Source organism: Francisella sp. LA112445, from assembly GCF_012224145.1.
Taxonomy (GTDB): domain Bacteria; phylum Pseudomonadota; class Gammaproteobacteria; order Francisellales; family Francisellaceae; genus Francisella.
Genome location: NZ_CP041030.1, coordinates 634,387 through 749,729, shown reverse-complemented (window position 1 = coordinate 749,729; position 115,343 = coordinate 634,387). Strand labels below are relative to the sequence as shown.

The window sequence follows — 115,343 nt, the reverse complement described above, 5'->3', positions numbered from 1 at the left end:
TCAAAACTATCAAAGGAGAAGGAGCTTAATATGGCTATGCTTAGAGCCTATATAGTTAAGGCAACATACAATTGGTTAGTTGATCATGGTTTTACTCCATACGTACTTATTGATACAGAGTATGAAGATGTAGTAGTTCCAACAAACTATATAGATGAAGATAAAAAAATACTTTTAGACTTATCTCCACAAGCAGTTCAAAATCTAAATATAGATGATAACCATATAACATTCGAAGCTACTTTTGATGGCGAACCAATGTCTGTAAATATTCCTATGGAAGCTGTTTTAGAAGTATTTTCTAAAGAAACAGAGCAAGGAATATATGCTCGTGAATTTGGTTATGGAATCAATGTAAATGAAGGTGAAGATGATGAGACAGCTAACCCTAAAAAGGTTGGTGAATCAGATACTGACAACATTCTTACTTTAGATTAACTCTAAAATATTTCTTAATTTAAATTTCTTTCATACTCTTCTCTAAGAATAGACATTATATGAAATGATTCATATTTATTTATTAAAGTATTAAATTCACAATCTCTTAGAGTACCTTCTATAACAAATCCAGCAGATTTATAAATATGGATAGCCTTAGAGTTAAAATCTTTAACATCTAACCACACTCTATGAGCCTGAGTATTTTTAAAGATCCAATCTAATATAAGCTTTAAAGCTTCTTTTCCATAGCCTTTACCTTTACTAGATGCATCAATAATAATACGTTTGATATGGATAGAATTATGCTTATTATATAAATCTGTAAGTATCACATATCCAACATCTTTAGCTAAATGATCTTGTATTATAAAATATACGATGTCGTTATTTTCTAATGCTAATTTATGAGTATCATAATCCCACTTACCAATATATAAACTATTGTCGAGATCATTTTCTAGACTTACAATAAAGCTCACATCATGTTGATTAGCCTTTCTTAACTTGATATTTTCAATATCTGATGAGATCTTCATAACTTCTTTAATCGGATTTCAATAAGTTAGCAACTGGCTTATAGCTTTTTCTATGGATATCTAAAACACCATACTGTTTTATCTTTTCTAAGTGATCTTTAGTTGGATAGCCTTTATGCTTAGCAAAACCATACTCAGGATAAACTTTATCATGCTCTAGACATATTCTATCTCTATACACCTTTGCCAATATAGAAGCTGCTGATATTTCTAGAACTTTAGAATCACCTTTTACTATTGCTTCAGATTGATAACCCCACTGTGGTAGTCTATTACCATCAACTAAAGCTTTATCAAATTGCCCTACTAAACTATCAGCAACTTGTTTCATCGCTTTTAAAGTTGCCTGTAAGATATTTAAATCATCTATCTCTTGAGGTGAAATCTCAACTATTGAGTAAGCTTTTGCTTTTGAAATAATTTCCTCATATAGTAGTTCACGTTTTTTATCGCTGAGCTTTTTAGAGTCATTCAATCCTTCAATACTGTTATTACTATCTAATATAACTCCTGCAGCAACAACTGGACCTGAAAGAGGACCTCTTCCAGCCTCATCTATACCTAAAATAATCATCTAACGATTACTACCCCTTATTATCAATAGAACTTAAGAAACCTCTTAAAATATTTACTTCTTGACTTTCCAACTCACTTCTTTGAAAAAGTCTTCTTAACTTATCCATAACATGACCTGGTTTATTTTTATCTAAAAAACCTGACTCTATCATGCTATTCTCAAGATGCTGATAAAGACCTTGTAACTCTTTTATCGAAGCCTTTTTATGTAAGTGATTATATTCCGGAACATCTTTAGCATCTGTAATTTCAATCATCTGTTTATGTATTTCATAAGCAACTAATTGAACAGCTTGAGCTAAATTTAACGAAGTATAACCTTCATTAGATGGAATATAGGCATGTACATTACTCATCAAAAGCTCCTCATTCAAAAGTCCTGTTCTTTCACGACCAAAAAGTATTGCAACTTTTTCATCAGATTTTTGAATTTTATTTAGAATATTTGTAGCTACTTTTGATATAGGTTCTATTGGTAGTGAAACTCTTCTTACCCTAGCACTTGTTCCAACTACATAATCAATACCTTCTAATGCATCATCTAATGAATCAACTATCTTTGCACTTTTTACTACTTCTGTAGCATGGCATGATAATGCAATAGCTTCATCATCTATACCTTTCTTTGGATTCACCAACCAGAGATTTGTTAATCCCATATTTAGCATTGCTCTTGCTGTAGAACCAACATTTCCACTATGAGATGGTTCAACAAGCACTATTCTTATATTTTTTAGTAATCTATCCATTATATGTACTAGTAATTAACTTATATAAATCATCGACCGTTTTTACTTGATCAAAATATTTTTGTGTTGTATCAGCCTTAATAAATAAAGCCAGCTGTTTTAATAATTCTATATGAATTTCAGAAATATTATCGGGGAAAAATACCCCTATTGCCATTTTTATATCCTCATCAACAGAGTCATCATGGTATGTGTTTTTAAGTGTTACTATAATTATCTTAGTTGTGTCCAAATTTTTAACCCTACAGTGAGGAATATAAATATTTTTACCAATGTAGGTATTACCTATCCTTTCTCTGCTATAAATACTTCTAAGCACAGAATCTTCATCAATCTCAGGATATGATACGGCTAGTCTATTAGCAATAAATTCGATCAGACGTTTTTTAGATTCGATATTAAGGTTTAAGATAATATTCTTTTTATCTATAAGAGCTTTTAAATTCATAAATTGATTAAATATTTTTTGAGTAAGAAGAATTATTCACTATGAGCTGGTGTAGTACTATGATTACATCTCATTTTATTTTTATGCTTCTTAAGTTGACGTGCTAACTTATCTTCTAGCATATCGATAGCTGCATAAAGATCCTTATCTTCAGCTTTTGCCACAAACTCACTACCAGGTACAATTACTATAGCTTCAGCAACTTGCTGCTCTTTCTCAACAGCTAAGATAACTTTCGTAGACGTTATATGATCAAAGTAATGCTCTACTTTTCCTATTTTTTCATCCACATAACCTTTGATTGCATCAGTAACTTCTACGTGCCTACCAGTAATTTGAATATTCATAAATAAACCTCCAGTTTTTGAACACCGAACCCTTTAAATTTATTATATAAACTTTTAGAGCCCTATTTATAATAACCACTAAAGTGATATACTTACATTATACAAGCTAAATATTATAAAGAAAAGAAATGAACAACAATGTGAAACAAATTTTAACATCACTAGGGCTAATCTTGGTAGCTGTAGTGTCGTTTATAATTTTTGCTCCGATATTTGTATTTTTGATAATTTTCCTAATGATATCTTCATTTATTCTACGTAGAAGAATAATGAAACAAAATGCTGACTTCTTTAATAGAAATGGCCGCAAGAAAGGCAGAGTCATCGATCAAGAAGAAGATTCCTCCGAAGATTTTAACTCCAATCAAAAATTAAAATAAAAAATGTATACAAAAGATACTATTGTTGCGATAGCAACTCCTCAAGGCAATGGTGGTATTGGAATCATCAGAATATCAGGTCCAAATGCTTTAGAAATATCACAAAAGCTCACTCTAAAAGAATTAAAGCCTCGATATGCCACATTTTGCACCATCTATAATGATCAAGAAGTTATAGATAATGGTATTGCAATATATTTCAATGCACCTTTTTCATATACGGGTGAAGATGTTGTTGAGATTCAAGCACATGGCAACCCTTTTATACTTAATCTAATTATAAAAGCTGCCTTAAAGTGCGGTGCACGCATGGCTAAGGCTGGTGAATTTACTGAAAGAGCTTTCTTAAATAATAAACTTGACCTAGCTCAAGCTGAAGCAGTTGCTGATATTATAAATGCATCATCAGAAATTGCTGCTAAATCTGCGGCCAAATCATTACAGGGAGATTTCTCTAAAGAGATAAATAATCTTCTAGAAAAGTTAATTTATTTAAGAATGTATGTGGAAGCTTCTATAGATTTCCCTGAAGAAGAAATAAACTTTTTAGAAGACACAAAGATACATAACTCTCTAGAACAAATATATCAAACCATATTAGATGTCAGAAACAGCTGTAAGCAAGGTGTTATATTATCAGAAGGAATTACTTTAATATTAGTTGGTAAACCTAATGCTGGTAAATCTAGCCTTTTAAATGCCCTTGCTGGTAAAGAGTCAGCAATTGTAACATCAATTGCTGGTACAACTAGAGATATTGTCAAAGAACATATCCAAATCAATGGTGTGCCAATGCATATAATTGATACTGCTGGCTTACGCAGTAGTGATGATATTATTGAAAGCGAAGGTATCAAAAGAGCTATTGCTAAGATCCAAGAAGCTGATCAAGTTCTTTTTGTGACAGATGACTATACTAATAGTAATGTTAAATTTAGCGATATTAAAGAGATCATTCCTGAGTTTTATGATCAAATACCTAAAGATATTGATATTACATATGTTCATAACAAAATAGACCTACTAAAAGATACACCTCAAAATCAAGATAACCATATATATATATCTGCAGGAAATAATATTGGTATTGATAAACTAAAAGAGCATATATTAAAAAAAGTAGGCTATACAAATCAAAATGAAAGTATCTATACTGCTCGTGAAAGACACGTTACCGCAATAAATAGTGCCTTTGAGCATATAACTCTAGCAAAAGAACAATTAAATCTTGGTAATGGCGAGCTACTTGCTGAAGAGCTTTTGATAGTCCAAGAATATCTAAACACAATTACTGGAGAGTTTAGTTCAGATGATTTATTAGGTGAAATTTTCTCAAGCTTCTGTATTGGGAAATAATTTTATAACTAAATTTATACTAATGTACTGAACTAATTCTATCCTCGATACTTCTCATTTCATCATATTGAGATTGATGAGAATTATCTGCAGATATAAATGTTATATTTTCATTTTGGAAAGCTGTAGCACATGAGAATAGAACGACTAATGGAGTAGAAATTAAAAATATTTTTTTCATATTGAATTATCCTTTTTATTTAAATCTTTTATTTTGCATTAGTTTCTCATTAAATAAAGATCATATAAAATACTTTATTCTTATATAAAATATAAACAATACTTATATGAGATAAGTTTCTACAAGAATATACTTTTAAAATAAAATAAATATTTATCAAACATTTGCTAAAATATATTAAGTTTTAACAAATCATCCTAGAAAATATGCTATCTTTAATTGGTCATACTCCTATCATAAAACTTAAAAATCTAGATACAAATCATAATGTATTTGCAAAGTGTGAATGGTTAAACCCTACAGGAAGCATAAAAGATAGAGTTGCAAAATATATATTAGAAAATCTCATAAAAAATAAACAAATAAAAGCCAAACAAACTATTGTTGAAGCAAGCTCTGGTAATATGGGCACATCATTAGCAGCTATAGGAAAGCTTTATAATTATCCAGTACATATAACTTGTCCTGAAAAAACTGGTTCAATGAAAAGGTCTATGATAGAAAGCTTTGGTGCAAATCTTACAATATGCAAAAACACAGCTGATCACCAGAATTCTGACTTTTATGTTAACAAGGCAAAATCAATAGCTGACCAAACAAATGGTATGTTGATAAATCAATATGATAATAAACTAAATACACAATGCCATTATGAAACTACTGGTCAAGAGATAGTAGATTATTTTATAAAGCAAAATATTGGTATTGATTATTTTATAACAGTAGGCGGTTCTGGAGGAACCATAACAGGTTGCTCAAAGAAGATAAAAGAAATATTTCCAGATGCCCAAACAATTATGCCCGATCCAAAAGGATCCGTGTATTATGATATTTTCTACAATGGTAAGCCTAACCCTAAAAATATATATAGCTATAAAGTTGAAGGGCCAGGCAATCCTGTATTCTGTAAATCAATGGATTTAAGATATATTGATGAAGTTATACAGTTTACTGATGAACAAGCAATAATCGGTTGTCATGAATTAGCAAGTGAACAAGGAATCTATGCTGGTCATAGCAGCGGAGCAAATTATTTTATTCTCAAAAAGCTATTAAATTTGCTCCCAAATGACAATTCGTATAATATTCTTATAATGATTTTAGATACTGGTATGAAATATACTTTTTATTAAAAAAAAAACCTCTAGAATATATATAAAACAATTTAGTTAACTTATGTTATTATTAAACATAAAAAATTACCATAGGAGAAAAGCTATGCCAGGTATTTTAATAAGCCTTATCTTGTTACTAATTTCAGTAGTAACTGCTTGGTTTAACCGCCGTGGAGGACAAGTATTTTTTGTCATATTTTTAATTGTTGCTAGTGGAGTATTTATTCACCATGCAAGTCAACATGTAGCAATGTACGTATAATAGGGAGTTTATCATGACAAGATCCGGTGCTGAAGATAACATGAAAATTTTAAGTGCTATAGAGGTTATAGTTATAACTGCAATTATTATTATAGACTTCTATTTCCAATTTAGTATGTACAATATGCCAAAACCTATCTCTCTTATCTTATTACAGAGAATGGGACTACTTGCTATGGGATTTGGCTTTTTACTAAATACGCATTTCCATATTCGTCCAAGCCACTATGCATACTCACTATTAGCAACAGTATTTACACTACTTGTTTCTTTAAAGATAATAAGTATTCATATGCTTGACCCGATAGGTATTGGTCCAAAACTTTTTGGCGTACATATGTATAGCTGGGTATTTGTAATATCTATTATATATCTAGTATATATTGCTATAGTTATGTCATTCTCTGGTCAATACGATCTACATCAAAGAACAGCTAAAGAAGTATCAGAGTCTAGCAATAAGGTAATACGTACTATAACTCATATAGTATTTGCAATATTTGTAATATTAACAATTATTAGTATAGGTTCAGCTTTTTATGCTTGTGCCGATGGCGCTTGTGCAGTGCAACAAGTAGCTCAACAAGCAGCACCAATACTTCAATAATTTCTGCAAAATATTATTTTCTAATAAATTCTATTCAAACTTTCTCTCCTATAAGTTTCACTCAAAAATATAATATTCAATATATTAAATAAAATTATTACCTGCTATGATTAAGGTGTGTAAAATACTTTATGAGGAAAAGGTTATGCCAGGTATACTTATAAGTTTTATTCTACTATTAATCTCAGCTATAACAGCTTGGTTTAACAGACGCTATGCTGTAATAATTTTTAGTATATTCCTTATTATTGCAGGTCTAGTATTTTTGCATCATGCAACTAGCCAGCTATCAATATATTTATAAGAGGATATTATTATGGAAAAAACACTAATCTCAAAGGACCTAATAAAAGCAATAAGCGCTATTGAAACAGTAGGAATAGCTATAGTCATAATACTAGCATTCTTCTTTCAGTTTTTTATGGACGAGTTACCTTGCCCATTATGCCTTTTACAGCGCTTAGGATTACTAGCAATAGGCTTTGGATTCCTGCTTAATATGCGCTTTCATGTACGACCAAGTCATTATGCCCTATCACTATTATCTGCAGTATTTACATCATTCGTATCACTTAGACAAATTGCTTTACATGTTACAGATCCCGTCGGTTTTGGATCTAAAGTCTTAGGTATGCATATGTATAGTTGGGTATTTGTAATATCTATGATAGCTATCATATATATAGCTATAGTCATGTCTTATCCAAAACAATATGAGATTCGAGAAGAACCTCAAGAGATTTCTGAAGCAAAAAATAAGAAAATTCGCTTATTTACAAATATAATTTTCATGATTTTTATACTAGTTGTCTTTGCAAATGTTGTATCAATATTTTTTGAATGTGGCTTATATCAATGCCCAGATAACCCTGTTAAATATCTTTTAGCATAATAAATATTGTAAATATATTAACTTCTATCTAATATACTTTTTTGAATATTTTCATTAATTAAATCCATTGCTTTCTCACATTCATCAAGTGTTAACCCCTCCATTCTACAAGTATTATTTGATACTCTTGTATTTACTCTCATTGCAGTACTAATATCATTAATATACACAGACCCTAATCCAAATGCCTTCTCAATAATATTTGACCTAAGGTTTACATCATTTATATTACGGTATGGAATATCTCTACGATTAAGATATAAAAAACCATATTTAAGAATACAGCGTTGATTTGTTATGATGTAACTATAACCATTGATAATTCTTCGAATAAAAAACCAAGCAACTATAAAGTAAATAATTAGCAATACAAAAATAACTAATACAGTATTTGTCAACATATCATGGTTTATAGTTGTCTTATTTAACTTTGAAAAAAACATTACAGCAATAGCTATAATTAAAAAAGAACTATGCCAAAGCTTTATGATAAAGAAATAAATGATACTTGATTTATTTGGCTTCAATTCTAATAGAATATTTTCATTTTCTTGTAGGTTCATAACTTATAAAGAAATAGTTTATTCTACTTTAATAGTACTTCTAAAAAACAGATATATCAATTATTAGGATTAATTAGAGTCCAGAAACAAAAAAGCCCCATATTTCTATGAGGCTTTTAAATTGCTTATCACGATAAGTCTTTGATATGGAATAAGATGGCGACTACCTACTTTCACCTGGGCAATGCCAGACTATCATCGGCGTATTGTAGTTTCACTTCTGAGTTCGGAATGGGATCAGGTGGTTCCTACAAGCTATCATCGCCAAAACTGTGTTTTGGGTTATATATCTTATAAAGATATTTAACAATTCAGCATAGAAATAGACTTAAGTCTCTCGGATCATTAGTACTGGTAAGCTTCATACATTGCTGTACTTCCACACCCAGCCTATCAACGTCGTAGTCTCCAACGTTCCTTACTAGTTTAAAACTAGAGAGATCTAATCTTGAAGGAGGCTTCCCGCTTAGATGCTTTCAGCGGTTATCCCTTCCGAACGTAGCTACCCGGCAATGCTTCTGGCGAAACAACCGGAACACCAGTGGTTCGTTCACTCCGGTCCTCTCGTACTAGGAGCAACTCTTCTCAAATCTCTAACGCCCACGGCAGATAGGGACCGAACTGTCTCACGACGTTCTGAACCCAGCTCGCGTACCACTTTAAATGGCGAACAGCCATACCCTTGGGACCTGCTTCAGCCCCAGGATGTGATGAGCCGACATCGAGGTGCCAAACTCCTCCGTCGATATGAACTCTTGGGAGGAATCAGCCTGTTATCCCCGGAGTACCTTTTATCCGTTGAGCGATGGCCCTTCCATACGGGACCACCGGATCACTAAGACCTACTTTCGTACCTGCTCGAGCCGTCACTCTCGCAGTCAAGCGCACTTTTGCCTTTATACTCTTGGCATGATTTCCGACCATGCCGAGTGCACCTTCGTACTCCTCCGTTACTCTTTGGGAGGAGACCGCCCCAGTCAAACTACCCACCATACACTGTCCTCGAATCTCTCCTGAGTTAGAACTCTAAATATTCAAGGGTGGTATTTCAAGGACGACTCCACAATCACTAGCGTGACTGCTTCAAAGTCTCCCACCTATCCTACACATAAATATTCAAAGTCCAGTGCAAAGCTGTAGTAAAGGTTCACGGGGTCTTTCCGTCTAACCGCGGGTACACTGCATCTTCACAGCGATTTCAATTTCACTGAGTCTCTGGTGGAGACAGTGTGGCCGTCGTTACGCCATTCGTGCAGGTCGGAACTTACCCGACAAGGAATTTCGCTACCTTAGGACCGTTATAGTTACGGCCGCCGTTTACTGGGGCTTCGATCCAGAGCTTCGCTTGCGCTAACCCCTTCAATTAACCTTCCAGCACCGGGCAGGCGTCACACCCTATACTTCATCTTACGATTTAGCAGAGTGCTGTGTTTTTGATAAACAGTCGCAGCCACCTGGTATCTGCAACCCCCAACAGCTCAAAGAGCAAGTCTTATCACCATCAAGGGCACACCTTCTTCCAAAGTTACGGTGTCATTTTGCCTAGTTCCTTCACCAGAGTTATCTCATAGCCTTAGTATTCTCTACCTACCCACCAGTGTCGGTTTAGAGTACGGTCGCTTATACAATATACTTAGAAGCTTTTCCTGGAAGCTTGGTATCAATAGCTTCGTCAAACAAGTTTGACTTCGTCTCGTACCTCAGATCAACAAGATGCCGGATTTGCCTAACATCTCTACCTACATACTTTCACCTGGACAACCATTCGCCAGGCCTACCTAACCTTCTCCGTCCCTCCTTCGTTCATATAAGCGGCACAGGAATATTAACCTGTTTCCCATCGACTTCACTCTTCAGCTACGCCTTAGGGGCCGGCTTACCCTACGTTGATTAACATTGCGTAGGAATCCTTGGGTTTTCGGCCAATAAGAATCTCACTTATTTTACGTTACTCATGTCAGCATTCGCACTTCTGATACCTCCAGCAAACTTCTCAATTCACCTTCATCGGCTTACAGAACGCTCCCCTACCAATATATACTATATATTCCGCAACTTCGGTGCATAGCTTAGCCCCGTTAAATCTTACGTGCAGGCCGACTCGACCAGTGAGCTATTACGCTTTCTTTAAAGGGTGGCTGCTTCTAAGCCAACCTCCTGGCTGTCTGGGCCTTCCCACTTCGTTTCCCACTTAGCTATGACTTGGGGACCTTAGTTGGCGGTCTGGGCTGTTTCCCTTTCCACTACGGACCTTAGCACCCGCAGTGTGTCTCCCGTGATTGAACTTCATCGTATTCTGAGTTTGCATCGAGTCAGTAAGGTCGTAAAACCCCCATCGTCGAAACAGTGCTTTACCCCAATGAGTTATACACGAGGCACTACCTAAATAGTTTTCGGGGAGAACCAGCTATCTCCGTGCTTGATTAGCCTTTCACTCCGATCCACAGCTCATCCCATAATTTTGCAACATTATTGGGTTCGGTCCTCCAGTTGGTATTACCCAACCTTCAACCTGGCCATGGATAGATCGCGCCGGTTTCGGGTCTACTCCTAGCGACTATTCGCCCTATTAAGACTCGCTTTCGCTACGGATCCCTTATTCAGTTATCCTCGCCACTAAAAGTAACTCGCTGACCCATTATACAAAAGGTACGCAGTCACATTACTAAATAATGCTCCTACTGCTTGTATGCAAGCGGTTTCAGATTCTATTTCACTCCCTTTATAAGGGTTCTTTTCACCTTTCCCTCACGGTACTAGTTCACTATCGGTCATTCAGGAGTATTTAGCCTTGGAGGATGGTCCCCCCATATTCAGACAAGGTTCCACGTGCCCCGTCCTACTTGTTCGTATGCTTAGTTCCACTGTGATTATTTCGTATACGGGACTATCACCCTCTATCGTCAAGCTTCCCAACTTGTTCTACTATAATTACAGCTAAATCATACCAGGCTCTTCCCACTTCGCTCGCCGCTACTATGGGAATCTCAATTGATTTCTCTTCCTAAGGGTACTTAGATGTTTCAGTTCCCCTCGTTCGCTCTACACTCTATGTCGAGTGAGTACCTAGCTTGTGCTAGGTGGGTTCCCCCATTCGGAAATCTCCGGATCAAAGATTATTTACCATCTCCCCGAAGCTTATCGCAGATTATCACGTCCTTCATCGCCTCTGAATGCCAAGGCATCCACCGCTTGCACTTATTCTCTTAAGTCTATTTCTATACTAAATTGTTAAATATCTCTATCTTCATGCAAATAAAATAATGGTGGAGCCAAGCGGGATCGAACCGCTGACCCCCTGCGTGCAAAGCAGGTGCTCTCCCAGCTGAGCTATGGCCCCAAAAAAACTGGTGGGTCTGAGTAGACTCGAACTACCGACCTCACCCTTATCAGGGGTGCGCTCTAACCAACTGAGCTACAGACCCGTATTCTATTTACACTAAAATATATTATCTACAAACACTAAGCTAAATCATTCAAATCAGAGTTAAAGCTTATTTCTATTTTTTCGTATTTCCGTTAAGGAGGTGATCCAGCCGCAGGTTCCCCTACGGCTACCTTGTTACGACTTCACCCCAGTCATGAATCACTCCGTGGTAAACGCCCATTCGTTAAGCTATCTACTTCTGGAGCAACCCACTCCCATGGTGTGACGGGCGGTGTGTACAAGACCCGGGAACGTATTCACCGCAGTATTCTGACCTGCGATTACTAGCGATTCCGACTTCATGCAGTCGAGTTGCAGACTGCAATCCGGACTAAGAGTACCTTTCTGAGTTTCGCTCCAGCTCGCACCTTCGCAGCCCTCTGTAATACCCATTGTAGCACGTGTGTAGCCCTGGTCGTAAGGGCCATGATGACTTGACGTCGTCCCCACCTTCCTCCGCCTTGTCAGCGGCAGTCTCAATAGAGTACCCAACTTAATGATGGTAACTATCAATAGGGGTTGCGCTCGTTGCGGGACTTAACCCAACATTTCACAACACGAGCTGACGACAGCCGTGCAGCACCTGTCACTGCGTTCCCGAAGGCACCAATCTATCTCTAGAAAGTTCGCAGGATGTCAAGACCAGGTAAGGTTCTTCGCGTTGCATCGAATTAAACCACATGCTCCACCGCTTGTGCGGGTCCCCGTCAATTCCTTTGAGTTTTAGCCTTGCGGCCGTAGTCCCCAGGCGGAGTACTTAACGCGTTAGCTGCGCCACTAGATCCTTTACACCGAATCCAACAGCTAGTACTCATCGTTTACAGCGTGGACTACCAGGGTATCTAATCCTGTTTGATCCCCACGCTTTCGTCCCTCAGTGTCAGTATTGGTCCAGAATGTTGCCTTCGCCATTGGTGTTCCTTCTGATCTCTACGCATTTCACCGCTACACCAGAAATTCCCCATTCCTCTACCATACTCTAGTTTGCCAGTATCAAATGCAGTTCCAAGGTTGAGCCCTGGGCTTTCACATCTGACTTAACAAACCACCTACAGACCCTTTACGCCCAGTAATTCCGATTAACGCTCGGACCCCCCGTATTACCGCGGCTGCTGGCACGGAGTTAGCCGGTCCTTATTCTTTGGGTAACGTCCTTCTCATAAGCTATTAACCTATAAGCTTTCCTCCCCAACTAAAGTGCTTTACAACCCTAGAGCCTTCTTCACACACATGGCATTGCTGGATCAGGGTTTCCCCCATTGTCCAATATTCCCCACTGCTGCCTCCCGTAGGAGTTTGGGCCGTGTCTCAGTCCCAATGTGGCTGATCATCCTCTCAAATCAGCTATAGATCGTAGCCTTGGTAGGCCCTTACCCCACCAACAAGCTAATCTAACGCAGGCTCATCCATCTGCGGCAGCACAAAGGCCACCTTTAATCCGCAGATATTATGCGGTATTAACAGTCGTTTCCAACTGGTATCCCCCACAGATGGGCAGATTCCTACGCGTTACTCACCCGTCCGCCACTCGTCAGCAAGAAGCAAGCTTCTCCTGTTACCGTTCGACTTGCATGTGTTAAGCATGCCACCAGCGTTCAATCTGAGCCAGGATCAAACTCTTCAGTTTAATTCTCAAATTCTGACTCTAACTACTGATACTCAAATTCTTTAACAAAGTGTTTGTATATAATATATCTATTAAATATCTCAAAAGCCTTAGCTTCCTACCGTTGACATCACTCGTCAGCCGGTGAAGACATATAATACGCATCCTCTAACAAAAACGCAAGTACTTTTTTGAAAAATTTTGAAGTTTTTTAAATTTTCTTATTTTTAGCTATATTTCAGCATACTAAAGCCTATAAATAGCCATATAAACTGGCTTTTGCATCATAAATGTTTAATTGGAATATTTTATAAAAGATTCAAAGCTATAAGATTTTTACTAAAAATCATCAGATTATATATAAGATTTATTTAAATGATGAAAGATTCTTATGAAAATGAAAAGTACTTAGAAAAAATAAGAATAGATAATAATCATTGATTTGAGATATTTTTGAGGAATATACTTATACTTTTTCCCAAGGCGAGCCATTTGATGGGATATCACCTTGTGTCCACCACTTAGCTTTATACTGCTGACCTTGATAAGTTACTGTTTGACCACCTGTATAGGCAATACCACTTTCCCAAGCTCCGCCAGGAACAACTGGTTTTTCCCAAGGTCCTCCATTAGATGGAGTATCACCTTGTGTCCACCATTTAGCCGTATATGTTTGACCGTTATATGTTATTTGATCTCCTGTAGTATATATAGCTTTAGAGTCCCAAGTTCCTGAAGCTGTAGTATCATCGCCACCCTGATCATTTGTTTGATCATTTGTTTGATCATTTGTTTGATCATTTGTTTGATCATTTGTTTGATCATTTGTTTGATCATTTGTTTGATCTGAACTTTGATCTCCAACTACTCTCCATACTCCCCACTCGCCTGATTGAGTAGGATTCTCACCCTTAGTCCACCATTGAGCTTCGTATGTCACCCCATTAACTTCTACTTTTTCACCTTTAGTATAAGCTTTATCAGGATCCCAAGTTCCAGTTACAGTATCTCCACCTTGATTTTGATCATCTGTCTGATTTTGATCATCTGTCTGATTTTGATCATCTGTCTGATTTTGATCATCTGTCTGATTTTGATCATCTGTCTGATTTTGATCATCTGTCTGATTTTGATCATCTGTCTGATTTTGATCAGTTGCACCAGCTGTTGTAAATGATAAACCATCTTCTCTAGATTCACTTGAAGTACTAGCAATCACTTCAACATTATAATTAGTAGCCTTATCTAAATTAGTCAGCACATAATTCTGAGCACTAATATTCTGAGCAACTACATTTCCATTTAACTTAATTGTATATGTAATATTGCCATCTAACTCTGGTTTGTTCCATGATATGGTTGCTGATGTCTCTGTTACGCTATCAACAGATATATAAATATTATCTGATTCATAAACCTTAGCTACAGCATTTATTAATGATTTACTATTATCTACAGAATCACCATCAGCTTGCCAGAACATTGTTCCTCCAAGCCCTCTACCCATAGCATATTCTGTTTTCTTAGTCACTGACCACGTATCATCATAAGTTATAAATGATTTAGTCGATGGACTATATGCCCATGGCTGCATAGCTACTTTACCATACTTATCAAATATAGCTACATTAGAGTTTTCATTGTAGAACTGTAGATCTGATAATCCACTCACTGGTTTAGATGTTCCACATCCTGTTACAGGATCATTAACTGGATTAACTAAACATTTATAGTCAAATACACCATTCTCATAATCACCAAGACCTGGACCTGTAATTGTTTGGAATAAACCTCCATTGACATCACTATCTACAGCCATAGATCTTGCATATAAAGGTAAACCAACTATTAATTTCTTAGCAGGTACTCCAGCTTTAATATACGCATCAATAGAGTCTTGGATTGACCATCCACCATCTACACCTATAGATTTACTTAGTGTAACATTACTGCCAGAACTATCTGTAACATTATCTTGTACATCACTTGATACATCTCCAGCACTATAACTAGTATTACTAATCCCTGATACATCTGGGAATGCAAATGATGCCTGGAAGTATGCAGGGAAGCCAGTACCCCATGCACCTTGATAGTCATAGTTCATTACATTGATTTCATCCATCAACTCGCCAGTCTGCTTCCAGAAATCTGATACGCTATTTGGATTACTTGGATTTTCCATAGCTTCAATACGGCTTCTTGCTCCATTAACTGCTATTGCAAGATAGTACTTTTTACCATCTTCTTTACTAGCCTTATCTAACTCAGCACGAAGAACTTTAAATAAAGCCAACATCTTCTTAGCTGGTGCTACATCATTACCATAATCAGACCACCACTCCCAGTCTATATCTATACCATTAAAGCCAAGTTTACGCATAAGCTCTACAGACTGCTTAGCAAAAGTTTCCATACTTTGTTGATTTGATGCTAATTGTTCAAACATCGGTGCTGTTGTAACACCATTATTTGTCCAACCACCAAATGATAGGAATGATTTTAGATATGGATACTTCTTAGCTGCTCTTGCTGCTGCTGAAAGTCCCCATGAATCGGCTGAAGCATCAAGTGTTTTTATATTACCTGTATTTTTGTCAAAACCTATGAATGCATAGATTATTGTATTTAACTTATTATATTTGAAGTCATACGGATTATATTTACGCCCCCATACTGCCCATTGTGCATAATATGCTGCATTTGTATAACCAGGAGCAGGATCTTTACATACATTTCCTGGACATGGTCTTTCAATCTCAAGATCTTTACCATCTACTTTAAGATCACTAACTATCGGAACTACAACACCAGGTAATACAATTGCATTACCAGAGTCTGTTCCCATGATGTCACATGATTGTGTTAGATCAAAAGATCCACCATCTTTCAATGTCATCTTAGTTACATAATCACCCTTACTATTCTGTGTAGATGCAAAATCAACAAGATCAGCTCTAGTTCCAAAACAGTTACCCCAGCCAGCTTTTGGTTTGAAGTTACTTGTAAACTCTATTGTCTTTGCTGATGAAACATTATTAATATTTAAAACTATCTTATTATTATAATCCTTAAATGGTGCTTTAAAGTCGTATGTCTCAACATTATTACCTGTAGCAGCCTCCGCCATACTAAATGAGCCTATACCTAATAACGCATAAGATATCGCTTTTATTAGTTTTTTTCTTTTCATAATTTCCTCCGTTTTAAACCTATAGTCTATGTTTTAAAATTGAAACCTTAAAATATGAACTAATCATATTACAAATATTTAAAATATATAACTGAGGGAAAATCATAGGACTTATCAAAAATTACCACCCAGTTACTATAAATCTTTTTATATGAATAAATGCTCAGTAACGCATAAGATATCGTAGTAGCTAATTTCTTCCTGTCGCTCATACTATTTTTCCCTATGGTATTCAAAAAACTTTGCACTAATCCTCATAATCAATTCTATAAATACAAAAAAAATAAATACAACAAAAAATTCAATAATTTACAATTATTAGCGTTGCTTTTAGGAAAGCTTAATTTTTCATTATATTTTGCAAAAAAATAATATAATTCTGCTATTTTTAGATAAAAATTGTCTCTTAATTTTAAAAGAAATTTTTCTAATTCTTTAAGCTTAAGCATGAGTAATAATTATTAAAGTAAGAAAACGTTTTCGCTCTTGTATAAATTTTATACAATCTAGTATTTAAGAATTCCAAATCTGACTATACTTATATATATTAGAGTGAGAGTATTTAAGAAACGATTAAGGACTTAACTATGAACAAAGATTTCTACAATAATGTTAATGATAAAATCCAAGAAATAAAAGATGCTGGGACTTATAAGAGTGAAAGGATAATATCAACCCCTCAAGAGCCAGTTATAAATTTAGAAAATGGTGAAACTCTTATAAACTTTTGTGCAAATAATTATCTTGGTTTTGCAAATAACCCAGAAATTGTTGCTTATGCTAAAGAGCATATCGAAGAATGTGGATACGGAATGGCTTCGGTAAGATTTATATGTGGTACAAATAGTGTTCATAAACAACTTGAAAAAGAACTTAGCAATTTCTTTGAGTTTGAAGATACTATTTTATATCCATCATGTTTTGATGCAAATGCAGGTCTTTTTGAAACTTTACTAACTAAAGAGGATGCCATTATTAGTGACTCACTTAATCATGCTAGTATTATCGATGGTGTTAGATTGTGTAAAGCTATGAGATTTAGATACAACAACAATGATATGCAAGACTTAGAAGAAAAACTAATCGAAGCTGATAAAGCTGGAGCAAGATTTAAAATGATTGCTACTGATGGAGTTTTCTCTATGGATGGTATTATAGCTAACCTTGAAGCTGTTTGTGATTTAGCTGATAAATATAATGCTATTGTAATGGTTGATGATTCGCATGCATCTGGTTTTGTTGGTAAAAATGGTAAAGGCTCTATAGAACACTGCAATGTAATGGGTCGCGTAGATATCCTGACTGGAACACTAGGAAAAGGTTTAGGTGGAGCATCTGGTGGCTATATATGTGCTAAAAAAGAAATTGTTGATCTGTTAAAGAACTTATCTAGACCATATTTGTTTTCAAATTCACTAGCTCCAATAATTGCTAAAACATCTTTAAAAGCATTAGAAATAACTAAAGGCTCTAATGAGCTAAGAGATCAACTACAAGCTAACCAACAAAGATTCAGATCTAAAATGACTGCTGCTGGATTTGACCTAATACCTGGTGAACACCCTATTATACCAGTAATGATCTATGATGAGAAAAAAGCTGCTGAATTTGCTGAAAAACTTTTAGACTATGGAATCTATGTAATAGCCTTTTCATACCCTGTTGTTCCGAAAGGTAAAGCTCGTATTAGAACACAAATGTCTGCAGCACATACATTTGAACAGATTGATAAAGCTGTCGATGCTTTCACTAAAGCTGGCAAAGATCTAGGTATAATCTAATAGAATAATAGAATAATAGAATAATAGAATTATTATTTCTCTAATTAATTTCATTTTCAAGGGATTAAATTATGAAAGCATTAGCTAAACTAAAAAGAGAGCCTGGTATATGGATGATAAAAGATGCTCCAATACCAGAATACGGCTACAACGATGTTTTAATTAAGATTAAAAAAACCGCAATTTGTGGTACAGACTTACACATATATAACTGGGATAAGTGGTCACAAGATACTATTCCTGTACCAATGATTACAGGACATGAATTCGTTGGTGAGATTGTCGCTAAAGGTGATGGAGTAACAGGCTTAGAAATTGGTGATAGAGTATCCGGTGAAGGACACCTTGTTTGTGGGCATTGTCGTAACTGTAAAGCTGGTAAACGACATCTATGTCGAGAGACTATGGGAATCGGTGTTAATGTACAAGGAGCATTTGCAGAGTTTTTAGCTATGCCTTCATCAAATGTGTTTAAACTTCCAGATGCTATTCCAGATGAAATTGCTAGTATATTTGATCCTCTAGGCAATGCAGTTCACACAGCTCTTTCATTTAATCTAACAGGTGAAGATATTCTTATAACAGGAGCTGGACCAATTGGTTTAATGGCTATAAAGATAGCTAGATTCTGTGGTGCTCGTCGAATAGTTATTACTGATGTAAATGAATATCGCCTAAAAAAAGCTGAGGAATTCGGAGCTACTGTTGCGTTAAATGTAGCCCCATATAAGACTCAAGAAGAACTTACCACACAAATGAAAAAAGTAATGTCTGATATTGGCATGAGTGAAGGATTTGATGTTGGTTTAGAGATGTCTGGAGTTAACTCTGCGATCTCAATGATGTTAGATGTCATGAATCATGGTGCTAAACTTTCATTATTAGGAATAGCCTCTGGAAATATATCTATAGATTGGGGAACTATCCTATTTAAAGGTTTAATTCTAAAAGGTATTTACGGTAGAGAAATGTTTGAAACTTGGTACTTAATGTCTAGTATGATCCAAGCTGGCATGGATATAAGCCCAATAATAACACATAGACTACATATAGATGATTATAAAGAAGGCTTTGAAATAATGAAAAGTGGTAAGTGTGGCAAAGTAATACTCGATTGGGATAATTAGTGAAAGAAGTAAATTATTCAAATTCTAAAAAAATAGATATTCAATGGGTTTTTACTCTATTTGGTACAGCTATTGGAGCAGGACTACTATACTTACCAGTTCAAGCTGGAGATAGCGGTTTTTGGGCATTGTTAACTGTGATGATATTTGCACTACCACTAACATACTACTCACATAAAAATATGGCAAATATTGTCATAAGCTCAGAAGATGGTGGAATTACAAACGTTTTTACTCATAGTTTAGGCAAGTTTTTTGGCTTGATCTGTGTAATTTTATATTTTTTCGCTATATTTCTAAATATGCCAATGTACTCAATTGGTTTAAATAATGAGCTAAGTAATTTTTTAGTAAACTATAATATTTCAGATACTGATTTATCGACTAATATTTGGTTTAGCTTTAGTATATTAGTAGTTTTACTAGCTATAGTTTCTTTAGGTATAAACCTTATCCTAAAATTCATGCAGCTAATTGTGATCTTTCTAATAGCATTAGTAATAATATTATCGCTTTATATTATACCCTACTGGAATTATAGCTTTATTACAGATAGTCATTTTGAGCTTACTCAATATATTATTGGTATTTTAATGGTTCTACCAATACTAATCCTATCAATGAATCATTCACCTGTTATCTCTAGTTTAGTAGTTTTTTACAAGAATTATGTAAAGCTTGATAATAATCAGGAGAAAGCTAAAATCTATAAAGTACTCAAAATTAATGCTTTGATTCTTTTTATCTTTGTATTACTTTTTGTAACATCTTGCTTACTTAGTACAACAGTTAGTGACTTAGCTAGAGCTAATGATAATAATCTGTCTATTGTCACACTAATCCAAGAGCAACATCATAGCACTATACTTGATATTTTAGCTCCTATGATAGTTTTTACTGCTATTATAAGCTCTTTTATAGGCTGTTATATAGGTTCAAAAGAAGCTCTAAAATATTTATTCAAATACTTCTTTAGAGATATTTGTAATAAAGAGTTATCTGAATCTAAGATAAATAGAATATGTGTTAGCCTAATATTTATAGTTCTATGGGTATGCACAATATGCAACTTTAAGATACTTAATATAATAGGTATATTAGTAGCGCCAACAGTAGCGTTTCTACTCTATATTTTACCTGTAATAATTATCTATAAAAACATTAAATGTAAAGCATATAGAAAAGTTATTCTTGATTCAGCTTTATTTATAATGGGATTAATAATTATATTTGGATATGTAATAGGACTATTAATAAAATAGTATTATTCATTTAACTGCCAATTAGCAAAGTCTAAATCATCTTGAGTAGTTATCTTAATATTTTTTCTACTACCTTCAACAACTATTGGATTAATACCATATAACTCTAAAGCTGAAGCTTCATCAGTTATCTTATTTATGAGATTATTTGAATAACAAAAATCAAAAGACCTCTCTAGCTGACCTAGTCTAGATAACTGTGGAGTCTGCGCTAACCAAATATTATTGCGATCAAGAGTATTAACAATAATATTCTTAACACCTACTTTCTTAACTGTCTCAAATGCTTTAACAGCTAATATGCCTGCTTGAGAATGAGAGGCTTTTGTAGATTCATACAGCTCTATAATATTTTGAGTATCAACACAAGGTCTAGCAGCATCATGGACAAATATCCAATCATCACTATTACCTTTAATAGATTTCAAACCATTATAAACGCTTTCAAAGCGAGTTTCACCACCCTCACAAATTTTAATTTTAGAATGATTATAGTAAATAGATTGACTCCAAAATTCATCCTTAGAGTTCAAGGCTAAAAATATATGATCAAAAAATGGATTATCAATAAACTTTTTTAAAGTATTATCTAAAATCGTTTTGCCATTAGTAAGCTTATAGTATTGTTTTGGAATATCTAATTGCATCCTAGAACCAATACCAGCAGCTGGAATAATCACATATTTATTTGACACTATAAAAAACCTCACCCTTCTTAATTAAGCCCATATTTTCACGAGCTAAACTTTGTAAAACTTCATTATTTTTACGCAGTGACACAACTTCTGAATATAGCTGGGCATTAGTTTGAGATTTTTGCTTGACCTCTTTTGATTGAGTAGCAACAGCTTTCTTTAGCTCATTATATTTAAGAATACCAGTATTACTAAACCAAAGATCGTATTGCAATATGATAATTAACAATACGACAGCTGAAATAAAAACATAAAAAAAGAAATTTGATTTTGTATTCATGAAATAGCTATTATTCTTCTACCTGAACTACAACTTTTTCAGTTTCACTTTCTTCAACAATGATTTCTCGTGTATCATTACTATTAGAGTCATCTTCTTCAGTACTAAAAACAAAAGACTTAAGTCCTGGGTAGATTGCATTTTCACCTAACTCTTCTTCTACTCTTAGTAACTGATTGTATTTAGCTATACGATCAGATCTTGAAAGCGAACCTGTTTTAATTTGACCTGAACAAGTTGCTACTGCTAAATCAGCAATAATAGTATCAGATGTCTCACCTGAACGATGTGAAACTACACATGTATATCCAGCTTGACCAGCCATAGCCATAGCTTCAAATGTTTCAGTTAATGAACCAATTTGGTTAAGCTTGATCAATATTGAGTTAGCAACACCCATCTCAATACCTTTAGCTAAGATGCTAGGATTTGTTACAAATAGATCATCACCAACTAACTGAACTTTTTTACCTAATTTCTCAGTCATTAGTTTCCAACCATCCCAATCTTCTTCAGCCATACCATCTTCAATAGATACAATCGGATATTTTTCAACCCATTTAGCAAAGTACTCAACCATTTCAGCTGAAGTTAAAGATTTACCTTCTGAAGCAAGCTCATACTTACCATCTTTATAGTACTCACTACTTGCAGGATCTAGTGCAATAAACACATGCTTGCCAGGCTCATAACCTGCTTCTTTAACAGCTTTTAAAATCGCTTCAATTGCAGCTTCGTTTGATGGAAGATCAGGAGCATAGCCACCCTCATCACCAACACCAGCTACACTATAACCATCAGCAATTAGAACTTTTTTCAGTGTATGGAATACTTCTGTACCACATCTAAGAGCTTCTGAGAAAGTATCAAAACCTGCCGGTACAATCATAAACTCTTGCATATCAACGTTATTATCAGCATGAGAACCACCATTGATAACATTCATCATCGGTACTGGCATTAGATATTCTTTAACATCCATTAAATAACGATAAAAAGGCTTTCTTAGATGAGATGCTGCTGCTCTAGCTGTCGCTAATGAAACACCTAAAATAGCATTTGCACCTAAATTCTTTTTGTTCTCTGAACCATCTAACTCAATCATAGTTTTATCAACTAATCTTTGATCTAAAGCATCTAGGCCTTTAACTGCTTGAGCAATTTTTGTATTTACATTTTCTACTGCTTTATAAACACTTTTCCCAAGAAAAAGTTTCTTGTTACCATCTCTTAACTCTAGTGCTTCTCTAATACCTGTAGAAGCTCCTGATGGCACAGCTGCTCTACCGAAAGCTCCGCTTTCTAAAACCACATCTACTTCAACAGTAGGATTTCCACGTGAATCTAATATTTGTCTTGCAAAAACTTTACTTATTTGTGATGACATAACTATAAACTCCTTAAGATATGTTAAGTCTTTTTGTATTTAAACAAACTCTTGTAATTATAAGCTAGCTGAGTATGCTTTGCAATTTAATATAAGGCTTTATTCTTCTTCTAGGATAATCTCTTGAGCTTCACTAAAGTTAAGACTCTCTGGAGTTGCGGCTGTAAACTGAACAGTATCTGTAGCTGATTTTCTTGTAATAATTCTATAAATTGAGTAAACACATAAAATAGCACTAAGAATAGCAGTAATAATAAAGAACCCAAAAGGACCAACAAATGCCATAAAGCTAGATATAACAATTGGACTTACTACCGACCCTAAACCATATGCAATAGTTAAAACCCCTATTGCTCCTAATATCTCTCCTTCATCTAGAAAATCACTTGCATGAGATATTGATAAAGGATAAATCACAAATGCACAACCACCAAATATAAATATAATAACTGAGAACATAAGATATGAGCCATGTAGCATACAGATTAAAACTGATGCCAAACAAATCCCGGCACCAGCTAATAAAATGACTCTACGTCTATCCATCATATCTGATAGTTTACCCATAGGGATCTGTAATAGCATACCTCCTAAGATAGTTGTCATCATTAGCACTGATATCATATTATGAGTACTATCTACTCTAACTAAAAATACAGGTAAAATTGTATAAATAGCACCTAATAAAGATCCACCTATAATACTTGCAACCATTGCTAAAGGAACTTTTTTCATAATTGCTATAGGCGAACAAATATCTTCTGACTGAGGAACTGGAGCTACTGTTTTGGTAAATGCCATCAAGACAATAGCTATACTACATAATGAAGAAATAAAACAATAAGCCAATATTTGTTGGCTAAAATGTACATTTATCATTAGCTGAGATAAGGCTTGTGAACCATAGTATATAAGTAGGTATATTGAAAAAACTAAGCCTCTATTTTTTTTCTCTGAGGATAAAATACACCAGCTCTCAATAATAATAAACAACGCAGCTAATGAAAAACCACACACAAATCTTAAAAATATCCAAACAGGAACTTGTTTAAAGACACCTATTATCAAGGTACTTATAGCCATTAGCGAAGCAAATAATACAAATGCTCTAATATAGCCAACCCTAACTATAGTAGACTGTGAAAAATAAGATCCTGTCATCATACCGAAAAAATAAGCTGCAGAAATCAAACCAATCATTAAATTAGAACGTCCAAGACTATTAAGCTCGATAGACGAATACGTTGTAAAAAAACCATTACCAAACGATAAAACACACATTGCCACGATTGGCGTAAGAATCAAAAACAAAGTTTGTCTAACAGTCATGACCCGCTCCTAGAAATCTAATCGATTAATAAGGCTGATTATATAGGAAGCTAAGGTTTAAGTTAAGGGAATTTAAGAGTGTTTTTCTAACTTTTTCCAATTTATATAGCCATATATAGCATTGAATAAGTAAATCAACCACATAGCAAGAAAAGCTATACCATCACCAGAACCTGACAGATATTGTTGTAACCATATTACAGTAGATAGAGTATTAATAATTATCCATAGAGTCCACTGCTCTAAATATGCTTTTACCATAAGTATAATTGCAACAACAGAAACAACACCTGTTAATGAGTCTGCAAATAGTCCAACTTGCTGATTAAACACTCCTTTTAGAATGAATCCCCCATACAAAATAGCTGAAACAATAATGCCTATAGTTAAGTAAGCCCTCTGCTTAGTTGTAAGACTCTTTGTAACTATATCATTATTTTCATCTGTACTTTGAGGTTTCGTCCAATTATACAAACCATAAAACTGCATAGGAAAAAAGAAAAATGTAAATAATAAAAACTGGCCAAAAATACCTTGCTGATAACATACATATGCATATGTTAAATTGTTAATAAAAGCAAAAAAATAATTTAGTGTTTTACCTTTAGCAATTAAAAAAAGATTCAACATCCCTGTAACAGTAGCAATAGTCGTTAAAACTAAATACTGATCAGTAGTTAATATACTTATAAGACCAAGCACCCCAACAGAACATATCAGCCAGAGAATCTCAAAGTAATTATAATCATCAAAGATATTTTTAACGTTAATATCTTTAAAACCTTTAAGATAATTTGATATTTGCGAGAAAAAATTATAAAGAACCTGATTAATCATTTATATTTCCAAGTATATTGACTTAATTTGCAACTAATTCCATAGCGCCATAAATACCTGCCTGGTCACCAAGTTTTGCTAGTTTAAAATCACATTCAGCAAAAATATCCGCAAATGAGTTTTTCATTGCAGATCTCTTTATTTGATGAAGATACTTTTCACCAATAGCCTCCATAACACCACCACCTAAGATTACCATAGATGGATTAATCATATTTAAAGCACTTCCTAGACCTGCTCCAAGGTATTCCATAGCTTCTGATAGAATATCTAAAGCAATTTCATCATTCTCATCAAGTGCTTTTTTGATATGGCTACTTTTCAGCTTACCATTATTCTCAGTAACTAAGTCAATCAATGTACTTTTGATTTTCTTTTTAGCTAGATTCTCGATTTTCTTCTCAATACCTACTTTACCAGCATAAGCCTCTAGACAACCTTGAGAACCACAGCCAGGACAATATGAACCACCCTGTTTAATAATAGTGTGACCAAGCTCAGCAGCCAAACCGCTATTACCTGTATAGAGCTTTCCATTTAAGACAAAGCCTCCACCTATACCAGTACCTACAAAAGCTCCAACGATATCATCATAGCCAACTCCTGCACCATATTTAGCCTCGCCTAAGATACCTACATTGACATCATTATCTATCTCAGCAGACACACCATATTCTTCTTCTAAAATCTTCTTTAGATTAACACCATTAACATTAATGTTAACACTTCTGCGAATTACTGATGTTCTTTTATCTACTAATCCAGCAATTCCAATACCAATACCTTCAAGTTTTTTATCTTCTGGAATTTCAGCTGTTAATTTATTAATGACTTTAAATAGTTGTCCGATAACAACTTCTGTTGCTTCTTTTGCTTTTGATTTTACTTTTGCTGTTGTTACTAACTTTTTATCTTCATCAAATAACCCAGCAGCCATATTTGAGCCACCGATATCTACACCTATAAGCATTACCAATTTCCTTCTAGTCTATTAACCGCTATATCCATAGCTCCATACACACCTGAGTTGTCACCTAAAGTAGCAATCTTTAACTGACACGCATCTAGCATTGTTTTAAAAGCATATTTTGAACAAGATTGATAAATAGTATCTATATAATCCTGACCAATCGCTTCCATAACTCCACCACCAAAAAGAACTAAAGATGGGTTCATTAAGTTTATATAGTTTGCCACAGCTATACCTAGATGAGTCATTGCTGTATTTGCAATATCAATAGCAACTGGGTCTTTAGCATCTAAAGCTTTCTTAAGGTGTGATCCTTTTAGTTTATTCTCATTTGCTAAAACAGAATCAATCAACATACTTTTAATGCCTTTTTTATGTAAGTTCATAACTCTATTCTCAATGCCAACCTTACCAGCATACGTCTCAACACAGCCTTGTGAACCGCAACTTTGACAATATGCTCCTTGAGGATTAATAGTCACATGCCCAACAGCTCCAGCGCCACCAGTTTCACCATATAAGAATTGATCATTAACAACAAGACCACCACCTATACCAGTACCTACAAATATACCTACAATATTTCTATGACCTTTACCAACACCATATTTCCATTCACCAATAACGCCAACATTAACATCATTTTCAATAAAAACTGGTACCTTACCAAACATTTGGCTTACTTCTTCAGCAATATTTACATCATTTAGATTTATATTAGCGCTAAACTTAAGTACTCCTTGCTTTGAGTCAACAAATCCAGCTATACCAATACCAATAGCTCTTATCTTACCTTTATTTGAATCATCAATAAGCTTGTTAATTACCTTAAAAATTTGACCTAAAACAATATCACTATCACTTTTGCCTTTAGATTTAACTTTAGCTGTTGTCAGTAGATTCTTTTCTTGATCAAAAAGACCTGCTGATATATTAGTACCACCAATATCTAAACCTATATACATAAGCCTCTCCATTAAACCTTTTCAAAAACTGCAATAGACTCAACATGCATAGTATGAGGAAACATATCCATAACACCTGCACTAACTAGTTTATAGCCTTTTTGATTAACTAAGATACCAGCATCTCTTGCTAAAGTTGCAGTATTACAAGATACATAAACGATTCTCTCAACATTAAATTTTTCAATAGCTTGACATACTTCTTGAGCGCCTGCTCTTGGAGGATCTAAAAGCATCTTATTGTATTCAAAATTATTAAACCATTCTTTATCTTCAAAGCTTTCAAAAAGGTTTGCCGCATAAAACTTAACATTTGAAATATTATTATTTTGTGCTGTTTCTACAGCTCTTTGAACCATTGTTGCTTCACCTTCAACACCAATCACAGACTTTGCATATCTTGATATTGGTAGTGTGAAATTACCTAAGCCACAAAATAAATCAATTATAGAATCTTCTTTTGATATATCTAAAAGATCTATAGCTTTCTTGATCATTTTTCGATTAATATCATTATTTACTTGAGTAAAATCATTTGGTTCAAAACCGATTTCGATTCCATCTATTGGTTCGTAACTTAGCTTAGTTGGCGAAACATCTCTATCTGGATAAAGTCTATAAATAGTATCAGGACCTTTTGACTGTAAATATATCCAATAATTATTCTCTTGTCCAAAATCTCTTAACTTAGCTAAATCTTCATTTGTGAATGGCTCTAAATGCCTAACAATAATCGCTGGACGGTGATCATCTATAGCTATTTCTAATTGCGCAATCTGATTATATATCGACAAAGTTTCTATAAATTTAGCAATATCATTAATCTTTTGACCAACTAATGGATTAAGAACTATACAATTATCAATCTCTGCTAAGAATCTACCGTTACGCTCTCTAAAGCCGACAAGTATTTTGCCTTTCTTACTGACATATCGAACTCCTAAACGCGCCTTATTACGATATCCTTCTGTATTATCTGTTAATAAGGGTTCTAGAATATTTTCAGGCTCGACACCTTCACCAATATATTTAAGCTGATTTAATAATGTTTCTTGCTTATGCTCAATTTGAGCACTATTAGACATATGTTGCAAATTACATCCACCGCATGATTCAAAGAAATCACACTTTGGTGTTATTCTATCTGGAGATTTTTTAATATACTCTACAGCTTTAGCTTCATCAAATTTAGCTTTTGAAAAAGTATATTCAAACTTAACTACTTCACCAGGTAATGTAAAAGGTATAAAAGTTGTTTTACCATCTACTTTAGCTATACCTCTACCGTCATGACTTAATGATACAATTTCAGCTTCAAAGACACCTTCTTTGAGCTTTCTTCTTCTGGCTCTTCCCATAAATAATTTAACTAAAATATATTAGGGTAATTGTATTTAATTAAGTAATTAAATACAACTTAAAGGAAATATTTATTTTATAATCATTTTCTTACCACCATAAGCAGATACATGAGGTGGTACAAACTTATAAACTCCAGCTTTAGAGTGTGAAAAGATCATATTAATAGTACCATTATCTGCAAGGTTGGCTACTTTTTTAGGATATAAAGCAAATTGAACTTCTCCTAAAGACGAACCTAGAACATCAATTTGACCATACTTTGGTTTTGTATCAAGTGGTTTTGTTGGACCATACCCACCACCAACATTAGCCAAGACATTATATTTTACATCTTTAGTGTTAGATTTTTGTGGAACAAATATAAACATATTTGCACCTTTCATTGTCGGAGCCCCAAAACCAGCTGCAAACCAGCCACTACCTTGCTCTCTCCAAGCCTTATTTTTATCAAGATTAACACTTAGAGTAGCACAAATATGATCTTGATATTTAGCATACTTATAATTCATATCTTTCATATTTATGCTTTTATATTTTAAATCGCTAGGACAAATATTGTTTTTATTACTATCTGCATAAGCCAACGTTGAAACAGATATAGATAAAAATAATGATGTTAATACTAATTTCTTCATGAAGTTCTCTTTCTAATTAAACCTAAGAAAATTCTAGCACAATTAATAGAATTTGGTTAACAAATAGATATTAGCAAACAGATAATATAGAAACAAAAAAGGCGGTATTAAACCGCCTTTCGTATCGTGGTGGGTGCAGAGGGGTTCGAACCCCCGACCCTCGCCTTGTAAGGGCGATGCTCTCCCAGCTGAGCTATGCACCCGATAGATTGATATTATATAGAGCTTTCTATTCAAGTCAATATTTTTTTCAAATATCTTCGAAAAAACTAACCTTCTACTTCACTTCTAAGAATTTGTTCAGCCGTTATCTCTGATTCAGCAATCTCTCTTAAAGCAACAACTGTAGCTTTTTCTTTTTTCTCATTATCTATAGATTCTGAATAACCTTTTTTGAGAATACTATTGGCTCTCATAGAAGCTAAAACCACTAAGTCAAACCTTGTTTCTACTTTATCTAAACAATCTTCAATCGTTACTCTAGCCATTTTTTACTCCATTTCTTTTTAATAATTGTTTTACTTTATTATATATCACATCAATAACAGTTTTATTTTGAGCACCATCTGGAATTATAATATCAGCTTTTCTCTTTGAAGGCTCAATAAATTTAATATGCATCGGCCTAACAGTCTCTAAATACTGGTTTATAACACTCTCAACACTTCTGCCTCTTTCATTTTGATCACGCATTAATCTTCTAATAAAGCATAAATCTGAAGGAGTATCCATATAAACCTTAAAATCCATCATTTTCAGAAGTTTACGATCATTAAAAAGCATAATCCCTTCAAGAATAATAACACTTACACCCGCAGCAATTTTTTCAGCTTTAGATTCTATTCTAGAGTGCGTTGTATAATCATAATGAGGAATATGTATATCATTACCTTGTATTAAGTCAGCTAGATCTTTTCTTAGTAATTTATGATCAAAAGCATCGGGGTGATCATAGTTTATTTTGCAGGCCTCTTCAAAGCCTACAATTTCTCCCCAGTTTTTATAATAGCGGTCTTCTGAAATGACAGCTATTCTATTTAAGTGTTTTGATTTTAATTTTTTTATTATCTCATTTGAAAAAAGAGTTTTCCCAGAACCAGAACCAGAACCACCAACGATTCCTATTATAAAAACATCATCTTTACCAGCCATTCTAATAAATCCTATAATTCTATCTTAGGTTGACTTTTTATCAAATTATCTAGCTCTTGAAGAAGACTCAAAAACTCTTTTATTTTATACATCGGGAATGAGTTAGGTCCATCACTTTTTGCTTCATCTGGTTTAGGATGAGTTTCCATAAATAAACCATCAATACCAACAGCCATTGCAGCTTTTGATAATACTGGCACAAACTCTCTTTGACCGCCAGAAGAACTTCCCTGACCACCAGGTAACTGTACTGAATGAGTAGCATCAAAAACAACAGGACAACCTGTATCTTTCATAATCTCCAGAGAGCGCATATCTGAGATAAGGTTATTATAACCAAAACTTGCTCCTCTCTCACAAACCATAATCTGCTCATTGCCTGTAGTTTTAGCTTTAGCTACTACATGTTGCATATCCCAAGGAGCTAAAAATTGACCTTTTTTAATATTAACTGGCTTACCTTGCTTACAAACATCTAAGATAAAATTTGTTTGACGACATAAAAAAGCTGGAGTTTGTAAAACATCTACAACTTCAGCTACTTCAGCAAATGGTGTATCTTCATGAACATCTGTTACAACAGGGACATTATAAGCTTTTTTAACCTTTGATAAGATTTCTAAACCTTTATCAACACCTAAGCCTCTGAAACTATTAATAGAAGAACGATTTGCTTTATCAAAAGATGACTTATAAACAAAATTAATTCCAAGATCATTAGTTACTTCTTTAAGATAACCTGCTGTGTCCATTGCCATCTGTTCAGATTCGATCACACATGGTCCAGACATTAGGAAAAATGGCTTGCCATTACCTACTTCAAAATTAGCAATTTTCATATAAATCTCTTTTTATTTGGAAATACTTATTACTTAATTATACAGAAAAAGATGAGCCACAACCACAAGTAGTTTTCGCATTAGGATTTCTAATTACAAAATATGCTCCTTCAACATCATCTTTATAATCAACATCTGCTCCCACTAAATATTGGAAGCTCATTGAATCAACAAGAAGACGTACACCATTTTTTGTAATAACCATATCATCTTCTTTCACTTCGTTATCAAAAGCAAAAGCATACTGAAAACCAGAACATCCCCCACCTGTGATATAAACTCTAAGACTAAGAGATTGATCTCCCTCTTCTTCAATAAGCTCTTTTACTTTTAGAGAAGCTGCATCTGTAAAGTTTATTGGATCTACACTTTGAACTTCTTCACTCATAAAAATTACCTCGCTACTAGAGAAAGTTTTACTCTACCGCCTCTATCTATATTTTGAACTAAAACTTCAAGAGGTTGTCCCTCTGATAATGAGTTAGTTTTGATACCTGCTTGCTCAATATCTGCAAATGGTAAGTAACCATCTTGACTACCAAGTAAGTTTACAAATGCTCCAGAATCAAGAAGTTTAACTATCTTACCTTTATATACTTGCCCTTCTTCAACTTCAGCAACTATTTCTTCAACCATTGCTTTAGCTAGGTCTAGAGACTTTTTATCTTTAGCAAAAATCTTAACTTCACCAGAATCACTTGTATCAATCTGAGCACCAGTTTTTTCTACGATGCCTTTTACTGTTGATCCACCACGACCTACTACATCTTTGATTTTTGCTGGATTTACATTCATGATATGAATTTGAGGAGCAACGTCAGAAACTGCTTCTTTGTGCTCTTTTATAACTTCATTCATAATGCCTAAAATATGCAATCTACCAACTCTTGCTTGCTCTAAAGCTTGCTCAAGGATCTCTCTAGAGATACCTTTAATCTTGATATCCATCTGTAAAGCTGTAACACCGTATCTAGTACCTGCAACTTTAAAATCCATATCTCCTAGATGATCTTCATCACCTAAGATATCTGATAATACCGCATATTTTGAACCATCTTTGATAAGACCCATAGCAATACCTGCTACAGGTTCAGCTATCGGTACACCCGCATCCATCATAGATAAAGATGAACCACAAACAGTTGCCATAGAGCTAGAACCATTTGATTCTAAAATCTCAGAAACAACTCTTACAACATATGGATAAGCATCTTGGTTAGGGAACACCGCTTGTGTCGCACGCTTAGCCAAATTAGCATGACCAATTTCACGACGCTTAGGCGCCATACCTACCATACCACACTCACCTACAGAATATGGAGGGAAGTTATAATGCAGCATGTATCTTGATTTTTCCATACCATCTAGAGATTCTACTAACTGAGCATCTCTATCACTACCTAGTGTAGTAACAACTAATGCCTGAGTTTCACCTCTAGTAAATAAAGCTGAGCCATGTACCCCTGGTAAAACCCCGATTTTAACATTTATAGGTCTTATAGTCTCAGTACATCTGCCGTCTATTCTAGGTTTACCTTCTAGGATATTTGCTCTTACAAGATCTTTTTCTATATCATGGAAAGCTTCAAGAATTTCTTTTTCGCTATATTCACCACTATCAACATCACTAGAGAATATAAATTCTAAAACACTTTTTCTAATTTCATTAAGCTTGATATTTCTTTCTTGCTTAGATGCTATAGTGTAAGCATTCTTTATTTCACCAAAAAACTGTGACTTAATTTGTGATTTCAGAACTTTGTTTATTTGATAAACAGAATATTCCATACGTGGCTTAGCTGCCACTTTAGCAAGTTTATTGATAGATTCAATAATCGTTTTTAAATGCTTATGAGCATATAAGATACCACCCAACATAACTGATTCTGGTAAGCTATTAGCTTCTGATTCAACCATTAAAATAGCATCATCAGTACCAGAAACAACTAAGTCTAAAGCAGACTCTTTTAAGTCTTCTTTATTAGGGTTTAGAATATATTTGCCATTAATATAGCCTACTCTCACACCTGCTATAACATCATCATAAGGCGCACCAGTAATAGCTAAAGAAGCAGATGCTCCAATTAGTGCTAATATATCTGGTGAAAATGAACCATCATAAGATACAACAGTTGCAACTATTTGAATCTCATTAAAAAACCCACCAGGGAAAGATGGTCTAATAGATCTATCTATCAACCTAGAAATAAGTATTTGCTCTTCAGAAGGTCTACCTTCTCTTCTTAAAAAACCACCTGGGATTTTACCAGCGGCATAAGTTTTCTCTAAGTAATGTACCGATAATGGAAAAAAATCTTGACCATCAGCTACAGATTTCTTCACTACTGTAGTAACTAATACAACATTATTCCCACAACTTACCGTTACTGACCCATCTGCTTGACGAGCCATGCCACCTGTTTCAAGAACAATTTCTTTGTTTCCTAATTCAAAGACTTCTCTAAATATTTTCACAGTTTAACCTTATTTTTTGATTTTATACGATGTAAGAACAACTAAGATGAGATTTTAATTATCTACGTAGGTTTAATTTTTTGATTAGGCTACGGTATCTCTCTACATCTTTACCATGTAAATAGTCTAATAATTTACGACGTTGGCTTACTAGTCTTAAAAGACCTCTTCTTGAATGATTGTCTTTTTTATGAGTCGCGAAGTGACCTTGAAGGTCATTAATTCTTGCAGTTAAAAGAGCAACTTGAACCTCAGGTGAACCAGTATCGCCTTCTGACTGTTGATTTTCTTTAATAATATTTTGCTTATCTTGAGCTGTTAACATAACTTTTCTCCGTTTGTTTCTTGATTATAATTAACTTCGGATAAACCGCACAAAGGAACAGTTTACCAACGCGTAATTATATACTATAAAGATTTAAAAAACAAAAGTTTTAGTTACTAACTGATGTTACGCACCAAATATATTTTGAGTGATATAAGGTGCGTTGAAGAGCAAGGCAACAAGGTGTAGGAGCTACTAGTAGCTTCAAATCTTGTTAACGAAGCAATTTGATGTAAATTATATCATCCAAGGGACAAAAAACTAAAATATCATCTGACTGCGTTAGAACTTTACTACCATAGCTACTGCTATGCTAATAAAAACCTGCCTTGAATATGATACTTTATCTTTTTGCTCAAATTTATATGTGGTGCGTAACATCAGTTAGTAAGATTATCAGGCTCAATACCTAGAATATGTAAACTATTTAGCGCAACATTTGCAAAGACAGGTGCTGATACAGAACCACCACCATAATGATCACCTTTAGGATCCTTAATTGTCACAACAATTGCCAAATCAGGATGACTTGCAGGAACCATCCCAACGAAACTTGCTAGGTACTTAGCACCATAAGTTCCACCTTCTAACATTCTAGCAGTACCTGTCTTACCAGCGACATGATACATTGGAATTCTAGCTTTCGGACCTGTACCTCCGAGTCCTTCAACAACAGACTCCATCATACTTATCATTTCTTTAGAGTTTTTCTTCGAAAGAACAGGTCTAGAATTGATTTGCTCACCTGGTTGTCTTTTTAAAATTGTTGGCTTAATATACTGACCATCATTAGCAATTGCAGAAACACCAGCTACCAACTGTAAATCAGTAGCATTCATCCCATAACCAAATGATAAAGTCGCAAGCTGGAAATCCCCCCACTGGTCTGTAGGAGGAACATATCCATCTCTTTCTCCAGGAAGTTTTATACCTGTCTTATCACCAAAACCAAAATTTCTTAAGGATGATTCTAGTATAGTTGGATCTGTCAAACTTAAAATCATCTTAGAAATACCAACGTTACTTGATTTCATTAAAATATATCTAAGATCTGCATCACCATAATCTCTTTCATCACGCACTGTATTTCTACCGATACGATAATATCCAGGATGAGTATCAATAACAGGTTCACTAGAACTAACATTATCGCCATAGGTTAGTGCAGTAGCTGCAGCAAAAGTCTTCATCACTGAACCTAACTCATACACATCAGTAACGGCTCTATTTCTTCTTCTATCAGGATATGCATCAGCCATACTGTTAGGGTTATAAGATGGGTAGTTTGCCATTGCCAATATTTCACCAGTATGAACATTCTCAACAATTACTGACCCAGCCTCAGAGTTAGTTTTAATAACTCCCTCTTTTAAATATTTATATGCGATATATTGAATTCTAGAATCTATACTTATCTGTAAATTATGGCCATTTTTCGGTTCAACATATTTATCTTCATTTTTAGATGCAACTCCACCGTGAAGGTCTTTCTTATATTCAAAATAGCCATCTTGGCCTGTCAAGAATTTATTAAATTCAAGCTCAAGTCCCTCTTGACCCTTCCCATCAATATTGGTAAAGCCAACAATCTGTGATGCTACTTCTGCTAAAGGATAGTAACGTTTAAACTCACGTATTACATGAATACCTGTGATATCAAGATCTTTAATTTTTTGCGATAAATATGGCTGAACTTTACGCTTTATATATACAAAGCCACTACGCCCCTCTCTAGGCTTAACTTGTCTTTCAATTTTTTCTCTTTCTTTTTGAGACAAGTTTAAAATATCCATGACTTTTTTTAATTCTGGACTATCCGCTTTTACATAAAATGGATCTACCCATATAGTATCAACTGGTGTACTTATGGCTAACGGATTACCATTTCTATCAACTATAATCCCTCTATATGCCTTTATATTTATACTTCTATCACTACGGTTATCACCTTCTTGCTTTAACTTCGGATACTGTATTGTTTCCATATAAGTAAGCTTAAAAAACAAGACAAAAAAACTTATTATAAGAAGAATAATGACAACAAGATGTCTAAGCTTAGGTCGATAATTACTCATTATTTGAGTCCTCCCCTTGCTCATTCAAAAAACGCAAATCACTTTTATTTGGTAGTGACATTTTTTCTTTCTCTGCAAACTTCTCAACTGCTGTTGGGGCAGCTAAAGAACTATACTCTAAGACAATCTGACTCCACTCTTCATCTAGTTTAGAATCTTTAACAATTAGATCTTTCTGCTGATTTAACTGAAGTTTGTACTCAAAACGCACAACAATCAAACTAAATGCCGTTATTAATAAAATAAATAGCAATGTAAAAGATATTCCTACAGTTTTTCTAAAAAAACTATTTCTAAGCGATTCAAAAAGTCTTATTCTAATTTGACGGTTTGTTAACATCATAGCTTTTCTACCACCCTTAAAATAGCGCTTCTCGAGCGTACATTTTGATCAAGCTCATTCTGATTAGCTTTAGATTTTTTTGTAATCCATTTTAATTTTATAAGGCTTTCATCTTGAGGCAACATTCTAGTGATACGATTGACCTCTTGTTTAGGAGTAATTAGTGATGTAAATCTTTGTTTAACAATTCTATCTTCTAAAGAATGAAAGGATATTGCCGCAATTCTACCACCAGCTTTAATAACATCTAAAATGTTCTCCAGTAAGTCCTCTAAATCTCCTAGTTCATTATTAACATAAATTCGTAAAGCTTGAAAACATCTAGTCGCAGGATTTTTCTTTTCTCTTTTGCCTATTGTCTCTCTTATAAGATTAGATAATTCTAAAGTAGTTTTTATACTACCATTTTCTTGTATATATGACTTTATTCTCTGTGCAATTTTTTTTGCAAAACGCTCCTCGCCATAAACTTTGAATATATAAGCAAGTTCCTCTGCAGATAAATCATCTAAAGCTTGGCTTGCTGTAATCCCACGAGTAGTATCCATGCGCATATCTAAAGGACCATCATGCATAAAGCTAAAGCCCCTATCCGCATTATCTAATTGTGGCGAAGAAACACCAAGGTCCATAATAATCCCATCAATTTTACCTAAAAGGTTATTTTGTTGACAGTAATTATGAATATTAGCAAAGCTTGTATGAACTATTTCAAAATTATCAAACGCAAAGTTATCATTAGCATATTTAATAGCATCAAGATCTTTATCAAAAGCTATCAGGCGCCCACCATTTAATTTGCTGAGTATTGCTCGGGAATGCCCACCTCTTCCAAAGGTTGCATCAATGTAAATACCTTCTGGGTTTATATTTAGATCATTTATTGATTCTTGTAGTAATACTGAAAAATGCATTTCTTATGCCTTGACTAATTCATTAGTTAGTTTCTTAGCCTTTGAAAAATCTGTCTTACCAGATCCTAGTTTAGGTATATCAATAACTTTAAAGTAATTTGTCGGTTTATATAAGTTTTCTATGCCAGAATGTCTTACAATCTCTTTCAAGTCATTAGGCTCTAAATCCTCTAAAGTATATAGTAAACTAATTATCTCACCTCGTTTTGTATCTGAAGTAGCTACCGCTAAAACCTCAAAATCTATTTGATGAGAATCATACCCTTTTTCTCTCAAAGCATCATAGACTTTCTGCTCAAGAAGCCCCAAACTGACCATTTCTCCTGCTACTTTAGCAAATCTAGAGTATCTATCAACAACAGTTAAATATCCTTCACCATCGATCTTACCTTTATCTCCAGTTATGTACCATATATGACCATATTTTTCTATCATAACTTCACTAGTTTTCTTAGGATCATTTAGATAATAATCTGTCTTGTTAACTCCCCTGTAGATAATCATACCTTCGGTACCAGTAGGAAGCTCTTCATGAGACTCTGGATGTATAATTTTAAATTGTCCTCCAGGTACAGTAAGTCCTACAGTGCCAATTTTATTTGGTGATTTAGTTGGTCTATTTACTGCAGCAACGGGTGATAACTCTGTAGTACCATAACCCTCATTAATTACCTTATCAAACTTCTCTTCAAACATTGAACGAACTTCTTTTGATAATTTTTCAGCCCCTGTAATAATAAGCCTAATAGTTGCAAAATCTTCTTTTTTGACTGACTTATTTTTTGTATAGATTCTCAAAAATGTTGGTGTCGCACAAAGCACGGTAGTTTTATTTTTTCTAATTAAATTTGCTACACCTTTTGCATCTGTTGGATCTGGATGACAAGCAATATACCCACCTTGGAAAAGCGAAACTAAAGATATAGTCAAGCCAAAAGCATGGAAAATTGGCAGTATACCAGCTACAGAATCATTATCTTTACACTCAATAACATTTGTACTTTGATAAACGTTTGCTAAAAGATTTTTCTGCTTAATAGCAATACCTTTTGGCACACCCTCACTTCCACTACTAAAGATTATAAAAGCTAAATCCTCTAGTTTTGTTGGCTTAATATATTTCTTAACAAGCCAGTCTGCTGGCAATAGCTTCATGCTAAGTAGCGTTTTAATCGCTTCAACTTTTGTAATCTTAGCCTTAATATCTTCAAGATAAACTATTTTACAACTTGAGAATACTTCCTCAACAAAGAAACCTTTATGCGTAAGTTTTTCAACGAATGCTTTTGAAGTTATAATAGTCTTAATATCAGCATTTTTTATTGCATGTCTTAAAGCTTCTTCTGAAGCAGTATAATTAAGATTAACTATCGACTTAGCACTCATCATTAGTGCTAAAATTGCTAGATAACCTCCTCCACTTGTTGGCAAGCATATCCCAACATTATCTTCACCTTGAGTAATTTCCTGGAGCTTTTTAGACATCAATGCAGCGCCTGTTGTAAACTTATAGCCGTCTAATCTAACCCCTGTAGTATCTGTTAGGACAAGATTGTTTCTTGCATTTAACATCTGCCTAAACCATATTTCTGCAGGAGCTTTAAGTAATTGCAAATACTCTTCCCATGCTCTTACAGATAAATCTTCCATCTCTTCATTTAGAGTTTTCAAGCTTTGCAGAGTAGAAATATCAAAAAACACTTGTCTATCTAGATTTTTACGTTTTGGAAATTTTGGCATTTCAGGGCCACAAATAAACATTAAAAACCTATTATCATTTAGCTCTAATTGTGAAATGAGATTTTTATTTACTAGCAGTATTCCTTGATGATCCCAGAAACTAATATGATCAACAAAACTAATACCAGCCTTTTCCATGGTTTTTTCTAGACCTCTAGCTCGCTCGTCAAAAGTATCAAGCACTGTAATATTTTGACTACCTAAAAATGTTTTTAATGCTAAAACACTAATGATACTAGTGTCATTAGCAACGATTATCGAGCCGCTCTTAAACTGTCTAAAATCAATCTCTTTATTACAATCATATATATAAGATTGATTAAGTCTTTTATGTATAGAAGATTTAAGCTGATTTAGGCGCATTTTTATCCTACGTTAATTGACAATGTAAACTTACTGCATAGCATATTATGTTATCATATACTCACATTAATTTTTATAACAATATAACATTTATGCCAGAACTTCCTGAAGTAGAAACTGTCAAAAGAGGTCTTACTAAAAATATTATTGGTAAAAAAATACTTGATGTAGAGATATATACAGAAAAACTACGCTATCCAATTGAAAATACTCAGTTATCAAATATTAAAAATAATGAAATAAAAAATGTCCAAAGAAGAGGTAAACATCTGATAATAACACTAAAAGATGATTTACAACTTATAGTTCATCTAGGAATGTCTGGGGTAATAAAGGTCAAAGAAACAGATCAATATGCCAAAATTAAACACGATCATATAATCTTGAAACTCTCAGACAATACTAGCCTTATTTATAATGATCCACGTAAATTTGGTTACTGGTTAATAAACACTAATGACTCCCCACTTAAACATAAGGTTTTAGCATCTCACGGTGTAGAACCTCTAACAGATGATTTTAACGCCAAATATTTAATAGCGCGACTTTCAAAAACATCTAGAAAGATTAAGCAAACAATTATGGACAATTCTATAGTTGTTGGTGTCGGTAACATTTATGCAAGTGAAGCACTTTTTGATAGTAATATATTACCAACCAGAGCTTCTAACACCATTACTAAAAAAGAAGCGCAAAAACTTACAATATCTATAAAAAAGATATTAGATAAAGCTATTGCTGAGGGTGGCACCACTCTTAAAGACTATAAAAACACTGAAGGGAAACCTGGTTACTTTACCCAACAACTTAATGTTTACGGTAGAGTAAACCAAGAGTGTTATACCTGTAATACAAAAATTGAAAGTTTAGTTATTGGTCAAAGAAACACTTTTTACTGTAAAAAATGTCAGAAATAACTTACATATTTAAGAAATACTCATGAATCGAGGTATCATTTGTTAACTCTGGATGAAAACTACTAACCAAGACATTACCTTGCCTAACCAAAACTGGTGATTGATCGTAGCTAGATAAAACATCCACATTATCTCCAACAGCAACAAACTTAGGAGCTCTAATAAACACACCAGATACGCTTTTACCATTAAAATCAAGATCTGTAACAAAACTATCTAATTGTCTACCATAAGCATTGCGCTCAACAGTTAGATCTATCAAATCAAGGTAGCCTTGCCCTTTCGATAGAATAATACTTCCTGCACAAGTACCAAAAACAGGATTTTTACTGCAGAAATCATATAACCTATCAAATAACGAGTGTTTCTCTATCACATTTAGAAGTGTAGTGCTTTCACCGCCTGGAATAACAAGCCTATCAATATCGTCAAAATCATTATTAGATTTTACTAATCTTACATCTGCTCCTAGAGATTTTAGCATATCACTATGCTTTGCATAAGCTCCTTGGATTGCTAAGACGCCTACTTTTTTCGACATTTACCAGCCTCTTTCTGAGAATTTTTCAAAATCACAGTTAATACCAGTCATAGGCTCGCCTAGATCTGTAGAAACCTCAGCAAGCAATTTTGGATCATTATAGTAAGTAACAGCACTTACTATAGCTTTTGCTCTTTTTAATGGATCAGCAGATTTAAATATACCAGATCCTACAAAAACCGACTCAGCTCCTAACTGCATCATTAATGCTGCATCGGCAGGAGTTGCAACACCACCAGCTGAGAAGTTTGGCACAGGTAACTTACCTTCTTTATGAACATATCTCACAAGCTCATATGGTGCTTGCATATTTTTTGCAATAGACATTAGCTCAGTCGGATCAGCATTTTTAATGTAGTTTATATCTCTTGTTACTTGTCTTAGCTGTCTTACAGCTTCAACAATATTACCCGTACCAGCTTCACCTTTTGTTCTAATAAGAGCAGCACCTTCACCTATTCTTCTTAGAGCTTCGCCTAGATTTGTACAACCACAAACAAATGGTACTTTAAAGCTTTGCTTATCAATATGATTTACCTCGTCTGCTGGACTTAAAACTTCACTTTCATCAATAAAATCAACACCTAAAGATTCTAAAATTTGAGCTTCGACAAAATGTCCTATTCTTGCTTTTGCCATTACAGGTATAGAAACTACAGACATTATTTCCTTAATAAGTTTAGGATCAGACATTCTAGCTATACCACCATCTTTTCTGATGTCCGCAGGAACTCTTTCTAAAGCCATCACAGCTACAGCACCAGCTTCTTGAGCTATTTCAGCTTGCTGTGCATTTACAACATCCATTATGACCCCACCTTTTAACATCTCTGCCAAACCTGTTTTCAAATTGATTTCAGACATTTTAGAATACTCCTTTTTTGATTCAATAAAACAAAATACAAAAAACATTATAGTATTTTTAGGCGCTATGAGAATAGTTAATTTTCTTTAATAATTCAAAATAAACTCTCATAAAATAGTTTTATTGATTTATTATTGTGGCTGAGTCGCTGAAGCTAACATTTTGATAGTCTTAGTATCTGTGTTGATTTCAACTTTACCTCCTATAGGTAATGTAAAGTTATTCTCACCATGACCAAAACTTGCTCCCATAAAAGAAGGAATCTTATTTTTAACCAGATAATATTTAAGTATATCTTTTAGTGTCTGTTGCCTTGTTATTGGATTTTCACATTTCGTACACTCACCAAAAACAAAACCATTGATCTTACTCAAAACACCAGCTAGCTGTAACTGGTTCATCATTCTATCTATTTGATAGTTCTTTTCATCAATTTCTTCTACAAATAGTATTTTACCTTTCCAGTCAGGTTCATATTTAGTTCCAATTAAAGCTACTAAATTGCTTAAATTACCGCCTAAAAGAACACCTGTAGCTGTTCCTGGATAAATTGTTTGTACATGAGTTATACTTTTAAACGTTACTTTTTTAGAATCAAAAAGAACTTCTTTGATATATTTTCTAGAAAAATCTGGCCAAGGCTCCACACCTAACGGCCCATGAAATGTGATTAATCCAGTTTCTTTATTTATAGCTAAAAGCAGAGAAGTAATATCACTGAATCCTATTATAACTTTAGGATTATTTCTTACCTGCTCATAGTTAATTAGCTGTAATAATTGAGCACTACCCCAGCCGCCTCTAACTTCGAAAATAGCCTTAATATCAGGATCAGCAAATGCGTTATTTAAATCTTGCGCCCTATACTTTGCCTTAGCAGAAAAGTAACCATCTTGGTAGATAGGATTAACATAGTGCCCTAACTTAACCTTTAACCCCAAGGATTGTAGCTTATCTATAGAATCTTGAATTTGTTCATTTGTTACAGCTGATGCTGAAGCTAGAAGTGCTACAGTATCACCTTTATGCAATGCTGGAGGCTTAATAGAACTATTTGCAACAGCTACAAAAGGAAATAGAAATATTAGAAGAACAAAGTAACGATATTTACTGAGCATTTTGAGTATAGCTCTCAAAGATAAAACCTATATTATAGATTATACATCTAAATTTATAACATTTAGTGCATTTGACTCAATAAAGTTTCTACGCGGTTCAACTTCATCACCCATAAGAGTTGTAAATAAAGCATCTGCCTCAACAGCATCTTTTACAGAAACTTGTAATAACACTCTATTATCAGGATCCATAGTTGTCTCCCAAAGTTGGCCTGGGTTCATCTCACCAAGACCTTTATAACGTTGCACATCATTACCTCTTCTAGCTTCTTGTAGTAGCCAGTCAACAGCAGACTCAAAATCATCCACATATTCTTTTTTAGAACCTCTTTCCACATATGCTCCATTAAAAGATATATCAGATAATACATCACCATATGTAACAAGATCTTCATAGTCTTTAGTTGTGAAGAAACTATTTTTAACTATATAGTCAGTATCATAACCATTTATATAATGATTAACACCATAAGAAATACTCTCTTGATCATCACTATCAATCTCTTTTGACTCTATAAGTTCAAATCTTTCATAAGATAATGCTTTTTCATTACATTTTTTAACAATAGTTTCCCACCATTGCTTAATATCCGCATTATCATCAACATATTTTGCACTATATGCCATAACTCTAAGTAACTTCTCAGGATATGTTTTTGCATATTTTTTAATTACTTTCTCTGACCTTTGGTAAAGCTCATAATAATTAGTCAAAATTTGCCCAGAAATCGCATTACCATTTTCAAGGAATATGCTTGCACCTTCAAGACCAATATTACCAAGGTATACTGCTAAAGCATCTTCATCTTTTAGATATGTTTCTTGCTTACCTTTTTTAACTTTATATAAAGGTGGTTGTGCAATATATAAATAACCCCTTTCTACAAGCTCTGGCATTTGTCTATAAAAGAATGTCAAAAGAAGTGTTCTAATGTGAGATCCATCAACATCGGCATCTGTCATTAAAATAATTTTATGATATCTTGTTTTATCTGGATTATAGTCTTCTGCTCCAATACCACATCCTAGAGCCTTAATAAGTGTTGCTACCTCTTGAGAACCAAGCATTTTATCAAAACGTGCTTTCTCAACATTTAGGATTTTACCTTTTAAAGGTAATATTGCTTGAGTCTTACGATCACGAGCTTGCTTAGCTGAACCACCCGCTGAATCACCCTCCACAAGATATATTTCTGATAGAGATGGGTCTTTTTCTTGACAGTCTGCTAGCTTACCAGGAAGACCAGCAATATCTAAAGCGCCCTTACGACGAGTCATATCACGAGCTTTACGTGCAGCTTCACGAGCCTTTGCTGAGTCTAAAATCTTCTCACATACAATTTTAGCTTCTTTAGGATTCTCTAAAAGAAACTCTTGTAATTTCTCATTTACTAATGACTCTACCGCTGATTTAACATCTGAAGATACTAGCTTATCTTTTGTCTGAGAAGAGAACTTCGGATCTGGAACTTTTACAGATAATACAGCTGCTAAACCTTCACGAGTATCTTCACCAGTTAAAGAAACTTTAAGCTTCTTATTTAAGCCTTCTGATTCTATATACGAGTTCATTGTTCTAGTAACTGCTGCTTTTAAACCTGATAAGTGAGTACCACCATCACGCTGAGGAATATTGTTTGTAAAACAAAATATTGACTCTTTATATGAATCATTCCACTGTAAAGCTAGCTCCACTTGAATCTCATCTTTGATTCCATTAACAGCAATTACATTCTCATGAATTGGTTTTTTGCTTTTATTTAAATATTCTACGAATGCTACGATACCACCATCATATTTGAAAATTTCTGACTTATTATTTATTTTATCAATAAGCTCTATTTTCACACCTGAATTTAAGAAAGATAATTCTCTAATTCTCTTCATTAAAATATCGTAATCAAAATCAACAAAAGAGAAAGTTTCTTTACTTGGTTTGAATGTAATTACAGTACCACTTTTATCTGTAGAACCCACCTCTTTTAAAGGTTCTTGTGGCACACCATGAACATATTCTTGAAAATGCTCAATACCATTTCTATATATAGTTAGCTTTAGATTTTCTGACAAAGCATTTACTACAGAAACACCTACACCATGTAAACCACCAGATACTTTATAAGAGTTATCATCAAATTTACCACCGGCATGTAGTACAGTTAAAATAACCTCTGCCGCAGAGCGTCCTTCTTCTTTATGTATATCAGTAGGAATACCTCTACCATTATCAGATACAGATATAGAGCCATCTTTATTTATGATAACTTTAATATCATCACAATGTCCTGCTAAGGCTTCATCGATAGCATTATCTACAACCTCAAACACCATATGGTGTAGACCACTACCATCATCAGTATCACCAATATACATTCCTGGTCTTTTTCTAACCGCATCTAGACCTTTGAGTACTTTAATACTCGATGAATCATAAGCTTTATTTTCAGACATTAATAAGCTCCAAGTTACATTTTTTATAAACTTAATTAGATATGATTATAACATAAATAAACACTTATATTAATCATGATTCGTCAATGACATTTTAAAAGCTAAAACTTCCATTTGATAAAAAAATAAGTATAATACGCAACTTTAAAACTTATTTGTTAAATATTTTGAAAAAGACTCCTATAAAAAGACTTTTAATCGCTATAACAATACTAACTCCAATATTAGTTATAGCAGCATATATCTTTGGCCAAAATATGCTTGAATCAGAAAGAGCTAAATCTATAAATCAAGTAGACTACAACATCCCTCTTAGCTCTTTTATGCTAAAAGAAACATAAATTTGCTGCAAAAATATTTAAAAAAACAGATTTTACTGCTAGGTTCCCTATTTGATATAGAAATGGTATAGTTTAATTAGGCTTTAAGAAAACTATATTCTTTTGAATGTTAAAAAAGAAAAATATATTAATAGCGATTGTAATTATTGTAGTAATCGCGGTGAGCTTTATTGTAGGTAAAAGAACTGGATTTAATAAAGCTACCTCAATACATGAGAGTGAGCTACAAATACTAGAGCAAAACAAACTATCCCAGACTCCTGAAGACACTCCAAACTGCCGCCCAGATGTAAATCCAAAAAAGAAAAATTATGTAATTGGTTATGGAAGCTTAATGAATAAAGCTTCAAGACAAATAACAGTCCCTGATGCAACTTATGCAGCCCCTATACTAGTCAGTGGGTTTGAAAGGCTTTGGGCCTCGCGTGGTGAGAAATCACATGCAACATTCTTACTTGCTGTCCCTAATGAAGGATATGCCATGAATGCTATATACTATAAAGCTTCTGCTAGCGACATCTCCGCTACAGACTTAAGAGAAGCATCTTACTGCAGAGTTAAGGTTCCTCGCAAAGATATTGTACCTTTAGGAGTAAAGAGCTTACCTAAAGGAGATTTCTGGATGTATGTAAAGGATTTTAAAGATGCTGAATTCCCAACAAAGAAATATCCCATACTACAAACTTATGCTGATGTCTTCATGACAGGATGCTTACAGACTCAAGCAGAATTTGACCTAACAGAATTTGGCAAGCTTTGTTTTCAAACCACATATGGCTGGGATTTAGCAAACTGGTTATATGATAGATCAGATCCTCGTTATGCTAGGTATTCAAAAAATACTGAAAAATATCGTACACCAATTGATAAAATCATCCATCGTTTAAGTTATAATAACGATCCATTATAATAACAAATTTAATCTTATAAATTTAAAATGAACCACAATAGTAGAAAAATATGTATTGCTCCAATGCTTGATTGGACAGATAGGCACTACCGTTATATGATGCGCTTAATAACTAAAGAAACCATGTTATACACAGAAATGGTCACTCTAAATGCGATACTTCATGGTAATAAAGATTTTCTACTTAAATACAATCCTGAAGAAAACCCCGTTACTCTTCAACTTGGTGGTTGTGTGCCTAAAGATTTTATAACATGTGGTAAACTAGCTGAAAAGTTAGGCTATGATGAAATCAATATAAACGTTGGCTGTCCTAGTGAAAGAGTTAAAAAAGGAAACTTTGGCCTATCTCTAATGGCAGAACCTGATCTAGTTGCTGATTGCGTCAAGGCGATGAAAGATAATCTTGACATTCCAGTATCTGTTAAGTGCCGTATCGGTTATGACCATAATGATAGCTATGAAGAATTACATAACTTTGTAAATAAGCAAGTTCAAGCGGGTGTTGATTTTGTGTGCATTCATGCACGCAAAGGCTGGTTAAGTGGTCTTTCCCCAAAAGAAAACCGTACAATACCAGAGCTTAAATATGATGTTGTCTACAATATAAAGAAAGACTTCCCAAATTTAGAGCTTGGTATCAACGGTGGCATTACATCTATTGAAGCTACCCACAAACACCTAGAGCATGTTGATAGTGTAATGATTGGTCGTGAAGCATATCACAATCCTATGATATTTAGAGACTTTGATCATGAGTTTTATAATCAAGAGCCATCACAAACAACTCCTCTTGAAGTTGGCTATAAAATGGCTGAATATATTACTCAACAAATGCAAAAGGATCCTTTTATTAAACTTAATAATATAACAAAGCATACTCTAAATTTATTTAATGGCTTACCAAATGCTAGAGTTTATCGTAGGTATCTAAGTGAAAATGCTACTAAAAAAGATGCAAATGTTGATACATTTCTAGACGCTTTAAGAGTTTTTGATAAATAAAATCGAACCTAGTTAAAAGTTATAACAAAGCGAAGCTCCATACTACTTCTAACATCGACTCCTTCTGATAACCTTACTGCCGAATGATAAGTTACATCATTATGATTTTGATAAACTTTTGCTTTTTCACTATCAAACTGCTTAAAGATCACTAACTCATCAATATCAAGATTATGAAAATATCCCCAAAAGTGATTAGAACTATCTTTTAATCTATAGCTTGAGTTTTTAAACTCCTCTGATTTAACCTCTATAATGCCCATATCTGCTGCTTTTGCATACTTACCAGACATAAAAGCCAAAGTTGATGTCTGAGACTTATGATTAACATGCATCCAAGCGTTTACAAATATATATTTTTGCCCTTCTTTTAAAAGTCCCCTCTCTAGTAAAAAACTTCGACACTGAGCTCCAGATGAACAAGTAAAATCAGAATGAGCTGAACCGATACCCTTATCATTAGAGTCTTTGACAATATTTCGAACCAAAGCAGACCTTAAAATTATTTTATCCGCTTCTGGAAAAACTCTATCAACCCCTTTAAAGATATTATCTAGATAAGGTTTGATATTCTCATAAACATCTCCTTCTAGATCTAGAATCATAGGTTTTTCTAATTTTACTAACTCAATACCGTAATTTTGCATATTTACATTCTCAACACTTCTAAGGTCATACACCTTCTTTTCTACTGTTGGTAAATGCTTATTTGCTTCTGAATAGTTATTTGGAGCTTTTACTTTTTCTGAAAACTGTCGAACATCACTGTCAGGTTCTCTAAATGCAATTTTTGATAAAATACAATTCTTATCACTAAAGTCTTTTTCAACAAAACTTCTTAGAGGCTTTTGCTGAAAATTCTCTTGCCAGAACTTTAACTCAGGGTTGTCATCTATTGGCACAGTATTTATAGTATCAACAGCATGTACATCGTTTACTACAAATCTTTCTTTCTCTATTAAGCTATCAACTAAAGGCTCAAGATTTTTATTTAGTAATTTTGCAAACATTTTTAATACCCTCATTAATTAGTAAAATCATTATCTCTCAGTAATCATATTATCAATAATTAATAACTAAATATATAAAAAAATAATAAATAAATAAAATTTTTAATGCTTATTCTTTATACAAGTTATAAAATAAGTTTGAGAGACATTACAGGAGTGTTAGCATAACGATGAAGTGGAGAAGATATAAAGTACTACTAAAAAAAGTTCTAGAAACTAAGATAACTAATGAATCAACCAGAGTTATCTTTGAAAAAAGTTATATAGAAATAAACAAACATCAGCTAAAAAAGAGTAAAGTAAAAAAAGAGGATATACTCTTAATTTATGGCATTGAATATAAAGATAAAATAAAGAGTCAAATTATCTACAATATGTCTAAAAGAGAGTATGTAGAAAAAGGTATACCAAATATACTAAACCTTCTTGTAACTTTATTTTTAATTATGATTGTCATTTATCTTCACTTCACAAATATGCTTTTGCATACTGTAGGTCCTTTTGAGAGAATTTTTACCATATCGGTTCTTATATATCTTCATTTTATAGTATTTGAATGTGTCAAAGGGTTTATTCATGTAAAGCTATATTTATGGAGAAATAAATCAAAAATACAGAATATACACAGTAGATAGTTATAAGTACTATCTATAAGAAACAACTTTAAATATAGAGAATTTTTTATGCTTAAATCAATACTAATAGTCACAATATCTACCTTTTCATTTTGCCTATGTATAGGATCAGTCTATGAGAATAATATAGATGGAGTAACATCCTTTTCAAATATCAAAAGCAATGGTGCTAAAAAAATTAAATTAGGTAGCATAAATACTGTTAAATCTAAAACTCCAGGAAATATAACTATCAACAATTATAATAATATTCCCAATTATTATCCTGAGCAATCCCCTGAAGGATATAATAACTCTATATATAATGATGAATATCTTCCATATGACTATGACTACTTTCCTTATGGATGGTATGGGTATGGCTACAATGATTATGGACGAAAATACTTTAACCAAGCAAACCACAGGTTTATTAACTCAAATCAATTTGGAAATCTAAGCTATGCAATGAAATTAGGAGGAGCAATGAGAGGTGGAGGTCGTAGATAGTTTTAAATTTATAGTTTCTTACTTAATCTTTTCTAGCTGCTCTCTCATATCTTTTATAGTTTCATCAATCGCCTTATGATAACTAGTCGCATTAGTAGGCTCTTTAAAAGTCTTAACATATATTTGTCCAACATTAGCTTCCAATTGCTCAGAATTCATTTTTGCTAAGTTCGTTGGTAAAACAATATATGAAGATGGTCCTTTGAAGCCTATCAGTTTAGCTACTCTTTTAGTTTTTAACTCTTCTTTTTCTGCTTGTCGTTTAAGTCTAGGCTTATCTGCGGCAATATCTAGCTTTTTAATAGCATCATCAACATCTTGAAGTGTTAATTTACCATTTGCTTCACGCTGAGCATATATAATTTTATTATACTCAGCAAATAGCTCAGGGCCTCCTTGAAGATATGACTCATTAGCAACTAATGAAGCATAGTTAGGGACTTTATTGTCAGCTCTAGATGATGATGGATAAGCTTTGAATATAAACTTCACATCAGGCTCTTCATTTACTAACTTAACCATCTTAGGATAAGTTTTTGTACAACTGTAACAACCATAGTCATAAAAGACAATTACTGCTTTCTTAGCATCTTTAGGTCCTATTGTTGGGGTCATCTGATCGTTTAACAGCTCATTTACAACTGCAGGAATAGCAATAACTCTTGCATAATCTATAGGTCTTTGCTGACCAACACTGTGCTTATTACTCGCCTTAATTTCTTGATGACTCGAACAGCTCGATAGCACTAATGCTGAAACGCCTAAAATAGCTGCCAATATTTTCTTCATTAAATATCTCCTGAAATATCTCTTATATAATTTAATCTTTAACTCTAATCTATAAAGCTATTTTCCACTAACAGTAGGAAAAAGTCCATATCATATAAACTACTCTTAATAAAAAGCATACTCAAGTATAAGAAAGCATGCAAAATTTTAAACAGCAAATTTATAAAAAAATATTCTAGATAAGTTTAAATCAAATCAAATTATTTAGGAATAATTAAATCAATCAAAAATACACTTTCGGTATATTTTGAAGAGAATTATATGATTAGTAATTTAAATAGAGAAAATACTAGAAGAATATAGTTTAAATTTGAACACCAAAACTAGATGCTATATTTTTAACATCTTGAGGATTTAAGTTTTTTATATCTTGAGCATTTAAATCTTTTATTGACTTACCATTTACGCTTATATTACTTATAGATTTACCATTTATTTTAGTATTATCTAAAAATTGTTGAGCTTTTTTATCTAATCCAGTTTGCTTAGCTACTTGTGAAGCTGTATTTTTCACAGTATCAACACTCACTAAGTTTTTCAGAGAAGATGTATCTAAGCCAAACCCTACATTATTTAAGTCACCTGAGATAGCTCCTTTTAGAGTTAAATCAGAAACTTTCTGCTTAAACTGATTAAAGTTAATACCTACATTTTTGAAGTCTAACTGTAATGGGATATCAAAGTTTACATTTCTAACACCACTAAACTGCCAAGTTCCATTACCAGAGATATCTAAGCTATCTGCATCTAAGCCAACACCCTGGATAGTTAAACCTTTTATTTCATCACCAGCTACATTAGCCACATTAAATCTAACTGTATTATCGACATTAGGTTTATTTGAAATAACTACACCAACATCAAGATTTTTATTATTTGTCGATTTAACATCAACAGTAGTAGGTTTAGCTAATAACTCTGGATTAGTAGATATATTAGTTATAGTCGCATCATATAAAGTATCACCATCTTTATAGTCTTTAACATCAATGTTTTGAACTACAAAATTAGGATACTTATCACGTAGACTCTCATTTCTAACATTTGCATAACCATACACCTGAGCTTGATCTTTAGGCGTAATAATTTGTTGTTTAACTTGAGAGTCTGTAACTTTAGTTTGATTTGATCTAAAGCTTGATAAGAACTCTACCGCTTCTTTTATATTACTTGCAACATCCTTGACTTCTTTAGCGTTATCTTTTAACTGCTGCAAGTCAACTTGCTGTAAATCACCACTTATTTTTTTGATGTTATCAATAGCTTGCTTTTTAGCCGCTTCAGAAATCGGTTGAGTTTTTTCTTCTGATGCAGGCTTTATAGTATTGATATATAGTTCACCTTTAGACTCTCTTTGCTTGTCTAAAGATACTCCCTCTACAACAACATCTTTTAATGCTATTTGTCTTGTTAGTAGGTGAGAAATATTTATGCTAGCACTAATAGATTTAGCATAGAATCTATCTTTATTTAAATCTGCTGGGTCCGCCGCACCTAAGTCTGTTATCTTAAGTCTCGCATCGCTTAAATTTAGTTTTAAAGAACTATAGTCAACAGTAGCTCCATTTGCTTTTGTTAACTGTTGCTTGATAATATTTGATACTAATGAAGTCTCTAAAATCTGTGGAGCATAAGCTATAGTCGCAACAATTAATCCAACTAGAATAACACCAGTTATTCTAAATGGTTGTCTAAACTTACGGTTTTTCATCTTAACCCAGTCGATTTTTGCAACATTTTTGCCTAAGAAAATCCAACTAGCTATTTTCACAAAAAAGTTCTTTGTGATGCGATTGTATAGCTCTGACCCTGCTTGAACCACAGACATTTTTGCAACTATTTTCTTATATATTTTCGCAATAATAATCCCAAAAATTAAACCTAAAATAATAGAAAGTACAAAAGCACCTGTAACAAGGTAATAATCAAAGCCGGCATACGCCACAACAGGAGTATTAACTAAGCTCTTGAATATGGGTTGTGTAAATCCATCAAGCAAAAACTGCCCTAATGAGAAGCTAACCGCCTCTAAAATAAATGAAAGAGCCTTTGCTATTATTGCAATAAATATAAACACACCTATATTAATTCTCAGAATAATAACTAAAAATAACACTCCTACAAATATTAGCGGTGAATATGATATTCCTGGAACAAACCCAAATACAAATGCAAACAATGATGTCAAAAGCAATTGGATTGGCGTAATTTTTGAAAAAATAGTCGATTTTATTTTATTAAATATATAATCAAACATTTTTATTTTACCTTACTTTTTTTTAAACTTACTAAACTAACATTATCATATTATAGAAAAATCGAAATATTAAAATAGTATTTTTATCTCAAAAGATACTAAATATAGTTATCTAAGATAGTAAAGTGATTATTTGACGTATTCCAACCCAAACTTAACAACTAAGCTTAAACTGGTAAAAAACCATAAAAATATATTTATTATTAATATAAAAAACATAGCTATTTGCAAGAATAAAATAAATACCATACAATACTCTAAATAGGTAATATTAACGCTTAGGTCAAAACCTTTGCTTAATTGAACTTATATGCTGCTTTTTTATTAGAAAAAATAAGGCAAATACGTTATTATTTTACCTGTTATTTACAAAATTTTCGTCAAACGATCAAATAAGGAAGAAAATCGATGAACTTACATGAATATCAAGCTAAAGATCTTTTAGAAAGCTATGGTCTAAAAGTTCAAAAAGGTATTGTAGCTCACAACCCTAATGAAGCTGCTCAAGCATTTGACCAAATCGGTGGCAAATTTGCGGTAGTTAAAGCTCAAGTACATGCTGGTGGTCGTGGTAAAGCTGGTGGTGTAAAAGTTGTTAAATCATCTCAAGAAGCTCGTGAAGTAGCTGAGAGCCTAATTGGCACAAATCTTGTAACATTCCAAACAGATGCAGAAGGTCAGCCAGTTAACTCTGTAGGTGTTTTTGAAGATGTTTACCCTGTAACTCGTGAATTATATCTAGGTGCTGTAGTTGATAGATCAAGCCGTAAAGTAACTTTCATGGCATCAACTGAAGGCGGTGTAGATATTGAAGAAGTTGCTCACAACTCACCTGAGAAAATTCTTAAAGTAGAAGTTGATCCATTAGTTGGTCTTCAACCATTCCAAGCTCGTGAAGTTGCTTTCAAGCTAGGTCTTGAAGGTAAACAAATCAATGATTTTGTTAAGACAATGCTAGGTGCTTACAGAGCTTTTGTTGAATGTGATTTTGCTTTATTTGAAATCAACCCTCTTGCTGTAAGAGAAAATGGCGATATCGTTTGTGTTGATGGTAAAATCAACCTTGATTCAAATGCTCTTTATAGACATCCTAAGTTATTAGCTCTAAGAGATAAATCTCAAGAAAATGCTAAAGAACTTAAAGCTTCTGAGCATGAGCTAAACTATGTAGCTCTTGAAGGTAACATCGGTTGTATGGTAAACGGTGCTGGTCTTGCAATGGCTACTATGGATATCATCCAATTATACGGTGGTAAGCCAGCTAACTTCCTAGATGTAGGTGGTGGTGCTACTAAAGAAAGAGTAATCGAAGCTTTCAAACTAATCCTAGATGATGAGAATGTAAAAGCTGTTTTAATTAACATCTTCGGTGGTATCGTTCGTTGTGATATGATCGCTGAAGCAATTATCGAAGCTGTTAAAGAAGTAAATGTAACTGTACCAGTAGTTGTTCGTCTAGAAGGTAACAATGCAGAAAAAGGTGCTAAGATCCTATCTGATTCAGGTCTAAAACTTATCCCTGCTGATGGTTTAGCTGATGCTGCTGATAAAGTTGTGAAATCACTAGGTTAATAAATTAAAACAGTTAAAAGGATATTAAATAATGAGCGTATTAATTGATAAAAATACAAAAGTTTTAGTACAAGGTTTTACTGGTAAAAACGGTACTTTTCACTCAGAGCAAGCTATTGCTTATGGTACAAATATCGTAGGTGGTGTAACTCCTGGTAAAGGTGGTCAAACTCATCTAGATAGACCAGTTTTCAATACTATGGAAGAAGCTGTAAAAGCTACTGGTGCTGATGCATCTGTAATTTATGTGCCTGCTCCATTTGTAAAAGATTCTGCAATCGAAGCTATTGATTCTGGTGTTAAGTTAGTTGTAATCATTACAGAAGGTGTTCCAACTCTAGATATGCTAGTAGTTAAAGAATACTTAAAAGGTAAAGATGTACAAGTAGTTGGTCCTAACTGTCCTGGTGTTATCACTCCAGGTGAATGTAAGATTGGTATTATGCCTGGCCATATTCACCAGCCTGGTAGAGTTGGAATCATCTCTCGTTCTGGTACTTTAACTTATGAAGCAGTTGCTCAAACTACTAAATTAGGCTTTGGTCAGTCTACTTGTATCGGTATAGGTGGTGATCCAATCCCTGGTATGAACCAAATCGAAGCTTTAAAACTTCTAGAAAACGATCCTCAAACAGAAGCTATAATCCTAATCGGTGAGATTGGTGGTACAGCTGAAGAAGAAGCTGCTGAATACATCAAACACAACGTAACTAAGCCAGTTATTGGTTATATCGCTGGTGTTACAGCTCCTCCAGGAAAGCGTATGGGTCATGCTGGTGCTATCATCTCTGGTGGTAAAGGTACTGCTGATGAGAAATTCGCTGCATTTGAAGCTGCTGGCATTGCTTACACTAGATCACCTGCAGAGTTAGGTTCTAAGCTTAAAGAAGTTACTGGTTGGTAATTTTTTACTTTCTAAATATTTTTTCTTTTATTCATATTTCAATTTTATAATTTCCAAAAATCTAATTTAAAGTGATAATATAGCTTAATATGAATCATTAATTAGTGAATTATGATTAAAAAGATAGTCTTATTTTTCAGCATTACAACATTACTCCTAACCACCAATGTAGGATATTGTTTGTCAGAAAATAAAGATGTAAGTAATCCAACACCAAAAACATTAAAAAACGAAAATAATAAGCAAAAAAAAGAATGTAGCACATTATCTACTACTCTTATGAGCCCTATCTCTGTAGTCGGCATAGGTGTAGGAACTATCTTAATGGTACCTGTAGGCTTGCTGGGAGGAATGTTTGGTGGAGCTATGATGTCTCCAATGATGTTCGACAGTGGTGGTTTAAGTAAAAACTCATTTATACAACCGTTTCAAATAGGCGGAGCAGTTATTTTAGGCGCTATTTTAGGTGCAGGTGTTGGAGCTGTTGAACTACCATCAGCAACAGCATCTGATCTAACTCAACAAGCAAAAGATAATTGTTATCTTATATAAGAAATTATTTCTCACAAAATAAAGCCTTTATATTCTCTTTTATAATATTTCTATATATTAAATCGATAAACTAAAAAAAATTTCTTGTGAAGATTAACTAAAACCTATTTAAAAGTATTAAATTAGATATAATGAAAATACCTACCAAGGTATTTTGATAAAACTATAGAGGAAAGAATATGAAAAAAACATTAATAATTATATTTGGATTAACTATTGGATTAAGCTCTTTAGCTTTTGCAAAACCACCAAAACATTCTAATGCAAGTCAAAGAGCCCAAACTCTACAAGACTTTAAAACCACACCTCAACAATATAAAAATATGAATAAAAATGAAAGAAAACAGTTTACTAGTAATATGTCTAAAGATGATCTTAAAGAATTTAGAAACAAACACAGTAAAGATAATCTACCAAAAAAACAAAAAGCTCAAAAATACTCAAAAGCAGATAGCTAATTTTTGATTTTTTTACTAATCTATAATAGATGGTACAATACAATTTATAATTAGATTAATTCATAAAGAAATATGTCAGATCTTTCACAAAAAACTGTTTTGGTAACTGGTGCAAACAGAGGTATTGGTCTTGGTTTTGTTGAGTATTATTTAGAAAATGATTTCCATGTAATTGCAACCTGTCGTAACCCAGCCAAAGCTTATAATCTAAATAAGCTTTCTTAAAAATATAAAAATCTTAGTATAGAAAAACTTGATGTCACTAGCTCTAATGAGCAAGAAATTTTATCCAAAAAATATAAGAATAAAAAGCTTGATCTACTAATTAATAATGCAGGTGTTTATCCTGAGCATCATAAGAGGATAAGTATATCAAATACAGATCCTAGCTGGATAAATGATGCTTTTCAGACTAACTGTTTAGGAGCATTCTACCTTATTCATAACTTTAAGGATAATCTACTAAAATCTGATAGGCCAATAATTATAAATATGGCTAGTCAAGCAGGTTCTATAGAACAAACAAAGGCTGGTTTTGGCTATTCTTATCGTATTTCTAAAGCTGCTCTTAATATGCTAACAAAAACCTTTGCTGCGGAGTGCCCAGAAATAATAACTATAAGCCTGCGTCCTGGTTGGGTTAAAACTTTTATGGGTGGAGAAAATGCTTCTCTCGAGGTCAAAGACAGTATTACAGCTATGACTAAACTTATCAGCTCACTCAAATCTAAAGACTCAGGTAAATTTCTCGATGCCCAAGGCAATCAAGAAAAATGGTAATTAGTGATGTAAATCTTTGTTTAACAAGCTCTAGTATACTGATATCCTTAATAAAATATAAAACACATCTTATTTAGTGTAAAAATGACATCATATTCAATAATCAAAAAACTCAGTATTACATGCCTAATTGGCGCATTAATTATATGGGTACTCTACCCTTTTATTTATCCAATTTTATTTGCAGCTCTTTTAGCTATAATTCTAGCTCCTTTACAAGTATATCTAGAAAAACATATAGGCAGACATAAAAGTAGTTTTCTTATCGCTATGGGGATTTTATTATGCATTTTCATTCCTATGTTAATCGTAATTTCATATGCGATTACTGAGGTTATTTCATATTTACAAAACTCTGAATCTTTATCTCAAACCTTTAACCAGCTCAGTGTTTCAATAGCAAAGATACCATATGCCGGTGAGTATCTTCAACAACACTTTGATAAGCTTATAAATGCAATTAAGCATGATAAAGAAAAAATAATTTCAAACCTAGGTCAAGCATTACCTGCGATCAAATACATCGGCTCAACATCTGTAAGTCTGCTAACAGATTTTTTAATAACTATCTTATTGGTATATCAATTTTTAGTAAGTGGATCAACTGTAGAGAAGTTCTTCAAGAATGTTGTCTTAAAAGACTTTCATGATAGTGATAGCTTTATCTCAACAGCAATTATAACAACACGTAGAGTTAGTTTAGCAATATTTCTAACAGCTATGCTTGTTGGAGTGATTATGGGAGTCACCTACTCCGCATTATCTATACCTAGCCCTATACTTTTTGCCTTTGTTTCAGCAATAGCTTCAATGATTCCATTTATGGTTGGTATTGTTTATATACTTTTAGCTGCTGCTGTATTTGTAATATATGGTACTACAAAAGCTATTATTATATTAGTAGTTGGATTTGCACTTAATATTTTTACAGATAATATTATGCAACCTAAAATTATCAATAAACAAGTCAAACTTAGTTTTGTGGCTTCATTAATTGGTATTATGGGTGGAATCCAAGCTTTTGGTTTTATTGGAATATTTCTTGGCCCTGTAATATTTAATGTGGCTTTTGTAGGTATCGAAAAGCTAATGGATGGTAAAGAATACTAATCTTGGTTAAGCTTGAGGCAAAGCTTCAAAACTATGAACGTTTTCTAAATTTTCATCCCAGTTAGCTTTACTTGCTGTAAAAATATGTGCTGTTGGATTAATTGAAATCTCATCATCTAAGCTTCCAGCAGGGACAACAACTAAACCTAATTCAGCTACTTCAATCGGCATAGCTGAACCACATTCCTTACAAAAGCTTTTTGTATGTCTAGTTCCTGATAGTCTAAAGTTTTTAACTAAACCTTGACCAGAATCCCACTTTAATTTTGCATTATATGAAAAAAGATTAGCTGCATGTGCTGACCCTGTATCTTTACGACAATAAGAACAATGGCATAAAAAGAAGCTCTCAAAATCACCTTCTAACTCAAAGTTTACACTACCACATAAACAAGATCCTTTAACACTCATAACTTATTTCCAAAATAATTTGCACAAATGTTGGATGATTATATGAGTTAAATTTATAGATATCAAACGCTAAATAATAATGACTTATAAAAAAAGTTTGGATAGAATGAATTTTACTGTTTTTTTATTTAAAATCATAAATGGAATCTCTAAAACACCCCAAAGGACTCAAATTTTTATTCTTCGCGGAAATGTGGGAACGCTTCAGTTACTACGGATTAGCGGCAATCTTAATTTTATACATGACTCAAAAATTAAACTTCACAGATGCTAATGCTGCATTGATATTTGGTAGCTATGTAACATTTCTTTATATTACTACTGCAGTTGGTGGTATCTTAGCTGATAGAGTGATTGGCTATAGACGCTGTGTATTGATAGGCGGTATCTCGATTATATCTGGACATATAATTATGGCACTTTCAGGATCTAGTGATATAGCTTTATTTTTAGGTTTAGGATGCATATCCGCTGGAACTGGTTTTTTCAAATCTAATGTTTCAACAATGGTTGGTAGACTCTATGATGATAGAGAGGCTCTACGCAATAGTGGTTTTGCTTATTTTTACACAGGTATAAATATTGGAGCTGTAATAGCTACTTTTGTTGTTGGCTATGTCGGTGAGAAGATTGGCTGGCACTATGGCTTTAGTTTAGCGGCTTTTGGTATGGCACTTGGATTAATATTTTTTGAATCAGGTAAAAAACATTTTCCTAAAAGTTGTGATGAACCTAACTTCGAAATTATGAAAAAGAATTTATTTCTAGGATTAAATGTTTGGTACGCTATAATTTTATTTGTAATAGTTTCAGCATGTGTCTTTGCTTATTTAATAGCACATCCAACAGAATCAATGGTAATAATTTCATTATCCGGAATAGTTCTATTAATATACCTAGTTTCATTATGGAAATCACTTGGTAAAGCTCAGAAGACCAATATCGCAATATTACTAATACTTTCAATATTTATGCTATTTTACTGGTCACTAAGCAACCAAACATCTATAAGCATACCACTATTTATAAAAAGTAATATTGATCTGCATATTCTAGGCTTTGATATGCCTGTAACTACGCTTATGGCAACACAGCTAACATTGCTAATAATCATAAACCCATTCTTTGCTATCTTATGGCAAAAGCTAGGACAGAGAAACAAAGAACCATCTGATGAGTTTAAATTTGTACTTAGTTTAGTATTTCTTGCACTATGCTTTTTATTCTTAAGCATAGCTGGATCAATAGCTGCTAATGCTGGACATGCAAATGTAATATGGCTGTTACTCTGCTATCTAATGCTAGTATTTGGTGAACTATGTATCTCACCAGTTGGTTTAGCACTTGTTACTCGACTTGCGCCAGAGCATTTAAAATCAACAATGATGGGCGTATGGTGGACAATTAGTGCTTATGCAGGATTTTTTGGTGGTGTAATAAGCTCACATATTGCGGTTACAAAAAACACTCCAGCAAGTAGCTTTGCTTCGGGGTATTTTAAACTTTTTATTGCAGCAATTATAATGGCTGTTATATTATTTGCATTAACACCTATATTAAAGAAACTTACTAAACTTAGGGTATAAAAATGATTCTAATTGCAAATGATGAAGGTCGTGGTGGCGTACCTGAAGCTTTTAAACGACTCCAAAATAAAGAAAATGGCCTTCGCGCTATGATTGAAGGTATTAAACTTGTAGAAAATGATACTACTATCAAAACTGTAGGTAGAGGATCTTGGCCTGATATCTTAGGTAATGTAACTCTAGATGCTTCTGTAATGGATGGTGATGATTTACGCACAGGATCTATAGGTGCTCTTAAAGGTTATGCTAATCCTGTAGAAGTAGCCTATGAAGTAATGCAAAGACTATATCATGAGATATTAATTGGTGAAGGTGCTAATAAATTTGCTGATGAAATTAATGCTACTAAAATTGATAATCTATTACCTGAGATAGAAAAAGCATGGCAAGAGCATTTAGATAAATATTTAAGTGCTGAGCAAAGAGCTAAATTCCCCAATATTCCATTAATTGAACTAAGTAAATACTCTCTAGATCCTGAAAAGGTGTTTGATACTACTGTATATTTATCAAAAGATCACAACAATACTATATCATCAGCCACAAGTACTTCTGGTTGGGCTTGGCGCTATCCTGGCAGATTAGGTGACAGCCCTATTATCGGTGCTGGATCATATGCTGACTCAAGATATGGTGCTTGTGCTTGTACTCATACTGGTGAGATGGCTATTCGTTGTGGTACAGCTAGATCTGTAGTTTTATATATGAAAATGGGGATGTCTGTAAAAGATGCTGTATTAGAAGCAACTAAAGATTTACGTCACCTAAAAACTGGTTACTTAGATGAGCTAACAATTCATGCTATTGATAATCAAGACAACCACTATGTTGCAAGCTTTAAAGGTAGTGAACCCGTTTATTATTGGGTCTGGAAAGATAATATGATTGAGCCTGTTAAGAAACAAGCTAGGTTGATTTTATAAAACATATACCTATTTAATATTTCATCTGCTCGCTATAATCTCATGTCTTTTTTAATCTTATAAATGTATTTCCAATGATAAGTTCTCTATAATCAATATATTTAGTACAAAAATATAGCTCAATGAAAAAATTATTTTTATCAACTTTGATTATAATATTGTCTCTTAGTATTTCTTTCTCAGCAGAAAAAGATTATATGGGCATGTCCAAGGAACAAACTAAGCATGCTATCCAATCAATGAAAATATATGATGCTTCATTAACATACCCATATCCTACATGGTTTAGTACTGGCTTAGTGGGTGATGTCTATAGAACTCAAAAAGGCACAAGTTTCTTATATGAACAGATACCTACAGGACAAAAGTTTGATAGTTGGAATGAGATATATACAATAGCAGGTATATATGACAAAGATAATAAAATTAGTCTTTCTCAATATCAGTCTTTTGTTCTAGGTGGTTTCTCAAAGTCATGTAATCATAATATTAAAATTCTTAATGCTGTAAAAACTAAATCATCTAGTATGGCAATTTTACTATGTGGATCCTTATCAAATAAGAACCTAAAAGTTTATAAAAATCAACCAGGAGAAGTAGCTATATTTAAATTCATGAAATTTAAAAACACATTAATTCAGGTTGGCCAAGAATGGAAAACAAAACCGTTTGATGCTACAAAAATTAATCAGTCAGATTTTCTTGATAAAGCATATCAGTATGTTGGTAGCAAACAGAGTTTTGCTCTAGCTTTTCAAAAAATCTATAAAGGCGTTAACGCTACACAAGCTATTTCAAAGCCATATTAATTTAGATCTTAAGCCTATATAATCTTTACTTAGTTCTTTAAATTTATATCCATGATGCAAGTATCTAGATCTTAGTGTATACACTGCTCTTAAATTCTTGATAATATCTTTTCTCTCAGTTAACTCTTTAGAAACAAAGATTGCAAATCTTTCTGTTAAATTTTGCTGAATCGGTTCATTTTCACTTTTCAACAAAACGCTTTCAAGAGAAGATAGTATATATACTAATTTTTCTAAAGGCTCCGCTGTAAATGTGGCTTTAGAGTAAAGCATACAAGCATTAAGAAGAAGAGATTCAAACTCTGTAGGTTTTTCTTTAGTAGACATCATAGACAAAGTTTCCAAACCTATGTACATATATTCTTTAATATTGCTTTTTGATATATACCACGTTTTCATAGAGGCCCGATCTAAAACTTTGTCTGTTTTATTCCAACTTGATTCAGAACAAGAAATAATTGATAATTTTTCAAGATTTTCTGTACCCTTGATCTTAGATATACATTTAATATCATTAACTAACAACACTCCTGAATATATACTTAAAAAACTAACAACTTTTTTAGCAATAATTATTGATAGCTCATTCGCTAAGTCAGGTTCGCATTCTAAATGAATTTTAACCACTGCATATCCTTGATATTGCGTACGAAAATTTTCAATAAGTTTATCTTGGCTACTATTACCAACAGACCCATGAGCTTTTACCATCTCATCGATAAAACTCTCTGTAATATTACACACTATAGCCTCACAAAGTGAAAATGGCTCCTCAACAATCATATTAGCAATAGGTATATAAATCACGTGAGACTTTACCAATGGTTTAGCCTCCTCAATCAAGTAAGATATAAAGTCACTTCTTTGAGTATTAATATATGCAAGTTCTAACCAGCTAAAAATTTTTTCTTCAATGAAATTTTGACTTAGTTTATCTCTAAATGTTGGTAAATTTTGCATTTTTTCAGCTAAATCTACTAAACTTCTATGATCCTCATCTATCAATCCATACTTAACACCTTTATTTACAAAAAATCTACCTACGGTATTCCCTTTATAGTCACACAAACTTTCCTTGATACTTCCAATGACATCTTCATCAGAAATTTCAATAGCTTTTATATCTGTTTTGAACGTTGGTCTACTCAAATTCTCACTAAAAATAACTTTTATCTTCTCGATTAAAGAATATACCTTAGTGTTAAAGTTTTCTTCTGCTGACTGATGAATTTTAAACATAAAAATATTCCTTATTACAAAATCTCTACCCAATCACCCTATACCCAAACCAATCAGGTTTTAAATCATATTTTTCAGCACTTGGAGTTAAGTGAATATACTTACCGTCTATAGAACTAAGCTCTAAGCAATCATCAACCTCCATAAGGTTATCTTTGTGCTGATGTAATGAGTTTTTTAGTAAGTTTTTCTTAGCTTTTTCTTTTGCCTCTGCCTTATCTGTAGCGACAAATAGCGCAAACTCATGTAGCTCATTTAGTTTAGATTCATCATAACCACCAAGGTTGATAAAATATAACTTTTTATTAAAATTTTGAGGCTTATCTTGAAGAGATATTTGATATCCATCTGCTCCTTTTACAGCTTTGTAACTATCCAAGTGTAAACCCTTGACTGTGCCAAACCAATTTTCCCTAAGTTGCTCATAGGTATCTTCGATACCATCACCAATCACAAACTGTACATCATGTAACTCGATATTTGCCTTTGGCGCACTGCCACCGAGATAAACTATAAATAGTTGACTCATAAAAACTCTATAAAATTAATTTACTTAGAATCATTATAGCTAAACTATGATAATAATGTCATACTGAATTTATATATAAATTGAGCGTGCTAAATTCTGACTAAACTAACATTATTATTGAAACTATAAACATCAATGCAACATATATCCTTTTTAATATATGTTGCTCTAAAACATTTACTAATCTAGCACCTATCAGACTACCAAGTACGCAGGGAATAATTGTAGCTAAAAATATTGGCGTAACTAAATACCCTATATGATTTGAGCTAAATCCACTAATTGGTATTCCCATAATAATTAGAAATAATCCTACTATTGTAGAGTATGTAAATACCAATAATACTGATGTCCCTATAGCTTTTCTAAGATTTATACCAGCGCAGACAAAAAATGGTACATTAAAAACCGATAAGCCTAAAAATGCTGATATAGCCCCAAGAAATGTTGACATGCTATTAAACTGATATTTTTTAAAGTTTATTTTCTTTGAGTTTTGGATATTAAACCTCATCATCCATATAGCTATTATAAATACAGCAACAGCAAATATTTTCTTTAAACTCTCACTGTTTGTAATCATCATTAAAATAGCACCTATAAGTACCCCAATAATCATAAAAACGATACAAGATTTGTACAGATTAAAATCAACATTTTTATATCTCATATGCTTTATACTAGAGATTAATCCAAGTGTAATAGATGCACATGATCCTGTAGCTATAGTCATCTGCATTTTATGATCAAGCATTGGATAAAAATGAGTTATTATCCAATATATTGTCGGTACTGATAAAAGTCCAAAACCGCCACCTAACATGCTCGAAAGTAGACTTGCGACAAAAGAAAATACTACCGATATAATTATTACCATTATCTCTTCTTAATGAATCATTTCAAATCTAAGTTATCTAAATGTTTTTTATAATTTAATGTATATTCTTCGACTTTTGGATCTTTCATCACATCGTTACAAATAAATGTAGGCAACGGAGACATTCCAAGAAACTGATGTGCTTTATGGAAATGTAAATACACTCCATCTACTCCAACACCCTCAAAGAATTGATCTTTTTCAGTAAAAGCTTCCATAGGAGCGTTCCAAGTTAGAGATAGCATATATTTTTTGCCCTGGAGTAACCCACCAGAACCATATTTTTTAGTAGCATCATAACGAGATCTACCATCACTTGCATATAATGCACCATGTCCAGTTGTTAAAACTTCATCAAGATATTTCTTAACAATCCACGGTGGACCCATCCACCAACCTGGCATTTGATGAATTATAGTATCAGCCCAAAGCCATTTTTGTATTTCTTCATCAATGTTATAACCACTATCAATATTAGTAACTTTTACATTATAACCAGAACTTATTAAATGACTTTCTGATAAGTCAGCTAGGTATTGATTAAGTGCACCTTTTGAGTGACCAAAATCTTTTTTACCATTTATTATAAGAATATTTTTCATTGTAAATCCATATTTTTATTTTGATAATAAACGCTTAATTAATAAATTATTTCCACTAGAAACATAACACTTTAACTTTTTGATAACTTTAAAGTTCTATATTTCAAAATAAATAATAATCCAGCTCCAATTAAAGAAATGATTATTCCAGAGATAATACTACTAGAATAAGCAAATCCATAAGCTATAGGCAACCCTCCTAAAAAAGCACCTAAAGCATTTGCTATATTAAAACCTGCTTGACTAACAGCTGAGCCAAACATTTCTGCGCCTTTGAATACTTTTATCAATAATGTTTGAATTGATGGAGCTAATCCAAAAGCAAAAAAACCTATGCCAAAACTTAATACTACAGAAATAAACTTATAGTCTATTAGCAAATAAGCTAATAGTAAAACTACTAATAAACCTATTAAACTAGCGATAGTAGCATTTAATGCTCCTATATTATCAGTCAACCTACCACCATATATATTTCCGCTAAACATTCCCAAACCTACAAAAAATAATACATAAGGAATGAAGTCTTTAGAAACATGAGTGATATGTATCATCATTGGAGAGATATAACTATACCAAGCAAATAATCCAGCAAATGCCAATGATACTACTCCAAATGCTAACCATGTATCTAGTTTCAACATAACTTTAAAAGTTGATGTTGAGCTTTGGTCATAAGAGTTTTCTTTGTTCAAATCTACATGAGGTATCCATAAAATAGTGGTAATAGTTGTAATAACTCCTATTAAGCCAACTATTACAAATGCTATCTGCCAACTTGTGACTAAAACTAGATGTGTTGCTAAAGGTACTCCAATAATATTTGCTATTGTTAATCCAGTAAACATCAATGCAATTGCTAAAGATTGTTTACCTCTATCAGCCACTTCCATAGCGACAATTGCACCAACCCCAAAAAAAGCACCATGAGGTAACCCTGAAAGAAACCTAGTAACCATCAAAAAATCATAACTTGTTGAGAAAATAGATAAACTATTAAATAAAGCTATCATAATACTTAACGCTATTAACAACGATCTTGGACTAAATTTCTTTGAGAACAATATCAAAGCTGGTGCTCCAACTATAACACCTAATGCATATACACTAATTAAATGTCCTGCTTGAGGAATACTAACATGAAAATACTGTGATATCTGAGGCAAAATCCCCATCATAATAAATTCTGTAATCCCTATAGTCAGAGCACCTAACATTAAGGGAATTAGACTTTTTTTCATTATAAATCTCCGACTGATAATAAGATTAAGATATTTGTGTATCTGATTATCAAATTTCATAAAACTATGACTATTATACTTTTTATTTTTTTAATGATAATATGCAAAACAGTAAAAGTACTTTTTATAAAAACTAAAAAATGAAAATGTTATATGAACTCAAGCTATTTGTAGCTGTAATAAATCATGGCAACCTATCAGCTGCAGGCCGAGAGTTTTACTTATCTCCAGCAAGTATAAGCAATAAAATTAGCGCTTTAGAAGATTACTATGATACGAAATTATTAGTTAGAACGACTAGAAAAATTGAGGTTACAAAAGCTGGTGAAATGCTCTATCAGTCGGCAATCAAACTTCTAGAAGAATTAGATGGTATAAAAGAAAATATCCAAAATAATAAAAATAAAGCTGAGGGTCTTATTAGATTAACTATACCTTTTGATCTTGGTGAACAATTTATACTACCAATATTAGACAAATTCAGTGAAGTTAACCCTAAAGTTAAATATGATATTCTTTTTACAGATGATGTGGTTTCTTATAATCAGTTTCCTTTTGATATAGCCATTAGACAAGGCAATCTACAAAATAGTAGCTTTATCGCAAAAAAATTAATTAAAAGTCACCGAATACTCTGCGCAAGTCCAAAGTATCTAAAGAAAATGAACATTACTAATATTGATGATATAAATATTTTAAAAGATTGTGATTTTATTACTCTAAAGATAAATGGTACCGCCATTAAGAACTGGTATCTAATAGATCCTCAAAATAATAAACTTGAAATCAATCTAAATCCATCGTGTATCGTCAATAACGGCTATATAAGTCGCAAAATGTGTCTAAGAGGATATGGCGTAGCTTCAAAATCATATTGGGATATAAAAAAAGATCTCGATTCAGGAGAGCTTGTTCAAATATTACCAAACTACAAAGTAACTCTAAATGCAAATGATAAGCCTGATAATGTAATTAGCCTAATATACCCCTTTAAACAGTTTCAACCATATCGTGTGAGAATGTTAAATGAATTTATAATAAATAGTTTCCCAAAGCAGAACTGAAAATAGCTCTCACCGACATATCTTCTTTCCTTACTTATTCTAAAGCCGAATAATAATTATTTTCTTAAATTTATTTAGCTATAATGAATTAAATAAATTATTAGTAGTACTCTAAAATTAATGGTAAAACTAGAAATCTCGATAGATAACTATCAATCAATCCTAAATGCTCAAGAAGCTGGAGCTGATAGACTTGAGTTATGCTCTGCACTAGGTGCTGAAGGACTTACACCCTCTCCAGGCTTAGTAAAATTTGCTAAAGCCAATTTTAAAGGATCATTACAACCTATTATCCGTCATCGTGCTGGGGATTTTTATTATGATTCTATAGATCAGCAAATTATGCTTGATGATCTAAAGATAATGCTAGATCTTGATGTCGATGGTATAGTTATTGGAGCTTTAACTAAACAAAATGAAGTTGATAAAGACTTTCTCAAGCCATTTATTAAGCTAGCAAAACAAGCTAAAAAAGAACTTACATTTCATAGAGCTATAGATCTAGTCAATGATATTCATGCTAGTACTCGAGAGATTATCGAACTTGGATTTGATAGAATTCTCACCTCAGGAACAGGTACAAATGTAATAGCAGGTTTAGAAACTCTAAAATCTCTACAACAAAATTTTGGCGAGCAAATCCAAATAATGCCAGGTGGTGGAATTAACTCTCAAAATGTAAGAGAAATATTAGAAGTTACAAAGGTAACAAATATTCATGGTTCTGCATCTAAAAAAATCTTACGTGACACCAGAGCTACTGCATTTCCTAGTTCAGCTCTAGAGATCAAAACTAGTCAGGTTGATGAAATATCCGCAATTAAATCAAAACTCTGCATCTAGTAAATTATTAAAATCAGCTACAAACTCAATAGAAATAAATAACAAATCTATTATAATACTTAAGCTATTCAGACTATCTTTTATTTAACTACCAATTTATAAATATGTTTCAGCATTTTAAAAATCTCTATAATGACTTTGCTAAAATGAATATTAATAGCTATATATTCATGATTAGCGTACTACTTAGTATTTCGGTATTAACCTCTATTGGCATCTCTTATGCTCTACATATACAGTATGCATATTGGGCAGGTTATACTTGTGTACGTATTATGACTGATAATAAAACGATGACCTATAAGCGCGGGCTATTAAGATGTATAGGAACACTAATGGCTCTATTAGTAGTATTAATATGCTCCTCATTGTTTAGATCTGATATTGCTATTATCAGTTTGATAGTTTTTTTATTGATTCTTTGTGTTTCCATGGCATATTACTTCACTGAATATACATATTTCTTTATTATGTTTTGTATCACTTTAGGTTTATTTTTCTACCCATATGCAGTTTTTTCAAAAGATATGGCAATAGAGATTATCGTTGATCGCTCTATAGTAACTATAATTGGTGCTCTATGTGTATGTGTGATAGTCTTACCATTTTTAAAAAAGAAAGATATCGCAAAGAAACAACCTCAAAAAAGAAGCAAAGAGCAGCATATAGAGATGATAACTTTTTCAGTTTTCTTTATTTTAACATTTGCTTTTATATTCTTAATAACGGTTCCTTTTAAGAATGTATTATTGTTTGAGCAAGCGCTAATAGGTGTCGTTGCCGTTATGTCTAGTTTTGAGCATTCTCAAATACACCACCTAAGTTTGCAAAGGTTTTTAGGCTGCTTAATAGGACTATTAGTCCCATTTGCACTTGCAATGTTTAATCTAAACATAGCTCTAGTTCTAATTATTTCTTTTATTATCGTTATCTTATTTGGTCTAATCCAGCTACAAGGTAAATACATAGCCTATATGGGAGCTCAAGCAAACTTATGCTTTTTGACTTCTATATACGCAAATAATGATATATTACAAGTACAAGCTGGATACCAGCGTCTTTTAAGTACTGTTGTTACATTATTATGTATTGTATTTGTTAGTGTTTTATATTTCTCATTTTTACGCTTAACAAAATATTATTTAAATAAAAAAATTCTTAATAATTAGGTTTAATTCTAGATTTTAACAATGCTTAACTATAACCTTATAACCTAAGTTTTCTAATAAATCTCAATTTATGATAAAAAATATATTTTTTGATCTTGATGGCACTCTTGTCAATACCGTTGGAGATATTACAGTTGCTACAAATACGATGCGCAAACACTTTGGCCTTAAGCCTATTTCTGAAGATGTCATAGCAAATATTGTTGGTAAAGGTTACCCTACAACTGTTAGAAAAGTATTAGCTTTAGATTTTGATGATAAGCAGTATATTGAATCTATAGCTGATGAAGGTGTCAAAATTGTAAGTCAAACATATAAGTCTCTAAATAGTGCCAATAGCAAAGTGTATCCTAATGTACCTGAAACACTTGAGTTTTTAAAAACTAAAAATATAAAAATGGCTGTAGTTACAAATAAGCATGAAGATGATGCAATACAATCCTTGACTCATTTAGGCTTAATTGGTTACTTTGAGATCATAATTGGTGGAGATACAACACCTAGCTATAAACCTTATCCGGAGCCACTACTTTTTGCTATGGATAAACTAAATGCTAAAGCCGAAGAGAGTTTAATGATTGGTGATTCAATGAATGATTTTTTATGTGCAAAAGAGGCAAATGTAAAAGTAGTAATGCTAAGTTATGGTTATCATAACGGAATTGATCTTAAGGCTCTAGATAGCTTTGCTTATATTGATGATTTTGCAGAAATTAAAAATCTTGTCAAAGAAATAAACTCATAGGCTAAGAGATCATCTTATCAAGTACGAGGATGACAATGTTTTTTCGTTAGATCTAATTTCAAAATTTCACTTACCTAAGCACTATGCTATAATTTTGCCATAATCATATTTTGAAGAACCTCTTAAAAATGGCAAATCATCATAAACTAATAATTTTAGGATCTGGTCCCGCTGGATATACTGCAGCAATCTATGCAGCTCGTGCAAATTTAAACCCTGTAATTATTACAGGTATGCAACCAGGTGGACAACTTACAACTACTACAGATGTTGACAACTGGCCAGGTGAAGCTGATGGCATTATGGGTCCTGAGCTTATGGACAAACTACAAAAACAGGCTGAAAGATTTGATACACAGATCGTGTATGACACTATTAACTCTGTAGATCTACAAACTAGACCATTTAAACTAGCTGGTGAATTAGAGGAATATACTTGTGATGCTCTAATTATCTCAACTGGTGCTACTGCTAAATACTTAGGTCTAGAGTCAGAAGAAAAATTTATGGGTAAAGGAGTCTCTGCTTGTGCTACTTGTGATGGTTTCTTTTATAAGAATAAAGATGTTGCAGTAGTTGGTGGTGGTAACACTGCTGTTGAAGAAGCACTTTTCTTATCAAATATTGCTAAATCTGTAACACTAATCCACCGTAGAGATTCTCTAAGATCTGAAAAAATCCTTATCGATAAACTAATGGAGAAAGCTCAGAACGGTAATGTTAATATCATTTGGGATACTACATTAGAAGAGGTTCTTGGCGATGATATGGGCGTGAATGCTTTACGTATTAAAAATGTCAAAACTAACGAAGAGTCTCAACTTGATGTTATGGGAGTATTTATTGCTATTGGCCATACTCCAAACACGGGTATTTTTGAAGGTCAGCTTGAAATGGAAAATGGCTATATCAAAGTCAAATCTGGTTTAGCTGGCGATGCTACTCAAACAAGTATCGAAGGTGTCTTTGCTGCTGGAGATGTAGCTGATCATGTATACAAGCAAGCTGTAACTTCTGCTGGTACTGGCTGTATGGCTGCACTAGATGCCGAGAAGTACCTAGATAATTTAGGACAATAATTTATCTTCTAACTTATATAATTTTTTTACTTAAAAGATTTTAAACCTTTAAATATTGGCCATAAAGTACATAATGCTAATATCGCTAATATATAAAACCACTCATTGCTAGGCAGTGGATCTATATAATTAATTACAAAAAATATCGTATATATAAACATCACAACTAAGCCTGATAAACCATATGAAACACCTTGGATCTTACCTTGTAAATTTATAGGTGTATTTTTCTGAGCTATTGTGACTGCTATCACCCATGATGAGATAAATATACCTGCGACAAAGTAATATAAAATTGCAAAATTCACACTATGATTTAAAGCTAAGCATATATACATCAATGCTGAGAAAGACATAGAAAGAATTAATGTCAATCTTGGTGATACCCCCTCTATCATATATGGCAAAAGTATACTTCCAACAATAAAGCCTACCGAAAATGCCACTTCTATCAAACCAAACTCTAATGATGATGCTTGAAGAATATTTTTAGCATATGGCGATATAAAGATTGGCGCAATCATATATATACATGTAATACCAACTTGAGCAAAATAGCACCAATAAAGTGGTTTATTTTGATTTAGATAACTAAAAACTTCTTTCCAATTATCTAAGAAACTACCTTCACTCTTCTTTACCTTTCTCTTAGGTATAATCATAAAACTACACAATGTTGCAAGAATACATCCAGCTAGCATGATAATCATAATTTGGTGCATATCAAAATATACTATAAGCATCCCACCTAATGACATGCCTATTACCATCCCAAACTCAAATAGTCCATCCATAGTACTATTTGCATAAAGAAGAACTTCATCACTAGGGAAAAGCTCGCGCGACATTATCATCATAGCGGGCATAAAAAAAGCTACTGAAACTCCCCACAAACATGAAAATAAATATACCTTCCCGACAGTATCTAAACTAGCTAGAAATATAAATACAAGAAGTAATATTACCCTTAATAAATTAACCGTAACTATAATTACTCGCCTAGGTACAAGATCAGCAAAATACCCTGTAATTGGAGATAATATAACTCCGAATATCCACCATGAAAATATAAATAAGATTATAACTTCAATATTGTTCTTTAAAGTTAATAAATGCCAGCTAATAGATATATAAGCCATACCTACAACGACAGCATTACAAATACTCATAATACAAGCATAACTAAAAGAGCTATTGCTAAATAATCTACTTCTTGCTTTAAAATAATTAAGCATACCAATACCTATCTAAAATAAGATTTTTAAAAAGTCATACGACTAAATTAATCACTGAAAATGCAGACATAAATAATCTAAGGAGATTCTACATTAAGATTATTTATAAGCAAGATATAGATCAGCAAATGCTAGCTGTGACTATCCATATATTGGATAGATTAGGTTTATAATTTCGATTATCTAGGACAACCCTAATTTTTTTATTGTAAGTTTACTAAATTTTTCTCTGCCTCAGCTACTTCTTGCAATGTTACATCTGGATTATTTTCAGCCATGCTCAAAAAGATTTTTGGATTTTTTAAAATCAAGCGAGTAAATGTACCTTTGACTAACTTATTATTTTTATGTCCAAGATCCCTTCTAATTTCTAAAAAAAGCTCTTCCATCATAAACATAACTTTTGCATCATTTTTACCTTCCCTTAAACGCTCCAACCAGTTAATATAATTTAATAAGACATCTTGTCCTCCCCAAAGAATTATCTTTCTCTGCCATTCCTGAAGGAAACTAACGAGGTCATCTATTTCTTTATTATTTTCTGAAGTACTATGGAAAAGTTTGAGAAGTTTACATAAAAACTCATCGTATATTTGAGTTTTCTTTTCTCTATAGTGTGCTTCAATATCTTTCTTTCGTTCAAAATACTTTCCTAAAACAACTGTTACAGTTGCAGCTATCACTGTTGTAGCTGCAGTTAATAAACTAATTGAAACTTTAGGATCCAAAAGCTTAAATTGATTCCATACAAGTGAAATAATCAAGTAGCATCCCCAACCTACTACCCCAAACAGAATAAAGCCCAAAATCGTTGATATAATTTTTTTCAAAATAGATCCTACAAATTTAACACTTATTAGTATACTAAATAATAAGTATTTATGATTCTCATATCAATAAAACTACATTCTTACTTTATGGCTTTTGCACATCAGCGACAAGTAGTTTCAAAAGCAAATGATTAGAAAATAAAACTGTTTAAATAAAGTGAGTTTTTTATTTTCCATTTATTTTAAACTACGATAGCGTAGTGCTAAGCAGTCTTGCATACCGGTTCCTGAGCAAAGTCGAAGGGCTGCCATGAAAAAAGTGTGTCGCTAAAACTTTACGCAGTAAGTAGCGAAAAAAGAAGATAGAATAATATTCAATATTACATTCTGTCATCCTGAACTTGTTTCAGGATCTCATTTGAACTACTACTTATTGTGAGATGCTGAAATAAATTCAGCATGACGTTTTACAAATATATTTAAGGCTATCGCCCTCTTAAAAAGAAATTATCTAACTGTGCAAAACTTAGCTTCACCCAGGTTGGTCGACCATGATTACATTGGCCTGAGTTTTCCACAGTTTCCATTTGTCTTAATAGATGATTCATCTCTGGAATACTTAACTTATCATTAGCTCGTACAGCAGCATGACAAGATACTGTAGCCAAGATATGATTTAGGTAAAAATCAACACTTTTTGTCTTACCAGAAGATACCAACTCTGTAGCTACATTTGATATTAACTCTTGAATATCTTTGTTTTTAACATAGATTGGCACTGCTCGCACAAGTATAGCATCATCAGCTACTACTGATATTTCAAACCCTAGCTTTTCAAAAACTTCAATATTTTCATCAATAGTTGCAACTATACTACTTGATAGCTGACAAGTTAGAGGAACTAAAAGGTTCTGCTTAAATTTATCAGCATCTGCATGCCAAGTTTTTTTCATCTCTTCATAGAGAATTCTCTCATGTGCAGCATGCATATCTACAAGTACTACACCTTCATCTACTTGCGAGAGAATATATATACCGTGAATCTGACAAATAGCCTGCCCTAAACCACTTGATTTTGGTTTTTGTGATATATGAATTTCATTTTCTTGAGTATTTTGATTATTCAGATATTTATCAAGTAAACTAGTATTTGATTCAGACTCCTCTTGCTCATCTTCTACACTAATATCCAAGCTCATATTACCAATATTAAGTGGATTATTTACACTGTTTGATTCTTCTTGGATATCATCTCGAAAAGTCGGTTTATCAACTTCAATATCTGCACTTGTAGTTATAGCTTTATTTACAGTACCAAAAAGAAAATCATAGATAAATTTTTGGTTTCTAAAGCGTACTTCACTTTTAGCAGGATGAACGTTTACATCGACCTCTTTATAATCCATATCAAGATAAAGTAAAAATGCTGGATATCTATTACCATACATGACATCTTTATAAGCATTTTTTATTGCATGAGAAACAATCTTATCTTTGATAATACGCCCATTTATATAAAAACTTTGCATATCTGCCCTAGCTCTATTAAACCTTGGGCTAGCAACCCATCCCCATAGATGAGCATCACCAACTTCTTTATCTATATAGATAGCATTTTCAATAAAGTCCCGACTATATAAATCTAATACACGATTATATTTAAGTTGTGCATCTTCTGCTAAAAGTAGATCTTTAACCTCTTTACCATTATGAATAAACCTAAAAGCTATACCAAAGTAGCAAAGCATATATTTCTTAAGTAAATCAGAGATATGTAAAAACTCAGTATTATCTTTCTTTAAAAACTTACGTCGTGCTGGAGTATTATAAAATAGCTCACTAACCTCAATAGTTGTGCCTGTAACATGTGCTGCAGGAGTAACTTCTCTAGTTTGGTTATTTATCTGCCAAGCATCTTCTAGACTCTGATGTTTTGAGATAATTTTTAGTTTTGAAACTGAAGCAATACTTGCCAAAGCCTCACCACGAAACCCCATACTTGCAACAGATTCTAACTCATCAAGAGTATAAATTTTACTTGTTGCATGCGGAGCTAAAGCTAATTGTAAATCATCGTGAGTAATCCCTTTACCATTATCTCTAATTCTAATTAGAGACTTACCGCCCTCTTGGATTTCTATAGTTATCTCAGTTGCTCCAGCATCTATAGAATTCTCGACTAACTCTTTAACTACTGAAGAAGGTCTTTCAATCACCTCTCCAGCTGCTATTTGGTTTGCTAAGTTTTCCGGAAGTACTTTTATTTGACGGTAATCACTCATTTTCACATCCTAACTTATAGAGGATTTTTTATAAAATCTCTAGTTGCGCATTCTTCAAAAAGTTCTTTATTGACTACATTGCCATCTTTGTCTTCGTAAGGATAAACATTATCTTTGGTTAGACCACATAGATTTCTTATTTTTTTAGCCTCTTTTTTAGAGATTCGCTGCCAATATTCATTTTTACCTAATGGTCCCCAAAAAGCTCTAACGAATACTTTTTTACCATACTCGATAGTTTGAGCTTTTACATGATAATACTTACCATCATGAGGATTTAATACTGCACCATCTAAATATACAGGACCTTTACTACTAGCTTTAACTGGACTTTTCATTTTCATATTCCAAACAAACTCTAGCCCTTGATACGTATACTTACCACTCGAATAATCATACTTATTACCATATGCATCTCCCTTACCACACTCTGTACAATAAATTATAGGAGCATGTGCTTTACCATAATCAACATCAGATAATGGCACAAAAATCTCTGCATTTAAGTTATTCTGAGCATTATTATATGCATGAATAATTGAAACATTTGAATCTGTAGATTTATCTTTCTGTAACCAATAGCCATCTGCTAAAAGCTTTTTATCACTAGCATAGCTACTAACAAAATAAGTAAATAAAAATATGAATATAATTTTTCTTAGCACGACTATTTAATTTGGAAAATGATTTTAGAAGAAAGTATAAAGAAAAAATGTTATTAGTTAAACAGGACTTTTCACCCCAAATTGAGATACTGGATAATTAGTACACTGGCTAGTTACTTTTTTGTCTTTGTTTGTATACTGACCATCAGCCGTTACACCACAATCTGCTTTGATTTTTTCATAGTCAGCTTTTGTGATTCTTTGCCAATGTGCTGCTTTACTACCTAACTCTTTACCCCATACGATATATGCAGCTTTAGAATACATAACTTTACCATTGTCTTGAACTTGTGCTGATGCAGCATAAATCTTACCATCATTAGGATTTATAACACCACCATTATCATACATAGCCCCTTTTGCAGGTGGCTGAGCTGTACCTTTTTGTTCTTGCATATTTCCTGCGAACACAAAGCCTTCTAAAGGAGCATTTTTACCTTTGTAATTAAAGCCATTATAAGAGCCATTTGAGCAATTATTACAAGTAGCTTTTGGCTTACTAGGCTTACCATTAGCTACTGTCATCAATGGAACAGCTATCTCCATTTGTAGAGTTCCTTTTTTACCATACTTACTATCTTTAGCAAAATAAGTATGAATAATACCCTCTGGCATACCGCGACCTGCATCAGGATCTTCATCAAATTGTACCCAATAGCCTTCTGGCGAAAGATTATCTTTTGCATCTGCTTTAGTATTATCTGCTGCATAAGATACAGACGTCCCTAGCGCAGCTAAAGCTATTAAACTCAAGATTTTTGTTTTTTTCATTTTATCTCCTTTTTATTAATATAAAATCCAAAAGACTTTTTTGATAGTAGCAAAGAACTTAATCTTATTCAAATAACTTAACAGTTATTATTAACAATTTAATTAATAAAGCTTATAATAAATTTTAATAATAAATAATTTTATCTACATCTTTGCAAGGAAAAATCATAACAAATTTTGGCGGTAACATTTTAGTTAAGCTAGCCAACAATGAGAAAGTCTCGGCACTATATCGTAGTAATTTCAAAGGTGAACTAACTGTCGGCGATAATGTTGAGCTTGAATATACTAACTCAACCTATGTAATTACAAAGCTATTAGAAAGAAAAAACCTAATATCACGCCCAAACCAATATCAACGTAAAAATAAAAATGTGGCTGCGAATATTGACTATGCTGTAATTATAATCACCCACTCACCCGCTCCTGTTGAACATTATATAGATAGATACTTAGCCGCTTTACATAATAGCGATATTGAACCTATCATAGTGGTAAATAAAATAGATAGCCAGACAGCTGAAGATAAAGAGTTTATAGAGAACTTAGTAAATGTATACAAAGATATCGGTTATAAGATATTTTATATTTCTGCTAAGGACAATATTGGCATTGATAAGCTTTTAGATACTCTTAAAGATCATACTTCAATATTTTTAGGTCAATCTGGGGTTGGTAAATCTGAAACTCTAAACACCATACTAGGTGAGAAAATCACAGAAACAACAGCAGTTTCTGATTCAACCAAAAAAGGCCGTCACACAACTACTTGCTCTACACTATATGAGATAGATGATAACACTAGTATTATAGACTCTCCTGGTATTAGAGAATTTGGATTATGGCATATTTCTAGAGAAGAGCTTTTTGATGGTTTCTTGGACTTCAAAAAGTATAAAGGGATGTGTCAATTTAGAAACTGCTCTCATGAAGAAAACTCAAAAGGCTGTGAAATAGTTAATCAATTAAAGCAAGGCAATATAAACTCTACTCGTTTTAAAAATTATCATAGAATATTAGCAGAGATTAAGTAAATTTAGTTTTATCTAAAGATCAAAATCAGAACTTCCAAGATCAATTGAAGGTCCTTTCACATCAGGAGCATTAAAGACCTCTTTTAGCATATCTGCTTGCCTAGAGTGTATACAAAGCTTACCATCAAAGCCAAGAGATTTAATCTTTCTCACCTCTTCTCTAAATAACTCATCACTTTGAACTCTTACATCATTAAAAGGAACATCTAGTGCTATAAGATTAGCATTTTTAGCTGCAGCAACTAATCGAGATCTAAAGTACAATAATGAATCCCATGAGCAAGATGCCCCTAATTCAGAGGTAAGGTCTCCTCCACCTAAAGCTAACCCAATAAGATTACTACTTGAATGAGCTATTTCATCTATATTTCTATAACCTTCCGTGGACTCTATCAAAGCTATATATGAAGGTGCTTTCCCTTGAAATAAACTATCAAGTTGTCGCAGCGTATTTGCTGATTCAACCATAGATACAACTAAAACATCAGGAATAACACCAGCTTCTAAAAGCAAAAGTATATCTCTAAAGCCATGAATAGTATCTAAACCATTGATCCTAAGACAATATTTAAAGCTCTGGTTTTGCCTAGAAATTCTTTTTAGATACTCTATAGCATTAGTTCTAGCTTCATTCTTTTCATGAACATCTGCAACAGTACCTTCTAAATCAATAATTATTCCACTAGCATTTGTTGTATTTTTAACTTTATCAAAGCGTTCAACCCTATTGCCTGGGATAAACAACAGAGACATTAATGAATTATTTTTATTCACGATAAAAATCCTTATGATATAAAAACTATCTTATTTAATTTAAGCTAGCTTTTTTACTATTTACCAGAGTTAACAAGAGAGTTTATAGTCTCTATATTAAGCTCATTACTTGCATAAGATATATGCCAGTCAGGTCTAATTAAAATATAAGTACTTGAATAAGTATCCTTAGGAAGTTCTATCACATTAACACCATCTATATTTATATCACTTTGACCCCCGGAAACAATCAATGTCCAATCAGTCGCAGAAAGAGTTCTGTATATAGACTTCCCATTTAATGTTACATTAGGCAAGAAATATCCTGGTAAATCTTTAGGGGCATACTTAGATGCTTCCATAGGCTCTAAAGATTGATCCTTGTGTAGTTTTACTAATGGAGAGTCAAAATACGCATATCCCATGCCTATACCTGCAGATAAAGCATGCCTTCTTGATAACTTAGCGTATGCTTGCGGATATTCTTCAGGTGCTATCTGTGAAGCAAGATCTATTAAAGCTTTCGCATTTTCTTCAGCTTTTGTTAGGTTTGTATATGCAATAGATCGTCTTTCTTGTTGATAAGTGCTAAGTACGGATTCTGGTAATTTACCTTTAATTACATGAGCGATTTTCCATGCCAAATTTGTAACATCTCCAAAAGCAGTATTTAATCCTAAACCTCCTGTTGGAGCAAAAGAGTGTGCACTATCACCTACTAAAAACACCCTATTATTTTTCGAGTACTCATCTGCTAGTTCAATTTGCATATTCCAATAGGTAGCATTGACTAACTTCTTCTCAAACTCAAAACCTGCCATTTTATTTAATTTTGAAGAAATATCTGAATGCTCAATATCCTTCATTTCACTATCATCATAGAAAAGTGAGTACCAAAGATTATTACTAGGATCAACGGGACCAATAACGCCAGGATGATTTTTATTTATAATAAAATATATAGCTGCTTTATCAAGCTGTATCTTATTAAATAAATCTGATGATTCAAAGAGTATATTTGTCATACGTCTTCTAGAAGCTAACTTAGTAAAATTAATACCTATTGATTTACGTACAATACTATTTGCCCCATCACAACCAACAACATACTTAGCATAGAACTCTTGTATTTCATTAGTTTTACTATTTTCAGCTTTCACTTCTATAATATCATCACTATTACTAGTATTTATTTCGATAACAGCAGTATTTTTTAACATTTTTACTGATTCTGATTTATCTAATCTAGATCTTAGAACGCCTTCAGTTACCCATAATGGGATCTCAATCATCTCCTCAGGAGAATGGTTATTATGATAATCATGCATTTCTACCGAAGAATACATATCTCCATTTAATGCTGAACACCACATGAAGTTAGAAACATCTAGCATATTTTTTTTGCGCATTGCGTCACATGTATCCCAACGCAACATAAACTCCATTGTTCTAGGGTTAAGAAACTGAGCTCGAGCACAATACATAGGTTCATCATGTTTTTCTAAAACCAATGTCTTAATACCATGTAAACTAAGTTCAATAGCAAATGCAACACCAGATGGTCCACCGCCTGAAATTATGACATCATAAATATTTCTTTTCATTTTTTATCTCCATATATGTATTTCATAATGGATAATATAAAAATAACTCACGTAACAATATCAAAATTTAGACTAATTATAATTAATTATGGACAATTTTAGAATAAACTTTCTATTTTGGAAAAAATCAATATCTCTTCTATTTTTAACAAGGCTTATTAAAAATAAATAATTTACTTTTGTACTCAATTGATCTCAAATAAATAAAGATTTAAAGTGATTCAATTATAAGAAAAACAAACTCGATTATAAAACTTAAAATGCTATATATTCTATTAAGATTCTCATATAGTATAAGATTTATGATTTTAAATTAAGGGAAAAGAAATTGGCTATATATATTGGTTTAGATATTGGTGGAACAAAAACTTTAGTTCATAGTGTAAATAAAAATGGTGAAGAGCTTAAACGTACAAGAAGAGATACTCCTTATAAGCTAGCAGATGGCTTAGAAATGTTATTTGAGATGATTGATGAAGTTAGCCAAGGATCTCAGATACTAGGCATTGGTGCTGCTATAGGAGGACCTTTAGATGTTAGCAAAGGAACTGTTTCTCCATTACACCAGCCAACATGGCGAGATGTGCCATTAAAAAAAATCATAGAAGATAAATATAACTGTCCTTTTTATTTTGATATTGATACTAATGTAGCAGCATTATCTGAATATCATTTGAAAGGTTATAACCAAAAGACTTTCTTATATATAACACTTAGCACTGGCATGGGTGGCGGTTTTTTAATTAACGGCTTAGTTTATAGAGGTCTTTCTCATCCAGAAATTGCTCATCAAAGTATAGAATATAAATGTAGCCATCCAGAGCGTATCAAATGCGCGTGTGGTGCTAGGAACTGCTTATCAGCTATTGTCTCTGGTACAGGCATTTCTAAAATATACGATAAGCCAGCTGCAGAACTGTCTATAGATGAATGGAAGGAGGTTGGATATAACCTAGGTCAAGGACTTAGAAATATAGCTTGTATTTTATCTCCTGAAATTATTGTTTTTGGTGGTGGAGTAATTACAAAACAAAAAGATGTTTTACTTACAGAAGCTGAGAAAGTCATGAATGACGATCTTAGAATAGTTTCACCTCCAAAGCTAAAAATATCTGATTTTGATTATGATACAGCTCTTTATGGAGCTAGCCTTATAGCAAAAGAAGGCAGAAAATTTTATGGGGAGCACAGCTAATGTTACTTTCTTTCGCTATTTTATTAGCTCTAGTTGGAGGTGTCTTAAATGGTAGCTTTGCAGTCCCATCTAAACTAATAAACAATACATCAAAAAATCAAGTATGGTTTCATTTCTCCTATTGGGCATATGTAATCATTCCAGTTTTAACATTATTCATTTTTTGTAATGACTTTGTTATATATTATAAATATATTTCAATAGATGTCTTACTTACTCTTTTTATTGGAGGTTTTATTTGGGGCGCTGGGATGATTTGTTGCCTTGTTGCATTCAAGCATGTTGGGATATCAATAACTTTTGGTATAAATATCGGACTTGCTACAGCAGGTGGTTCAATTCTTCCATTAGTTATCCTAAATCCATCTAAGTTACTCACTCCATTTGGAATAATAATAATCCTAAGCTTTATCCTATTTATAATAGGTGTAACACTTGTAACTATTGCCGCTAGAATACGCGATAGAGATATTGGAGCAACTCTAGATAAGAAGAGTAGTAGCTTTATCATTGGTATAACATGCTGTATTACTGCAGGTATTGGATCAATGACGCAAGCTTTTGTATTTAATTATGGTGTAGGCTTCTTTATGAAGAATCTCAATCTTGATAGTTTATCACTGCTAACAAGAAGTAATATGCCTTGGGTTATAATCTTCGTAGGTGCATTTATTCCTAATATTCTCTATTTTAAATATAGTTACAATAAAGAGAAGAAACACCTACCTAAAAAAGATAATAAATTCTTACTTAAGAACTTTATTATAGAAAAGATAGCTATTATAGCAATGGCTTTTATGTTTTTTGAATGTATTATATTTTTTAGTATTTCTGGTACTTTACTTGGAGGTCTAGGAATAATAATCACATATCCTATCTTTATGGTCTTCATTATATTGACATCAAATTTTTGGGGATTCTTTTTCAAAGAGTGGTTCCATAGTAGTAAAAAAGCTAAAACTTATATGTTTTTTGCAATAGCTGTATTAGTAATTGCTGTACTATCTCAGACTTCAGCTTACTTCTTTACTAACTAAATTTATTAGCTCACCTGATTCATAAGTTTTCTTTTAAACGGCGATAATTTAAATGATAACAATGAAACTACAACTATCACAATACCTATAGATAGGAAGAAGTTAGTATAATCAACCAGTGAAGTATTTAAAGTCATCGTTGCTACTTGGCTTTTATCAATTGCTGTTAGCTGAGCAACTATACCTCCAAGTATTGATGCAAATGCTAAAAATACCCACCAAACACCTATCATAAAACCATTTACTTTTGCTGGTGCTAACTTAGTGAACATTGAAAGACCTATTGCTGAAATTAAAAGCTCTCCCAATGCCTGCAGAGCATAACTACATACCAACCAATAAGCAGATGTAACTCCTTCAGTAGCCGTAAAGCGAGAGAAATATAACACAATAAAAGATAAACCTATACTAAATAAGCCTATAGAAAATTTTCCATACACACTTATATCAAATCTAGAATTTTCAGAACGAACATAATAAAAAGCTAATAATGGACTTAATACAAAAATCCAGAAAGGATTAAATGACTGAAAAGTCTCTGGAGCAATAGATAACCCTAAAATAGAATGATCTGTATTTTTTATTGTGAATAAGTTTATTGAAGACGCCATTTGAATATAAGATATTTTATATACCATAGCCTCACACATAAGAATTAGAGCCAACATCATTTTATAAAAGTAGCCATCCTTTTTATACAAAAACGCTAAATAGATATAAACAAATAATGACACCAAAAATGTTAAGATTACGATTAGTTTAGCTATCAATATATATGCTAATAGAAATTTAACTATGTAAATCATAATAGCTACACCAATAATTACAGAAAATAGGTATTTATAATTAAGCTTTTTACCACCAGCATATGTATAGATGTTTCTCATAGTAAAACCAAAGCCTACAAATGTCATAATTGCTAAGATAAGAGCCATTGATATAACTATAAAACTAGATGAATACCCAAAACTTCTAGCAATAGTCGGAATTACTAACATCCCAAGCAAGGACCCTATATTTATAGCCATATAGAATAAAGTAAATGCATTACTAATTTGCCCAGAATCACTATTAACGTAACATTTAGCTAGTAAGCTAGTCGGATTAGACTTAAATAACCCAGTACCAACACATATAAAAGATAAGCCCCATAAAGTCGATTCTTTATCTTCTAAGATCAATAGTGCATAACCACTAAGAAGTATAATTAAACCTAATAATATTGTCCTTTTTGCACCGAGTATCATATCACCGATATATCCACCCAAAACAATAAAAGCATAAACCAAAGCTGCAAATGCTGCATATGTTGCTATAGCACCACTTTCACTTAAGTGGATACCTCCTACTTGTAGATAAACAACAAGTATCGCAATTAAAGCACCATATCCAAAGCGCTCCCATATTTCCAACATAAAGATAGTATAAAAAGCCTTCGGCTGATTAAAAAAATTGGACATTGAAACTTCCATATATCTTGTAACTAAGTAAAAATTATATACTAGTTTTAATTTACGAGTAGTCTTGAATTTTGAGAAATTATTTTTATGTATTTTTTACTCTAATACCTTACTACAGCCAATTTTACAGCTGTATTCCCTACTACGGTATCTCTGCGCAATAGTTTCTTATCATTTCCTATGATAAAATAATCACCTTTTTTATAAGTATGCGTTGCTTTTGCTTTACTATTCTTGTCTTGGAAAAGCTCTTCTTTAATTTCCCCTTTAAGAACAAAGACTATCGCTCCTTTTTCACTAGCTAGAATATTATACTTATAACTTTGATAACCTACAGGGTATGTCTCGATTAGATATTCTTTTGAAGGATCAAACTTAAGTTGAAAAACTTTAACATTACCAATCTTATTTCCCCATGAGGAGTAGTTAATATTTGATTTAAGAGGATTACCCCATTGGTCTGTTATACCTTTCGCAAAAGATATAGCTGGCAAAAGAAATAATAATATTAATATTTTATTTGTTGTAATAACTTTTAACATTGCTTAATTCATACTATAAAGATCTTTTAATTTAATCATACCAATAATTTATTATAAGAAAAATATCAGGTATATTTATTATTAAGCTTTAAATAAAATTAAACAGGATTTGCTCTAAATAAAGTTAGAAATTTCATGTATAGTTAATATATTTTACATCCTCTCAGGAATTGAAATACCTAACAAATCAACAGCAATACTCATTGCTTTTACAGTTGCTAGACATAAAGCTACTCGTGTATTTTTAACTGTTTCATCATCAAGATTCATAATAGGGCAATTCACATAGAACTTATTAAAACTATTTGCTAAAGAATACGCATATTCACATATATGGTGAGGTTGAGAGTTTTCATAAGCTCTAGCAATAGCAATTGGAAACTGTAAAAGTTGCAGCTGTAACCTTTCCTCATGTTCATTCTGTGCTGGGGTTACTTTATAATCTTTAATCAAAGATTCTATACAATAATCATCGCCAAACACTTTTCTAAGAATTGATTTAGCTCTTACTGCTGTATATAGAAGATAAGGTCCTGTTTTACCCTCATACTGAGCAAACTTCTCTAAATCAAAAATATAATCATTTGAGTAATTATTAACCAAATCACCAAACTTGATGGTAGCCATAGCTATCTGGTTTATCACTTGTTCATTTTTTTCTTCAGGCATTCTATCTCTAGCACACTGTTTTGCTTGAGAAATCAAGTCGGATAAATGCATAACTCCGCCTTCTCTTGTTTTAAACGGTCTACCATCTTTACCATTAACGGTGCCAAAAGCCACATGCTTAAGTTTACACTTGCTATCTACAACACCTGTTCTTTCTGCAACACTAAATACTTGTTTAAAATGTAGAGATTGTCTTTTATCTACAACATAGATAACCTCTTCAGGCTCAAGATCTTTATTACGTTGCCACAACGTTGCTAGATCTGTAGTACCATACATGACACCTCCATCACTTTTAACAACTATAAGTGGAGGAACACCTTCTTTATTTGTATCTATAACCCAAGCACCTTCATCTTCATAGATAAAGTTCTCTGCCTTAAAGTGAGCAATCATTTCTTCAACAAACTTATTAGCGTCACTCTCACCTAACCACAAGTCAAAGCTTACATCTAAACTATCAAAATCTTTCTTAATAGCTTCTACAGAAATATTAACAAAATGTTTCCATAATGCCACATAACCTTTACGGCCTTGCTGGAGTTCAAAAGTAGCTTGTCTAGCTTTCTCCATTTCAGCCATATCTGACTTACACTTCTTAGACGCTCTTGGGTAAATCTCTGCTAACTGTTTAACTGTAACAGGAGATTCTTTAGGATATTCTCCTGTGAAGTTCTCATCAAAGTAAACAAGATCTGGGGATTCTTGTTTAATTTCCTCGATCAACATACCCATCTGAGTACCCCAATCGCCTAGATGCACGTCTGAAACCACATCATCATTATAAAAACGGTGTATTCTTTGCAAAGCATCTCCAAGTAAAGCTGATCTTATATGTCCAACATGCATTGGTTTAGCGACGTTCGGCCCCCCAAAGTCCAATACTACTTTTCTAGAGTTGCTAGTATTTTTAGCTCCAAACTTTTCTGCTTTTAAAAACTCATTTATAGTTTTTGCTAAAAATTCATCTGATAAAGTTATATTTATAAATCCTGGCTTTGCAACTTCTAATTTTGCAAAAATGCTTTTATCATCAATACTATCAACGATATCTTGAGCAATAATAAAAGGTGGTTTTTTTGCAAATTTTGCTAAAGGCATAGCTCCATTACATTGAAAATGTCCAACACCTTCACGAGTTGAAACTACAACTTTAGCAAAGCTCTCAGCGTATCCTAATTTTCGAAAAGCTTTTGCAAGCATTTCCGATAAATATGTTTCTATATTCATCTAGCAATCCAATATGTTTGTTTTTTATAGTTTAAAATTAAAATGGAAAATTTTATTAAATGTGGATATAATATCATGATTATTTTTAAAAACTCAACAAATTAGGGCTATCGAAGGTCAAATATGCTAAAGGGGATTCGTAAGTATTTATTCATATGCTTTGGTACTGTTTTATGTACCACACAAGCTTATGCTGCACGTATTCTCGACAATAACCCTATCAAAGAAGACTGGAAGTGTAAAGTTGTTGATGGCCAATGGGCATGTCAACGTGCTGAAAAACCTAAAAATGTTTTTGATAAACAATTAAAACCTGCTCAAAAAGAAAAAGCTTTAGCTGATGATCTGAGTTGGGTAAACAAACCTGAATACTTTGTTGGTGGATACTATAGTAATGATAGCCAGTTCACCAAAGCACTATGTAAGTCAAAAAGAACCGATGTCTCTTATGAAAATGCTGAATATGATACAGATGGAACACTAATTGCCTCCGGAAATGTCGAAGTATTACAATGTGATCAGGAGCTTTATGGTAACAACGCTATTGTTAATTTCAACGCAGATAAAAACTCTATTAAATCACTAGTGATGACTGGAGATGTAATTGCAAGACAACCATCAACAGGTATAGTACTACGTACAAAAGCATTAGATACTAATGTTAACGACGGAACCTTTAGCGCAGGAGAAACTTATTTTAGAATGGCTCGTGAGACTCCTAACACACGTATTTACAATAAAGAGAATTTTAGTGGATACCTAAGAGGTTATGCAAAAACATTTAAAAAAGAAGATGCTGATAACCTAATTTTAACAGATGGCTACGTAACGTCTGGAGGACCTTACGATAATGCATGGAAAATAGCTGGCGATAATATTGATATTGATACGAAAGAGCAAATGGCATACGTTAAAAATGCTTATTTTGAAGTTGAAGATATACCCGTAATGTACATGCCGTACTTTTCGCACCCTATTGGAGATAAAAGAAGATCTGGCTTCTTAATGCCTACCTTCACTCAAAATGAAAACTCTGGTTATGCAATTTCAGTACCTTATTACTTTAACCTTGCACCAAACTACGATTTACTTTTAAACACTACACTTTGGTCAGAAAGAGGTTTAGAGGAAGATGGAACATTTAGGTATATGACTAAGTATACTCAAAACCAATTTGAAGGTGCTATAGTTCCATATGATTTCCAAACAGGAACTATGAGAGGAGCATTTACTTTATCAAGTGTGGGTGATTACGATAATGGCATAACAACAAATCTACAATACGAATATGTAAGTGACTCACAGTATTTCAATGACTTCTCTGCTGGTAATGTAAACTTAGTTACAAAGACTCTATTAGACAGAGAATTTGATGTCAACTATACAAATGACTATATTGACTCAGGTATTACAGTTTTAGACTATGGTATTGTAAACCCTGCAATTGATTTAGCTAACATCCCTTATGGTAAACTTCCTGAAGTCAAGTTTAATATAAGCTCACAAGGGTATACTCCAGACTACTATACAGTAAGTATGGATACACTTAATACGTTCTTCTATAAGGCAGCTGCTCCAGTACTCGGGACAGGTACACCGATAGGTACAAACGTTAACGCTTTCAGATCAGTTGAAGCCCCTAAGATCGCTGGGAATTTTGAAGGTACTTGGTGGAATATAAACCCATCATTAGAATTACCTGTTCGTTATTACCAATTAGATAATCAAGCATCTAATACCATCAAATTTGACCAAAGTTCTGTAGCAAGTGCTTTGCCTATATTTAATATAGATGCTAGTGCTTATTTTGACAAAGACTTTACTTCAAATGATGTTGCTTATACTAGTACATTAAGACCACGTCTATTTTATACATATATCCCATATCAAGATCAAAGAAATATCCCATTATTTGATACATCACAACAAAATGAACAATATATGCAGATGTTCCAAGTTAACCGTTTTACTGGATGGGATAGAATTAATAATGCAAACCAATTAACATATGCTTTAGAAGCATCTACGACAAACCAAGCTGATGGTAGTACCGTTGCGTCTGCAAAAATTGGTCAAATGGTATATTTTGCTGATAGACGAGTTAGTTTATGTCAAGGTGATTCAAAGTGTGATCCTGCTGTAATGGATCCTTATGCAAATGACTCTTTTTCACCGATAATGTCATCTTTTGAATTCCAAGTAATGAAAAATGTTTATTTATCAGCACAGATAAATTATCGTTTACAAACACAAAAATTTGACTATCAAGTTTACCAACTCTCATATAAAGATGCTAATGAGAATATTTTTAATATTTCTTTTAACAACATTGATAGAAACTGGAACTCTATAACTCAGCAACAAATAAATGATGGCGTACCACCTCCATCTCAAGAGACTATTACACTATCAACACTATTAAATATTACTAATCATTGGGGAGTTACTGCATTATGGAACTACGATTTCAAACAGAACCAAATAGCAAACGTATTTGCAGGCTTTCAATATAATGCTAAATCTTGGGATATTAGAGCTTTATGGCAAGCTACTCCATATACAAGTAATAACCCTAATGATACTCAAAAACTAGGAACTCTAACAAATACTTATCTATTAGAGTTTGAGCTTAAAGGTATTGGTGGTGCTGGTGCAAGTAGCTTAGGTGAAAGATTAAGTCAAATCAATGGTTACGAATCCGGAGAGTGGGGAGAAGGTACATAATGAAAAAAGTATTTATTTTTATACTCTCTATAACAATATTTACTAACGGATTTTGTGATATTTCATCAAGCCTATTTCAAAATGCCTTTGGTCCAGGGGCAAACAATACAACTCTTGATCAGCCAGTTCAATCACCAGACAGTAAACAATTGATTAATAAAACCATAGCTATAGTAAACAACAAACCTATAACTTCTTTTGAACTAAATGAAGAAGTAGCAAAACTTCAAGCTGCTCAAGGGATAAACCCTAATATAACTCCCGCTTCTTTAGATTTAAAAAGAAAAGCTCTTCAAAGTCTAATTGCTCAAGCTGTACTAGTTCAACTAGCACAACAAAATAACATTACAATATCTAATGCTCAAGTTGATAGCACTATCAAAGATATTGCTGCTAAGAATGGTATTTCTGAAGAATCGTTAAAGTTGAATATTGAAGCTGCAGGCATGTCTTTTGATAGCTACAAAAATAGAATTAGAAAACAATTAATGGTTAACCAGCTTCAAAAACAAGCTATTTCTCAGCAAGTATCTGTTTCTCCAGAAGAAATCCAAAATTACATCAAAAAACATCAAGAAGAATTTGATAAAGAAATGCAACCTATAAAAATCTATACACTAAAGAACTTTATAGTAGCTTTACCAGATTCTAAAAAAGCTCGTCAGAAGAAAATAGATCAGTTTAAAAAGCTTGCTACTGCTGTTAATGAAGGGCTTATAAGCTTTTCTGAGATGACAAAACAATTCTCACAGGCACCTAACGCAAGCTCTGGTGGCCAACTAAGTGAACAAGTAAAATTTGACTCAATACCTGAGATATATAAAAGTCATGTTAAAGACCTTAAGAATCATCAAGTATCACAACCATTTATTGTTAATCATACATTGCAAATGATTTATATTGATAACTTAGATGAGCATGCACCATTACTAAGTAAAAATGTTAAAAAATACTACGTTTATGCAATTGAAATTAAACTGAGCAATGGTATGACTGAAAAAGGTGCTAAAGATGCCCTTGATAGAGCTAGACTTGCAATTCAAAGTGGCCAACCTTTTTCGCAAGTAGCTGAAAAATATAACCAAGACTATAGTCATGCTGATGGTAATTTTAAATGGGTTTCAAAATTAGATAGCCCTCCAATTATACCTCCAGCAGCTTTTGCTCAATTAAGTGAGCTAAAAAAAGATCAACTTTCCGAAGCATTTCAAGCAGATCCAAAAACTTGGATGATTATAAAATACACAAAAGTTAAAGAATACGATGCAGTTAAAGAGCTTGAAGAACAAAAAGCCCTAGAAGCTATTTTTGCCAATAAAGCTCAAGAAGTTTACAAAACATGGCTAACTTCAATTAAAGATGATGCATATATAGAAATACTAGAAAAAGATCTAAAAACACCTGAACTTTACTAAAATGCAATATAAAACAAAAGCAAAAAAATCCTTAGGACAAAACTTTCTTCAGGATGAAAACATCATTCAAAAAATTGTTAAACTAGCAAATATCAGCAAACAAGATACTGTTTTAGAAATAGGACCTGGACTAGGTGCTCTTACAAGACATTTACTATCAGCAAGCTCTAATGTAAATGTTGTCGAGTTTGACTCTAGTGTTATTGACACATTAATTAAAAACTGTGAAAAATACGGCAGACCTAATGTATATAATGAAGATTTTCTAAAGTTTGATATCCATAAAATATCATCTGAGAAAATTAAATTAGTAGGTAACCTACCTTATAATATTTCATCACCTATCTTGTTTAGAGTTATTGAAATGAGTCATAAAATTACAGATGCTCATTTTATGCTACAAAAAGAAGTTGTTGATAGAATAGTATCTTCTCCAAATAGTAAATCCTATGGTAGATTATCTGTAATTCTGCAGTATCATTTTGAATGTAGTATGATACTTAAAATACCTCCTGAAGTTTTCTATCCACAACCTAAAGTCGACTCAGCTATTCTTAGGTTAAAACCAAGAGCAAATAAAGACTTTTTAAAAAATTATGATTTTTTTGAAAAATTGGTCAAACAAAGTTTTGCTCAACGCAGAAAAACCTTGCATAATAACTTAAAGGAAATATTAAAAAACAAAGAAATTGATCCAAGCACTCTGCCTATTGATACTAAATTAAGAGCAGAAAACTTAAGTGTCAAGGACTTTGTTTGTTTAGCAAACTTTTTAAGTTAAGGTATACAAAAAATGGCTACATATGTTATTGGTGACGTACAAGGCTGTTACGATGAACTACAACTGCTTTTACATAAGATAAACTTTGATAAACAAAAAGATAAGCTTATATTTGCCGGAGACCTAATAAATAAAGGACCAAAATCTCTTGAAACCATAGATTTTGTAATGTCTTTAGGAGATAGCGCTCAAACAGTTCTAGGCAACCATGAAATATTATTTTTAGCTGTTAGCTACAACTACTTGCCAGCAAGTAATAAAGATACTTTTGATGATATTCTTAAGGCGCCTAATCTAAAGCAAATACAAGAATGGCTTTGCCATCAAAACTTACTAATCAAAGTTAATGATATTTTTATAACTCATGCCGGCATTCCTCACATATGGTCTCCTAAAAAGGCAATTAAAAGAGCTAATGAAGTAGAGTTTGTTCTAAAAAATGAAACTACAAGAAGACTCCTATTAGCTAACTTATTTAATGATGAAAGCAGGAAATGGGACAAAGAATTTGAAGGGATTGAAAGATGGTTGTGTATCTTAAACTACTTCACAAGAATGAGAACCATAGATAAAGAAGGTAAATTAAATCTCAAATTTAGCTCGACTTTAGATAAGCTTCCAGAAAATTTCAAACCTTGGTTTAAGATTAAGCATAAAAAACTTACCCCTAATTACAAAATTATATTTGGTCACTGGGCAGCAATCAAAGGTGAGACTAAATCTGATAATATGATAGCTCTAGATACAGGCTGTGTATTTGGAGGTAAACTAACATGCTACTGTATAGAAACAAATCAAAAACATTCAGTTAAAGCGATAAAAAGCTATAAGGACATTTAAGATGAGTATTTTAGTAATTAATGGTCCAAACCTTAACCTACTTGGGACTAGAGAACCTGAAACCTATGGATATAAGACACTTGCTGATATAAACAAAGATCTTGCTGATACTGCTGATAAGAGTAATATATCTATTGATTTTTTCCAAAGTAATCACGAAGGTGAGATTGTAGATAAGATACATAAATCATCAGTAGATATTATAATTATAAATCCTGCTGCATACACACATACAAGCGTTGCAATAAGAGATGCTTTTTTAGGCACAAGTAAGCCTTTTATTGAAATACATTTATCTAATATATATAATAGAGAGGAATTTAGGACTAAGTCGCTTCTATCAGACATAGCTTATGGATGTATATTTGGGTTTGGGGCAAATGGTTACACACTAGCTTTAATAGAAGCAATAAACTACATTAATATGAAAGGAGAGTAGAAAACTATGGATTTATTAAAAGCAATTGACAAGGTAGCTGAAATTCTTAAATCAAGCGACATCAGAGAAATCAAAGTTAAAGATGGTGGTTCAAGCATCTTTATGACAAAGAACGATACAGCTACAACAAGCTTTGTTTCCGCACCAGTTGCTAGCAGTGTTGCTCCTGCTACTGTTGCAGCTCCTGCTGCTAGCAGTGCTCCTGCATCATCAGCTCCTGCAGCTTCACAAGTAGAAGAACAAGAAGTTAATGGAGAAGAAGTTAAATCTCCTATGGTTGGTACTTTCTATAGTGCTCCTTCACCTGATGCTGCTCCTTATGTTAAAGAAGGACAAGAAGTTAAAAAAGGTGATGTACTATGTATTATCGAAGCAATGAAAATCATGAACAAGATTGAAGCAGAAAAAGCTGGAAAAATTGTTAAAGTGCTAGCTAAAGATGGTGATGCTATACAGTTCGATCAACCTCTATTTATAATCGAGTAATATTACATAGAGAATCAAATTTACGTAAATACAAATTATAAAATTTTGAAGGTAATGGACAATGATTAAAAAAGTACTAATTGCCAATAGAGGTGAAATAGCTCTTAGAATCTTAAGAGCTTGTAGAGAATTAGAAATCCAAACAGTAGCCGTATACTCTACTGCGGATGCTGATCTTATGCATGTCAAGTTAGCTGATGAAGCAGTATGTATTGGTCCAGCGGCTCCTAATCTTAGCTATTTAAATATTCAAGCTATTATTACAGCTGCAGAGATTACAAATGCTGATGCTATACATCCTGGTTATGGTTTCTTATCAGAAAATGCTCAGTTTGCAAAAGCTGTTGAAGAATGTGGTTTTATCTTTATAGGTCCTCGTGCAGAGAATATCGAAGTGATGGGCGACAAAGTAGAAGCTATTAAATGGATGAAAAAAGCTGGTGTTCCTTGTGTTCCTGGTTCTGGTGGTCCATTGGGTAATGATGATAAGAAGAACTTAGAAATTGCTGAGCAAATTGGTTACCCAGTTATCATTAAAGCTGCTGGTGGTGGCGGTGGTCGTGGTATGAGTATTGTTAGGAAAAAAGAAGATTTAATAAGCTCTATCTCTTTAACTAAGAGTGAAGCTAGAATCGCTTTTAATAACGATATGGTATATATGGAGAAGTTCCTAGAGAATCCACGCCATATTGAAATCCAGGTATTTGGTGATGGTGAGGGTAATGCTGTATATCTATTTGAAAGAGACTGCTCAACTCAAAGAAGACACCAAAAGGTTATTGAAGAAGCTCCTGCTATAGGTCTTACAGATGAGCAAAGAAAACGTATTGGTGAACAGTGCGTTAATGCATGTAAAATTCTAAAATATCGCGGTGCTGGTACATTTGAATTCCTATATGAAAATGGCGAATTCTACTTCATTGAAATGAATACAAGAATCCAAGTTGAACACCCTGTTACAGAAGATATTACATCAACAGACCTTATCAAAGAGCAAATTAAAGTTGCTAGTGGTCAAGGCTTGAGCTGGAAACAAGAAGATCTTGCCATTGTTGGTCATGCTATTGAGTGTAGAATTAATGCAGAAGATCCAGAAAGAATGATCCCTTCACCTGGAAAGATTGATATTTATCATCCACCAGCTGGTCCTAGAGTACGTGTTGATTCACATATCTATTCTGGATATACAGTACCACCAAACTATGATTCAATGATTGCTAAAGTGATTGTTCGTGCACACGATAGAGAAACAGCTCTACAAAAAATGCGCGCGGCTCTAGAAGAAATGCTAATACATGGAATCAAAACAAATATACCTTTACATCAAGAAATTCTTAATAATAAAGAGTTTATTAAAGGTGGAACTAACATACATTTCTTAGAAAAAATGTTAGAACAAAAAAATAAATCTAAATAAGTTAAATCTAACTTTAGATATCTACATTTAATTTTCTATCATTTTCTTATATAATGCATACAAGAAACTAATTTAAAACTTCTAAATGATATGCATAATTTTCAATCTTTTATAAAAAGTACTCGTGAGTCTAAAGAACTTAAGCGAGATAATGTTGCTGATGCTATTGATCTATCTGAGGATACCATTCAAATTATAGAAGAGGCTGATAATGATTCTTTACTACAAAGCTCTAGTAGTTTGCTTAAAAATCAGATTAGAAGATATTGTGAGTATCTTGAAATCCCTGAGAAAAAGATAGTATCAATCTTAAATAAAGTTGATATCTTATACTACAAAAAATCTCGCTATGGCAAACTTAAGACATTTGACTATCTAAATAGACTAGCGATACTAGTTATTATAATTGCTATAGTTGTATTAGCTGTTAAGCAAGTTAAAGAAAAAATGGATGCTGCAAAATCTGATCCTCAAATTTCGAAGTCATCTATTATATACACTCCTATTCAATATGATAGAAATAGCTATGGTGAACAGCAAACAGCTAAAACTTCAGAAAATAGTGATAATTCTACACAAAAAACAGACTCACCAAAAAGTATAGTTGCTAGCACACCAAAGACGATAGCTTCAGGTAGTTCTATAAATCCTAAAGCTAGCACATCTGCAACAGTAGCAGCCACAGATGACAACACAGATACAGATAGTTCAGTAGATACAGCAGATACAGCAGATACAATTTCTCATCACACAGCAACTTCTATTGCTCACCCTCCTGCTACTGCAAATATGAGTAATATGGTCATTGGTGCACCAAGTTCAAGTGCTTCTAGTCTGAAAATACCTACTAAACAGTAGAATCTATATAAATATTTCTTTTTCTAAATATATAACTCTATCTAAAAATAGATTAATATTAATTTATCATATAAAGATATAAATGAGACTATGAATATTTTAAATAATATACTTCTAAGGGTCGAGAATTACTCACCTGCTTATATTTTATTTATTGACTTCCTAATATGTTTAGTAATTAGCTTATCTATATTCTTAATAGGCAGTCTAATTATAATGAGGCATAAAAATACAATAAGATTCTCATTTATAAAATCCCTAAAGCTTATACTATATCTAGTAATATGGTCATACTTCATAAAAACATGTATAGATCTGCCAGTAATTGTATATCTACCTAATTACAAAAATCTGATAGTTCCATATTCTGATAAAGTTTTTGATTTTTGTGTTTATCTAGCTATTATAATTAGCCTTTTTAGATTTATCTCTAAAAGTAAACAAATAGCAATTGAGAAGAAAAAACAAGAGAACAAAGATGGTTATGATGATTTTAGAGATATAAATGCTATTTTTAAAGCTTTAGAGTTAGGAGCTATAGTTATCTCTATTATCTTAATTTTAGCTGCATTTCGCGTACCTCCTACAGCTTTAGGTGCATTTAGTGGTGTTGCTATAGCAGGTCTGACACTGTCACAAAGCACCCTTCTTACAAATCTATTTGGTGGACTATTTGTAATATTCAATCGTAAGTATTCTGAAGGTGATATTATCTCTTCCGATATAAACTCATCGACAAAGTTCAGTGGTACAATCAAGAAAATTGGCATATTAACAACTCAAGTTGATAGTTATGAAACAGCTCCTATGCATATTCCTAACTCGGTATTTCTTAATACTTGTATTACAACAACTTCACGTCGTACTCACAGGCGTATAGTCCAGTTTATAACAGTTGATTATAAACATATTGAAAAAATAGATTCAATTAAGCAAGAAATACTTTCAATTCTTAAATCACATCCAAATATCGATCAAAATAAAACTATAGCAGTATCTCTAGCATCTGGTAATACTATGATTGGTAACAAATCAGAAGGCAGCTTCGGTTCAAATGGGATCAATCTACAAATTTATGCTATGGTTAATAAAGTATTCTTTGCTGATTTTGTTAATACTCAAGATGATATATTTATAGCTATTGCTAAAAAACTTAACTCATTAGATATAGAGTTTGCAATAAATCCTGTAACTATTAGAAAAGAATACTAAAAAATAGATAGTTCTTTTATATCTTTAATTCCTTCTAAACTCATCAGTAGCCTATCAAACCCTAAAGCAACTCCAGAGCATTGTGGAATATTCTCTAAACAATCAAGAAGCTCTGTATCTATATCTAAGATTGGCTTACCCTGCTCTTTTCGAGTTGTTAAGTCACTTTCAAAGCGCTTTAACTGCTCATTCTTATCTATAAGCTCATAATACCCATTAGCAAGCTCAACCCCACCATAAAAGACTTCAAATCTTGCAGCAGCTTTTTGATTATTTTTATCAAGAACTTTCCTAGCTAAAGCAGACTGATGAACCGTATAATCGTATATAAAATATATAGTATTTTCTTGATTAAGATTTTTCTCAATTTTATAACTAAAAAGTATATCCAAACAATCCGCTATAGTTGGATTTTCTAAACCTTGGATTTTACCTAAATTTTTTTCAACAATTTTTTCTAGTTCACCTAAAGAGATATTATGAGGATTAAAGTTATAATATCTCTCAAAAGCCTCTTGATAACTTAAATAAATAAATTGAGTACCCGGTTTTACAACTGAAAAAAGATCTTGCATTTCTTTCATTAGATCAAAATAATCTATACCTACTCTATACCACTCTATCATGGTAAATTCATGATTATGATATTGCCCACAAGGCTCATCACGAAAGGCTTTACATATCTGATAAATACTACCACTACCTGCAGCTAATAATCTCTTCATAGCATACTCAGGCGAACTTTGAAGGTATCTTTTACCTACAACAGTATTTATAGCAAAGACATCTATAAACGGATCTGTCACACCATAATTATAAGCTAATGGCGTATCGACTTCTAAAACATCTAACTTTTTAAAATATTTACGAATTTTAGCTAGATATTCTGCTCTTTTTTGGATATTTTCTAGACTCATTTTACTACTCTAATTTTACTTACATTTGCTAAATCAAACTCAAAAAACTTATTATCATCACTTAAAATATTTAACTTAAGCTCTTTTGAAATTCCTTTTGCAGTTCCTTTAATTAATTGATTATCGTAGGTAAAGGTTATTTTCTTTCCTAACGTATAATCATATTTAGATAACTCAACTAAAGCTTTCTCATCACTCATATCAAATAAAGATACTATTTGCTTCACTAAACTAACCATCAGTTGTGATGAATCTACTTGCTGATTATTTATAATTGCTAATGAAGTCCATTCACGATCAATATTTTCATTTAAGTTGAACATATTCACATTTATACCCACACCGATAATAATATCAAAGTTATCTTTTTTAATATTTTTAGTTTCTATTAAAATACCTGCTAACTTCTGATCTTTAAAATAAATATCATTAGGTAGTTTAATCTTTAGATATTTTTGTTGTTCTGGAAGTATATATTTTTGAATAGCTTGTAAAACTCCTAATGCTATTTTAATACTCTTGAGGGAATCTCCAGAGATATTAAAATCACAATGAAACCCAAGTGTTGCATAAATATTATCTTTGTCTTCTGATATCCATTTATCACCTCTTCTACCTCGAGCTTTTGTCTGAATATCTGCATAGCAAAAATGATATTTTGAAGTAAATTCTTTTTCTAAAAGATAATCATTAGTAGAGCCTATCGTCTCAAAATATTCTATATTTATATCATCTATTTGCTCAGCAAGATTTTGCTCTATATATTTATGATTTTTCATCTTCTTTTATTTCCAAATCAAACAGCTAAAAACTAGATATTTTCAGCCTCAAATATTTATTACCTATAATTACTTTTAATATAAAACTATAATTTTTCTAGTGCTCGTATATTTAGAGACAAATTAACCTGCCCAAGAAACTCTTCTTTTTGCAACTGATAACACACTCGTACAGTATCACCTATAGCTATCTCATCTACTACAACATTATCGGTTGCATTAAACCATATTGCTTTTATCGATGTTGTATCTTTATAGCGCAAAACTAATTGTGCATGATTTTTATCTTGGCCTACTAAACGGACTTGTTCTATAGAGAAATCATTGCAAAAAATAGGTTTATCAAATTCTCTACCATAAGGCTCTAAAGACTCTATCTTTGTTAATGTATCTAAATTAAAATCATCTACATTAAGTTCAAAATCGTACTCAATACAAGGTTCAAGAACTATATTATCACTTTCTACAATATGACTGACTAGTGTCTCAAAAAGATCATAAAATTTAGCAAAATCCTGATACTTAATAGTTAATCCAGCTGCCCCTTTATGTCCACCATACTTAAGCATTAAATTAGAGTCTAAGCTTGCTATATTATCAAGCACTTGCTTAATATGAATATCATCAATACTGCGTGCTGAGCCTGATATTAAATTCGGATCATTTTGAGTTTGGGAGAATATTATCACAGGTTTACCAAACATCTCTTTGACTCTACTAGCTGAGATACCATGAATACCTGAATGACCATTCTCAAGTAAGATACATAAAGATTTCTTCGTATTATTTAAATCACTAGCTTGAACTATAGCTTCTTGGGTAATTTGTTTTTGAATATCCTTACGTTGATTATTTTGATTTTTAAGATTATTAAAGATATTCTCAATCTTTTCATCATCTTCTTCTAGCAAAAAGCTCACCGAACCTAATGCATCCGATACTCTACCATCACTATTCAAGATAGGCGCTATGCTAAAACCTATATATTCGCTAGATAGTTTATCTCTATCTATAAAATCCCAACATAGGCGATCATTTTCCTTTAACTGCTCAAGACCTAATTTTGTAACAATGCGGTTATTATAACTATTTGCCATACTTACACAGTCTGCAACTGTTCCAATAGCTACAAAGTCTAATAAATTACTTAAACCATATGATTTAGATACTGGTTTATTATTTTGGATATACTTTCTTCTTAAAGCCGCCATAAAAAGCCAAGCAACCATACAGCCTGCAATTGCTTTATCAGGGTAGTTACAGCCATCTTGTGTCGGATTAAGCACTGCCACAGCACTCTTTGGCGCTCCTTCTGGAGGTATACCATGATGATCAGTTACAATTGTGTCTATACCATTTTGCTTAAGCACTGCTATTCTTGGTTCATCTGTTGAGCCATTATCTGCTGTTATTATTAAACTTGGTCGAATACTATCCGTTAAGATCCGATTCATCAAAGACTCAGACAAGCCATAGCCTTCTTTCATCCTATGACCTATATAAGAACGAATATTATCTTTAGGATAGCCAAAAACTTTTGTTAATGCTTCATGGAAGATAGCATGAGAAGTTTGACCATCACAATCATGATCTGTTTCTAATCCTATAACTTCATTATTTTGCAATGCTACATAAAGCCTATCAACCGCCTTATCAATATCTTTGAATAAGAATGGCGATGATAAGTCTTTTATAGATCCATTTAAAATTAAATCTATATTGCTTATATCACTAACTCTTGCAGCAATAAGTTTAGCTAAGAAACTATCATACTGATTGATTAATAAATGATCTAAAACTTTTTGACTAAATAATCGTTGTTTGATTAGCATAAATTTATCTTGGCAGGATCTTTTTTACCCTTTTGATGATTTCTAAACATATTTACTCCAGAGATAAAAAGTAAACCTAGAGGTATAGCAAAGAACACTCCCCACAAGCCCCACATTCCACCAAATATCAATATCGCCGAAACTACTCCAACTGGATGCATATTTAGAACTTCAGAGAATAATAATGGCACAAGTAAATTGCCATCTAAGGCTTGAATAATGAAAAATACTGTAAGCATCCACACTAGTGTCATGCTAAGCCCATACTGTAATATCCCAACCATAACTACAGGTATAGTAATCATCACCATACCAACATATGGGATAATCACAGATAGACCTACACCAACTGCTAAAAGGATCGAGTAGTTAAGATTAAAATATGCAAAACCTAGGTATGTAACTATAGAAACAATAATAAACTCTATCGCCTTACCTCTTACATAATCTGCAAGCTTTGGTTTTAAATCATTCCATACAAAGAATAAAGCATGATTATCTTCAGGTAAAAATGACTTGAACCAGCCTATAATTCTATTTTTATCTTTCAGGAAATAAAACACCATCAAAGGTACTAAAAATAAGTAAATAAGCACAGAAAATAATAGCGGCAATGTTGTTGCTGTATTTTGTAAAATAAAAGAACCTATATTTGAGCTTATTTTCTTCCAGTCAATAGTATTAAACCAATTAACTATTGAATCAATTCTATCTACAGTTAGCAAAGTAGGATATTTTTGAGATAAGTATTCAAGGCTCGATTTTAAGCTTGAAAGTGTATGTGATGCTTGCTTTATAAAATCAATCATCTGATTAACAATAATAGGCAATAATACAAAAATCACCGACAGTAAGACTATCAAAAAAATTATATAAACAAAATAAACTAATATAAGCCTATTTATCTTAGTAGCTTTATGGAGGATATTTACAAATGTATCAAGTAGATATGCAATTACAAGAGCTGCTAAAATAGGAGCAATATAATTACCTAAAAAAGTTAATACTAAGTAAAAAAATAGCATCAAACCAATAAATACTATTGGCTCATTATTTTGATATCTATCCTTATACCAGTTTTTTATAGTTTTAAAAACCATTTAATAATAAGAGCTAATTTAAACTGTTAATATTTTAACAGTTTTAAGAAATATTTGAATATTTTTAAATTTTAAAGAGTACTTATTGACTATATATCCTTTTTTATCGTAATAACTGCAGGAGTAATTAATGCCACTACGATCCCTATTATCAACAACATATCAAACTTAGTCACAGACATATCAATATTATCTATAGGAATAAAGCCTACAATTATAGCTACAACACACCCTATACATCCTAGAATTGCCATTATTATAGTACCAATTGATCCTCTAAATATTTCATATTGTCCCTCTTGTAGAGGTTGGCTAATTTTAAGTTTAACAGCGGTTATAAACATTAAAATATAAGCGATAACAGCTAATTGCGCAGTTAAATCACTAAGATACCAATATGCTTCATTTACTGATGGCATAAAGATATATGAAAAACAAAATACTGTAAAAACTAGTGCTTGAGTAATTAGCATTGTATCTGGAGCATCATTTTTATTAGTTCTGCCAAAGATTTGTGGCAAGATATTATCGTTACTCACCACCATAAAAGCTCGTGATAATCCCATAATCCAAGCTGAAGTAGTCGTAAAAGCACCAAATATCAATGTGATAGCTATAATGTAAGTCATCCATGGCATATTAATTTGACTAAAGAAATAATGAAAAGAAACCATCAATCCAGTCACGATATCAACATCACCAATCTGTAGCTGACTACTTACTAATATTACAGCTATATTTGATAAAATAAGTGATCCTAAAATAACAGAACCTGAAATTAGTAATGCTCTAGGGAAGTTCTTCTTAGCATTTCTAACATTTGCAGCATGTATGGCACTCATCTCAAGGCCAAATAAACTAAACATCACTGTTATAAATAAAGCCCAACTACTTATATTATTTCCTGATGGAACAAAATCTGAAACACTAGGTGTCACAATCTCTGAACTATGCGATAGTGACCATATAATAGCTATTATAATAATCATAAACATTGGTAAAAGCGTACCAATAATAGCACCTAATGTACTTACTGTACTTGATGTTTTAACACCAAATAAATTTATAGCTGTAGCACTCCAAAACATTACCAAACTCATTGATATCATATACCATGGATTAGCTACCAACTCATTTGCTGCTTGACCTGTAAAAGGTGCTATGACATAAGCAATAATACCAGCAAAAAATCCACATATAGATGGAAACCACACTAAGTTATATACCCATTGCAACCAGATAACTAAAAAGCCTAACCTTTTACCAAAGGCTTTTTTAACCCATATATAGATACCACCAGTCTCTTGTGAAGATCCTGTAGACATCTCAGCTGTTAATAATGCACAGGGAATTAAAAAGAAAATACCTGCTAATATATAAAAAGTTACAACTATCCAACCTGCTTGTGCTGTGATAGAAATATTCCTAAGGCTATCTACTGCAATGATATTTATCATCACTAGCCTTATTAGACCAAATTTTTTACTACTTACTACCTGTTCCATCGCTTATTTTTTCTTTAGAAAATAACGCGCTTTAGTATATACTTAAAGTAATTTTATAACAACCACACTTACCTTGACTTTTATGAAACTGAAGTTTTTTGTAATTAGTGCTTTATTAAGCATTACAAGCCTATGCTATGCTAATGATAGCTCATATATTTGTAGTAATAAAATACTTAAAAACCCTATTACACCATCAAAAGAGAAAACTCCTCTTAATTTTACAAACTGGGCTGACTATATATCACCAAATATAATTCCATGCTTCTCAAAACTATCAAATACTAGAGTAAAATATATATATACATCTGATGATAATATGACTAGAGCAAAAGTTATGACAGGATCATCAGGGTTTGATCTAATTGAGCAAGGTGCGCTTTATCTAAATAGTGAAATTGCTTCAAATGCCCTTGTAAAACTAGACAAATCTAAATTACCAAACTTAAAATATCGTAATAAAGCTATCTATGATAAAATTTCTGAAATCAATGATCCAGGTAACAAGTATGCTGTTGTCTATACTTATGGAACTACAGGATTAGCATATAACAAGCAAGAAATTGAAGCAGTTCTTGGAAAGGGAGTTGTTCCTAATAGTTGGAAATATGTTTTTAATAAAAAATATCTAAAGAAGGTCTCTAAATGTGGGGTTTCTCTTCTTGATGAACCTGAACAAATTTTTGGTAACTATTTCCATTACCACGGTATTGATCCAAATACAAATAGTAAAGCTGAGTATGAGAAAGCTGCTTTAGATATTATCAAAAATGTTCGTCCATACATTAAATACTTTGATAGTAACAAATATCAAAATGACTTTACAGCAGGTAATCTATGCCTTGTTATGGGCTACTCTGGTGACGTGGTTCGTTCAGTTCAAAGAGCTAAAGAGATAAATCCTAATGTCACTCTTGCCTATGTAATCCCTGAAGAAGGTACTAATATTTGGTTTGATATGCTAATGATCCCTAAAGGAGCTAAGGATTTAGATAAGTCTTATGCATTAATGAACTATATTTTAGATCCTTATGTATCAGCACAAAATAGTAACTACATATATCAACCAAATGGCGTAACTCAAAATGAAAAATATATGAGTAAAATGTTTGATGATACAAATATTAGACCTACGGATGAGATGATTAAGAAAATGTATGTCTTAAATATTCATGACGCTAAGATGCAAAGTTTCATAAGCAGAATGTGGATGAATGTCAAGTATGGCATAGAATTTACACCTAAATACTATAAACCAAATCAAAAATAGTCCCCCTACCTTTCTTTAGAGTAGAAACCTTTCTTTAGAGTAGAAACCTTTCTTTAGAGTAGAAACCTTTCTTTAGAGTAGAAACCTTTCTTTAGAGTAGAAATATTTAATTGAGTTACTTCTTACTTATGTTTTCTATAATCACAGGTAAAAGACCAACTACAAAAATAATCGGAATACATACAAAAGCCCAATAAAATACAAATACTGCCTGATCAAAAGTTAAATATAACACTACTGCAACAACTATTCCTACTATTGTGCTTAGTATAGCTCCTATAAAATTTTTGCTCTTCCCATAAAAACCATATATTAGGCTAAAAGATAATGCTGCTATAGGTATATTAAAAAGTAGCATCTTATCAAGGATATGATCAATAAAAAATGTTGCGATTAGATAACTTAAGATAGCTATAAATAGCACTAAAACTCTATTTGAATTAGTAGTTTTTGTACAATTACTATGAGCAAAAATTACTGAAGCCATAGTATTCCATAGAGCAGCAATAGTTGTTGTAGCAATCAAAAATATCACTATATAAAAGTAAATCTGAATAGCTAATGGTAACTTCCCTGCAATGATACTTGCTAAGGCTAAATCTGGATTTGCTAGATCTAACCGTTTAGAAAAAGAGGCTGTAATAAAAATAGCTACTACATAGAATAAACTAACCAATATTGCTGTAACAAGCATTGCGTAAAAAGCTACTTTAGGTGATTTTGCAGAGAAAATCTTTTGGCCATACCATGGCGACAAAATATAAGTAAAACAAGTCAATACTACTAGAGACAAACTAAATGAAATTGGTAAACCTGCATGACTTTTGACATTTATAATAATACCTTGCTGACCATATTTGTAAAAATAAAACCATAAAAACAAAAACAATATCAAAGATAAAACAAAACTTATTTTGTCAATTTGAATAATTGATTTAAGTCCTGAGTTAATAGTTGCTATAAACATTACCAAACAAGCAATAAAAGTAATTAACGCTTTAGAATGTCCTGGAAATATCACTTCTAAACATACAGTTATTGAATGAATAAAATTTGCTCCAAAACCTAACATTGCAACCCATAGACATATAGCTGCAAAAATACCAAAAGCTTTATTATAGCGATAGCCAAAATACTCTGTAACACTTATTGCATCAAAATTCTTCCATTTTTTTGCTACTGTAATAGCGTAGAAAAATAATCCAAACAAAAACACTAAGCCAAGTGAGATTGCTGAAAAACCATAATTATAACCAAGACTAGAGAAACCAATAAGTGTTGAAGTGTTTAGCTCAGTCATAACTAAAGTTGCTGTTAGAGCAAAAAAGCCTACCTTTTTACCTGCTGTATAATAATTTGATACTGGTGAGTTATTATTTTTCATAAATAGGTAGCTGATTTAAATTCCAATTATAATTTTGATAATAAATAGTTTTATTTTCATTCAATATTGCTTCTTTTTTAGTTTTAGTTATTAGATATTTAGCAATAAACTGACGCATCTGTGCCTGATCACCAAAATCACTACCATACCAATCAAATATTTTTGATATATAAATATTATTATCTTTTAACTCAAAACCCTTGGAGCTATTTATCCAAGTTGCAAAAGACTTATCTAATTGTGCATTTATTTGATTACCTTGGTAAGCTTCTTTAGATAAGTTAGGACAGCTAATAGAAGCACAATTAACAGCAGAGTGAACTCTTGGATCATGCCATATTGGACGAATAATCCGATGTTCAATATCATTTAGAGTTAATTCTTTACTATCAATTTTAATAACTTTTTGATCCCATACTTTTGAATATCCAAACCAACTCTTATCAATATCTGTAATTGATTTAACTGGGTAATATTGCAAAATAACTCGGATAGTCAGCATATTGTACATATTTATCCAATACGCTAACTGCTGATTTTTATTATATTTCAAAATATTTAACTTAGAATACGTATTTATTGCTTTATTAAGGATTTGCTTATCTTTTTTTGAAACCGCACTATAATTAACAAATGTTTGATTCCCTTTCTGTACAACGTATTTATCTAAGAAATCCTGCCACGGCTTAAAATCAATCTTTGCCTGTGATGACTGATCTGACTTATCCCAATAACCCCACAATTGTGCACTTGGTGCAGCATTTAAAGATGTAGTTATTAAAGCTAATATAACTAATAGAAAATATTTGGATATTTTTATTTTTCTCATTTTTTAAACCTTTGTTTGATTATGAAACTCATAAACTCTATAAAAAGTTGTCCATAACACTAAAATAGTAAATAAAATCCCAAGAAGTAGTACAGTAGATGGCAATAAAATCATCACAATAAAAAATATAAAAGTCTCAGCTCTCTCCATTAATCCTGGTGAATAGTAAAAACTCTTTGATGATTGTTGCTGACTAAATATTCCAACAAGTAAAAAACTACTTATACAGACAATTATTGACATCATCATTATCAATCCAACCCAAGCAATCTCTAACTGATAAATAAAAATCGCGATAATAATAAAAGACTCGACAAAACGATCAGATAAAATATCGAGCATTGTACCTAATGGCGAATTAGATTTTTGTAATCTTGCAACACTACCATCTAATACATCTAAATAGCCTGATATTAAAAGAAATACCACAGCTAACCATGGTACCCATAAGACTAATATAGCACTTATAAAGCCTGTAATAAGAGATAGTATAGTTAAAGTATTTGGCTTTATGTTTAAAGCTGATAGTGATGTTGCTACAGCATTTATAAAATACTTTTGAAACCAAGGTCTGACACTTTGCTCTAGCATAATACTCCTGATTAAAACTTTAATAAAAAACGAACTATTTTTTTAACTTTTTCACTATATAATGACGGTGTAAAGTATGATCCAGCTATACGCTTGTTTAATTCACTAAGAGTTGGATATGGCACAATATGTGAAGCCATTTGCTTGATTTTTAGTTTGTTTTTAATCGCCAATGTCCACTGAGTAATAAGCTCACCAGCCTGGTCCCCTACAATACTAGCTCCTAGAATATAACCTCTTTTATTAACAGCTATCTTAAGTAAGCCATTTGTTGAAAGATTTGCCTGAGCTCTATCATTACTCTCATATGATAGTGTCAATATTGTTACACCGTTTTCTTTAGCTTGTTTAATAGGCATACCGGTATGAGCTATCTCTGGAGTTGTATATACAGCCCATGGAAAACTTGAGTAGTTAACTTTTGCAGGTAGCTTAAATAAAATATTTTGAATAACAATTCCAGCATGATAACCCGCTGTATGAGTAAATTGATATTGACTAGCTAAATCACCAATTGCATATATATTTTTATAATTAGTCCGTAATCTCGTATCAACATTAATCCCTTTAGCAGAGTGTTTAATACCAACTTTATCTAAGTTAAGCTTTTCTATATTAGGCTGTCTTCCAGTAGCTACTAATAGATGAGAGCCACTATAATTGCCAATATTAGTTTCTAGCTTTACTTGAGCATCTTGTTTAGAAACTTTTGAAACTTTAGCCTTTGTAACTACATCTATACCAAGCTTTTTAAACTCATCTAATAGCACCTGCCTACAGTCATTGTCAACTGGTCCTAATATATTAGATTCGGCTTCAAGGATTGTTACTTTCGAACCTAACAGGGCATGAGCTTGAGCTAACTCAACTCCAATCGGTCCACCTCCCATCACAAGTAAATGCTCTGGCTGTTTATCTAAACTAAAAATTGTCTCATTTGTTAGATAATCAATATCTTCTAGACCTTCTATTGGAAATATTTTTGCTCGTGAACCAGTAGCTAAGACTATATATTTTGCTTTGATCTGTATATCGCCAGCTTGGACAGTCTTTTTATCTATAATATGAGCATAATCTTGGATAACATCTACACCCAAAGACTCAAACCTCTCAATAGAATCATGTGGTTCTATCTTTGCTATCACATTAGCAACATGAGCTTGTACTTTTTTGTAGTCCGCTTCAAAATTTTTAATATCAATACCAAACTCTTTAGCTTTATTACAGCTATGTATAATTCTTGAAGCTTCAATCATGGCTTTAGATGGTACACAGCCATAGTTTAAACAATCACCACCCATCTTCCCACCTTCACAAAGGACAACTTTTGCACCCATTTGCACTGCTCCGGCAGCAACAGATAGGCCACCAGAGCCACCACCAATTACACAAATATCTGTTCTTATTTGTTTCATGCCTTAGCTCCTTTGATTTTTTTGTATATGACTGGAACAAGCGATAATATTGCTAATGCAATTATTGGTAGAATAAATTGAGGTGCAAAGATAATACCCATGTCTAACTCTTTACCTTGGCGTAATACAAAACCTAATCCAGTACCAACCCATGTATAGACTAATGAGCCTGGTATAATCCCTAATAAAGTTGCCCAGAAAAATGTTGATAAGCGAATACCGACAGCCCCACAAGCTATATTTATTGCAAAAAATGGAAATAAAGGTATCAAACGCAGTATCAGTAAGTAATTAAAAGCATCATTTTCAAAGCCTTTACGCAATTTCTCAATACTACCTTTTGCTTTTGCTTTTAATGTTTCACCAAATGCTGTTTTAACAGCTAAGAATAATAGACAAGCGCCAATAGTTGCACCTAGATTTACCCAAATCACACCTGGGAACAAACCAAATAAGAAACCTCCTAACAAAGTCATAATCGTTGCTCCAGGTATAGAAAATGCTACTACTATAATGTACACAACAATAAACACTAATGAGCTAAGCCAAAAATAAGAATTTGTCCAAGCAACTAAATCTTGATAATGTTGCTTTATAGCTGCTAAAGATAGATATTTCTGCCCACCTAAAGCAAAAAATATTATTAAACCTAGTATCAAGACTAAAATAGGAATATAACTTTTAAATTTACTCATCTTAGATAACCTTAAGTATATAAATAGTAAGGACTTCATATTCTAAATAGTATACTAAATTAGTCTAAGGTATAGTTAAAGTATAAAATAAATATATGATTATCAAATATGAACTATTCATCTAAAATAACAGCATATTTCATATTAAAACTGATAAATATATATAAATAAGTAATATTGCATAACTAACTCTTAAAGTCTTCCAATCCAGTAATAGGATACTTTATAATTTCAAAAAAAGGTGAATAATCAAAATCAGAAGGAACAAATAGTCTGGGATTTCTAGTATGGACTTTTAGTTTTCCATCAGTTGTTTTCTCTAACAATGGTAAAATAGGAAACTTTGCTTTGATAAATGCCGTTGCAATTAGTAAAGAGCAGGTTAATTTCGTCGGATTTTGTGCATTATGATTAAATAAACTAGAATGCCACTTTCTTGGTAAAATCCACCAAGGACAGAAAAATCTAGCTAAATCAAATACTTGTTGATTATCATAAGGTAGGCCCAACTCAGAAAGTGCATAATTAATAATTATATTTTTTTGGATTTTGGAAATATTTCTTGGTCTACAAATTCTTAAGTGGTCTGATGAATAAATATTTAAACTCTTTATAACAACTCCTTCACCTATATTGCTCTCTATAATAAGTGGTCCAGACCCTAACTTAGGATTATATTCTAAAACTAACTCCTGAATATCCTTTGCTAACTGCTCAAAATTACCTATATAAAGTGCTGAATGAGTCCAAATACTTCTTGTAATTACACTGATAGCTCTAGCTGCGCGGCTTCTACCTTCTACAAGAATGACATCGCATACTTCTAGATGTTTAACCAATTTATTATAATCAGATAGTGGTGATATCCTAGGCTGGCTGATATTAAATAATAAGAAGCTACTAATCTTTTGATATATTAAAGTTTTTATTTTTTTCATATCCTAGCGTAGCCCATCTAAGGATCACTAAATACAAAAGCTTCGTTAAGAATCTTTCAATTTTTTACAGCTTTTTCTTTAATTGATCTAAATAATCATTTGTTTTTCTTAGACCTTCATCTGCTTCATGGGATATTTCTGGATGCATATTCTGCTCAACTGCTGCCATTTCTTCATAACAATCTGCAGCATTTTGTTCTAATAGCCTAATTTTTTCTTTTACTGAAATATCCATAAAGTATATTCTTTCAGCTTCTTTTTTTAGATTCATAATGCACTCCCCTAAAATGCCTTAATATATTAAAATTATATCAAAAAGATATTACTTAAGCATATACCCTTCGCTCTGCATGATTATATCAAATAAAAATATTACTCTATTTCAAACTAGCTAACCTACTATATTTAATTCCGTCATTATTATTTTTAGCTCATTTAATTTATCTTGATAAAGTGGGGAAATAGGCAAACGTGGGTTTCCTACATTAACACCCATAAAAGTTAATCCACTTTTAACTGTTTTTGATAAACCTCCCTCTTCAATTATAAATTTTAGGAATCTATATTGCTTATTAAAAAGTTCATAAGCTTGAGCTAAACTTTTATTTTTAATAGCTTTATAAAGATCAATATTTAACTCTGGAATAATATTTGCAGCAGCTGTACACCAACCACTTGCTCCGGATATTAGCATATCTACAACAATAGGATCATAGCCACAATAAATAGGTAATTTATCTTCAGTAAGTAAACGAATTTCATGCACTCTCTGTATATCACCTGTAGAGTCTTTTACCATTTTTACATTTTCTATCTCGTTAAAAAGACGGGCAATAAAGCTAGGTTTCATATCAAAGCCACTATTTGATGGATTATTATAAACAACTATGGGAATATCTATTGCATCTGAAATATGCTTATAATGATTAAAAATATCATCTTCAGATAATTTCCAATAAATCATTGGAATCACCATAATAGCATCTGCTCCTACACTTTGAGCATATTTAGCTTTCTCAATACAATTTGCTGTTGTCATATCAGAAGCGCCCACAATAACAGGAACTCGTTTATTCGTAAATTCAACAGTTTTTTGGGTTACACTCTTCCATTCATCTAAACTCAGATAGGCACTTTCACCTGTACTTCCTAAAGGAGAGATTGCATCTACTCCTTTTTTAATCAATCTATCAATAAGAATCTCTAAACCCTTTAAACTTATTTGATCAGACTTATCAAATGGTGTTGGAATATAAGCAACAATACCTTCAATATTTATATTTTTCATAATAACCACCTTTACCAAGAATTGAGTTAAATTACGATGACCAACTTATATACTCCTAAGAAAACATATTTGAATTACTACCAAATGCTATACCATAAGGTATATACTCATTATTAGCATAAAAGAATATATAAAATAATAATAAATCTAGCAGATATACAAATTTAAACTTTAATAAGCTTTTTTGACCTATATCAGATAGCTGATAAACTAAAAAGAATATTTATCAAATCCGAGAAAACTATATTTTATAGAAAGAGTTATTAAGAGATTTTTTTGAATAATTGAGTGATTCTTTAGCTACTTGATAAGCATTTACATATTTTAATATAAAGAAATCTCTTGTTTGAGACTTAATTACTTTAACCGCCGTAGATACAGACTCTCCATTATCAACAAGATCGTGAAATTGTTTAATAAAATTATTCTTTTCAGAGTTACTCATAACCTATACGTTTTTAATAAATTTGTACTATTATAATGACTTATTTGCTGTAAAAAAATATGCTTACAGCGATAGTTTATTATTTTAAATCTATTAAATATTTAGTGTTTTATAAATTTTTATTTTTTAGATTAAAGTGAATTATTACTTGTTATATCTACTTGTCTAAACTTAATTATGATATCTGTATTTTTCTGAAGTGACTTAACTAAATCTGAGTTTTTATCATTTGCCGCTATATTAGCTATTATCGAAGTGTTTAACCTAAGAGTTGTATTTTCATTCTGAATAGTATTATATACCAAGCCTATCTCATGACCCACAGTATTATTTAGACCATGCCATAGCTCTTTTATTCTATCTCTAACACAACTTCTACTAACTCGATGTAACACATCTGATAGATGAGATTCAATCATACAATTATACTCACTTGGCTTATAGTATTTGTTTATCAAATCTTCTAATTCTTTAACCTCTTTACTGTTGGTAAGAACACTGAATTTTCTAGCCATTAAACACCCTTATATTTTTAAATATAAAATAATATATAAACATTAAATTTTATATTCTAGCCTGTTTATAGCTTTTAACGCTTAATTAATATAATTATTGATTTTATTTCTAATTTGGAGTAAATTTTTATGTCAAGTTTCTAAAAATAGGTCTTATATCTAAAAAAGTATAATAATGTAGCATATTTATAAGTCTATTAGCAATATTTTTTATATTATAATTTTAAATCACCAATTTGTATATTTACTATTTATACTTAAGAGATAAACATTTTTTTAAAAAAATTTTAAGGTATTGCAAAAGTAAAGCTTTGTTTCACTTAGAAATTTGTAATATATTAAACTTAGCAAGGATAATAATAAACTTTTGATTCCTTATCGCAAAAGTACATCTAATCTTTTGTTGTTAACAATAATCAAGGGAGGTTTAAGTTACTAGAATACTCGTTTAAACAAATATAGCAATGGAGAATCATTATGCAATTAGAAAATAAAGATAAAGTTTTTGAAATTCTAAATAAAATATTAGAAACAGAAATGGCTGGTGTTGTAAGATATACTCACTATTCTCTTATGATAATTGGTCACAATAGAATACCAATCGTAAGCTGGATGCAATCACAAGCAAAAGAGAGCTTAGCCCATGCGACTGAAGCAGGTGAAATGATTACTCATTTTGATGGCCACCCTTCTTTAGAGATTGCAGAATTAAGCGAAACATACCAGCATAATATTGATAACATCCTAAGAGAAAGCCTCGAGCATGAAAATAAAGCAAAAGACTACTATTATGAGCTACTAAAGCTAGTAGAAGGAAAATCTGTACTCCTAGAAGAATATGCTAGAAAGCTAATAGTGGAGGAAGAGACTCATATTGGTGAAGTAGAAAAAATGCTTAGAAGATCTTACTAGGTTCTGTGCACAAAAAAAGCTAAATTAGATTGAAAATAGCTAAACCGTTGTTATTTAGAAGTTGAAAGACAATAAATACCAAGGGTTTAGCAAATGCATTATCATATAAAAGAAGTATTCTGGTCAAGTATTTTATTATTCTTAAAATCACAAAAAGGTATACATACCAATGATGAAGACAAATTAAGATTGTTTATTGAAGCAGTATTTTATGTATTACGTACAGGCTGCCAATGGAGAATGTTACCATTTTATTATGGTAAATATAGATCAATACATAAGCGTTTTAAGGATTGGAGTGATAAAGACATATTCTCTAAATTATTTAAGTCAGTGCAAAATCCTGATTTACAAGAAGTTATGCTTGACTCAACGATAGCAAGAGCACATGCCTGTGCTACAGGATATGACAAGAATGATAACCAAGCAATTGGTAGATCAGTTGGTGGAGTAACCACCAAGATTCATGCTATGACCGATGCTTTAGGCAACCCGCTGGAAGTATTACTGTCAGAAGGTAAAACTCATGATAGTAAAGTGGCAATAGACCTACTACAGAAGGTATATAATACAAAAGTTATCGCTGATAGAGCATATCACTCTAATGAAATTAGAGAACATATTCAAAATATATCCTCTGAAGCTGTTATTCCCTGCAAATCAAATACTATAAACCCTATAGATTTTGATATTCAAATATACAAAGAAAGACATTTGATTGAGAATTTCTTTTCTAAAATTAAGCATTTTAGAAGAGTATTTTCTAGGTTTGATAAAACCATTTCAGCATATCTGGGTATGATTAAATTAGCTTGTACTTTTATTTGGCTTCGATGAGAATTTATTTTTGTGCACAGAACCTAATTAAATCATAAATAAAATCTATACTCATAATTCTAAACTTTAAATATACAAAAATATTTCCAAGTTTTATTAATTATACTGAATTAATAGATATCCTTTTATTTTAAAGTATTATTTATCGAAAAATCTAGGAGTTAGTAATATATGATAAATCATTTCTAATATTATAACTACTTTTAACTTCTCTTTAAAACTATAAAAAAACTGCTTGTGAAAGTGATATATATACCCATAAATTATAATTTGTAAAAAGCAACAAACTTTTACAACTAGGAAATATTATATAGAGGTATTTTGTTTAATATTTTTCTTATAAAATATTTAATCTTTTAAGTTTTAAAAAATGAATCTACTCAAACTACAAAAAGCTTTAAGCTATAAAATAGATGAAGGCGGAATGTGTTATGGTATAGCATTTATGGGTATACAAGCTATTATTAGAAATAAAGTTGATAGTTACATTTATCGAATTAATCTAATAAACAATTATATTGATAAATATGGCTGTGAAGATAAGGCTATAGAGGCATTAATTTTTGATATAAATACTGCATATAATAAAAGAACAAATAAATTAACTAGAGAAACATTAACAGATAATGATAATCGGCTATTAAGCATATTAGATTGGTTAGATGGTATTCAAATCTATCACGGGCTAGATTTGAAATCTATTGGAAAGAGTCATTATCATATTGAGTATCAAGACTATGAGAGGTCTACTAACTTTTTTGGAGGTAATGACGAAAGGTATCAAAAAATATTCTTACAATCAAAGGATGTTTGCTTATTAACTAGAGCAAAAATATCTGAGATTTACCATAAAGTTTTATATTCTAATAAATCTATAGCCTTTTCAATCACAAGGCCTGGACACATTATAGCCATCGGAAAAAGTAAATCATTTAATTCTATCTATCTAATAAATCACAACCAACATTCAATTATAAGTAATGCAGATCAGGCATTTAATCTAATATACAGAGCTTGCTTTGACGGAGTTGTGTCAGAAGATAAAGCTGTTTGCATATTAGAATTTACAGATATTTCATCATTAAGTAATCTTAAAGCTCCTTTTGATAAAACTACTAATAACTTTACTGATAGAAATATCCAAGATTTATTATATATAGCATTAAGCGAGGGTCATCATGAAGCTGTTAAGGAATATACTGAACATATCCTAAGAACTAAAAAATATTATTTATTAACTAATAAGAATAAAGTTAATACTAATGGATTATATTTAGCCTTACAAAATGGTCACACTGAAACAGTCAAGAAATACA

Annotated in this window: 112 protein-coding genes, 3 tRNA genes, 3 rRNA genes and 1 pseudogene (2 of these 119 only partly in view); 48 read left to right on the top strand and 71 right to left on the bottom strand. The window is 32.4% G+C overall.

Annotated elements, in window-relative coordinates:
* Both FIP56_RS03695 and FIP56_RS03690 read left to right on the top strand, forming a co-directional pair.
* On the top strand, positions 1 to 29 hold the end of the coding sequence (locus FIP56_RS03695) for a glutathione S-transferase N-terminal domain-containing protein (protein WP_192577613.1). 589 nt of this gene lie to the left of the window's left edge; the window shows 29 of its 618 coding nt (coding positions 590-618); its start codon lies beyond the left edge, outside the window; its stop codon occupies positions 27 to 29.
* A gap of 1 nt (position 30) precedes the next feature.
* On the top strand, positions 31 to 438 hold the full coding sequence (locus FIP56_RS03690; protein ID WP_192577612.1) for a ClpXP protease specificity-enhancing factor: 408 nt from the start codon (positions 31 to 33) through the stop codon (positions 436 to 438).
* 14 nt (positions 439 to 452) lie between these two features.
* Here FIP56_RS03690 and FIP56_RS03685 read toward each other — a convergent pair whose 3' ends face one another.
* Genes FIP56_RS03685 through raiA form a run of 5 tightly spaced genes read right to left on the bottom strand, consistent with a single transcriptional unit; the run spans position 453 to position 3,097 of the window.
* Positions 453 to 977: a GNAT family protein gene (locus FIP56_RS03685; protein ID WP_192577611.1), complete on the bottom strand. Its 525-nt coding sequence runs from the start codon at positions 975 to 977 to the stop codon at positions 453 to 455.
* 7 nt (positions 978 to 984) lie between these two features.
* Positions 985 to 1,551: a ribonuclease HII gene (gene rnhB / locus FIP56_RS03680; protein WP_192577610.1), complete on the bottom strand. Its 567-nt coding sequence runs from the start codon at positions 1,549 to 1,551 to the stop codon at positions 985 to 987.
* Between the two features lie 10 nt (positions 1,552 to 1,561).
* A complete protein-coding gene (locus FIP56_RS03675; RefSeq protein ID WP_192577609.1) occupies positions 1,562 to 2,302 on the bottom strand; it encodes an RNA methyltransferase in 741 nt (246 codons plus the stop codon).
* A complete protein-coding gene (locus tag FIP56_RS03670; protein ID WP_192577608.1) occupies positions 2,295 to 2,750 on the bottom strand; it encodes a PTS sugar transporter subunit IIA in 456 nt (151 codons plus the stop codon). The genes FIP56_RS03675 and FIP56_RS03670 overlap by 8 nt, the downstream gene beginning before the upstream one ends.
* 32 nt (positions 2,751 to 2,782) lie before the next feature.
* On the bottom strand, positions 2,783 to 3,097 hold the full coding sequence (raiA, locus tag FIP56_RS03665) for a ribosome-associated translation inhibitor RaiA (RefSeq protein WP_192577607.1): 315 nt from the start codon (positions 3,095 to 3,097) through the stop codon (positions 2,783 to 2,785).
* 128 nt (positions 3,098 to 3,225) lie between these two features.
* On the opposite strand from raiA, the gene FIP56_RS03660 reads away from it, so the two are divergent.
* A complete protein-coding gene (locus FIP56_RS03660; RefSeq protein WP_192577606.1) occupies positions 3,226 to 3,477 on the top strand; it encodes a hypothetical protein in 252 nt (83 codons plus the stop codon).
* A gap of 3 nt (positions 3,478 to 3,480) precedes the next feature.
* Entirely contained in the window at positions 3,481 to 4,833 is a 1,353-nt protein-coding gene (mnmE, locus tag FIP56_RS03655; RefSeq protein WP_192577605.1) for a tRNA uridine-5-carboxymethylaminomethyl(34) synthesis GTPase MnmE, read from the top strand.
* Positions 4,834 to 4,852: 19 nt separating this feature from the next.
* On the opposite strand, the gene FIP56_RS03650 is transcribed toward mnmE, so the two are convergent.
* Positions 4,853 to 5,014 carry a hypothetical protein gene (locus FIP56_RS03650; protein WP_192577604.1) on the bottom strand — a complete coding sequence of 54 codons (162 nt, stop codon included), beginning with the start codon at positions 5,012 to 5,014 and terminating at the stop codon, positions 4,853 to 4,855.
* Positions 5,015 to 5,220: 206 nt separating this feature from the next.
* On the opposite strand from FIP56_RS03650, the gene FIP56_RS03645 reads away from it, so the two are divergent.
* The 5 genes from FIP56_RS03645 (at position 5,221) to FIP56_RS03625 (ending at position 7,890) form a co-directional block, all read left to right on the top strand.
* Complete coding sequence (locus FIP56_RS03645; protein ID WP_192577603.1) at positions 5,221 to 6,147, top strand: cysteine synthase family protein; 927 nt, start codon at positions 5,221 to 5,223, stop codon at positions 6,145 to 6,147.
* 85 nt (positions 6,148 to 6,232) lie between these two features.
* Positions 6,233 to 6,391, top strand: coding sequence for a hypothetical protein (locus FIP56_RS03640; protein WP_191092623.1), 159 nt, complete (start codon positions 6,233 to 6,235; stop codon positions 6,389 to 6,391).
* A 13-nt stretch (positions 6,392 to 6,404) separates the two neighbouring features.
* The gene (locus FIP56_RS03635) at positions 6,405 to 6,998 is read left to right on the top strand and encodes a disulfide bond formation protein B (RefSeq protein WP_192577602.1); all 594 of its coding nucleotides are present in this window, start codon (positions 6,405 to 6,407) and stop codon (positions 6,996 to 6,998) included.
* Between the two features lie 145 nt (positions 6,999 to 7,143).
* Positions 7,144 to 7,302, top strand: coding sequence for a DUF5993 family protein (locus FIP56_RS03630; protein ID WP_192577601.1), 159 nt, complete (start codon positions 7,144 to 7,146; stop codon positions 7,300 to 7,302).
* A 12-nt stretch (positions 7,303 to 7,314) separates the two neighbouring features.
* The gene (locus FIP56_RS03625) at positions 7,315 to 7,890 is read left to right on the top strand and encodes a disulfide bond formation protein B (RefSeq protein ID WP_192577600.1); all 576 of its coding nucleotides are present in this window, start codon (positions 7,315 to 7,317) and stop codon (positions 7,888 to 7,890) included.
* Positions 7,891 to 7,907: 17 nt separating this feature from the next.
* On the opposite strand, the gene FIP56_RS03620 is transcribed toward FIP56_RS03625, so the two are convergent.
* From FIP56_RS03620 to FIP56_RS03590, 7 genes are all read right to left on the bottom strand, one after another.
* Positions 7,908 to 8,453, bottom strand: coding sequence for a PH domain-containing protein (locus FIP56_RS03620; protein ID WP_192577599.1), 546 nt, complete (start codon positions 8,451 to 8,453; stop codon positions 7,908 to 7,910).
* A gap of 154 nt (positions 8,454 to 8,607) precedes the next feature.
* A 5S ribosomal RNA gene (gene rrf, locus FIP56_RS03615) occupies positions 8,608 to 8,722 on the bottom strand.
* Between the two features lie 55 nt (positions 8,723 to 8,777).
* Positions 8,778 to 11,665, bottom strand: a 23S ribosomal RNA gene (locus tag FIP56_RS03610).
* A 52-nt stretch (positions 11,666 to 11,717) separates the two neighbouring features.
* Positions 11,718 to 11,793: transfer RNA gene (locus FIP56_RS03605), tRNA-Ala, on the bottom strand.
* Positions 11,794 to 11,801: 8 nt separating this feature from the next.
* A tRNA-Ile gene (locus FIP56_RS03600) sits at positions 11,802 to 11,878 on the bottom strand.
* A 95-nt stretch (positions 11,879 to 11,973) separates the two neighbouring features.
* Positions 11,974 to 13,507, bottom strand: a 16S ribosomal RNA gene (locus tag FIP56_RS03595).
* The 16S, 23S and 5S rRNA genes sit together here with 2 tRNA genes alongside, the layout of an rRNA operon.
* 445 nt (positions 13,508 to 13,952) lie before the next feature.
* Positions 13,953 to 16,679, bottom strand: a complete 2,727-nt coding sequence (locus FIP56_RS03590; protein ID WP_192577598.1) for a glycosyl hydrolase family 18 protein — start codon at positions 16,677 to 16,679, stop codon at positions 13,953 to 13,955.
* Between the two features lie 587 nt (positions 16,680 to 17,266).
* On the opposite strand from FIP56_RS03590, the gene FIP56_RS03585 reads away from it, so the two are divergent.
* From FIP56_RS03585 to FIP56_RS03575, 3 genes are all read left to right on the top strand, one after another.
* Complete coding sequence (locus FIP56_RS03585; protein ID WP_192577597.1) at positions 17,267 to 18,460, top strand: glycine C-acetyltransferase; 1,194 nt, start codon at positions 17,267 to 17,269, stop codon at positions 18,458 to 18,460.
* Positions 18,461 to 18,531: 71 nt separating this feature from the next.
* On the top strand, positions 18,532 to 19,587 hold the full coding sequence (gene tdh / locus FIP56_RS03580; RefSeq protein WP_192577596.1) for an L-threonine 3-dehydrogenase: 1,056 nt from the start codon (positions 18,532 to 18,534) through the stop codon (positions 19,585 to 19,587).
* Positions 19,587 to 20,849, top strand: a complete 1,263-nt coding sequence (locus tag FIP56_RS03575) for an aromatic amino acid transport family protein (RefSeq protein ID WP_192577595.1) — start codon at positions 19,587 to 19,589, stop codon at positions 20,847 to 20,849. Before tdh ends, FIP56_RS03575 begins: the two co-directional genes overlap by 1 nt.
* 2 nt (positions 20,850 to 20,851) lie before the next feature.
* On the opposite strand, the gene ispD is transcribed toward FIP56_RS03575, so the two are convergent.
* From ispD to FIP56_RS03475, 20 genes are all read right to left on the bottom strand, one after another.
* A complete protein-coding gene (gene ispD, locus FIP56_RS03570) occupies positions 20,852 to 21,544 on the bottom strand; it encodes a 2-C-methyl-D-erythritol 4-phosphate cytidylyltransferase (protein WP_192577594.1) in 693 nt (230 codons plus the stop codon).
* Positions 21,534 to 21,824, bottom strand: coding sequence for a septum formation initiator family protein (locus FIP56_RS03565; RefSeq protein WP_192577593.1), 291 nt, complete (start codon positions 21,822 to 21,824; stop codon positions 21,534 to 21,536). Before FIP56_RS03565 ends, ispD begins: the two co-directional genes overlap by 11 nt.
* Before the next feature lie 10 nt (positions 21,825 to 21,834).
* Positions 21,835 to 23,211 (bottom strand): phosphopyruvate hydratase, encoded by a 1,377-nt coding sequence (gene eno, locus FIP56_RS03560; RefSeq protein ID WP_192577592.1) that lies wholly within the window; start codon positions 23,209 to 23,211, stop codon positions 21,835 to 21,837.
* Between the two features lie 99 nt (positions 23,212 to 23,310).
* Positions 23,311 to 24,540, bottom strand: a complete 1,230-nt coding sequence (locus FIP56_RS03555; RefSeq protein ID WP_192577591.1) for an MFS transporter — start codon at positions 24,538 to 24,540, stop codon at positions 23,311 to 23,313.
* Positions 24,541 to 24,612: 72 nt separating this feature from the next.
* Positions 24,613 to 25,377 (bottom strand): nicotinamide riboside transporter PnuC, encoded by a 765-nt coding sequence (gene pnuC / locus FIP56_RS03550; RefSeq protein WP_209451856.1) that lies wholly within the window; start codon positions 25,375 to 25,377, stop codon positions 24,613 to 24,615.
* 22 nt (positions 25,378 to 25,399) lie between these two features.
* On the bottom strand, positions 25,400 to 26,347 hold the full coding sequence (locus FIP56_RS03545) for an ROK family protein (RefSeq protein WP_192577590.1): 948 nt from the start codon (positions 26,345 to 26,347) through the stop codon (positions 25,400 to 25,402).
* Complete coding sequence (locus FIP56_RS03540; protein ID WP_192577589.1) at positions 26,347 to 27,312, bottom strand: ROK family protein; 966 nt, start codon at positions 27,310 to 27,312, stop codon at positions 26,347 to 26,349. Before FIP56_RS03540 ends, FIP56_RS03545 begins: the two co-directional genes overlap by 1 nt.
* Before the next feature lie 11 nt (positions 27,313 to 27,323).
* Entirely contained in the window at positions 27,324 to 28,670 is a 1,347-nt protein-coding gene (gene rlmD, locus FIP56_RS03535) for a 23S rRNA (uracil(1939)-C(5))-methyltransferase RlmD (RefSeq protein ID WP_192577588.1), read from the bottom strand.
* A 72-nt stretch (positions 28,671 to 28,742) separates the two neighbouring features.
* Complete coding sequence (locus FIP56_RS03530) at positions 28,743 to 29,309, bottom strand: hypothetical protein (RefSeq protein ID WP_192577587.1); 567 nt, start codon at positions 29,307 to 29,309, stop codon at positions 28,743 to 28,745.
* Between the two features lie 127 nt (positions 29,310 to 29,436).
* Positions 29,437 to 29,512: transfer RNA gene (locus FIP56_RS03525), tRNA-Val, on the bottom strand.
* Positions 29,513 to 29,578: 66 nt separating this feature from the next.
* A complete protein-coding gene (rpoZ, locus tag FIP56_RS03520; RefSeq protein WP_192577586.1) occupies positions 29,579 to 29,797 on the bottom strand; it encodes a DNA-directed RNA polymerase subunit omega in 219 nt (72 codons plus the stop codon).
* Positions 29,790 to 30,461, bottom strand: a complete 672-nt coding sequence (gene udk / locus FIP56_RS03515; protein ID WP_192577585.1) for a uridine kinase — start codon at positions 30,459 to 30,461, stop codon at positions 29,790 to 29,792. Before udk ends, rpoZ begins: the two co-directional genes overlap by 8 nt.
* A gap of 11 nt (positions 30,462 to 30,472) precedes the next feature.
* Positions 30,473 to 31,300: a 3-deoxy-8-phosphooctulonate synthase gene (kdsA, locus tag FIP56_RS03510; protein ID WP_192577584.1), complete on the bottom strand. Its 828-nt coding sequence runs from the start codon at positions 31,298 to 31,300 to the stop codon at positions 30,473 to 30,475.
* A 37-nt stretch (positions 31,301 to 31,337) separates the two neighbouring features.
* On the bottom strand, positions 31,338 to 31,688 hold the full coding sequence (erpA, locus tag FIP56_RS03505; protein WP_192577583.1) for an iron-sulfur cluster insertion protein ErpA: 351 nt from the start codon (positions 31,686 to 31,688) through the stop codon (positions 31,338 to 31,340).
* A gap of 5 nt (positions 31,689 to 31,693) precedes the next feature.
* Entirely contained in the window at positions 31,694 to 33,775 is a 2,082-nt protein-coding gene (gene pnp, locus FIP56_RS03500; RefSeq protein WP_192577582.1) for a polyribonucleotide nucleotidyltransferase, read from the bottom strand.
* A 58-nt stretch (positions 33,776 to 33,833) separates the two neighbouring features.
* Positions 33,834 to 34,100 (bottom strand): 30S ribosomal protein S15, encoded by a 267-nt coding sequence (gene rpsO / locus FIP56_RS03495; RefSeq protein WP_072711734.1) that lies wholly within the window; start codon positions 34,098 to 34,100, stop codon positions 33,834 to 33,836.
* Between the two features lie 380 nt (positions 34,101 to 34,480).
* Positions 34,481 to 36,175: a penicillin-binding protein 2 gene (locus FIP56_RS03490; protein WP_192577581.1), complete on the bottom strand. Its 1,695-nt coding sequence runs from the start codon at positions 36,173 to 36,175 to the stop codon at positions 34,481 to 34,483.
* The gene (gene ftsL, locus FIP56_RS03485; RefSeq protein ID WP_192577580.1) at positions 36,168 to 36,518 is read right to left on the bottom strand and encodes a cell division protein FtsL; all 351 of its coding nucleotides are present in this window, start codon (positions 36,516 to 36,518) and stop codon (positions 36,168 to 36,170) included. The genes FIP56_RS03490 and ftsL overlap by 8 nt, the downstream gene beginning before the upstream one ends.
* On the bottom strand, positions 36,515 to 37,432 hold the full coding sequence (rsmH, locus tag FIP56_RS03480; RefSeq protein ID WP_192577579.1) for a 16S rRNA (cytosine(1402)-N(4))-methyltransferase RsmH: 918 nt from the start codon (positions 37,430 to 37,432) through the stop codon (positions 36,515 to 36,517). The genes ftsL and rsmH overlap by 4 nt, the downstream gene beginning before the upstream one ends.
* Before the next feature lie 3 nt (positions 37,433 to 37,435).
* Complete coding sequence (locus FIP56_RS03475; RefSeq protein WP_192577578.1) at positions 37,436 to 39,535, bottom strand: AMP-binding protein; 2,100 nt, start codon at positions 39,533 to 39,535, stop codon at positions 37,436 to 37,438.
* A 92-nt stretch (positions 39,536 to 39,627) separates the two neighbouring features.
* Between FIP56_RS03475 and mutM the strand changes: the two genes are divergently transcribed.
* Positions 39,628 to 40,452, top strand: coding sequence for a bifunctional DNA-formamidopyrimidine glycosylase/DNA-(apurinic or apyrimidinic site) lyase (gene mutM / locus FIP56_RS03470; protein WP_209451869.1), 825 nt, complete (start codon positions 39,628 to 39,630; stop codon positions 40,450 to 40,452).
* 1 nt (position 40,453) lies between these two features.
* On the opposite strand, the gene pdxT is transcribed toward mutM, so the two are convergent.
* The 4 genes from pdxT to gyrB all read right to left on the bottom strand — a co-directional run bounded on the left by pdxT (position 40,454) and on the right by gyrB (position 45,427).
* The gene (gene pdxT, locus FIP56_RS03465) at positions 40,454 to 40,993 is read right to left on the bottom strand and encodes a pyridoxal 5'-phosphate synthase glutaminase subunit PdxT (RefSeq protein ID WP_192577576.1); all 540 of its coding nucleotides are present in this window, start codon (positions 40,991 to 40,993) and stop codon (positions 40,454 to 40,456) included.
* The gene (gene pdxS / locus FIP56_RS03460; RefSeq protein ID WP_192577575.1) at positions 40,994 to 41,857 is read right to left on the bottom strand and encodes a pyridoxal 5'-phosphate synthase lyase subunit PdxS; all 864 of its coding nucleotides are present in this window, start codon (positions 41,855 to 41,857) and stop codon (positions 40,994 to 40,996) included. It abuts the gene before it with no gap.
* A 132-nt stretch (positions 41,858 to 41,989) separates the two neighbouring features.
* A complete protein-coding gene (locus FIP56_RS03455; protein WP_192577574.1) occupies positions 41,990 to 42,976 on the bottom strand; it encodes an LD-carboxypeptidase in 987 nt (328 codons plus the stop codon).
* 39 nt (positions 42,977 to 43,015) lie between these two features.
* Positions 43,016 to 45,427, bottom strand: coding sequence for a DNA topoisomerase (ATP-hydrolyzing) subunit B (gene gyrB / locus FIP56_RS03450; RefSeq protein ID WP_192577573.1), 2,412 nt, complete (start codon positions 45,425 to 45,427; stop codon positions 43,016 to 43,018).
* Between the two features lie 167 nt (positions 45,428 to 45,594).
* On the opposite strand from gyrB, the gene FIP56_RS03445 reads away from it, so the two are divergent.
* The 3 genes from FIP56_RS03445 (at position 45,595) to dusA (ending at position 47,683) form a co-directional block, all read left to right on the top strand.
* Complete coding sequence (locus FIP56_RS03445; protein ID WP_192577572.1) at positions 45,595 to 45,768, top strand: hypothetical protein; 174 nt, start codon at positions 45,595 to 45,597, stop codon at positions 45,766 to 45,768.
* 106 nt (positions 45,769 to 45,874) lie between these two features.
* Complete coding sequence (locus FIP56_RS03440) at positions 45,875 to 46,678, top strand: gamma-glutamylcyclotransferase family protein (RefSeq protein WP_192577571.1); 804 nt, start codon at positions 45,875 to 45,877, stop codon at positions 46,676 to 46,678.
* A 27-nt stretch (positions 46,679 to 46,705) separates the two neighbouring features.
* The gene (gene dusA / locus FIP56_RS03435) at positions 46,706 to 47,683 is read left to right on the top strand and encodes a tRNA dihydrouridine(20/20a) synthase DusA (protein WP_192577570.1); all 978 of its coding nucleotides are present in this window, start codon (positions 46,706 to 46,708) and stop codon (positions 47,681 to 47,683) included.
* A gap of 8 nt (positions 47,684 to 47,691) precedes the next feature.
* Here dusA and FIP56_RS03430 read toward each other — a convergent pair whose 3' ends face one another.
* Positions 47,692 to 48,693, bottom strand: coding sequence for a CmcJ/NvfI family oxidoreductase (locus tag FIP56_RS03430; protein WP_192577569.1), 1,002 nt, complete (start codon positions 48,691 to 48,693; stop codon positions 47,692 to 47,694).
* Between the two features lie 170 nt (positions 48,694 to 48,863).
* On the opposite strand from FIP56_RS03430, the gene FIP56_RS03425 reads away from it, so the two are divergent.
* Positions 48,864 to 49,328, top strand: coding sequence for a hypothetical protein (locus tag FIP56_RS03425; RefSeq protein ID WP_192577568.1), 465 nt, complete (start codon positions 48,864 to 48,866; stop codon positions 49,326 to 49,328).
* Between the two features lie 48 nt (positions 49,329 to 49,376).
* Entirely contained in the window at positions 49,377 to 49,817 is a 441-nt protein-coding gene (locus FIP56_RS03420; protein WP_192577567.1) for a hypothetical protein, read from the top strand.
* 18 nt (positions 49,818 to 49,835) lie between these two features.
* On the opposite strand, the gene FIP56_RS03415 is transcribed toward FIP56_RS03420, so the two are convergent.
* Both FIP56_RS03415 and FIP56_RS03410 read right to left on the bottom strand, forming a co-directional pair.
* Positions 49,836 to 50,606, bottom strand: a complete 771-nt coding sequence (locus FIP56_RS03415) for a thioredoxin domain-containing protein (protein ID WP_192577566.1) — start codon at positions 50,604 to 50,606, stop codon at positions 49,836 to 49,838.
* A 304-nt stretch (positions 50,607 to 50,910) separates the two neighbouring features.
* Positions 50,911 to 52,863 carry a TIGR03546 family protein gene (locus FIP56_RS03410; RefSeq protein WP_192577565.1) on the bottom strand — a complete coding sequence of 651 codons (1,953 nt, stop codon included), beginning with the start codon at positions 52,861 to 52,863 and terminating at the stop codon, positions 50,911 to 50,913.
* A 408-nt stretch (positions 52,864 to 53,271) separates the two neighbouring features.
* On the opposite strand from FIP56_RS03410, the gene sucC reads away from it, so the two are divergent.
* The 6 genes and pseudogenes from sucC to FIP56_RS03380 all read left to right on the top strand — a co-directional run bounded on the left by sucC (position 53,272) and on the right by FIP56_RS03380 (position 58,239).
* The gene (sucC, locus tag FIP56_RS03405) at positions 53,272 to 54,435 is read left to right on the top strand and encodes an ADP-forming succinate--CoA ligase subunit beta (RefSeq protein WP_192577564.1); all 1,164 of its coding nucleotides are present in this window, start codon (positions 53,272 to 53,274) and stop codon (positions 54,433 to 54,435) included.
* A 31-nt stretch (positions 54,436 to 54,466) separates the two neighbouring features.
* Positions 54,467 to 55,339, top strand: a complete 873-nt coding sequence (sucD, locus tag FIP56_RS03400; protein WP_150466416.1) for a succinate--CoA ligase subunit alpha — start codon at positions 54,467 to 54,469, stop codon at positions 55,337 to 55,339.
* 111 nt (positions 55,340 to 55,450) lie between these two features.
* Complete coding sequence (locus FIP56_RS10325) at positions 55,451 to 55,891, top strand: hypothetical protein (RefSeq protein ID WP_245323092.1); 441 nt, start codon at positions 55,451 to 55,453, stop codon at positions 55,889 to 55,891.
* Positions 55,892 to 56,070: 179 nt separating this feature from the next.
* Positions 56,071 to 56,349 carry a hypothetical protein gene (locus FIP56_RS03390; RefSeq protein ID WP_192577563.1) on the top strand — a complete coding sequence of 93 codons (279 nt, stop codon included), beginning with the start codon at positions 56,071 to 56,073 and terminating at the stop codon, positions 56,347 to 56,349.
* A gap of 72 nt (positions 56,350 to 56,421) precedes the next feature.
* Positions 56,422 to 57,129 (top strand): annotated as a pseudogene (locus FIP56_RS03385) (SDR family oxidoreductase).
* Positions 57,130 to 57,213: 84 nt separating this feature from the next.
* A complete protein-coding gene (locus tag FIP56_RS03380; protein ID WP_192577562.1) occupies positions 57,214 to 58,239 on the top strand; it encodes an AI-2E family transporter in 1,026 nt (341 codons plus the stop codon).
* 6 nt (positions 58,240 to 58,245) lie between these two features.
* Here FIP56_RS03380 and FIP56_RS03375 read toward each other — a convergent pair whose 3' ends face one another.
* On the bottom strand, positions 58,246 to 58,650 hold the full coding sequence (locus tag FIP56_RS03375; protein ID WP_192577561.1) for a GFA family protein: 405 nt from the start codon (positions 58,648 to 58,650) through the stop codon (positions 58,246 to 58,248).
* Positions 58,651 to 58,790: 140 nt separating this feature from the next.
* Between FIP56_RS03375 and FIP56_RS03370 the strand changes: the two genes are divergently transcribed.
* The 3 genes from FIP56_RS03370 to FIP56_RS03360 all read left to right on the top strand — a co-directional run bounded on the left by FIP56_RS03370 (position 58,791) and on the right by FIP56_RS03360 (position 61,968).
* The gene (locus tag FIP56_RS03370; RefSeq protein ID WP_192577560.1) at positions 58,791 to 60,236 is read left to right on the top strand and encodes a peptide MFS transporter; all 1,446 of its coding nucleotides are present in this window, start codon (positions 58,791 to 58,793) and stop codon (positions 60,234 to 60,236) included.
* A 2-nt stretch (positions 60,237 to 60,238) separates the two neighbouring features.
* Positions 60,239 to 61,159, top strand: a complete 921-nt coding sequence (locus FIP56_RS03365) for a N(4)-(beta-N-acetylglucosaminyl)-L-asparaginase (RefSeq protein ID WP_192577559.1) — start codon at positions 60,239 to 60,241, stop codon at positions 61,157 to 61,159.
* A 122-nt stretch (positions 61,160 to 61,281) separates the two neighbouring features.
* Complete coding sequence (locus tag FIP56_RS03360; RefSeq protein ID WP_192577558.1) at positions 61,282 to 61,968, top strand: hypothetical protein; 687 nt, start codon at positions 61,282 to 61,284, stop codon at positions 61,966 to 61,968.
* Here the strand turns inward: FIP56_RS03360 and FIP56_RS03355 are convergent.
* The 5 genes from FIP56_RS03355 to FIP56_RS03335 form a co-directional block, all read right to left on the bottom strand.
* On the bottom strand, positions 61,954 to 63,207 hold the full coding sequence (locus tag FIP56_RS03355) for a HEPN domain-containing protein (protein ID WP_192577557.1): 1,254 nt from the start codon (positions 63,205 to 63,207) through the stop codon (positions 61,954 to 61,956). The genes FIP56_RS03360 and FIP56_RS03355 overlap by 15 nt on opposite strands.
* A gap of 25 nt (positions 63,208 to 63,232) precedes the next feature.
* Positions 63,233 to 63,736, bottom strand: a complete 504-nt coding sequence (locus FIP56_RS03350; RefSeq protein ID WP_192577556.1) for a DUF1543 domain-containing protein — start codon at positions 63,734 to 63,736, stop codon at positions 63,233 to 63,235.
* Between the two features lie 100 nt (positions 63,737 to 63,836).
* Positions 63,837 to 64,613 (bottom strand): sulfite exporter TauE/SafE family protein, encoded by a 777-nt coding sequence (locus FIP56_RS03345; protein WP_192577555.1) that lies wholly within the window; start codon positions 64,611 to 64,613, stop codon positions 63,837 to 63,839.
* Between the two features lie 17 nt (positions 64,614 to 64,630).
* Positions 64,631 to 65,215: an NAD(P)H-dependent oxidoreductase gene (locus tag FIP56_RS03340; RefSeq protein ID WP_192577554.1), complete on the bottom strand. Its 585-nt coding sequence runs from the start codon at positions 65,213 to 65,215 to the stop codon at positions 64,631 to 64,633.
* A 71-nt stretch (positions 65,216 to 65,286) separates the two neighbouring features.
* On the bottom strand, positions 65,287 to 66,456 hold the full coding sequence (locus tag FIP56_RS03335; protein WP_192577553.1) for an MFS transporter: 1,170 nt from the start codon (positions 66,454 to 66,456) through the stop codon (positions 65,287 to 65,289).
* Between the two features lie 140 nt (positions 66,457 to 66,596).
* Between FIP56_RS03335 and FIP56_RS03330 the strand changes: the two genes are divergently transcribed.
* The 5 genes from FIP56_RS03330 (at position 66,597) to trxB (ending at position 71,356) form a co-directional block, all read left to right on the top strand.
* Positions 66,597 to 67,520 (top strand): LysR family transcriptional regulator, encoded by a 924-nt coding sequence (locus FIP56_RS03330; protein WP_192577552.1) that lies wholly within the window; start codon positions 66,597 to 66,599, stop codon positions 67,518 to 67,520.
* Positions 67,521 to 67,640: 120 nt separating this feature from the next.
* Positions 67,641 to 68,363 (top strand): copper homeostasis protein CutC, encoded by a 723-nt coding sequence (locus tag FIP56_RS03325; RefSeq protein ID WP_192577551.1) that lies wholly within the window; start codon positions 67,641 to 67,643, stop codon positions 68,361 to 68,363.
* Between the two features lie 170 nt (positions 68,364 to 68,533).
* Positions 68,534 to 69,532 carry an FUSC family protein gene (locus FIP56_RS03320; protein WP_192577550.1) on the top strand — a complete coding sequence of 333 codons (999 nt, stop codon included), beginning with the start codon at positions 68,534 to 68,536 and terminating at the stop codon, positions 69,530 to 69,532.
* A 70-nt stretch (positions 69,533 to 69,602) separates the two neighbouring features.
* Positions 69,603 to 70,277 (top strand): HAD-IA family hydrolase, encoded by a 675-nt coding sequence (locus FIP56_RS03315; protein ID WP_192577549.1) that lies wholly within the window; start codon positions 69,603 to 69,605, stop codon positions 70,275 to 70,277.
* Between the two features lie 128 nt (positions 70,278 to 70,405).
* The gene (gene trxB, locus FIP56_RS03310; RefSeq protein ID WP_192577548.1) at positions 70,406 to 71,356 is read left to right on the top strand and encodes a thioredoxin-disulfide reductase; all 951 of its coding nucleotides are present in this window, start codon (positions 70,406 to 70,408) and stop codon (positions 71,354 to 71,356) included.
* Between the two features lie 26 nt (positions 71,357 to 71,382).
* On the opposite strand, the gene FIP56_RS03305 is transcribed toward trxB, so the two are convergent.
* The 5 genes from FIP56_RS03305 to FIP56_RS03285 form a co-directional block, all read right to left on the bottom strand.
* On the bottom strand, positions 71,383 to 72,591 hold the full coding sequence (locus FIP56_RS03305; RefSeq protein ID WP_192577547.1) for an MFS transporter: 1,209 nt from the start codon (positions 72,589 to 72,591) through the stop codon (positions 71,383 to 71,385).
* Positions 72,592 to 72,794: 203 nt separating this feature from the next.
* The gene (locus FIP56_RS03300) at positions 72,795 to 73,421 is read right to left on the bottom strand and encodes a hypothetical protein (protein WP_192577546.1); all 627 of its coding nucleotides are present in this window, start codon (positions 73,419 to 73,421) and stop codon (positions 72,795 to 72,797) included.
* Positions 73,422 to 73,846: 425 nt separating this feature from the next.
* Positions 73,847 to 75,643, bottom strand: a complete 1,797-nt coding sequence (gene mutL / locus FIP56_RS03295; RefSeq protein ID WP_192577545.1) for a DNA mismatch repair endonuclease MutL — start codon at positions 75,641 to 75,643, stop codon at positions 73,847 to 73,849.
* 14 nt (positions 75,644 to 75,657) lie between these two features.
* Entirely contained in the window at positions 75,658 to 76,308 is a 651-nt protein-coding gene (locus FIP56_RS03290; RefSeq protein ID WP_192577544.1) for a DUF2147 domain-containing protein, read from the bottom strand.
* Between the two features lie 57 nt (positions 76,309 to 76,365).
* A complete protein-coding gene (locus tag FIP56_RS03285) occupies positions 76,366 to 77,079 on the bottom strand; it encodes a DUF2147 domain-containing protein (protein WP_192577543.1) in 714 nt (237 codons plus the stop codon).
* 152 nt (positions 77,080 to 77,231) lie between these two features.
* Between FIP56_RS03285 and rsgA the strand changes: the two genes are divergently transcribed.
* Positions 77,232 to 78,113, top strand: coding sequence for a ribosome small subunit-dependent GTPase A (rsgA, locus tag FIP56_RS03280; protein ID WP_192577542.1), 882 nt, complete (start codon positions 77,232 to 77,234; stop codon positions 78,111 to 78,113).
* A gap of 12 nt (positions 78,114 to 78,125) precedes the next feature.
* Here rsgA and FIP56_RS03275 read toward each other — a convergent pair whose 3' ends face one another.
* On the bottom strand, positions 78,126 to 78,887 hold the full coding sequence (locus tag FIP56_RS03275; protein ID WP_192577541.1) for a CoA ester lyase: 762 nt from the start codon (positions 78,885 to 78,887) through the stop codon (positions 78,126 to 78,128).
* Between the two features lie 56 nt (positions 78,888 to 78,943).
* Positions 78,944 to 80,470, bottom strand: coding sequence for an FAD-dependent monooxygenase (locus FIP56_RS03270; protein WP_192577540.1), 1,527 nt, complete (start codon positions 80,468 to 80,470; stop codon positions 78,944 to 78,946).
* A 328-nt stretch (positions 80,471 to 80,798) separates the two neighbouring features.
* Here FIP56_RS03270 and FIP56_RS03265 point away from each other — a divergent pair, with 328 nt between their 5' ends.
* Both FIP56_RS03265 and FIP56_RS03260 read left to right on the top strand, forming a co-directional pair.
* Positions 80,799 to 81,665 carry an ROK family protein gene (locus FIP56_RS03265; protein ID WP_192577539.1) on the top strand — a complete coding sequence of 289 codons (867 nt, stop codon included), beginning with the start codon at positions 80,799 to 80,801 and terminating at the stop codon, positions 81,663 to 81,665.
* The gene (locus tag FIP56_RS03260) at positions 81,665 to 82,702 is read left to right on the top strand and encodes an L-rhamnose/proton symporter RhaT (RefSeq protein ID WP_192577538.1); all 1,038 of its coding nucleotides are present in this window, start codon (positions 81,665 to 81,667) and stop codon (positions 82,700 to 82,702) included. The genes FIP56_RS03265 and FIP56_RS03260 overlap by 1 nt, the downstream gene beginning before the upstream one ends.
* Before the next feature lie 5 nt (positions 82,703 to 82,707).
* On the opposite strand, the gene FIP56_RS03255 is transcribed toward FIP56_RS03260, so the two are convergent.
* From FIP56_RS03255 to argS, 3 genes are all read right to left on the bottom strand, one after another.
* Complete coding sequence (locus FIP56_RS03255) at positions 82,708 to 84,162, bottom strand: oligopeptide:H+ symporter (protein WP_192577537.1); 1,455 nt, start codon at positions 84,160 to 84,162, stop codon at positions 82,708 to 82,710.
* Positions 84,163 to 84,263: 101 nt separating this feature from the next.
* Entirely contained in the window at positions 84,264 to 84,704 is a 441-nt protein-coding gene (locus FIP56_RS03250; protein ID WP_192577536.1) for a hypothetical protein, read from the bottom strand.
* Between the two features lie 153 nt (positions 84,705 to 84,857).
* Positions 84,858 to 86,603, bottom strand: coding sequence for an arginine--tRNA ligase (argS, locus tag FIP56_RS03245; protein ID WP_192577535.1), 1,746 nt, complete (start codon positions 86,601 to 86,603; stop codon positions 84,858 to 84,860).
* A gap of 123 nt (positions 86,604 to 86,726) precedes the next feature.
* On the opposite strand from argS, the gene lptD reads away from it, so the two are divergent.
* The 9 genes from lptD to FIP56_RS03200 all read left to right on the top strand — a co-directional run bounded on the left by lptD (position 86,727) and on the right by FIP56_RS03200 (position 96,775).
* Positions 86,727 to 89,327: an LPS assembly protein LptD gene (lptD, locus tag FIP56_RS03240; RefSeq protein ID WP_192577534.1), complete on the top strand. Its 2,601-nt coding sequence runs from the start codon at positions 86,727 to 86,729 to the stop codon at positions 89,325 to 89,327.
* Entirely contained in the window at positions 89,327 to 90,742 is a 1,416-nt protein-coding gene (locus FIP56_RS03235; protein WP_192577533.1) for a SurA N-terminal domain-containing protein, read from the top strand. The genes lptD and FIP56_RS03235 overlap by 1 nt, the downstream gene beginning before the upstream one ends.
* A gap of 1 nt (position 90,743) precedes the next feature.
* Entirely contained in the window at positions 90,744 to 91,523 is a 780-nt protein-coding gene (gene rsmA / locus FIP56_RS03230) for a 16S rRNA (adenine(1518)-N(6)/adenine(1519)-N(6))-dimethyltransferase RsmA (protein WP_192577532.1), read from the top strand.
* A gap of 12 nt (positions 91,524 to 91,535) precedes the next feature.
* Entirely contained in the window at positions 91,536 to 92,363 is an 828-nt protein-coding gene (locus FIP56_RS03225) for a symmetrical bis(5'-nucleosyl)-tetraphosphatase (RefSeq protein ID WP_192577531.1), read from the top strand.
* A gap of 1 nt (position 92,364) precedes the next feature.
* Entirely contained in the window at positions 92,365 to 92,802 is a 438-nt protein-coding gene (gene aroQ, locus FIP56_RS03220) for a type II 3-dehydroquinate dehydratase (RefSeq protein WP_192577530.1), read from the top strand.
* A 6-nt stretch (positions 92,803 to 92,808) separates the two neighbouring features.
* Positions 92,809 to 93,288 (top strand): acetyl-CoA carboxylase biotin carboxyl carrier protein, encoded by a 480-nt coding sequence (gene accB, locus FIP56_RS03215; RefSeq protein WP_192577529.1) that lies wholly within the window; start codon positions 92,809 to 92,811, stop codon positions 93,286 to 93,288.
* 61 nt (positions 93,289 to 93,349) lie between these two features.
* Positions 93,350 to 94,705, top strand: coding sequence for an acetyl-CoA carboxylase biotin carboxylase subunit (accC, locus tag FIP56_RS03210; RefSeq protein WP_192577528.1), 1,356 nt, complete (start codon positions 93,350 to 93,352; stop codon positions 94,703 to 94,705).
* Positions 94,706 to 94,795: 90 nt separating this feature from the next.
* Positions 94,796 to 95,563, top strand: coding sequence for a helix-turn-helix domain-containing protein (locus tag FIP56_RS03205; protein ID WP_192577527.1), 768 nt, complete (start codon positions 94,796 to 94,798; stop codon positions 95,561 to 95,563).
* Between the two features lie 90 nt (positions 95,564 to 95,653).
* Entirely contained in the window at positions 95,654 to 96,775 is a 1,122-nt protein-coding gene (locus tag FIP56_RS03200) for a mechanosensitive ion channel domain-containing protein (protein ID WP_192577526.1), read from the top strand.
* Here the strand turns inward: FIP56_RS03200 and epmA are convergent.
* From epmA to FIP56_RS03175, 5 genes are all read right to left on the bottom strand, one after another.
* Positions 96,772 to 97,692, bottom strand: coding sequence for an EF-P lysine aminoacylase EpmA (gene epmA / locus FIP56_RS03195; RefSeq protein WP_192577525.1), 921 nt, complete (start codon positions 97,690 to 97,692; stop codon positions 96,772 to 96,774). The genes FIP56_RS03200 and epmA overlap by 4 nt on opposite strands.
* Positions 97,689 to 98,471 (bottom strand): biotin--[acetyl-CoA-carboxylase] ligase, encoded by a 783-nt coding sequence (locus FIP56_RS03190; protein ID WP_192577524.1) that lies wholly within the window; start codon positions 98,469 to 98,471, stop codon positions 97,689 to 97,691. The genes epmA and FIP56_RS03190 overlap by 4 nt, the downstream gene beginning before the upstream one ends.
* A gap of 86 nt (positions 98,472 to 98,557) precedes the next feature.
* Complete coding sequence (gene recJ, locus FIP56_RS03185) at positions 98,558 to 100,303, bottom strand: single-stranded-DNA-specific exonuclease RecJ (protein ID WP_192577523.1); 1,746 nt, start codon at positions 100,301 to 100,303, stop codon at positions 98,558 to 98,560.
* The gene (locus FIP56_RS03180) at positions 100,297 to 101,403 is read right to left on the bottom strand and encodes an AI-2E family transporter (protein ID WP_192577522.1); all 1,107 of its coding nucleotides are present in this window, start codon (positions 101,401 to 101,403) and stop codon (positions 100,297 to 100,299) included. Before FIP56_RS03180 ends, recJ begins: the two co-directional genes overlap by 7 nt.
* An 89-nt stretch (positions 101,404 to 101,492) precedes the next feature.
* Positions 101,493 to 102,908: an APC family permease gene (locus tag FIP56_RS03175; RefSeq protein ID WP_192577521.1), complete on the bottom strand. Its 1,416-nt coding sequence runs from the start codon at positions 102,906 to 102,908 to the stop codon at positions 101,493 to 101,495.
* 82 nt (positions 102,909 to 102,990) lie between these two features.
* Here FIP56_RS03175 and FIP56_RS03170 point away from each other — a divergent pair, with 82 nt between their 5' ends.
* Positions 102,991 to 104,178: a polyamine ABC transporter substrate-binding protein gene (locus FIP56_RS03170; protein ID WP_192577520.1), complete on the top strand. Its 1,188-nt coding sequence runs from the start codon at positions 102,991 to 102,993 to the stop codon at positions 104,176 to 104,178.
* Between the two features lie 115 nt (positions 104,179 to 104,293).
* On the opposite strand, the gene FIP56_RS03165 is transcribed toward FIP56_RS03170, so the two are convergent.
* The 10 genes from FIP56_RS03165 to FIP56_RS03120 form a co-directional block, all read right to left on the bottom strand.
* Positions 104,294 to 105,562 (bottom strand): sodium:solute symporter, encoded by a 1,269-nt coding sequence (locus FIP56_RS03165; protein ID WP_192577519.1) that lies wholly within the window; start codon positions 105,560 to 105,562, stop codon positions 104,294 to 104,296.
* Positions 105,552 to 106,391 (bottom strand): DUF547 domain-containing protein, encoded by an 840-nt coding sequence (locus FIP56_RS03160; protein ID WP_192577518.1) that lies wholly within the window; start codon positions 106,389 to 106,391, stop codon positions 105,552 to 105,554. The genes FIP56_RS03165 and FIP56_RS03160 overlap by 11 nt, the downstream gene beginning before the upstream one ends.
* Positions 106,392 to 106,394: 3 nt before the next feature.
* A complete protein-coding gene (locus tag FIP56_RS03155; RefSeq protein WP_192577517.1) occupies positions 106,395 to 106,982 on the bottom strand; it encodes a CDP-alcohol phosphatidyltransferase family protein in 588 nt (195 codons plus the stop codon).
* A gap of 11 nt (positions 106,983 to 106,993) precedes the next feature.
* On the bottom strand, positions 106,994 to 108,397 hold the full coding sequence (locus tag FIP56_RS03150) for an FAD-dependent oxidoreductase (protein ID WP_192577516.1): 1,404 nt from the start codon (positions 108,395 to 108,397) through the stop codon (positions 106,994 to 106,996).
* Positions 108,394 to 109,092, bottom strand: a complete 699-nt coding sequence (locus FIP56_RS03145; protein ID WP_192577515.1) for a VTT domain-containing protein — start codon at positions 109,090 to 109,092, stop codon at positions 108,394 to 108,396. The genes FIP56_RS03150 and FIP56_RS03145 overlap by 4 nt, the downstream gene beginning before the upstream one ends.
* A 185-nt stretch (positions 109,093 to 109,277) precedes the next feature.
* A complete protein-coding gene (locus FIP56_RS03140; RefSeq protein WP_192577514.1) occupies positions 109,278 to 110,030 on the bottom strand; it encodes a YiiX/YebB-like N1pC/P60 family cysteine hydrolase in 753 nt (250 codons plus the stop codon).
* A gap of 64 nt (positions 110,031 to 110,094) precedes the next feature.
* Complete coding sequence (locus FIP56_RS03135; protein WP_192577513.1) at positions 110,095 to 110,301, bottom strand: hypothetical protein; 207 nt, start codon at positions 110,299 to 110,301, stop codon at positions 110,095 to 110,097.
* A gap of 120 nt (positions 110,302 to 110,421) precedes the next feature.
* A complete protein-coding gene (dapA, locus tag FIP56_RS03130; RefSeq protein WP_192577512.1) occupies positions 110,422 to 111,318 on the bottom strand; it encodes a 4-hydroxy-tetrahydrodipicolinate synthase in 897 nt (298 codons plus the stop codon).
* 241 nt (positions 111,319 to 111,559) lie between these two features.
* Entirely contained in the window at positions 111,560 to 111,763 is a 204-nt protein-coding gene (locus FIP56_RS03125) for a hypothetical protein (protein WP_192577511.1), read from the bottom strand.
* A 131-nt stretch (positions 111,764 to 111,894) separates the two neighbouring features.
* The gene (locus FIP56_RS03120; RefSeq protein WP_192577510.1) at positions 111,895 to 112,278 is read right to left on the bottom strand and encodes a hypothetical protein; all 384 of its coding nucleotides are present in this window, start codon (positions 112,276 to 112,278) and stop codon (positions 111,895 to 111,897) included.
* A gap of 477 nt (positions 112,279 to 112,755) precedes the next feature.
* On the opposite strand from FIP56_RS03120, the gene FIP56_RS03115 reads away from it, so the two are divergent.
* The 3 genes from FIP56_RS03115 to FIP56_RS03105 form a co-directional block, all read left to right on the top strand.
* Positions 112,756 to 113,190 (top strand): ferritin-like domain-containing protein, encoded by a 435-nt coding sequence (locus FIP56_RS03115; RefSeq protein WP_192577509.1) that lies wholly within the window; start codon positions 112,756 to 112,758, stop codon positions 113,188 to 113,190.
* 93 nt (positions 113,191 to 113,283) lie between these two features.
* Positions 113,284 to 114,027, top strand: a complete 744-nt coding sequence (locus tag FIP56_RS03110) for an IS5 family transposase (RefSeq protein WP_192576991.1) — start codon at positions 113,284 to 113,286, stop codon at positions 114,025 to 114,027.
* A 370-nt stretch (positions 114,028 to 114,397) separates the two neighbouring features.
* On the top strand, positions 114,398 to 115,343 hold the beginning of the coding sequence (locus FIP56_RS03105; protein ID WP_192577508.1) for an ankyrin repeat domain-containing protein. The gene runs 1,046 nt beyond the window's last position; 946 of the gene's 1,992 nt are visible here — the first part of the coding sequence; the start codon lies at positions 114,398 to 114,400; the stop codon falls past the right edge of the window.

Coding starts and splice junctions, on each gene's coding strand:
- FIP56_RS03690 (WP_192577612.1), top strand. CDS start 31: ATGGCTATGCTTAGAGCCTATATAGTTAAGGCAACATACAATTGGTTA.
- FIP56_RS03685 (WP_192577611.1), bottom strand. CDS start 977: ATGAAGATCTCATCAGATATTGAAAATATCAAGTTAAGAAAGGCTAAT.
- rnhB (WP_192577610.1), bottom strand. CDS start 1,551: ATGATTATTTTAGGTATAGATGAGGCTGGAAGAGGTCCTCTTTCAGGT.
- FIP56_RS03675 (WP_192577609.1), bottom strand. CDS start 2,302: ATGGATAGATTACTAAAAAATATAAGAATAGTGCTTGTTGAACCATCT.
- FIP56_RS03670 (WP_192577608.1), bottom strand. CDS start 2,750: ATGAATTTAAAAGCTCTTATAGATAAAAAGAATATTATCTTAAACCTT.
- raiA (WP_192577607.1), bottom strand. CDS start 3,097: ATGAATATTCAAATTACTGGTAGGCACGTAGAAGTTACTGATGCAATC.
- FIP56_RS03660 (WP_192577606.1), top strand. CDS start 3,226: ATGAACAACAATGTGAAACAAATTTTAACATCACTAGGGCTAATCTTG.
- mnmE (WP_192577605.1), top strand. CDS start 3,481: ATGTATACAAAAGATACTATTGTTGCGATAGCAACTCCTCAAGGCAAT.
- FIP56_RS03650 (WP_192577604.1), bottom strand. CDS start 5,014: ATGAAAAAAATATTTTTAATTTCTACTCCATTAGTCGTTCTATTCTCA.
- FIP56_RS03645 (WP_192577603.1), top strand. CDS start 5,221: ATGCTATCTTTAATTGGTCATACTCCTATCATAAAACTTAAAAATCTA.
- FIP56_RS03640 (WP_191092623.1), top strand. CDS start 6,233: ATGCCAGGTATTTTAATAAGCCTTATCTTGTTACTAATTTCAGTAGTA.
- FIP56_RS03635 (WP_192577602.1), top strand. CDS start 6,405: ATGACAAGATCCGGTGCTGAAGATAACATGAAAATTTTAAGTGCTATA.
- FIP56_RS03630 (WP_192577601.1), top strand. CDS start 7,144: ATGCCAGGTATACTTATAAGTTTTATTCTACTATTAATCTCAGCTATA.
- FIP56_RS03625 (WP_192577600.1), top strand. CDS start 7,315: ATGGAAAAAACACTAATCTCAAAGGACCTAATAAAAGCAATAAGCGCT.
- FIP56_RS03620 (WP_192577599.1), bottom strand. CDS start 8,453: ATGAACCTACAAGAAAATGAAAATATTCTATTAGAATTGAAGCCAAAT.
- FIP56_RS03590 (WP_192577598.1), bottom strand. CDS start 16,679: ATGAAAAGAAAAAAACTAATAAAAGCGATATCTTATGCGTTATTAGGT.
- FIP56_RS03585 (WP_192577597.1), top strand. CDS start 17,267: ATGAACAAAGATTTCTACAATAATGTTAATGATAAAATCCAAGAAATA.
- tdh (WP_192577596.1), top strand. CDS start 18,532: ATGAAAGCATTAGCTAAACTAAAAAGAGAGCCTGGTATATGGATGATA.
- FIP56_RS03565 (WP_192577593.1), bottom strand. CDS start 21,824: ATGAATACAAAATCAAATTTCTTTTTTTATGTTTTTATTTCAGCTGTC.
- eno (WP_192577592.1), bottom strand. CDS start 23,211: ATGTCATCACAAATAAGTAAAGTTTTTGCAAGACAAATATTAGATTCA.
- FIP56_RS03555 (WP_192577591.1), bottom strand. CDS start 24,540: ATGACTGTTAGACAAACTTTGTTTTTGATTCTTACGCCAATCGTGGCA.
- pnuC (WP_209451856.1), bottom strand. CDS start 25,377: ATGATTAATCAGGTTCTTTATAATTTTTTCTCGCAAATATCAAATTAT.
- FIP56_RS03545 (WP_192577590.1), bottom strand. CDS start 26,347: ATGCTTATAGGTGTAGATATCGGTGGCTCAAATATGGCTGCTGGGTTA.
- FIP56_RS03540 (WP_192577589.1), bottom strand. CDS start 27,312: ATGTATATAGGTTTAGATATTGGTGGTACTAATATATCAGCAGGTCTT.
- rlmD (WP_192577588.1), bottom strand. CDS start 28,670: ATGGGAAGAGCCAGAAGAAGAAAGCTCAAAGAAGGTGTCTTTGAAGCT.
- FIP56_RS03530 (WP_192577587.1), bottom strand. CDS start 29,309: ATGAAGAAATTAGTATTAACATCATTATTTTTATCTATATCTGTTTCA.
- rpoZ (WP_192577586.1), bottom strand. CDS start 29,797: ATGGCTAGAGTAACGATTGAAGATTGTTTAGATAAAGTAGAAACAAGG.
- udk (WP_192577585.1), bottom strand. CDS start 30,461: ATGGCTGGTAAAGATGATGTTTTTATAATAGGAATCGTTGGTGGTTCT.
- kdsA (WP_192577584.1), bottom strand. CDS start 31,300: ATGAAAATTGCTAATTTTGAAGTAGGTAATGGCAAGCCATTTTTCCTA.
- erpA (WP_192577583.1), bottom strand. CDS start 31,688: ATGAGTGAAGAAGTTCAAAGTGTAGATCCAATAAACTTTACAGATGCA.
- rpsO (WP_072711734.1), bottom strand. CDS start 34,100: ATGTTAACAGCTCAAGATAAGCAAAATATTATTAAAGAAAATCAACAG.
- FIP56_RS03490 (WP_192577581.1), bottom strand. CDS start 36,175: ATGAGTAATTATCGACCTAAGCTTAGACATCTTGTTGTCATTATTCTT.
- ftsL (WP_192577580.1), bottom strand. CDS start 36,518: ATGATGTTAACAAACCGTCAAATTAGAATAAGACTTTTTGAATCGCTT.
- rsmH (WP_192577579.1), bottom strand. CDS start 37,432: ATGCATTTTTCAGTATTACTACAAGAATCAATAAATGATCTAAATATA.
- FIP56_RS03475 (WP_192577578.1), bottom strand. CDS start 39,535: ATGCGCCTAAATCAGCTTAAATCTTCTATACATAAAAGACTTAATCAA.
- mutM (WP_209451869.1), top strand. CDS start 39,628: ATGCCAGAACTTCCTGAAGTAGAAACTGTCAAAAGAGGTCTTACTAAA.
- pdxT (WP_192577576.1), bottom strand. CDS start 40,993: ATGTCGAAAAAAGTAGGCGTCTTAGCAATCCAAGGAGCTTATGCAAAG.
- pdxS (WP_192577575.1), bottom strand. CDS start 41,857: ATGTCTGAAATCAATTTGAAAACAGGTTTGGCAGAGATGTTAAAAGGT.
- FIP56_RS03455 (WP_192577574.1), bottom strand. CDS start 42,976: ATGCTCAGTAAATATCGTTACTTTGTTCTTCTAATATTTCTATTTCCT.
- gyrB (WP_192577573.1), bottom strand. CDS start 45,427: ATGTCTGAAAATAAAGCTTATGATTCATCGAGTATTAAAGTACTCAAA.
- FIP56_RS03440 (WP_192577571.1), top strand. CDS start 45,875: ATGTTAAAAAAGAAAAATATATTAATAGCGATTGTAATTATTGTAGTA.
- dusA (WP_192577570.1), top strand. CDS start 46,706: ATGAACCACAATAGTAGAAAAATATGTATTGCTCCAATGCTTGATTGG.
- FIP56_RS03430 (WP_192577569.1), bottom strand. CDS start 48,693: ATGTTTGCAAAATTACTAAATAAAAATCTTGAGCCTTTAGTTGATAGC.
- FIP56_RS03425 (WP_192577568.1), top strand. CDS start 48,864: ATGAAGTGGAGAAGATATAAAGTACTACTAAAAAAAGTTCTAGAAACT.
- FIP56_RS03420 (WP_192577567.1), top strand. CDS start 49,377: ATGCTTAAATCAATACTAATAGTCACAATATCTACCTTTTCATTTTGC.
- FIP56_RS03415 (WP_192577566.1), bottom strand. CDS start 50,606: ATGAAGAAAATATTGGCAGCTATTTTAGGCGTTTCAGCATTAGTGCTA.
- FIP56_RS03410 (WP_192577565.1), bottom strand. CDS start 52,863: ATGTTTGATTATATATTTAATAAAATAAAATCGACTATTTTTTCAAAA.
- sucC (WP_192577564.1), top strand. CDS start 53,272: ATGAACTTACATGAATATCAAGCTAAAGATCTTTTAGAAAGCTATGGT.
- sucD (WP_150466416.1), top strand. CDS start 54,467: ATGAGCGTATTAATTGATAAAAATACAAAAGTTTTAGTACAAGGTTTT.
- FIP56_RS10325 (WP_245323092.1), top strand. CDS start 55,451: ATGATTAAAAAGATAGTCTTATTTTTCAGCATTACAACATTACTCCTA.
- FIP56_RS03390 (WP_192577563.1), top strand. CDS start 56,071: ATGAAAAAAACATTAATAATTATATTTGGATTAACTATTGGATTAAGC.
- FIP56_RS03380 (WP_192577562.1), top strand. CDS start 57,214: ATGACATCATATTCAATAATCAAAAAACTCAGTATTACATGCCTAATT.
- FIP56_RS03375 (WP_192577561.1), bottom strand. CDS start 58,650: ATGAGTGTTAAAGGATCTTGTTTATGTGGTAGTGTAAACTTTGAGTTA.
- FIP56_RS03370 (WP_192577560.1), top strand. CDS start 58,791: ATGGAATCTCTAAAACACCCCAAAGGACTCAAATTTTTATTCTTCGCG.
- FIP56_RS03365 (WP_192577559.1), top strand. CDS start 60,239: ATGATTCTAATTGCAAATGATGAAGGTCGTGGTGGCGTACCTGAAGCT.
- FIP56_RS03360 (WP_192577558.1), top strand. CDS start 61,282: ATGAAAAAATTATTTTTATCAACTTTGATTATAATATTGTCTCTTAGT.
- FIP56_RS03355 (WP_192577557.1), bottom strand. CDS start 63,207: ATGTTTAAAATTCATCAGTCAGCAGAAGAAAACTTTAACACTAAGGTA.
- FIP56_RS03350 (WP_192577556.1), bottom strand. CDS start 63,736: ATGAGTCAACTATTTATAGTTTATCTCGGTGGCAGTGCGCCAAAGGCA.
- FIP56_RS03345 (WP_192577555.1), bottom strand. CDS start 64,613: ATGGTAATAATTATATCGGTAGTATTTTCTTTTGTCGCAAGTCTACTT.
- FIP56_RS03340 (WP_192577554.1), bottom strand. CDS start 65,215: ATGAAAAATATTCTTATAATAAATGGTAAAAAAGATTTTGGTCACTCA.
- FIP56_RS03335 (WP_192577553.1), bottom strand. CDS start 66,456: ATGAAAAAAAGTCTAATTCCCTTAATGTTAGGTGCTCTGACTATAGGG.
- FIP56_RS03330 (WP_192577552.1), top strand. CDS start 66,597: ATGAAAATGTTATATGAACTCAAGCTATTTGTAGCTGTAATAAATCAT.
- FIP56_RS03325 (WP_192577551.1), top strand. CDS start 67,641: ATGGTAAAACTAGAAATCTCGATAGATAACTATCAATCAATCCTAAAT.
- FIP56_RS03320 (WP_192577550.1), top strand. CDS start 68,534: ATGATTAGCGTACTACTTAGTATTTCGGTATTAACCTCTATTGGCATC.
- FIP56_RS03315 (WP_192577549.1), top strand. CDS start 69,603: ATGATAAAAAATATATTTTTTGATCTTGATGGCACTCTTGTCAATACC.
- trxB (WP_192577548.1), top strand. CDS start 70,406: ATGGCAAATCATCATAAACTAATAATTTTAGGATCTGGTCCCGCTGGA.
- FIP56_RS03305 (WP_192577547.1), bottom strand. CDS start 72,591: ATGCTTAATTATTTTAAAGCAAGAAGTAGATTATTTAGCAATAGCTCT.
- mutL (WP_192577545.1), bottom strand. CDS start 75,643: ATGAGTGATTACCGTCAAATAAAAGTACTTCCGGAAAACTTAGCAAAC.
- FIP56_RS03285 (WP_192577543.1), bottom strand. CDS start 77,079: ATGAAAAAAACAAAAATCTTGAGTTTAATAGCTTTAGCTGCGCTAGGG.
- FIP56_RS03270 (WP_192577540.1), bottom strand. CDS start 80,470: ATGAAAAGAAATATTTATGATGTCATAATTTCAGGCGGTGGACCATCT.
- FIP56_RS03260 (WP_192577538.1), top strand. CDS start 81,665: ATGTTACTTTCTTTCGCTATTTTATTAGCTCTAGTTGGAGGTGTCTTA.
- FIP56_RS03255 (WP_192577537.1), bottom strand. CDS start 84,162: ATGTCCAATTTTTTTAATCAGCCGAAGGCTTTTTATACTATCTTTATG.
- FIP56_RS03250 (WP_192577536.1), bottom strand. CDS start 84,704: ATGTTAAAAGTTATTACAACAAATAAAATATTAATATTATTATTTCTT.
- argS (WP_192577535.1), bottom strand. CDS start 86,603: ATGAATATAGAAACATATTTATCGGAAATGCTTGCAAAAGCTTTTCGA.
- lptD (WP_192577534.1), top strand. CDS start 86,727: ATGCTAAAGGGGATTCGTAAGTATTTATTCATATGCTTTGGTACTGTT.
- FIP56_RS03235 (WP_192577533.1), top strand. CDS start 89,327: ATGAAAAAAGTATTTATTTTTATACTCTCTATAACAATATTTACTAAC.
- rsmA (WP_192577532.1), top strand. CDS start 90,744: ATGCAATATAAAACAAAAGCAAAAAAATCCTTAGGACAAAACTTTCTT.
- FIP56_RS03225 (WP_192577531.1), top strand. CDS start 91,536: ATGGCTACATATGTTATTGGTGACGTACAAGGCTGTTACGATGAACTA.
- aroQ (WP_192577530.1), top strand. CDS start 92,365: ATGAGTATTTTAGTAATTAATGGTCCAAACCTTAACCTACTTGGGACT.
- accB (WP_192577529.1), top strand. CDS start 92,809: ATGGATTTATTAAAAGCAATTGACAAGGTAGCTGAAATTCTTAAATCA.
- accC (WP_192577528.1), top strand. CDS start 93,350: ATGATTAAAAAAGTACTAATTGCCAATAGAGGTGAAATAGCTCTTAGA.
- FIP56_RS03205 (WP_192577527.1), top strand. CDS start 94,796: ATGCATAATTTTCAATCTTTTATAAAAAGTACTCGTGAGTCTAAAGAA.
- FIP56_RS03200 (WP_192577526.1), top strand. CDS start 95,654: ATGAATATTTTAAATAATATACTTCTAAGGGTCGAGAATTACTCACCT.
- epmA (WP_192577525.1), bottom strand. CDS start 97,692: ATGAGTCTAGAAAATATCCAAAAAAGAGCAGAATATCTAGCTAAAATT.
- FIP56_RS03190 (WP_192577524.1), bottom strand. CDS start 98,471: ATGAAAAATCATAAATATATAGAGCAAAATCTTGCTGAGCAAATAGAT.
- recJ (WP_192577523.1), bottom strand. CDS start 100,303: ATGCTAATCAAACAACGATTATTTAGTCAAAAAGTTTTAGATCATTTA.
- FIP56_RS03180 (WP_192577522.1), bottom strand. CDS start 101,403: ATGGTTTTTAAAACTATAAAAAACTGGTATAAGGATAGATATCAAAAT.
- FIP56_RS03175 (WP_192577521.1), bottom strand. CDS start 102,908: ATGGAACAGGTAGTAAGTAGTAAAAAATTTGGTCTAATAAGGCTAGTG.
- FIP56_RS03170 (WP_192577520.1), top strand. CDS start 102,991: ATGAAACTGAAGTTTTTTGTAATTAGTGCTTTATTAAGCATTACAAGC.
- FIP56_RS03165 (WP_192577519.1), bottom strand. CDS start 105,562: ATGAAAAATAATAACTCACCAGTATCAAATTATTATACAGCAGGTAAA.
- FIP56_RS03160 (WP_192577518.1), bottom strand. CDS start 106,391: ATGAGAAAAATAAAAATATCCAAATATTTTCTATTAGTTATATTAGCT.
- FIP56_RS03155 (WP_192577517.1), bottom strand. CDS start 106,982: ATGCTAGAGCAAAGTGTCAGACCTTGGTTTCAAAAGTATTTTATAAAT.
- FIP56_RS03150 (WP_192577516.1), bottom strand. CDS start 108,397: ATGAAACAAATAAGAACAGATATTTGTGTAATTGGTGGTGGCTCTGGT.
- FIP56_RS03145 (WP_192577515.1), bottom strand. CDS start 109,092: ATGAGTAAATTTAAAAGTTATATTCCTATTTTAGTCTTGATACTAGGT.
- FIP56_RS03140 (WP_192577514.1), bottom strand. CDS start 110,030: ATGAAAAAAATAAAAACTTTAATATATCAAAAGATTAGTAGCTTCTTA.
- FIP56_RS03135 (WP_192577513.1), bottom strand. CDS start 110,301: ATGAATCTAAAAAAAGAAGCTGAAAGAATATACTTTATGGATATTTCA.
- dapA (WP_192577512.1), bottom strand. CDS start 111,318: ATGAAAAATATAAATATTGAAGGTATTGTTGCTTATATTCCAACACCA.
- FIP56_RS03125 (WP_192577511.1), bottom strand. CDS start 111,763: ATGAGTAACTCTGAAAAGAATAATTTTATTAAACAATTTCACGATCTT.
- FIP56_RS03120 (WP_192577510.1), bottom strand. CDS start 112,278: ATGGCTAGAAAATTCAGTGTTCTTACCAACAGTAAAGAGGTTAAAGAA.
- FIP56_RS03115 (WP_192577509.1), top strand. CDS start 112,756: ATGCAATTAGAAAATAAAGATAAAGTTTTTGAAATTCTAAATAAAATA.
- FIP56_RS03110 (WP_192576991.1), top strand. CDS start 113,284: ATGCATTATCATATAAAAGAAGTATTCTGGTCAAGTATTTTATTATTC.